The 115,343-nt window shown below is 35.7% G+C and carries 112 protein-coding genes, 1 other RNA gene and 3 pseudogenes (2 of these 116 cut by a window edge); 94 read left to right on the top strand and 22 right to left on the bottom strand.

Translation table 11 applies throughout. The features are described 5' to 3' along the window. A protein-coding gene (locus tag CBF31_RS03125; RefSeq protein ID WP_170167856.1) for a helix-turn-helix domain-containing protein crosses the window boundary here: on the bottom strand, positions 1-967 show its 5' portion. The gene continues 476 nt to the left of window position 1, outside the view; the window shows 967 of its 1,443 coding nt (coding positions 1-967); the start codon lies at positions 965-967; the stop codon falls past the left edge of the window. Between the two features lie 337 nt (positions 968-1,304). Here CBF31_RS03125 and CBF31_RS03120 point away from each other — a divergent pair, with 337 nt between their 5' ends. Next, positions 1,305-1,508, top strand: coding sequence for a hypothetical protein (locus tag CBF31_RS03120; protein ID WP_126830874.1), 204 nt, complete (start codon positions 1,305-1,307; stop codon positions 1,506-1,508). A 14-nt stretch (positions 1,509-1,522) separates the two neighbouring features. Here CBF31_RS03120 and fni read toward each other — a convergent pair whose 3' ends face one another. The 5 genes from fni to CBF31_RS03095 all read right to left on the bottom strand — a co-directional run bounded on the left by fni (position 1,523) and on the right by CBF31_RS03095 (position 6,655). Then, a complete protein-coding gene (gene fni / locus CBF31_RS03115; protein WP_126830872.1) occupies positions 1,523-2,596 on the bottom strand; it encodes a type 2 isopentenyl-diphosphate Delta-isomerase in 1,074 nt (357 codons plus the stop codon). 21 nt (positions 2,597-2,617) lie between these two features. Next, a complete protein-coding gene (locus tag CBF31_RS03110; RefSeq protein ID WP_126830870.1) occupies positions 2,618-3,703 on the bottom strand; it encodes a phosphomevalonate kinase in 1,086 nt (361 codons plus the stop codon). A gap of 29 nt (positions 3,704-3,732) precedes the next feature. Then, positions 3,733-4,704 (bottom strand): diphosphomevalonate decarboxylase, encoded by a 972-nt coding sequence (mvaD, locus tag CBF31_RS03105; protein ID WP_126830868.1) that lies wholly within the window; start codon positions 4,702-4,704, stop codon positions 3,733-3,735. Continuing rightward, a complete protein-coding gene (gene mvk / locus CBF31_RS03100; RefSeq protein WP_126830866.1) occupies positions 4,688-5,644 on the bottom strand; it encodes a mevalonate kinase in 957 nt (318 codons plus the stop codon). Before mvk ends, mvaD begins: the two co-directional genes overlap by 17 nt. A gap of 237 nt (positions 5,645-5,881) precedes the next feature. Further along, a complete protein-coding gene (locus CBF31_RS03095) occupies positions 5,882-6,655 on the bottom strand; it encodes a peptidylprolyl isomerase (RefSeq protein ID WP_126830864.1) in 774 nt (257 codons plus the stop codon). Positions 6,656-6,847: 192 nt separating this feature from the next. On the opposite strand from CBF31_RS03095, the gene CBF31_RS03090 reads away from it, so the two are divergent. The 9 genes from CBF31_RS03090 to CBF31_RS03050 all read left to right on the top strand — a co-directional run bounded on the left by CBF31_RS03090 (position 6,848) and on the right by CBF31_RS03050 (position 16,453). Next, positions 6,848-7,939: a DUF871 domain-containing protein gene (locus CBF31_RS03090; RefSeq protein ID WP_126830862.1), complete on the top strand. Its 1,092-nt coding sequence runs from the start codon at positions 6,848-6,850 to the stop codon at positions 7,937-7,939. Positions 7,940-8,400: 461 nt separating this feature from the next. Further along, complete coding sequence (locus CBF31_RS03085) at positions 8,401-9,237, top strand: 3D domain-containing protein (protein WP_126830860.1); 837 nt, start codon at positions 8,401-8,403, stop codon at positions 9,235-9,237. A gap of 125 nt (positions 9,238-9,362) precedes the next feature. After that, positions 9,363-10,679, top strand: coding sequence for a GTPase ObgE (gene obgE / locus CBF31_RS03080; RefSeq protein ID WP_126830858.1), 1,317 nt, complete (start codon positions 9,363-9,365; stop codon positions 10,677-10,679). A gap of 123 nt (positions 10,680-10,802) precedes the next feature. Continuing rightward, positions 10,803-11,333, top strand: coding sequence for a DUF1269 domain-containing protein (locus CBF31_RS03075; protein ID WP_126830856.1), 531 nt, complete (start codon positions 10,803-10,805; stop codon positions 11,331-11,333). Between the two features lie 33 nt (positions 11,334-11,366). Next, positions 11,367-12,317: a ribonuclease Z gene (gene rnz / locus CBF31_RS03070; RefSeq protein WP_126830854.1), complete on the top strand. Its 951-nt coding sequence runs from the start codon at positions 11,367-11,369 to the stop codon at positions 12,315-12,317. Positions 12,318-12,326: 9 nt separating this feature from the next. Then, positions 12,327-13,127 (top strand): SDR family NAD(P)-dependent oxidoreductase, encoded by an 801-nt coding sequence (locus CBF31_RS03065; RefSeq protein ID WP_126830852.1) that lies wholly within the window; start codon positions 12,327-12,329, stop codon positions 13,125-13,127. 16 nt (positions 13,128-13,143) lie between these two features. Next, positions 13,144-13,554, top strand: coding sequence for a LapA family protein (locus CBF31_RS03060; RefSeq protein ID WP_126830850.1), 411 nt, complete (start codon positions 13,144-13,146; stop codon positions 13,552-13,554). Between the two features lie 65 nt (positions 13,555-13,619). Continuing rightward, positions 13,620-15,938 (top strand): single-stranded-DNA-specific exonuclease RecJ, encoded by a 2,319-nt coding sequence (recJ, locus tag CBF31_RS03055; RefSeq protein ID WP_245977905.1) that lies wholly within the window; start codon positions 13,620-13,622, stop codon positions 15,936-15,938. Between the two features lie 2 nt (positions 15,939-15,940). Beyond that, positions 15,941-16,453 carry an adenine phosphoribosyltransferase gene (locus tag CBF31_RS03050; RefSeq protein ID WP_126830846.1) on the top strand — a complete coding sequence of 171 codons (513 nt, stop codon included), beginning with the start codon at positions 15,941-15,943 and terminating at the stop codon, positions 16,451-16,453. An 81-nt stretch (positions 16,454-16,534) separates the two neighbouring features. Here the strand turns inward: CBF31_RS03050 and CBF31_RS03045 are convergent, their stop codons facing one another. Further along, a complete protein-coding gene (locus CBF31_RS03045; RefSeq protein ID WP_126830844.1) occupies positions 16,535-17,152 on the bottom strand; it encodes an acetate uptake transporter in 618 nt (205 codons plus the stop codon). Between the two features lie 359 nt (positions 17,153-17,511). Between CBF31_RS03045 and CBF31_RS03040 the strand changes: the two genes are divergently transcribed. From CBF31_RS03040 to nth, 4 genes are all read left to right on the top strand, one after another. Beyond that, entirely contained in the window at positions 17,512-18,039 is a 528-nt protein-coding gene (locus tag CBF31_RS03040) for a lysozyme family protein (protein WP_170167855.1), read from the top strand. A 35-nt stretch (positions 18,040-18,074) separates the two neighbouring features. Beyond that, positions 18,075-20,390, top strand: a complete 2,316-nt coding sequence (locus CBF31_RS03035; RefSeq protein WP_126830840.1) for a cation-translocating P-type ATPase — start codon at positions 18,075-18,077, stop codon at positions 20,388-20,390. Between the two features lie 95 nt (positions 20,391-20,485). Then, on the top strand, positions 20,486-21,196 hold the full coding sequence (locus CBF31_RS03030; RefSeq protein WP_126830838.1) for a DnaD domain-containing protein: 711 nt from the start codon (positions 20,486-20,488) through the stop codon (positions 21,194-21,196). Positions 21,197-21,216: 20 nt separating this feature from the next. After that, positions 21,217-21,861, top strand: coding sequence for an endonuclease III (gene nth / locus CBF31_RS03025; protein WP_126830836.1), 645 nt, complete (start codon positions 21,217-21,219; stop codon positions 21,859-21,861). A gap of 39 nt (positions 21,862-21,900) precedes the next feature. On the opposite strand, the gene CBF31_RS03020 is transcribed toward nth, so the two are convergent. Together CBF31_RS03020 and recU are read right to left on the bottom strand one after the other, a co-directional pair. After that, positions 21,901-24,387, bottom strand: coding sequence for a PBP1A family penicillin-binding protein (locus tag CBF31_RS03020; RefSeq protein WP_126830833.1), 2,487 nt, complete (start codon positions 24,385-24,387; stop codon positions 21,901-21,903). Continuing rightward, on the bottom strand, positions 24,371-25,012 hold the full coding sequence (recU, locus tag CBF31_RS03015) for a Holliday junction resolvase RecU (RefSeq protein WP_126830831.1): 642 nt from the start codon (positions 25,010-25,012) through the stop codon (positions 24,371-24,373). Before recU ends, CBF31_RS03020 begins: the two co-directional genes overlap by 17 nt. Before the next feature lie 71 nt (positions 25,013-25,083). On the opposite strand from recU, the gene CBF31_RS03010 reads away from it, so the two are divergent. From CBF31_RS03010 to hemH, 5 genes and pseudogenes are all read left to right on the top strand, one after another. Then, on the top strand, positions 25,084-25,620 hold the full coding sequence (locus CBF31_RS03010; RefSeq protein WP_126830829.1) for an SLOG family protein: 537 nt from the start codon (positions 25,084-25,086) through the stop codon (positions 25,618-25,620). A gap of 96 nt (positions 25,621-25,716) precedes the next feature. Beyond that, on the top strand, positions 25,717-26,079 hold the full coding sequence (gene gpsB, locus CBF31_RS03005) for a cell division regulator GpsB (protein ID WP_126830827.1): 363 nt from the start codon (positions 25,717-25,719) through the stop codon (positions 26,077-26,079). 21 nt (positions 26,080-26,100) lie between these two features. After that, an RNA gene (gene rnpB, locus CBF31_RS03000) (RNase P RNA component class B) lies at positions 26,101-26,469 on the top strand. Positions 26,470-26,555: 86 nt separating this feature from the next. Beyond that, positions 26,556-27,716, top strand: coding sequence for a THUMP domain-containing class I SAM-dependent RNA methyltransferase (locus CBF31_RS02995; protein ID WP_126830825.1), 1,161 nt, complete (start codon positions 26,556-26,558; stop codon positions 27,714-27,716). Positions 27,717-27,830: 114 nt separating this feature from the next. Further along, a pseudogene (hemH, locus tag CBF31_RS02990) lies at positions 27,831-28,778 on the top strand (ferrochelatase). Between the two features lie 31 nt (positions 28,779-28,809). On the opposite strand, the gene CBF31_RS02985 reads toward hemH, so the two are convergent. Then, complete coding sequence (locus CBF31_RS02985; protein ID WP_126830823.1) at positions 28,810-29,217, bottom strand: ribonuclease HI family protein; 408 nt, start codon at positions 29,215-29,217, stop codon at positions 28,810-28,812. 76 nt (positions 29,218-29,293) lie between these two features. Here CBF31_RS02985 and CBF31_RS02980 point away from each other — a divergent pair, with 76 nt between their 5' ends. Continuing rightward, positions 29,294-29,734, top strand: a complete 441-nt coding sequence (locus CBF31_RS02980) for an EbsA family protein (protein WP_126830821.1) — start codon at positions 29,294-29,296, stop codon at positions 29,732-29,734. Positions 29,735-29,748: 14 nt separating this feature from the next. Here the strand turns inward: CBF31_RS02980 and CBF31_RS02975 are convergent, their stop codons facing one another. Next, positions 29,749-29,955 carry a cold-shock protein gene (locus CBF31_RS02975; protein ID WP_126830819.1) on the bottom strand — a complete coding sequence of 69 codons (207 nt, stop codon included), beginning with the start codon at positions 29,953-29,955 and terminating at the stop codon, positions 29,749-29,751. 183 nt (positions 29,956-30,138) lie between these two features. Between CBF31_RS02975 and CBF31_RS02970 the strand changes: the two genes are divergently transcribed. The 18 genes from CBF31_RS02970 (at position 30,139) to CBF31_RS02885 (ending at position 48,852) form a co-directional block, all read left to right on the top strand. Then, complete coding sequence (locus CBF31_RS02970) at positions 30,139-30,852, top strand: CBS domain-containing protein (RefSeq protein WP_126830817.1); 714 nt, start codon at positions 30,139-30,141, stop codon at positions 30,850-30,852. Beyond that, a complete protein-coding gene (gene lspA, locus CBF31_RS02965) occupies positions 30,852-31,307 on the top strand; it encodes a signal peptidase II (protein WP_126830815.1) in 456 nt (151 codons plus the stop codon). Before CBF31_RS02970 ends, lspA begins: the two co-directional genes overlap by 1 nt. A 1-nt stretch (position 31,308) precedes the next feature. Beyond that, complete coding sequence (locus CBF31_RS02960; RefSeq protein WP_126830813.1) at positions 31,309-32,211, top strand: RluA family pseudouridine synthase; 903 nt, start codon at positions 31,309-31,311, stop codon at positions 32,209-32,211. 202 nt (positions 32,212-32,413) lie between these two features. Next, positions 32,414-32,947 carry a bifunctional pyr operon transcriptional regulator/uracil phosphoribosyltransferase PyrR gene (pyrR, locus tag CBF31_RS02955; RefSeq protein WP_126830811.1) on the top strand — a complete coding sequence of 178 codons (534 nt, stop codon included), beginning with the start codon at positions 32,414-32,416 and terminating at the stop codon, positions 32,945-32,947. 192 nt (positions 32,948-33,139) lie between these two features. After that, positions 33,140-34,426 carry a solute carrier family 23 protein gene (locus tag CBF31_RS02950; RefSeq protein ID WP_126830809.1) on the top strand — a complete coding sequence of 429 codons (1,287 nt, stop codon included), beginning with the start codon at positions 33,140-33,142 and terminating at the stop codon, positions 34,424-34,426. Between the two features lie 25 nt (positions 34,427-34,451). Continuing rightward, a complete protein-coding gene (locus CBF31_RS02945; protein ID WP_126830807.1) occupies positions 34,452-35,369 on the top strand; it encodes an aspartate carbamoyltransferase catalytic subunit in 918 nt (305 codons plus the stop codon). Continuing rightward, positions 35,369-36,658, top strand: a complete 1,290-nt coding sequence (locus CBF31_RS02940) for a dihydroorotase (protein WP_126830804.1) — start codon at positions 35,369-35,371, stop codon at positions 36,656-36,658. Before CBF31_RS02945 ends, CBF31_RS02940 begins: the two co-directional genes overlap by 1 nt. After that, complete coding sequence (locus tag CBF31_RS02935) at positions 36,658-37,743, top strand: carbamoyl phosphate synthase small subunit (protein WP_126830802.1); 1,086 nt, start codon at positions 36,658-36,660, stop codon at positions 37,741-37,743. Before CBF31_RS02940 ends, CBF31_RS02935 begins: the two co-directional genes overlap by 1 nt. Position 37,744: 1 nt before the next feature. Continuing rightward, the gene (gene carB, locus CBF31_RS02930; RefSeq protein ID WP_126830800.1) at positions 37,745-40,924 is read left to right on the top strand and encodes a carbamoyl-phosphate synthase large subunit; all 3,180 of its coding nucleotides are present in this window, start codon (positions 37,745-37,747) and stop codon (positions 40,922-40,924) included. A 24-nt stretch (positions 40,925-40,948) separates the two neighbouring features. Beyond that, positions 40,949-41,725 carry a dihydroorotate dehydrogenase electron transfer subunit gene (locus CBF31_RS02925; RefSeq protein WP_126830798.1) on the top strand — a complete coding sequence of 259 codons (777 nt, stop codon included), beginning with the start codon at positions 40,949-40,951 and terminating at the stop codon, positions 41,723-41,725. Then, a complete protein-coding gene (locus CBF31_RS02920; protein WP_126830796.1) occupies positions 41,722-42,642 on the top strand; it encodes a dihydroorotate dehydrogenase in 921 nt (306 codons plus the stop codon). The genes CBF31_RS02925 and CBF31_RS02920 overlap by 4 nt, the downstream gene beginning before the upstream one ends. Continuing rightward, on the top strand, positions 42,642-43,370 hold the full coding sequence (gene pyrF, locus CBF31_RS02915; RefSeq protein WP_126830794.1) for an orotidine-5'-phosphate decarboxylase: 729 nt from the start codon (positions 42,642-42,644) through the stop codon (positions 43,368-43,370). The genes CBF31_RS02920 and pyrF overlap by 1 nt, the downstream gene beginning before the upstream one ends. Further along, positions 43,357-43,983 carry an orotate phosphoribosyltransferase gene (pyrE, locus tag CBF31_RS02910; protein ID WP_126830792.1) on the top strand — a complete coding sequence of 209 codons (627 nt, stop codon included), beginning with the start codon at positions 43,357-43,359 and terminating at the stop codon, positions 43,981-43,983. Before pyrF ends, pyrE begins: the two co-directional genes overlap by 14 nt. Positions 43,984-44,007: 24 nt before the next feature. Next, positions 44,008-44,706, top strand: coding sequence for a carbonic anhydrase family protein (locus CBF31_RS02905; RefSeq protein ID WP_126830790.1), 699 nt, complete (start codon positions 44,008-44,010; stop codon positions 44,704-44,706). A gap of 120 nt (positions 44,707-44,826) precedes the next feature. Continuing rightward, on the top strand, positions 44,827-45,741 hold the full coding sequence (locus tag CBF31_RS02900) for a Gfo/Idh/MocA family protein (RefSeq protein ID WP_126830788.1): 915 nt from the start codon (positions 44,827-44,829) through the stop codon (positions 45,739-45,741). A gap of 30 nt (positions 45,742-45,771) precedes the next feature. Continuing rightward, the gene (locus tag CBF31_RS02895) at positions 45,772-46,521 is read left to right on the top strand and encodes an HAD-IIB family hydrolase (protein WP_126830786.1); all 750 of its coding nucleotides are present in this window, start codon (positions 45,772-45,774) and stop codon (positions 46,519-46,521) included. A gap of 144 nt (positions 46,522-46,665) precedes the next feature. Beyond that, entirely contained in the window at positions 46,666-47,898 is a 1,233-nt protein-coding gene (locus CBF31_RS02890) for a voltage-gated chloride channel family protein (RefSeq protein ID WP_415674424.1), read from the top strand. Positions 47,899-47,985: 87 nt separating this feature from the next. Beyond that, positions 47,986-48,852, top strand: a complete 867-nt coding sequence (locus CBF31_RS02885; RefSeq protein WP_245977904.1) for a DUF975 family protein — start codon at positions 47,986-47,988, stop codon at positions 48,850-48,852. A 41-nt stretch (positions 48,853-48,893) separates the two neighbouring features. Here the strand turns inward: CBF31_RS02885 and CBF31_RS02880 are convergent, their stop codons facing one another. Next, positions 48,894-49,328, bottom strand: coding sequence for a universal stress protein (locus tag CBF31_RS02880; RefSeq protein WP_126830784.1), 435 nt, complete (start codon positions 49,326-49,328; stop codon positions 48,894-48,896). Positions 49,329-49,510: 182 nt separating this feature from the next. Between CBF31_RS02880 and CBF31_RS02875 the strand changes: the two genes are divergently transcribed. From CBF31_RS02875 to CBF31_RS02835, 9 genes are all read left to right on the top strand, one after another. Then, positions 49,511-52,309, top strand: coding sequence for a helicase C-terminal domain-containing protein (locus tag CBF31_RS02875; RefSeq protein WP_126830782.1), 2,799 nt, complete (start codon positions 49,511-49,513; stop codon positions 52,307-52,309). A gap of 77 nt (positions 52,310-52,386) precedes the next feature. Next, on the top strand, positions 52,387-52,863 hold the full coding sequence (locus tag CBF31_RS02870; RefSeq protein ID WP_126830780.1) for a cell wall elongation regulator TseB-like domain-containing protein: 477 nt from the start codon (positions 52,387-52,389) through the stop codon (positions 52,861-52,863). Between the two features lie 41 nt (positions 52,864-52,904). Next, positions 52,905-54,221 (top strand): asparagine--tRNA ligase, encoded by a 1,317-nt coding sequence (asnS, locus tag CBF31_RS02865; RefSeq protein ID WP_126830778.1) that lies wholly within the window; start codon positions 52,905-52,907, stop codon positions 54,219-54,221. 130 nt (positions 54,222-54,351) lie between these two features. Beyond that, entirely contained in the window at positions 54,352-55,107 is a 756-nt protein-coding gene (locus CBF31_RS02860) for an alpha/beta fold hydrolase (protein WP_126830776.1), read from the top strand. 117 nt (positions 55,108-55,224) lie between these two features. Then, entirely contained in the window at positions 55,225-56,163 is a 939-nt protein-coding gene (locus tag CBF31_RS02855) for an NPCBM/NEW2 domain-containing protein (RefSeq protein WP_126830774.1), read from the top strand. 169 nt (positions 56,164-56,332) lie between these two features. After that, a complete protein-coding gene (locus CBF31_RS02850) occupies positions 56,333-56,776 on the top strand; it encodes a CopY/TcrY family copper transport repressor (protein ID WP_281272803.1) in 444 nt (147 codons plus the stop codon). A 24-nt stretch (positions 56,777-56,800) separates the two neighbouring features. Beyond that, positions 56,801-57,013 (top strand): copper chaperone CopZ, encoded by a 213-nt coding sequence (gene copZ / locus CBF31_RS02845; RefSeq protein WP_126830772.1) that lies wholly within the window; start codon positions 56,801-56,803, stop codon positions 57,011-57,013. Between the two features lies 1 nt (position 57,014). After that, positions 57,015-59,231, top strand: a complete 2,217-nt coding sequence (locus CBF31_RS02840; RefSeq protein WP_126830771.1) for a heavy metal translocating P-type ATPase — start codon at positions 57,015-57,017, stop codon at positions 59,229-59,231. Positions 59,232-59,503: 272 nt separating this feature from the next. Further along, positions 59,504-60,937 carry an APC family permease gene (locus CBF31_RS02835; RefSeq protein ID WP_126830769.1) on the top strand — a complete coding sequence of 478 codons (1,434 nt, stop codon included), beginning with the start codon at positions 59,504-59,506 and terminating at the stop codon, positions 60,935-60,937. 240 nt (positions 60,938-61,177) lie between these two features. Here the strand turns inward: CBF31_RS02835 and CBF31_RS02830 are convergent, their stop codons facing one another. Then, the gene (locus tag CBF31_RS02830; protein WP_126830767.1) at positions 61,178-63,241 is read right to left on the bottom strand and encodes a 3'-5' exonuclease; all 2,064 of its coding nucleotides are present in this window, start codon (positions 63,239-63,241) and stop codon (positions 61,178-61,180) included. A gap of 206 nt (positions 63,242-63,447) precedes the next feature. Here CBF31_RS02830 and CBF31_RS02825 point away from each other — a divergent pair, with 206 nt between their 5' ends. Beyond that, on the top strand, positions 63,448-63,831 hold the full coding sequence (locus tag CBF31_RS02825; protein WP_170167854.1) for a YxeA family protein: 384 nt from the start codon (positions 63,448-63,450) through the stop codon (positions 63,829-63,831). Between the two features lie 38 nt (positions 63,832-63,869). Here CBF31_RS02825 and CBF31_RS02820 read toward each other — a convergent pair whose 3' ends face one another. Beyond that, positions 63,870-64,619: a class I SAM-dependent methyltransferase gene (locus tag CBF31_RS02820; RefSeq protein WP_126830763.1), complete on the bottom strand. Its 750-nt coding sequence runs from the start codon at positions 64,617-64,619 to the stop codon at positions 63,870-63,872. Between the two features lie 208 nt (positions 64,620-64,827). On the opposite strand from CBF31_RS02820, the gene CBF31_RS02815 reads away from it, so the two are divergent. From CBF31_RS02815 to CBF31_RS02770, 11 genes are all read left to right on the top strand, one after another. Beyond that, positions 64,828-65,166, top strand: a complete 339-nt coding sequence (locus CBF31_RS02815) for a putative DNA-binding protein (protein ID WP_126830761.1) — start codon at positions 64,828-64,830, stop codon at positions 65,164-65,166. Positions 65,167-65,184: 18 nt separating this feature from the next. After that, entirely contained in the window at positions 65,185-66,615 is a 1,431-nt protein-coding gene (gene ffh, locus CBF31_RS02810) for a signal recognition particle protein (RefSeq protein ID WP_126830759.1), read from the top strand. A gap of 201 nt (positions 66,616-66,816) precedes the next feature. Continuing rightward, a complete protein-coding gene (rpsP, locus tag CBF31_RS02805) occupies positions 66,817-67,092 on the top strand; it encodes a 30S ribosomal protein S16 (RefSeq protein ID WP_126830757.1) in 276 nt (91 codons plus the stop codon). A 16-nt stretch (positions 67,093-67,108) separates the two neighbouring features. Beyond that, positions 67,109-67,354, top strand: coding sequence for a KH domain-containing protein (locus tag CBF31_RS02800; protein ID WP_126830755.1), 246 nt, complete (start codon positions 67,109-67,111; stop codon positions 67,352-67,354). A gap of 110 nt (positions 67,355-67,464) precedes the next feature. Next, positions 67,465-67,983, top strand: coding sequence for a ribosome maturation factor RimM (rimM, locus tag CBF31_RS02795; RefSeq protein WP_126830754.1), 519 nt, complete (start codon positions 67,465-67,467; stop codon positions 67,981-67,983). A 2-nt stretch (positions 67,984-67,985) separates the two neighbouring features. Further along, the gene (gene trmD, locus CBF31_RS02790) at positions 67,986-68,729 is read left to right on the top strand and encodes a tRNA (guanosine(37)-N1)-methyltransferase TrmD (RefSeq protein WP_126830752.1); all 744 of its coding nucleotides are present in this window, start codon (positions 67,986-67,988) and stop codon (positions 68,727-68,729) included. A gap of 133 nt (positions 68,730-68,862) precedes the next feature. After that, complete coding sequence (gene rplS, locus CBF31_RS02785; protein WP_126830750.1) at positions 68,863-69,213, top strand: 50S ribosomal protein L19; 351 nt, start codon at positions 68,863-68,865, stop codon at positions 69,211-69,213. 1,155 nt (positions 69,214-70,368) lie between these two features. After that, positions 70,369-70,524 carry a hypothetical protein gene (locus CBF31_RS11010; RefSeq protein ID WP_170167853.1) on the top strand — a complete coding sequence of 52 codons (156 nt, stop codon included), beginning with the start codon at positions 70,369-70,371 and terminating at the stop codon, positions 70,522-70,524. A 71-nt stretch (positions 70,525-70,595) separates the two neighbouring features. Beyond that, a complete protein-coding gene (locus tag CBF31_RS02780) occupies positions 70,596-70,895 on the top strand; it encodes a hypothetical protein (protein WP_126830747.1) in 300 nt (99 codons plus the stop codon). Positions 70,896-71,445: 550 nt separating this feature from the next. Beyond that, positions 71,446-72,528 carry a nucleoid-associated protein gene (locus tag CBF31_RS02775; RefSeq protein WP_170167852.1) on the top strand — a complete coding sequence of 361 codons (1,083 nt, stop codon included), beginning with the start codon at positions 71,446-71,448 and terminating at the stop codon, positions 72,526-72,528. Between the two features lie 31 nt (positions 72,529-72,559). Further along, complete coding sequence (locus tag CBF31_RS02770) at positions 72,560-73,900, top strand: hypothetical protein (RefSeq protein WP_126830744.1); 1,341 nt, start codon at positions 72,560-72,562, stop codon at positions 73,898-73,900. Positions 73,901-74,230: 330 nt separating this feature from the next. Here CBF31_RS02770 and CBF31_RS11185 read toward each other — a convergent pair. The 4 genes and pseudogenes from CBF31_RS11185 to CBF31_RS02750 form a co-directional block, all read right to left on the bottom strand. Continuing rightward, positions 74,231-74,584, bottom strand: a pseudogene (locus tag CBF31_RS11185) (transposase); the annotation flags it as partial. 121 nt (positions 74,585-74,705) lie between these two features. Further along, a complete protein-coding gene (locus CBF31_RS02760; protein ID WP_126830740.1) occupies positions 74,706-75,014 on the bottom strand; it encodes a helix-turn-helix domain-containing protein in 309 nt (102 codons plus the stop codon). Next, on the bottom strand, positions 75,014-75,367 hold the full coding sequence (locus tag CBF31_RS02755; RefSeq protein WP_126830738.1) for a helix-turn-helix domain-containing protein: 354 nt from the start codon (positions 75,365-75,367) through the stop codon (positions 75,014-75,016). Before CBF31_RS02755 ends, CBF31_RS02760 begins: the two co-directional genes overlap by 1 nt. 85 nt (positions 75,368-75,452) lie before the next feature. Beyond that, complete coding sequence (locus CBF31_RS02750; RefSeq protein ID WP_126830736.1) at positions 75,453-75,770, bottom strand: helix-turn-helix domain-containing protein; 318 nt, start codon at positions 75,768-75,770, stop codon at positions 75,453-75,455. 181 nt (positions 75,771-75,951) lie between these two features. Here CBF31_RS02750 and CBF31_RS02745 point away from each other — a divergent pair, with 181 nt between their 5' ends. Both CBF31_RS02745 and uriH read left to right on the top strand, forming a co-directional pair. Then, a complete protein-coding gene (locus CBF31_RS02745; protein WP_126830734.1) occupies positions 75,952-76,149 on the top strand; it encodes a helix-turn-helix domain-containing protein in 198 nt (65 codons plus the stop codon). A 421-nt stretch (positions 76,150-76,570) separates the two neighbouring features. Beyond that, complete coding sequence (gene uriH / locus CBF31_RS02740) at positions 76,571-77,506, top strand: uridine-preferring nucleoside hydrolase UriH (protein ID WP_126830732.1); 936 nt, start codon at positions 76,571-76,573, stop codon at positions 77,504-77,506. A 44-nt stretch (positions 77,507-77,550) separates the two neighbouring features. Here uriH and CBF31_RS02735 read toward each other — a convergent pair whose 3' ends face one another. Continuing rightward, a complete protein-coding gene (locus tag CBF31_RS02735; protein WP_126830731.1) occupies positions 77,551-78,636 on the bottom strand; it encodes a PfkB family carbohydrate kinase in 1,086 nt (361 codons plus the stop codon). A gap of 120 nt (positions 78,637-78,756) precedes the next feature. Between CBF31_RS02735 and CBF31_RS02730 the strand changes: the two genes are divergently transcribed. From CBF31_RS02730 to CBF31_RS02660, 15 genes are all read left to right on the top strand, one after another. After that, on the top strand, positions 78,757-79,701 hold the full coding sequence (locus tag CBF31_RS02730; protein WP_126830729.1) for a carbohydrate kinase family protein: 945 nt from the start codon (positions 78,757-78,759) through the stop codon (positions 79,699-79,701). 30 nt (positions 79,702-79,731) lie between these two features. Continuing rightward, a complete protein-coding gene (locus CBF31_RS02725; RefSeq protein WP_126830727.1) occupies positions 79,732-80,424 on the top strand; it encodes a phosphoribosylanthranilate isomerase in 693 nt (230 codons plus the stop codon). 3 nt (positions 80,425-80,427) lie between these two features. Beyond that, entirely contained in the window at positions 80,428-81,069 is a 642-nt protein-coding gene (locus CBF31_RS02720; protein ID WP_245977903.1) for a DUF6198 family protein, read from the top strand. A gap of 12 nt (positions 81,070-81,081) precedes the next feature. After that, entirely contained in the window at positions 81,082-82,230 is a 1,149-nt protein-coding gene (locus tag CBF31_RS02715; RefSeq protein ID WP_126830725.1) for an iron-containing alcohol dehydrogenase, read from the top strand. Positions 82,231-82,245: 15 nt separating this feature from the next. Continuing rightward, positions 82,246-83,436, top strand: coding sequence for a NupC/NupG family nucleoside CNT transporter (locus CBF31_RS02710; RefSeq protein WP_126830723.1), 1,191 nt, complete (start codon positions 82,246-82,248; stop codon positions 83,434-83,436). Positions 83,437-83,687: 251 nt separating this feature from the next. Then, positions 83,688-84,065, top strand: a complete 378-nt coding sequence (locus CBF31_RS02705) for a hypothetical protein (protein ID WP_126830721.1) — start codon at positions 83,688-83,690, stop codon at positions 84,063-84,065. Between the two features lie 173 nt (positions 84,066-84,238). Then, complete coding sequence (locus tag CBF31_RS02700; RefSeq protein ID WP_126830719.1) at positions 84,239-85,204, top strand: D-2-hydroxyacid dehydrogenase; 966 nt, start codon at positions 84,239-84,241, stop codon at positions 85,202-85,204. Positions 85,205-85,228: 24 nt separating this feature from the next. Then, positions 85,229-85,789 carry an LOG family protein gene (locus CBF31_RS02695; RefSeq protein ID WP_126831166.1) on the top strand — a complete coding sequence of 187 codons (561 nt, stop codon included), beginning with the start codon at positions 85,229-85,231 and terminating at the stop codon, positions 85,787-85,789. 249 nt (positions 85,790-86,038) lie between these two features. After that, positions 86,039-86,713, top strand: a complete 675-nt coding sequence (locus CBF31_RS02690) for a type 1 glutamine amidotransferase domain-containing protein (RefSeq protein ID WP_126830717.1) — start codon at positions 86,039-86,041, stop codon at positions 86,711-86,713. A gap of 152 nt (positions 86,714-86,865) precedes the next feature. Further along, complete coding sequence (locus tag CBF31_RS02685; protein WP_126830715.1) at positions 86,866-87,186, top strand: DMT family transporter; 321 nt, start codon at positions 86,866-86,868, stop codon at positions 87,184-87,186. Positions 87,187-87,478: 292 nt separating this feature from the next. Further along, positions 87,479-89,131 carry a peptide ABC transporter substrate-binding protein gene (locus CBF31_RS02680; protein WP_170167876.1) on the top strand — a complete coding sequence of 551 codons (1,653 nt, stop codon included), beginning with the start codon at positions 87,479-87,481 and terminating at the stop codon, positions 89,129-89,131. A gap of 86 nt (positions 89,132-89,217) precedes the next feature. Next, complete coding sequence (gene opp3b / locus CBF31_RS02675; RefSeq protein WP_170167851.1) at positions 89,218-90,159, top strand: oligopeptide ABC transporter permease; 942 nt, start codon at positions 89,218-89,220, stop codon at positions 90,157-90,159. Then, a complete protein-coding gene (locus CBF31_RS02670) occupies positions 90,159-91,187 on the top strand; it encodes an ABC transporter permease (protein ID WP_126830711.1) in 1,029 nt (342 codons plus the stop codon). The genes opp3b and CBF31_RS02670 overlap by 1 nt, the downstream gene beginning before the upstream one ends. Positions 91,188-91,198: 11 nt before the next feature. Beyond that, a complete protein-coding gene (locus CBF31_RS02665; RefSeq protein WP_126830709.1) occupies positions 91,199-92,242 on the top strand; it encodes an ABC transporter ATP-binding protein in 1,044 nt (347 codons plus the stop codon). Positions 92,243-92,244: 2 nt separating this feature from the next. Continuing rightward, positions 92,245-93,183, top strand: coding sequence for an ABC transporter ATP-binding protein (locus CBF31_RS02660; RefSeq protein ID WP_170167850.1), 939 nt, complete (start codon positions 92,245-92,247; stop codon positions 93,181-93,183). 34 nt (positions 93,184-93,217) lie between these two features. On the opposite strand, the gene CBF31_RS02655 is transcribed toward CBF31_RS02660, so the two are convergent. Then, positions 93,218-93,541, bottom strand: coding sequence for a hypothetical protein (locus CBF31_RS02655; protein ID WP_126830705.1), 324 nt, complete (start codon positions 93,539-93,541; stop codon positions 93,218-93,220). Positions 93,542-93,769: 228 nt separating this feature from the next. On the opposite strand from CBF31_RS02655, the pseudogene CBF31_RS02650 reads away from it, so the two are divergent. The 3 genes and pseudogenes from CBF31_RS02650 to CBF31_RS02640 all read left to right on the top strand — a co-directional run. Further along, positions 93,770-94,909 (top strand): annotated as a pseudogene (locus CBF31_RS02650) (SulP family inorganic anion transporter); the annotation flags it as partial. Between the two features lie 351 nt (positions 94,910-95,260). Further along, a complete protein-coding gene (locus CBF31_RS02645; protein WP_126830701.1) occupies positions 95,261-95,887 on the top strand; it encodes a YfbR-like 5'-deoxynucleotidase in 627 nt (208 codons plus the stop codon). 88 nt (positions 95,888-95,975) lie between these two features. After that, a complete protein-coding gene (locus CBF31_RS02640) occupies positions 95,976-96,926 on the top strand; it encodes a D-2-hydroxyacid dehydrogenase (RefSeq protein ID WP_126830699.1) in 951 nt (316 codons plus the stop codon). 29 nt (positions 96,927-96,955) lie between these two features. Here the strand turns inward: CBF31_RS02640 and CBF31_RS02635 are convergent, their stop codons facing one another. Then, positions 96,956-97,435, bottom strand: a complete 480-nt coding sequence (locus CBF31_RS02635; protein ID WP_126830697.1) for a DUF2798 domain-containing protein — start codon at positions 97,433-97,435, stop codon at positions 96,956-96,958. Positions 97,436-97,667: 232 nt separating this feature from the next. On the opposite strand from CBF31_RS02635, the gene CBF31_RS02630 reads away from it, so the two are divergent. Beyond that, on the top strand, positions 97,668-98,027 hold the full coding sequence (locus CBF31_RS02630; RefSeq protein ID WP_126830695.1) for a hypothetical protein: 360 nt from the start codon (positions 97,668-97,670) through the stop codon (positions 98,025-98,027). Positions 98,028-98,053: 26 nt separating this feature from the next. On the opposite strand, the gene CBF31_RS02625 is transcribed toward CBF31_RS02630, so the two are convergent. Then, a complete protein-coding gene (locus CBF31_RS02625) occupies positions 98,054-99,217 on the bottom strand; it encodes an iron-containing alcohol dehydrogenase (protein ID WP_281272804.1) in 1,164 nt (387 codons plus the stop codon). A 385-nt stretch (positions 99,218-99,602) separates the two neighbouring features. On the opposite strand from CBF31_RS02625, the gene CBF31_RS02620 reads away from it, so the two are divergent. The 14 genes from CBF31_RS02620 to CBF31_RS02555 form a co-directional block, all read left to right on the top strand. Next, a complete protein-coding gene (locus tag CBF31_RS02620; protein ID WP_126830691.1) occupies positions 99,603-100,595 on the top strand; it encodes a mannose/fructose/sorbose PTS transporter subunit IIA in 993 nt (330 codons plus the stop codon). A gap of 26 nt (positions 100,596-100,621) precedes the next feature. Continuing rightward, positions 100,622-101,425 carry a PTS mannose/fructose/sorbose transporter subunit IIC gene (locus tag CBF31_RS02615; RefSeq protein WP_126830689.1) on the top strand — a complete coding sequence of 268 codons (804 nt, stop codon included), beginning with the start codon at positions 100,622-100,624 and terminating at the stop codon, positions 101,423-101,425. 22 nt (positions 101,426-101,447) lie between these two features. Beyond that, entirely contained in the window at positions 101,448-102,359 is a 912-nt protein-coding gene (locus CBF31_RS02610) for a PTS system mannose/fructose/sorbose family transporter subunit IID (protein ID WP_126830687.1), read from the top strand. Positions 102,360-102,463: 104 nt separating this feature from the next. Then, entirely contained in the window at positions 102,464-102,841 is a 378-nt protein-coding gene (locus CBF31_RS02605) for a DUF956 family protein (protein WP_126830685.1), read from the top strand. A 348-nt stretch (positions 102,842-103,189) separates the two neighbouring features. After that, the gene (locus CBF31_RS02600; protein WP_126830683.1) at positions 103,190-104,497 is read left to right on the top strand and encodes a helix-turn-helix domain-containing protein; all 1,308 of its coding nucleotides are present in this window, start codon (positions 103,190-103,192) and stop codon (positions 104,495-104,497) included. Positions 104,498-104,945: 448 nt separating this feature from the next. Continuing rightward, positions 104,946-106,325: a hypothetical protein gene (locus CBF31_RS02595; protein ID WP_126830681.1), complete on the top strand. Its 1,380-nt coding sequence runs from the start codon at positions 104,946-104,948 to the stop codon at positions 106,323-106,325. A 287-nt stretch (positions 106,326-106,612) separates the two neighbouring features. Beyond that, positions 106,613-110,293 carry a translocation/assembly module TamB domain-containing protein gene (locus CBF31_RS02590; protein ID WP_126830679.1) on the top strand — a complete coding sequence of 1,227 codons (3,681 nt, stop codon included), beginning with the start codon at positions 106,613-106,615 and terminating at the stop codon, positions 110,291-110,293. A 1-nt stretch (position 110,294) separates the two neighbouring features. Then, complete coding sequence (locus CBF31_RS02585; RefSeq protein ID WP_126830677.1) at positions 110,295-110,705, top strand: hypothetical protein; 411 nt, start codon at positions 110,295-110,297, stop codon at positions 110,703-110,705. Between the two features lie 2 nt (positions 110,706-110,707). Continuing rightward, on the top strand, positions 110,708-111,481 hold the full coding sequence (locus tag CBF31_RS02580; protein ID WP_126830675.1) for a WxL domain-containing protein: 774 nt from the start codon (positions 110,708-110,710) through the stop codon (positions 111,479-111,481). 27 nt (positions 111,482-111,508) lie between these two features. Continuing rightward, complete coding sequence (locus CBF31_RS02575) at positions 111,509-112,321, top strand: WxL domain-containing protein (protein WP_126830673.1); 813 nt, start codon at positions 111,509-111,511, stop codon at positions 112,319-112,321. Positions 112,322-112,351: 30 nt separating this feature from the next. Next, positions 112,352-113,161, top strand: a complete 810-nt coding sequence (locus CBF31_RS02570) for a WxL domain-containing protein (protein ID WP_126830671.1) — start codon at positions 112,352-112,354, stop codon at positions 113,159-113,161. Between the two features lie 32 nt (positions 113,162-113,193). Then, positions 113,194-114,000 carry a WxL domain-containing protein gene (locus CBF31_RS02565; RefSeq protein WP_126830669.1) on the top strand — a complete coding sequence of 269 codons (807 nt, stop codon included), beginning with the start codon at positions 113,194-113,196 and terminating at the stop codon, positions 113,998-114,000. Between the two features lie 53 nt (positions 114,001-114,053). Then, entirely contained in the window at positions 114,054-114,830 is a 777-nt protein-coding gene (locus tag CBF31_RS02560) for a WxL domain-containing protein (protein ID WP_126830667.1), read from the top strand. A 107-nt stretch (positions 114,831-114,937) separates the two neighbouring features. Then, on the top strand, positions 114,938-115,343 hold the start of the coding sequence (locus CBF31_RS02555) for a WxLIP family cell surface protein (RefSeq protein ID WP_170167849.1). It continues 686 nt past the right edge of the window; the window shows 406 of its 1,092 coding nt (coding positions 1-406); its start codon is at positions 114,938-114,940; its stop codon lies off the right edge, out of view.

The raw sequence follows: 115,343 nt of genomic DNA, 5'->3' as shown, positions 1-115,343 counted from the left end.
AACATTTTTTTTCTAGTTTGTAGAAATTAGGACTGTCAATTTCTAAATAGTTCATATTGATTAAGAGTTTTAGAAATTCATTAGAACGTTCTTCAACAATTTCAGGTATTTCAACATTATCTAGAATAGTATCATAATTAATAAGCGTTTCAGAGAATAGAAACTCTAGTAAATACTGGTATTCGGAATAAAATATTACACCATCTAGTTCAGTGTGACTTATTTTTAAAAGTCTATTCTCCCAAACTTTAAAGAGTCTTTTTAACTCTAAAGAATTTTCAATATTAAAATTTCGTTCCACACTCGGTTCAATAGTGAAGTTTTGATTAATCCTTAAATAGTTAATTGCTAGAAATATTCTAAGTTTTAAGACTAAGTTAGGTGTTTTATTCATAGGGATAGCTTTGCTTAATTCAAAAATAAGAGGCTCAATTTTTTTGAAAAGTGCTTCTTCAAAAGGAAATTCCATTCCTTTAAAATAAAAATTAAACATCTCAAATGTTTTTAAACGTATTTGTCGTTCATCACCCACTAGTTTTTTATTGTGAATTTTCATATTGTAAGGTTTTAAAATCCCATTTAAGTTTTTAACTAAGATATAAGCATTACTTTGACTAATATTTAAAGATTGAGTGAGTAAATTAAAATTTTTGCCATTTAAAAAATAAAACATAAATATTTTGAAATAGGGCGATTGTTTTAATAAAAGTAAGCGATATTGATTGATAACTTCAGTATTTATACCAAAGGAAGTGAACTCCTTATTATTATTATTTTCAATAGAACAGTTAAATTGAAAACGTGAAAGTTCGTCTGTTAATTCATCTAAAAGATTGACCGATTTAAATGTGGACAGTTCTGTAAATTCTTTGATTTTAACTAAGGTGATTGGGGAATGATTATTAGTTTCAAAATGAGCTAAAATCAATAGTTTTTTTTCATCATTAGTTGTTAGTAAATTTATCACAATACACCTCCATGGTTCTTATCTAGTATAATATAAAACGTCCTTTTAAACAAAAAGAATTTTCTGAAATTCAAATTATTCCATTAATTTTCAAAAAAACATAAAAAAATGGAGCGTTTATTTCAAAAAAGTATAGTTAGATAGTCTTATATAGTTTATTATTAATTTATAGAGGAAAGGAAATGACATAAGTTGACCTATTACTTACTGCTTTGTTTATTAAAGGTTGTTTAATAATAAGACGGTAGTTCCCCCAAGACTGCTTGTTTTATCATTTACTTATATTATTTCCGAAAGAATGTTGCACTAATAACACAACAAATGGAGGCTACATCTTATGAATAATATCAATGCTTTTGATCCGGTTATGGTTTATAAAGTTGTTTTTGAAATTAAAGGAAAAACACTTTCACGTTGTATTGTAACGGATATCAATGAGTCTGAAGAAAGTGTTTTTGCTAGATTACAATCAACACTACTTGATCCGAATTTTAAAGTTATTGAAATTATTACTGAAGATTATGGTTGGAGTTGTGCATAAAAATACCCACGCCTTTAGGCGTGGGTATTTTTTATTCTATTAGAAAATTTCTGTGTGTCAATCATTCTATTTTGACACCAAGATGTCAATGAAGGTGAAAGTACAATATCAGTTTCTGTTAAATGAGGCAGACTTTGCGCACCTAAGAGAGTCATAATTGTTTTAAGTTGTTCTTGCCACAAGACAATGCTATCACAGGTGTTCTCAATGCCTTTTTCTTGGATCAAATGTAAAAATTGACCTGAAAGGCCGCATGCTTTAGCACCTAATGAATAAGCTTTAATCATATCCAATGGAGTTCTTATGCCACCAGAGGCAATAATATCAACTGACGTGTGGCTATTGTATGCTTCGATAAGCGATATAACAGTTGATTGTCCCCAATCCTCTAGAAAATCTAAATCATTTTGAGGTCGACGTGCATTTTCAATAGCGGCAAAATTTGTTCCACCTCGTCCGCTTATATCTATAGAAGCTACACCGATTGATTTTAAGAGTTCAATAGTTTCTCGACTCATACCGAAGCCAACTTCTTTAACGATAACAGGAACGCCAACTTGTTCAACCATGAGTTGAATAGACCTTAACCAATGATCAAACTGACGTCCGCCTTCTGGCATAACAAGCTCTTGAGCAACGTTGACATGTAGCTGTAAGGCATTGGCTTGTAATATATCAACAGCACGCTTGCCATTTTCGACAGAATGTTCAGCACCTAAGTTAGCAAATAAAATACCATTCGGATTGATTTCTCGCATGATACTGTAGCTTTTACTGACCTCGGGATGTTTGATAGCGGCACTAATTGAACCAGAAGCCATTGCGAGTCCAGTTTCTTTAGCTACAGTAGCAAGGTCACGATTAATTTGATAGGTATTATCGCTGCCACCAGTCATACCATTGATGAAAAAAGGGGTATCAAATGTCAATCCAGCAAATGTTGTAGCGATTGAAACATCATCAAAGTTTACTTGAGGTAAACTTTGATGAACAAATTTTAAAGCATCAAAATCACTATTAGTTTCAGGTGTATAAAATTTATTAGCAAGTAAAACATGTTCATCTTTTCTATTTATATGTATAGACATGATTTAAAATCTCCTTATGTCTTAAATTTCAATACTTGTTTTTTCGTAATGAACGCTAACAGGGAGATGACTGATTTCTGATTTTTCCCAATCTTTAATCAGTGGAGTAGTATCTATAGATTTATCAATAATGACAATACCACAATCTCCACCACCAGCACCAGAAGACTTAGCAGCTCCGTTATAATCCTCCGCGATTTCGCATAAATCAAACAAACTGGCAGTTTCGATATGAACGCCACTATTGGCCCCAAGGTGTTGAAGAAGTTTACGATTTCGTCTTATGCCTTTTTGAATAATAGAAAGATTTTGTTTTTTGAAGGCATCTATAATTGTATTAACAGTTTCTACACTGTTTTTTAAGAATATATTGTAATAATGATCTACTTCACTAATTTCTTCATTAAGTAAGTCAACTAATTGAGTTGTTGAAGCAGGTGAACCGGTCCATCCGATAATTAAATTTAAATTTTTAGGGGGGGTTAATGGTTCAATTTTTAATTTAGGCCATTCTTTTTTGATAAGAGAATGAATCGAATGTGTTTTTAGTTTTTCTAAAACCCATGAACGTTCAAAACAAGCGTAAGCCACCCAGCCACCAAAACTGCTGGCAGCTAAGTCACCAAAGGAGCCGTTACTTTTGATTGATAAGTGGGTAAGGGCTGCAAGTTTATAAACCAGTAAGGGGTCACAGGCGACATTATGAAATTTTAAAAGAGCTTTAATAGTAGCTACTGTAACGGCACCACTTGAGCCTAATCCATATTTTCGTCCATCTTTATTATCCAAATCACTTTCAATTTCTAAATCAAAAAAGCTTAGTTTTTTACCTAATTCTTCAAGGTATGACTCAGTTGTTGTAACAGCCTGTGAGACATATGCAAAAGGATTTTCTCTTTCGTCGATATAGAATTGACCATTTTTACGCGTCCAAGGGATACTTAGGCCGTTAGAATAACTTGAGCGAATTGTCCCTTGTCCAATTGTTTCTTTTAAATTTACAGTTATATATTGATCAAGAGCTACAAGAATAGCTGGATGACCAGGTTCTAAAACAGAATATTCACCGGCGATATATAACTTACCGGGAGCACTTGCTTTTATCATGACATACGTCCTCTCTTGGTAGTTGACTTTTAAATAAGTTCAACGTCACCGCCCACTTTTGAAATAATCACAGGATTATTTGGGAAGGCGTTTTTTAATAATGTTTGAATAGACTCTGATTCTGATTGTCTACAAAGTATCTTTACATTCGGTCCAGCATCCATTGTAAAGTAACACTGCCATCCTTGTCCACGAATTTCACGAACTTTTGCTAAAACTTCTAAAGAAAGAGGTTCCATATAAGTGAAAGGTGGTAATGCCCCGAGCATTGTGCCATGCATTTTCATACCATTAGACTCTGTAATAAGGCCGACTTGTTCAAAATCTTTATTGGAGATAGCTTTTTTTATATTTTTTAAGTCTGTTGTAGCGGATTCAATCCAGCTAGGATAAAAACTAGAGGTATCAACAGTTAACTGCATTCCTTCACGACTAGAGATAGATTTTTGTTTGGTATTAACCGCAACAGTAATCATCGCAATATCCCAACTAGCATCATCTACAGCTATAGCTAGGCTGTTTTCGTTACAATCACCCATTTGCCATTCAACAAAACCTCCGAAAAGGCTGCGTGTTGCGCTACCACTTCCTCGTCTTACATAGGTAGAGAGTGTGGATAGGTCCATATTCATTTCAGTAAGACTATTCATAGCAGCACCAAGAGCAGCAAAGGCAGAAGCAGATGACGCTAGACCAGCTGCCGTAGGAACAAAATTTTGACTACTGACATGAATAGGGGTAGTACAGCCAATTTCTTGTCTAAATAAATTTAAGAACTGACTGATTTTTTGTGTTTCTTTTTCGCTTTGTTCTTCGTTATTTAAAATAAAACGATCTTTTTCTAAATCTTTATTAAATTCAACAGAAGTTTCAGTATAAAATTCATCTAGAGTCAGAGAAAGACTACTATTCATTGGTAGAAAGAGTTTAGGGTCTTTTTTTCCCCAATATTTAATTAGAGCTATGTTAGTATGCGCTTTTGCTTTAGCTGATTGTTTCATTAGTTTCACTCATTTCGTAGAGCCAAGTTTGTTTGGCTCCATTATTTTTTAAAGCTGCAGCAATATGTTCAGCTTCTTTTTTATCGTAGGCAAGGGCAATCATACAGCCACCTGCGCCTCCGCCGGTTAATTTGGCCCCTAAAGCGCCATTTTCACGTGCTACAGTAATTAATGTGTTTAATTCAGGACTGGATACCTTTAATAAAGACAGAGCGTCCTGCGCTTCATTAAAAGCATGACCAAGTTTAACTGGTTCATTAGACTCAATAAATTGTTTACTTGAATGGGCTAGTTGACCAAGTTTTTGTATGGCCAAATGATAAGGTCCACTATCTTGCTCTGCTTGATATTTTTGAGCAATCGCAGCAACGACTTGTTTTGTTCGACCGGTGATACCAGTATCTGCTACTATTAATACAGCATCTAGATTCAATGAAATAGCTAATGGTACTTGTCCTTTTATAAAGAAATAGGGTGTGTTACTACTTGTCATTAGTGCATCTAAACCACTAGGGTTTCCATGAGCAATTTTTTCAGCTTCATCAACTATCTGAAGTAGAAGACTATATGGTAATGTAACATTAAAATAATCAAATAGAGCTCGGACTGTTGCCACTGCTACGGCAGCGCTTGAGCCCATACCTCGTTCTGCAGGGATGTCGCTCACAATTCTAATAGCCAGTGGGGTATTAGTTTGCTTTATTTTTTCTAAGGAAAGTAAGATAGCTTTTTTTAGGCTATCTAACAATTCGGGCATATCGTCAAGTAATCCATTATAAAATGCACAATCAATAGTAGTTTTTGTAGTAGAGGTGGTAACCAGTGCTTTTATTTTAATGGCTGAGAAGGGTAGGGCAATGCTAGGTTCACCATAGACAACAGAATGTTCACCAATTAAAATGATTTTAGCTGATGAATATCCTATCCCATTATTAGTCATAAAAGTTCCTCCTAGTTTTAGTTTCTACTATTGATATAGTGTTTAATTTAAACACCAACTAACCTATTTTAAAATAATTCTCTCTTCTTTGCAAACATGGAAAAAGATGAGAGGGTGATCTGTTAAGTTAATTTTAACGTTTTGTACGAAAGAAGTCTGTTTATACTCATTATTTTTATAAATTCTTTATAACTAAAAAAACATCTAGAGTCCAACCTCTAGATGTTTTTTTAGTTATTATTTAGCTTCTTGGATAATTTTAATGCCTTTAATTTTAATATCTTTTTTAGGTTTAGACTGTTCGCCCTGGCCACTATTTTCCACTTTTGTTTTTGCAATTTTGTTAACGACATCCATACCATCAATAACTTGACCGAATACTGAGTATTGGAAGTCTAAGAATGGGACGCCACCTTTTTTATACGCTTCGATAATTTTTTCTGGATAGTCTTCTAATAGCAAGCCATCTGATACATCCTTATCATTCTGTACGATATAAAATTGGCTTCCTTGTGTTGGAAGTGCAATATCACCAGCAGTTCTGGCCATAGCTAAGGCACCGTTGATATGATAAAGTTGATTTGAAATTTCTGGAGCGAATTCTTCTTTCCAAATACTTTCACCACCAGTACCGTCACCTTTAGGGTCACCTGTCTGAATCATAAAGTCTTCAATAATACGGTGGAATTTAACATCATCATAGTACCCATCTTTAGCATGCTTCATAAAGTTTTCAACAGCTTTAGGAGCTTGTTTAGGGAATAATTTAATTTTAATTTTCCCTTCGGTTGTATTCATTTCAACCGCAGACTCATCTTTTGCGATGTCTTTGCTCAGTTGTGGTAAGTCTAGAGCATTTAAATCAACACTTTCAGTTGCTTCAGTTGTTTCAATTGTAGCTTCCTCCGTTGTTTGGGTTGTTTCTTCTTTATTACCAATAGAGCAGCCGCTAGCTAAAACAGCAGTTAATGATAATGCAGCTAAGCTTACAATAAATTTACTTGATTTCATTTTATCAAATCCCTCATTCTTTTAGTTTATAATGTTTATAATATCAAATATTTATAAAAAAAAATAGGGCTATTATAAAATACATACAAATTATAAGGTTGTGAAATCCAATCATTATAATATATAGACTAATTTAATAGGGGTTGTTATAATAAGGATAGAAATAAAATATTTTTATCGGAGGCGGAAAACATGGGAAAATTAGGAATCTCTATCTATCCAGAACGTTCAACATTTGAAAAAGATCAAGCGTACTTGGATTTAGCACACAAGTATGGGTTTAAGCGAGTTTTTACAAGTTTACTTCAAATTGAAGATGACAAAGAAAAAGTTTTGGCTGATTTTAAAAAAGTGGTGGATTATGCTAACAGCCTAGATATGGAAGTTATGGTTGATATTAATCCTGCTCTGTTTGAACAATTAGACATTTCATATGATGATTTGTCATTTTTCCATGAAATGGGAGCGGACGGCGTTCGTTTAGATATCGGGTTTACAGGTGCGGAAGAAGCTAAAATGACACGTAATCCATACGGTATAAAAGTTGAGATTAACATGAGCACGGGGACAAGTTATGTTGATAATATTATGACGTATTCGCCAAATGTTAATAATCTATTAGGTTCACATAATTTTTATCCACACCGTTATAGCGGATTAGGATATGAACACTTTGTTTTTTGCTCTGAGAAGTTTAGAAAGTATGGTATCAACACAATGGCTTTTGTTAATTCTCAAGCGGCTACATTTGGCCCCTGGCCTACACAAGATGGATTATGTACGCTAGAAGACCATCGAGAATTAGAAATAGGAACTCAAGTGAAACATTTGGTTTTAACAGGTTTAATTGATGATATCCTTATTGCTAATGCGTACGCTTCAGAAGAAGAAATGAAGGCTATGTCGGAAGCATTTTTTGCAGATTATCCGAGTATTAAAGTTGACCCAGCGGATGATATTACTGAGGACGAACGTGAAGTTTTGTTTAACAACTTGCATAGTTATCGTGGTGATCGTTCAGAATATATTTTGCGTTCAACAATGACACGCATTAAGTATAAAGATCTTCCTTTCCCAGCACATAATACTGTTGATATGAGAAAAGGGGATGTCCTAATTGATAATGTAGGATATGGTCAATATAAAGGTGAAACACAAATTGCAATTAAAGAAATGAAGAATGACGGTAGAGTAAACGTCGTTGGAAAAATTTCTTCTGATGAACTATTCTTGTTAGATTTCTTACGACCTTGGTCTAATTTTAAATTAGTAGAAAATAAATAATTAATTAAAGCCAGCATCTTAGTCATAAGGTGTTGGTTTTATTTTGTATATAATAGTAGAAACTGGTTTAAAATATAAATTAAGTTAAGATAATCCCTATTTAGGTTTAAGACAAGATTCTTATTTTTAGCCCTATTAGTGTTGAAAATTAGTCATAAATTCTGATAATATTTGTCTTATTTTTGAAATATATGCTAAAAAGTGGTCGTTTTGACTTGTTAAATCGTTTGAAAAACAACTTTGTTAAAAAAAATAATAAAAAGTATGTCATATTTCTTTAAACAAAGAATAGCGTCGTATCAAGGGTATAAGAGTGTGGCTTCAAAAAATGACAAGTAGATTGACTTGACTTAATCTTCTATTAATCATCTTGATATTTGACTGTAACAATTCCTTGTTATGATTTGTATGTTCTCAAGTACGAGACAAAAACAGATAATTCTAAAGGAGAATCTTATATTATGAATTTTAAAACAAAAGTATTCGGAATTGTTGCAGTGGCAACAACTACAGTAGGTTTGGCATCTGCAGCGTTGGCTGATACACTTTATACAGTAAAAAAAGGTGATACATTATCACAATTATCATTAGATTATTTAGGAGCTGCTAACAAATTTGAGGAATTAGCAGACAAAAACAACATTAAAGATGCTAATTTAATTTTTGAAGGTCAAAAATTAGTTCTTTCAGAAGATGGTGAGATTTCAGTAGCTACTCCAGAAGAAGTTGCTAAAACTCCAGAAGTAGAGACAGTTCAAGAAGCTGTTGAGGTAGCAAAAGTTGAACAAACTGAAGCGACAAAAGTGCAAACAACAGAAACTGAAGAAATGACTACTGAGGCAACAGAAGCTCAAACAACAGAAACTGAAGAAATGACTACTGAAGCAACAGAAGCTCAAACAACAGAAACTGAAGAAGTAGTTACAGAAGCAACAGAAGTAGAAACAACAGAAACCGTTGTTAAAGAAGAGACATCTAAACAAGAAACAACTAAACCAGAAACACATAAAGAAGTTTCAGGACAATCATTTACAGTTCAAGCAACTGCATATGATGGATTTGGAATGGGTGGTATGACAGCAACTGGATACCAAATTACAAGTACTAATGATAAAGTAATTGCGGTAGATCCAAGTGTTATTCCATTAGGTAGCCGTGTTTATGTTGAAGGCTATGGCGAAGCGATTGCTGCAGATACTGGTGGCGCAATTCAAGGAAACATCATTGATCTAAATATGGGTCAATCAGATGCTATTGCATGGGGACGTCGTTCAGTACAAGTTACTATTTTAAATTAATAATTTAAACTGTAGAATGAGAATTCTACAGTTTTTTTCTTTTAAATATAGTATTTGATGGACAAACGCATAGATAACACGTAAAATGAATAAGAGACTTTGAAATAGATTAGGAGGACAAAAATATGTCCATGTTTTTAGATCAGGTAACAATTGATGTTAAAGCCGGTAAAGGTGGAGACGGAATGGTTGCTTTTAGAAGAGAAAAATACGTACCCGATGGTGGACCAGCTGGTGGAGATGGTGGCCGAGGTGGCGATATTATTTTAGTAGTAGATGAAGGATTACGTACACTTATGGATTTTCGTTTTAACCGTTTCTTCCGTTCAACTCCAGGTGAAAATGGAATGAGTAAAGGAATGCATGGTCGTGGGGCCGATGACACTTATGTGGCAGTTCCCCCAGGGACAACAGTTAGAAATGCAGAAACAGGCGTGTTAATAGGAGATCTCTTAACACACGGACAAGAGTTGCTTGTCGCTAAGGGTGGTCGTGGTGGCCGCGGAAATATCCGCTTCGCTTCACCAAGAAATCCTGCACCAGAAATCGCAGAAAATGGTGAACCTGGTGATGAAAGAAAAATTGAATTAGAATTAAAAGTACTAGCTGATGTTGGTTTAGTAGGTTTCCCATCAGTGGGCAAATCAACAATTCTGTCAGTTGTATCAAAAGCTCGTCCTAAAATTGGGGCGTATCACTTTACGACACTTGTTCCTAACTTAGGAATGGTATCGATTGAAGATGGTCGTAGTTTTGTAATGGCTGATTTACCAGGGCTTATTGAAGGCGCATCACAAGGTATTGGATTAGGGACACAATTCTTACGTCATATCGAACGTACTCGTGTTATTTTACATGTTATTGATATGAGTGGGATTGAAGGTCGTGACCCTTATGATGACTATCTAGCTATCAACAAAGAGTTAGAATCTCATAATATGCGTCTTTTAGAACGTCCACAAATTGTTGTAGCTAACAAAATGGATATGCCAGATGCTGAAGAAAACTTAGAAAAATTCAAAGAAAAATTATATGCAGATGTCGAAGATGAGTTTGCTGATAAGATTCCAGTTTTTGCGATTTCAAGTTTATCAAATCGCGGATTGGATGCATTATTAAGTGCAACAGTTGATTTAGTTGAAACGACTCCAGAATTCCCATTATATGACCAAGAGTCATTAGAGGAAGAAACAGTTCGTTATGAATTCACACCAGAGGAACGTCAATTTGATATTTCCCGTGATGATGATTCTACTTGGGTTCTTTCAGGTGAATACCTAGAGAAATTATTCAAGATGACTAACTTTGACCATGATGAAAGCGTAATGCGTTTTGCACGTCAATTACGTGGTATGGGTATTGATGAAGCGTTACGTGCTAAAGGCGCTATTGATGGTGATTTAGTTCGTATTGAAGACTTCGGATTTGAATTTATCGATTAATTTTATAAAACCAAGAATGTTAACCATTCTTGGTTTTATTTTGTAGTTTTTTTAGTGGATTAGTTCCAAGATTTACGATTTATTGATACAATGAAGAGGAAGAAAAACTAAAGGAGTGATACGATGAGTAGACGTGTTATTGTATTGAATTTTGATATTGAAAGTAAAGCTTACCAAGCGTTTTCAGAAATTAAAAAATTGCATGTATCAAAACAAATCAAAGGGGAACAATTAGCTGTTGTTAGACATAGTGAAGATGGGAACCATAAATTTGAAATTAAAGACTTTATTGATTTTACGGGAAGTAATCACAGTGCAAAAGACAGTACAATTGGAATGTTTATCGGTCTACTAGGTGGTCCTTTAGGAATGATGTTTGGCTGGTTTGCTGGAAGTATGATAGGTGGAGCAAAAGATGTCAAAGAAGTGAAAGAAGCGACAGCGATTTTTGAATTTGTAGCATCTCATATTAAGGAAGGTGAAACCTCAGCCTTGATGATTGCGGATGAGGATGATAATCGTCCTTTAAACGAGTTGATTTTCAATCAATTAGGTGGTCATATTAATCGTGTTGAATTTGAAGAGGTAGAAGAAGCGATTGAAGAGGCTCAAAAAATGGAAAATGAAGCAAAATCAGAAACTGAGAACAACTAGTTCATACAGTTTTTAACAGAAAGTTAGGTAATTATGGAGATAGAATTTTTAGGTACAGGAGCTGGCGTGCCAGCAAAACAGAGAAATGTTACGAGTATGGCGCTAAAATTATTAGATGAGCGTAATGCTGTATGGTTGTTTGACTGTGGAGAAGGAACACAGCAGCAAATTTTGCGTACAAATTTAAGACCTCGTAAAATTGAAAAGATATTTATTACCCATTTGCACGGGGATCATATTTTTGGTTTACCGGGTTTATTGAGTAGTCGGTCATTTCAAGGAGGCGAAGAACCTCTAACGATTATAGGTCCAAAAGGGATTAAAAATTATGTGGAAACAAGTCTGAAAATTTCTGAATCTCATGTTAAATATCCTATTATTTACAACGAAATTGATGAAACAGGAGTTATTTTTAAAGACCATCAATTTACTGTATCATGTTTGCCTCTTGATCACCGTATTAAATGTTATGGTTATCGTATCGAAGAGGCTGACCATGAAGGTGAACTTCAAGTGGATGCACTAAAAGAGCTAGATGTACCAGCAGGACCAGTCTATGGTCGTTTGAAAAAAGGTGAAAAAGTTGAGCTTGAGGACGGACGTATTATTGATGGTAAAGATTTCGTAGGCCCTTCTCAAAAGGGACGAATTGTTACAATTTTAGGTGATACTAGAAAACACCCTAATGCCGAAATCTTAGCTAAAGATGCAGATTTATTAGTACATGAAAGTACATTTAATAAAAATGAAAAGAAATTAGCTAAAGCGTACTTCCATTCGACAACTGAAGAAGCAGCAGAGGTTGCTAGAGATAGTGGTGTTGAGAAGTTAGTTCTGACTCATATTAGTGCGAGATATGTTGGGAATAGTGCGCGCGAATTAGAAAATGAAGCAAAAGCGATTTTTCCTAATGCTCAAATAGTTCGTGATTTTGATTGTATAGACATTCCATTTAAAGGGAATGAAGAAAGTGAAATGATATAGGGTGTAGATGTGAAAAAAAATAAAAATTTATTAAACCAACGTGTTTTAATTACAGGCGCTTCAAGTGGTTTGGGAGAGCAATTAGCTTATGAGGTTTCCAGAAGAAAAGGAACGGTTGTGTTAGTAGCTCGTAATGAAGAAAGATTATCTGAGGTTTTAGAGAAGTGCGAGGAAGTATCTGGTCAAGAAGGCTATATTTTCCCAATGGATTTGTCGGAAGATAATGACTTTTCTTCTTTTAAAACTGTTTTAAAAGAAGAAGTTGGACAAATTGATATTTTGATAAATTGTGCAGGTTTTGGATTATTTAAAGACTGTCTTGATTTTGATAAAAAAGTTATCAGTGAGATGTTTCAAGTGAATGTTCTATCATTGATTGGATTAACTCAAGAAATCGCTAGCTCTATGAAAAAAAGAGGACACGGTCAAATCGTCAATATTGCCTCTCAAGCTGGGAAAATGGCTACCCCTAAAAGTAGTATTTATGCAGCAACAAAATTTTCAGTAGTCGGTTTTTCTGATGCTCTAAGGTTGGAACTAGCCCCTTATGGTGTTAAAGTTCTAACCGTTAACCCTGGTCCAATTAAAACAAATTTCTTTAATCGTGCCGATGAAACAGGTGACTATTTAAAGTCTGTTGAAAGAATTGTATTAGATCCTAAAAAATTAGCCAGACAAATTATGAATGCATGCTACACATCAAAAAGGGAAGTCAATACACCTAAAATAATGGCATTTGGAAGTAAGTTTTATGTTTTATTTCCTAAAATAGGAGATTTCTTTGCAGGTAAAGTTTTTAATACTAAATAAAAAGTGGGGATAGTACGTGAAAGATCATGGTAAGTTAATTACAGGCTTTCTTTTAGTTTGTATCGTTGTTATTTTTTCAGTTATTAATACAAGAAGAGTGGTTGTTAATTTTGGTTTTGCTGAAATTACATCACCTTTAATTTTTATTATTCTAGGTTCAGCTATTTTAGGGGCATTGATTGTGTTCGTAACGTGGTTCTCAAATTTTTGGAAGCAACGTAAGGAATTAAAAATTTTGAAAAATGAACTGAATGAGTTGAAAGGAAATTTTGATGCTAAACTTAGCGATGCTGTGATTGATATTAAAGCTGAGCTAGCAACTAAAGATGAAGAAGTTAAAATGTTAGAGGTTCAATTGGAGACGCTGACTAGAGAACAAGAAGTTGAATTAGATGCAACAGCTTCATTTATAAATGAAGAAATTTAAACCTGATACGTTCAGGTTTTTTGTTTGATGACGTTTTTGTTATAATGGATGTGGTTAGGAGTGATATGTTGAAGAAATCAAAATACTCATGGAAATTAGCTAAGGAAGTAGCTAATACCGGTGAGATAGAAAGCTGGTTGAAAGAGAAATCATTGCCTTCTTTTTTAGCGCCTATGTTATGGAATAGAGGAATCAGAACGGTGGAAGAGTTAACTCTATTCTTCGAGCCAAGTACTGAAGCTATTCATGATCCTTTTTTAATGTATGATATGGAAAAAGCAGTAGCAAGAATACAAGAGGCAATTGCTTTGGGACAACGTATGTTAATTTATGGTGATTATGATGCGGATGGGATTACAAGCACGACTGTTTTGAAAGAGGCTATTGAAATGGTTGGTGGCGAAGTATCTTTTTACCTTCCAGATCGGTTTAAAGATGGTTACGGACCAAATAGAGAAACATATGATAGATTAATCAATGATAATGGAATTGAATTATTAATAACTGTAGATAATGGTGTTGCGGGACATGAAGCTATCGCTCATGCGAATAGTTTAGGGGTGGATGTAATTGTAACAGATCACCATGAAATTCCAGCAGTTCTTCCTGAAGCTTTTGCCGTGGTCCACCCAAGACATCCAGAGGGACACTACCCATTTGGTGACTTAGCAGGTGTAGGTGTTGCTTTTAAAGTTGCGACAGCCCTATTAGAAGAAGTTCCAGAGGAAATGTTAGATTTAGTAGCAATTGGAACAATTGCTGATTTAGTATCTTTAACTGGAGAAAATAGAGCATTAGTTCAGTTTGGTTTAAAACAGATTCATACGGCTCAACGCATAGGTTTAAAAGCACTTTTTGAAAAAATAGATAATGATCAGTCGACAGCTACGGAAGAAGCAATTGGTTTTGGGATTGCCCCACGATTGAATGCAATAGGTCGTTTAGGTGATGCTAGTCCAGGTGTGAGACTATTAAGTACATTTGATGAGGATGAAGCAGAACAATTAGCTAACGAAATCGATATTGTAAATATGAAGCGTCAAGAAATTGTTAAGGAAACGGTTAGTGAAGCTATGGCTCTCTTAGAAATGAAACAAGATCAAGATATTTATGTTTTAGCCAAAGAGGGATGGCATCAAGGCGTTTTAGGTATTGTAGCGAGTAAAATTGTTCAAGAAACAGGCAGACCTGCGCTTGTATTAGGGATTGATGATGATACCGGAATAGCGAAAGGTTCAGCTCGAAGTGTTGAACAAGTTAGTCTGTATGAGGCTATGAATTCTGTAAGTGAGCTCTTTACCCATTTTGGTGGGCATCATATGGCTGCCGGGATGTCACTTGAAAAAGAAAATCTTGAAAAGCTAGAAGTAGGGCTGAATCATTTTGTTTCAGAACTAAATATAGATTTTAGTGAGGGACCACCGCTTGCCGTGGAGTCATCTTTGACGCTTGATGAAGTAGGAATAAATCAGATTCAGGGGCTGTCATTGTTGGCTCCGTTTGGGACAGATAATCCGTCTCCTTATTTCTTATTTGAAAATTGCGATACGAAAGCTATTAAGCAGATAGGGGCAGATAAAACACATCTAAAATTTCAATTGGTAAATGAAACAAGTCAATTAGATTGTATAGGATTTGGGTTTGGGTCTGATTTATCTGATATAACAACCGCAGAAAATATTGAAGTGGTAGGCCAACTTGCTGTTAATGAGTGGAATGGTCATCGTAAACCTCAATTATTTGTAAAAGATTTTAAAGTATCAGGACAGCAAGTGTTTGATTGTCGTTCAAAAGTTTTTAATGAAGATGATTTTAATGGTGAGGAAACATTAGTCATTGTCTCGTCAAAGAAAGAGTATGAACGTTTATACAAACAGGGAATAAGTTCTATTATTTTATTAGGTGAGGTTACTTTGAACACCATCACAAAAGACTGGCAAAGTGTTGTTGTTGTTGATTGTCCAGTCAAAGTCCTAGATCTGAAAGAAGTTTTAGATGAGTTAAACTATAGTCAGCTCTATTTATATCTAACGTCTAAAGAACAATGTTATTTAAACGGCATGCCAAATAGGGATCAGTTCGCTTCACTATTTAAATTTATTGCTCAATATAGCAATGTAGATATTAGGTATAAATTAAATGATCTTGCATCTTTTTTTAAAATAGACAAAAATTTACTTATTTTTATGATTCAAGTGTTTTTTGATTTAGGATTTGTTACAATAGAAAACGGTATCATGTCAAAAGTAGAAAATCCAACGCAGCGTAAGTTGGAGGAAAGTCTATTATTTGAAGAAAGACAACAAAAAATAGTTTCAGAAAAGTTTTTACTATACAGCAGTGTCAGTGAATTACAGGACTGGCTCTCAAAACAGGAGGACTAAACGTGAATTTAAAAGATTATATTGCAAGTATTCCAGATTATCCGGTTGAAGGTGTAACTTTCCGAGATATTTCACCCCTTATGGGAGATGGTGATGCTTACCGTGAAGCGACAAAACAAATTGTTGATTATGCAAAAGAAAAACAAGTGGATATGGTAGTAGGACCTGAAGCACGTGGATTTATTATTGGGTGTCCAGTAGCTTATGAATTAGGAATAGGGTTTGCACCTGCACGTAAAAAAGGGAAACTACCTCGTGAAACAATCGAAGTAGATTATGGTTTAGAATATGGTTCAGATATCCTAACGTTACATAAAGATGCTATTAAACCAGGCCAACGTGTGTTGATTTGTGATGATTTACTTGCAACAGGTGGAACGATCGAAGCAACGATCCAACTCATTGAAAAATTAGGTGGGGTAGTTGTAGGATGCGCTTTCTTAATCGAACTGATGGAATTAGAAGGTCGTAAAAAAATTGAAGGTTATGAAATTTTCAATTTAATGGAGTTTTAATAGTAAAAGAAGGAGGATGAAAGTCTTTCTTCTTTTTTTGTACAAAAAAACTCGTAACATAAAGTTACGAGTTAAGTGTTATTATTTCTTTTTGAAAATACCTAATGGTTTACCGACTGGTAAGAAAGTATAGCCAAAATGTTTGTTTAATACTGCAGCAGCACAGCCATAAAATGATAATAATGAAATACCTAATTCTGAGTATGCGGCTAAGTTGTGGAAGAAACCTTCCGCAATACCTAGCGTAGATAATGCCAACCCGATGAATAAAAAGTTAATTAGTGTAAAGATTGCTAATAAAACTTTATGAGTTTCAGTTGCACCGATGGTCATGAAGAATGTGAAGATTAAATAGCCAATAAAAGCGAATCCAATTTGTTTAGGATCATAAATTGCTTGTAGAGATTCTCCAAATAGTCCATTTTGTATCATCCATGCCATTGCAGTTCCTAACCAGAAAAAGCCATAAGCAAAGAATGCAGTCGCACCAAATACGTTATTTTCTTTAGCATCATAAGCTGCTGCAACGATTTGTAGTAGACCGCCTAAGAAGATAGCCCAAGGGATGACACCGCCAACACCTTCAGTCCAACCTAATTTTTGTGACGAGGCAACAAGTGTTACCATAGCTAACCCAAATAAACCAATGCCTGATGGGTCGATCAGGTGATGTTTTACGATAATTTCTTTGTTTTCCATAATTCTCTCCTTAAATGAAATAAATAAGACCAACCTGTTAAAAATATCACACTGTAAAAAGTATGTCAATTATAGATGAATAGTTTCTTTATTTTTTCGGTAAATTCTATGATTATCTAAAAAATTGTTAAAGAAGTCTTGGAAACCTATGAAATTAAAGCTATTCATAGTATGATGATAATCTAGGCATAATTTGAATTTTTATAAAATTCAATCGAAATAGAAAGGTTTTGAATAGAATGAGTCGACGGAATAAGAAGAAGCGACGTTTTTTTGGCAGTCTTGTCAAACTTATACTTTTAGCGCTAATTATATTTGGTTGTTATCGATTTTATATAGTAAAAAGTCAGGTCGAAGAAGTGAAATTATGGAAACCTGTAGTTGCAGAGGAAGCAAGTCGTTATGGATTGGAAGAATTTGATGATGTCATTTTGGCGATTATTTTGACTGAAACTAAAGGTCAACATATAGACTTAATGCAAAGTAGCGAGAGTAAATATGGGGAACAAAATCAGATTACCTCTTCTGAAGAAAGTATCAAAAGTGGTGTGAAACACTTAGCAGAGGTTCTGACACAATCTCAAAATGAAGGCACTGATATTTGGACGGGGGTCCAGGCCTATAATTTTGGAAGCAATTATATTCCATATGTTAGGGACAATGGTGGAAGGCACAATGTTAAGATTGCAGAACGATATTCTAGAGAAGTACTGGCACCGTTATTAGGAAATAATAGTAATAAAAGGTATAGGTATTTGACATTGAGAGCATTAAAATATAATAAGGGACATCTTTACATTGATGGTGGTAATTTCTTCTATGCAGATATTGTAAAATGGAACATGTCAGTATTAGACGTTATGAGCAAAATCCCTTGGTTTAGTTAGAAATTACATTTGATGAGATGAGGAATGTTAAGGTCATGGAAAAATTTATAGAAAAGCAAACTGGATTAACAACGGAAGAAATAGCAATACGTGTTAGTGAGGGAAAACAAAATAATTTCGAAGAAAATGTATCGAAATCAACAAAAGATATTTTTAAAGATAATATTTGGACATTATTCAATTTACTGAATCTAGTTATTGGTATCTGCTTAATGATGGTGGGAGCATTTAGTAACTTAGCCTACTTAGCTATTATTGCAGTGAATATTATGATTGGGATTTATCAAGAAATTCATGCTCGTAATTTAGTAGCTAAATTATCAATTCTTGCAAAAGAAGAAGCGACCGTTATTCGTAATGGCAAGAAGCAAGTCATTGATGCAACCGAATTGGTTGTAGATGATATTGTTATTTTAGCGGCAGGCGAGCAAATTCAAAGTGATATGACTGTATTAGCAGGCCGTGCTGAAGTGAATGAATCACTACTTACTGGTGAGTCTGATTTAATTGTTAAAGAAGAGACTAGTGAACTTCTATCTGGAAGTTTTTTATCAAGTGGGCAAGTAGTGGCAAAAGTTGTTCATGTTGGGAAAGATAATTATGCGACAAAAATTGCTTTAGAAGCAAAAGTACACAAACCTGTTCAATCAGAATTAGTGAATTCAATTCGTAAAGTATCAAAATTTACAAGTTATATTATTGTTCCACTTGGTTTGATTTTATTATTCGAAGGTCTATTTTTAAGACAGAGTGATCCTAAAGTAGCGGTTGTAGCTGCGGCTGCGGCATTACTTGGAATGTTACCAAAAGGATTAGTATTGTTAATTAGTATTGCACTAGCAACAGCTGTCACAAAATTAGCTAAGAAACGTATTTTAGTTCAAGACATGTATTCTGTTGAAACGTTAGCACACGTTGATATGTTATGTTTAGATAAAACAGGAACAATCACCGAAGGGAAAATGAAAGTTCAAGATGTGGCATTATTAGATGAAACCTATGAAGAACAATTAGATGATATTATCGGCAGTTACCTTGCTGCAACAAGTGATAATAATATTACAATGAAGGCTATAAGAGATGCCTTTCCAGAGAAAGAAACATACAATGCGACATCAGTATTAACCTTTTCATCTGAAAGAAAATGGGGCGCTGTTAATTTTGAAGGATTAGGTGGTGTTGTTTTAGGTGCACCTGAGCGTTTGGTTTCAGCAGAAGATTTACCTCCTCAAGTTTTACATGGTCAAGAAGAAGGGTACCGTGTATTAATGCTTGCTATTAGTGAAGATGAAGACGTATCTGAAGATGGCTTTAAAAATCTTAAACCATTAGCCGTGTTTGAAATTGATGACCCAATTCGTCAAAATGCTGACCAAACATTAGATTATTTAAGAAAAGAAGGCGTGGGTATTAAAGTTATTTCAGGCGATAATCCTGTAACAGTATCTAATATTGCAAGACGAGCGGGTTTAGTTGGCTATGATTCATATGTTGATTTATCAGATTATCAAGATGAAGCCTCTGTTAGAAAAGCGGTAAATGAGTTTACTGTGTTTGGTCGTGTGTCACCTAAGCAAAAACAAATCTTAGTCAATGAATTACAAGCACAAGATCATGTTGTAGCAATGACAGGTGATGGTGTTAATGATGTACTTGCCTTAAGAGAAGCTGACTGTAGTATTGCAATGGCGGAAGGGGATAGTGCGACCCGTCAAATTGCTAACTTAGTATTGCTTGATTCTGATTTTACAACATTACCAGATGTCTTATTTGAAGGACGTCGAGTTGTTAATAATGTGACAAAAGTTGCCAGTGTCTTCTTTATTAAGACGATTTATTCGTTCTTCTTATCTATTATTTGTATGGTAACAACTTTGGCGTTTCCATTTGTACCTATTCAAATCACATTGATTGATTTGGCGATTGAAGGCTATCCAGCATTCTTCTTATCGTTTGAAGGAGATAAACGTAAAGTAACAACTAAGTTTTTACCAACAGTATTAAAAAATGCTTTCCCTAATGCGATGTTAGTTTTAATGAATATTATCGCAGTGTACTTTATTAGCCAAAATAGAGGCTTTACAGCTATTGAAACGACAACATTGATGTATTACTTATTAATAGGTGTAAGCTTGTTAGGTGTGATTAGAGCATGTTTACCACTTAACCCATTACGTGTATTTTTAATTGTTACAACAGTAATTGGTATTTATGTAGCGGCGATGTTATTCCATTCAATTCTATTTATTGGTTTATTAACTGCAAATACGTTCCCGATTTTTATTATTATGTTATTAATCACGATTGTTTTACGTTTATTAATCTCGGCCTTTGTATACAAAAAGGCATAGAAAGTCGCAGTCATGCGGCTTTTTTTATTACGTTATATGTGACAAGTGGTAAGAGAAGTTGCTATACTGATAGAAGAAGAAAGTGAGTGATAGATATGCTAGCTATGGTAGATTATTTAACAGCGGGTGAAACTGTTATTTCAAATATGATTTTAGATAATTTTAATAAATTGGGAATGACACCGCAAGAATTAATTTTATATTTAAAATTAAGACAGTATGAAAGTAAAGGTAATGACTTTCCTGATTTGATGATGATTAGTAAAGAAATAGGTGTATCATCAGAAGAAATATTTAGTATGTTAGAAGGCTTGTTATCAAAAAAAATTGTAAAATTAACGACTCATACAAATGAGCAAGGCCAAACGGGAGATCGTTATGATTTAACAATGATATACGAAAGGCTTGATCAATTAAATAAAGCAAAACATGTAGAAGAATCAAGACAATCAGAGCAAATTAAAATTCAAGAGCTCTATCAAACCTTTGAAAAAGAGTTTGGTCGTCCTTTATCTCCATTTGAACTTGAAACTATCAGCATATGGTTAACAGAAGATAATTACCAACCAGAGCTTGTTATACTTGCTCTTAGAGAAGCAGTACTTAATCAAGTTTATAGTTTAAAATATATTGATCGGATCCTTTTAAATTGGGAACGTAAAAATATCAAGACAAAAGAACAAGTTGCTCAAGATCAGAAAAAAAGAAAAAATTCATTGTCAGAAAAAGAGATTGCCTCTGCACAAGCTAAGCATGAAGAGGATCTACCAACAGTACCTTTGTTTAATTGGGCTGAGGATAAATAACTTAGAAGTGAGGTTACAATATGTTATCGAAAGAAAAAACACTTGAAGTATTGGCGATTATGGCAGAAATGTTTCCAAAAGCTGAGTGTGAATTGACACATCGAAATCCTTTTGAATTAGTCATAGCAGTTGCACTTAGTGCTCAAGCTACAGATGTTTCAGTTAATAGAGTCACACCAGCACTTTTTGAAAAATACCCAACACCAGAAGCATTTGTAGCTGCTCCTGTTGAGGATATAATGGAAATGATTAAAACGATAGGACTATATAGAAATAAATCTAAAAATATAAAAGCTTGTTGTAGCATGTTAATAGAGCGTTTTAATGGTGAAGTGCCTCAAACGAGAGAAGAACTTATGGCACTCCCAGGTGTAGGTAGAAAAACTGCGAATGTGGTGTTAGGAGATGCATTTGATGTTCCTGCGATTGCCGTAGATACTCATGTTGAACGGGTTTCAAAACGATTAAGACTCGTCAAGCAAGGTGCATCAGTATTAGAAGTTGAAGAAGCTTTAATGAAGAAAATACCGAAAGAGATGTGGGTAAAAACACACCATCGCATGATATTTTTTGGACGTTATCATTGTGTAGCGAGAGCGCCAAAATGTGAATCGTGTCCCCTTCTTGATTATTGCCAAGAAGGAAAAAGTCGGTTGAAGGTATAAAAAAACACTTAGAACCTATTGTTCTAAGTGTTTTTTTTACTATTTATCATCGCCACCTGCAGCTGCTGGTGGTTCAGTAGCCGGTGGTTCAGTAGCCGGTGGTTCAGTAGCCGGTGGTTCAGTAGCTGGTGGTTCAGTAGCCGGTGGTTCAGTAGCCGGTGGTTCAGTAGCCGGTGGTTCAGTAGCCGGTGGCTGAGTAGCCGGTGGTTCAGTAGCCGGTGGCTGAGTAGTTGGCGGCTGAGTAGTTGGCGGCTGAGTAGCCGGTGGTTCAGTAGCTGGTGGTTCAGTAGCTGGTGGCGCTGTTTGTTGGCCACCACCAGTAGTTGGTGTTTCCGTCACGCCACCACCGCTTGTAGTTGGTGCTTCTGTAACATTGTTTTGTCCTGAATTATTGTTCCAGTTATTTGAATTTTGATTAGTATTGTTTGCATTCGAATCATCTTTAGAAGAAGTGTCTTTAGTCTCGCTATTATCTGACCAAATCGGTTCTTGTTTCATATTAGCTGTATTTTTTTTCTTCTTCTTAGCTTTTTCATTAACGTGGTTAAGAACATACAGTTCTTGTCCTACTTTAGATACATTTTCAGGTATTTCCCAATCAGGTGTTTCAATATCTTTTGATAAGTAAGTCATTAATGTTTTGTAAATCAACATCGCTATGTTTTGATCTTGTTTACTAATAGCGTGACTGTATTTATGATACCCAGTCCAAATAGAAATCGTATAGTTTCTTGTATATCCAACAAAACTAATATCAGGGGCACCGTAATAAGCATCGCCTGTCACTTGATCTAAGAAATCTTCAGCGTAATTAGAAGTACCTGTTTTACCAGCTTGTGGCAGTCCAGGAATATTAGCTTCATTACCAGTACCACGACGAAGAACATCTTTAAGCATATCAGTAATGATATAGGCTGTGGATTCTTTCATTGCACGGACACCTTTTGGTTTGAAACTAGCTTCACGTCCGTCTGGCAAAGTAATTTTATTAACATAATAAGGTTTGTAATAAGTCCCACCATTAGCAAAGGCACTATAAGCACCGGCCATTTGAAGGGAAGAGGGGTCTCCTGTAATAGCGTTGGATAGATAGAAATCGTCGCCATAATCAATACCCAAACCTCTTAGGAAATCTCCAGCATCTTCTAATCCAACTTCTTCTAACGTCTTAACAGCTGGAACATTACGGGAATCAACTAATGCTTCGCGCATTGTTAGGTTTCCGCGATAACGATTGTCATAGTTCATAACTTTATCATTAGTACCAGGGAATGTGTAAGGCGCATCTAAAATGTATTTAGCACTTGAATATCCTAAATACTCAATAGCAGGAGCGTAATCCGTAATAGGCTTAACAGTTGAGCCGAAATCACGTTCTGCAGTAACAGCAAAATTTTCTCCCAATTGAATATTATCAGGAACATGACGCCCTCCAATTTGTGCTAATACTTGTCCGTTATTTGGATTCATAATAGTAATAGCTGTTTGGAATTCTTTATCAGGATAATCAATATACTTGTCTGAATTAACAACTTGGTATAGATATTTTTGAGCATCTAAATCAAGGTTAGTGTGAATATCCAAACCATCCGTATAAATATTTAATTTTGAATTATCTTTAACTTCATCAATAACTTCTTTAATATAGTTATCAATAATTTTAGCATCTTTAGAAATTTCTTGATTAACAATTAAGCCTTTATTAATAGGTTCTTCAATAGACTTTTCGTAGTCTGATTTAGAAATAGCTTTATCTTTATACATTTCGGATAAGACTAAATCGCGACGTTTTTTAGCGGCTTCAGGATGAAGAATCGGATCATAATCGGTTGGAGCTTGTGGGATTCCTGCTAGTAACGCTAATTGAGCTAAATTAAGATCTTTTAATTCTTTACCATAATAACCTTTAGCGGCAGTTTCCATTCCATAAAAACGATTAGACATATAGACTTTATTGATATAGTAGTTTATAACTTCATCCTTCGATTTTTCACGTTCAAGTTGGATAGACATCCAAGCTTCCTGAATTTTACGACGGTAGGTTTGGTCTTTAACATCAGTAGAAAAGAAAGATAATTTAATCAATTGTTGAGTTAATGTACTCCCACCTTGACGATTATTTCCTTTTAAGTTAGAAACAGCAGCTCCCATAATACGAATGGGATCAATTCCAATATGTTTTTCGAAGCGTTTATCTTCAATAGATGTAATGGCTTGTTTTAACTGTTTTGGTACTTCGTCAATTTCGGCAAGTTCACGTTTTTCTTCCCCAACTTCATAAATTATTTTTCCTTTTCGGTCAAATATTCTAGAAGATAGGCTATCAGCTAACTTACTTTCTTCAAACTTGGGGCTGTCTTTAATGATGGTGTATAGAAAACCAGCACCAGCTATGAATAAAATACAAAGAATGGCAAGTAGCCACATAAAAAAGCGGACAATCCACTTGCGTTTTCTTTTTGATTTTCGACTTTTTTCAGCTCGAATGGCTTGCTCTAATGGATCAGAACTAGTGTCTTTTGGCATGATTGTGTGTCTCCTTCTCGATATGTGTTCTTAATGCAGTTATATACGGTATTCTTGGGTTGAATCCAGTATGTATTTCTATTCCTTGCTCTTCTATTAGAGCTAGCGGGATAGACTTTCGGTTCTGTTCTTTATCTTTCCAAAAGGTGATTATTAAATCACTTTCAATGAAAAAGCAACGTTTTAAGGTTGAGAACCAAAGCAAAACAAAAGCAATTCCACCATGTTCTTTACAAGCTTTCATATGATTGACCTGATGTTCATGAAAGTTGTGAAGTGGAAAGGATGTTTTATTTTTTGTTTCTTTTGCTTCAAAATCAAGATGGTACCCTTCGTATACGCCATTATAATCGGTAGTTGAGGCCTGTTTAAAATAAGCTTCACGTATAACAGCAGCACGTCGTGAGGGGTAGTCCACTTTAACAATTTGTATAGGGGTAGGCTTTTTATGAACAAGTGCAATTTGTCGCTCCCTATAATACTCATTACTTTGATTAATTGCCTCCTCAAAGGTCATCCCTCTATTAGCGAAAGTGTGAGTAGCTGGTGTTTTTTTTACTTGCTTTTTTTGAGGATTCGGCTCACTATTAGAGTAAGTCGTTCCATTTGGATAATTGAATCTCATGGTAAGTCACACTCCTGAAGTTTATTATACCAAAAAACGTATTATAATGGAAAGGGTAGTGTCATATTAAGATGAAAAGAGTCTATATTTCTGGCTATAGGAGTTATGAACTTGGTGTTTTTAAAGAAGATGACCCTAAAATTAAAATTATTAAGAATGTTATAAAAAAAAATATTGTTCAATTAATTGAAGAAGGGTTAGAGTGGATAATGTTAGGTGGTAATTTAGGTGTTGAGATGTGGGCATGTGATGTTTGTATCGAGCTAAAGGAAGACTATCCAGAATTATCACTTGCAGCTATTTTTCCTTTTGAAGGGTTTGGTGAGCAGTGGAATGAAAAAAATCAAACTCAATTAATGAAATTAAAAACTCACGCTGATTTTTGTGAGGCGACCTCTCACAAACCATATGAGACACCTCAGCAACTTCGTAATCATACTCAATTCTTATTGTCGCATACTGATGGAGCGTTACTCATTTATGATGAAGAGTATCCTGGTAAAACGAGTTATCTTCACAAAGATATAAAAAAGTTACAAGAACAAGGGAATTATGAACTGTGGCAAGTTACGATGGATGATTTGCAAAATTATCAGGAACATTATTAAACTGATTGATTTTCCTAGCGTTATTGGGTACAATAAAATTATTAGTGTATAAATAATATAGAAAAATTGATTTAATAAATTAATGAGGTGCTGAAAATGACAAAGAATTATGAGGCAAGAGAAATCTTACAAAAAGAATTTAAAACTAAAATGCGCGGTTACGATCAAATTGAGGTAGACGAGTTTTTAGATGGTATCATTAAAGATTACGAATCATATGCTCGTGAAATTTTAAGTTTAAAAGAAGAAAAGGAACGTTTATTAGCTAAGGTTGACCAATTAACTAAGAGCCAAGCGACTTTATCTCGTATTAAACAAGAGCCAACTCAATCAGCTACAGGATCTACAAACTTTGATATTCTAAAACGTTTATCAAACTTGGAGAAAAAAGTGTTTGGTGATAAAATTATGGAAGCAGAAGATGCTGAAACTAATTTAGATGAGACAAAATCATTCTAATATAATATAATTAATTTTGTAGTTTTCGGATAATCGCGGTTTAGCTTGACTAGGCTGAGGAAAGTCCATGCTCGCACAAGCTGCGATGCTTGTAGTGTTCGTGCTTAGCGAAAAAATAAGCTAAGGTACCTGCCTGGCAGGTAACGGCAGATAAAACTCCTAAGGCTCCGGCTATGGGGGAGTAGTCTTGAAAGTGCCACAGTGACGAAGTAACATTAGAAATGGTGTTAGTGGAACGCGGTAAACCCCTCGAGCGAGCAACCCAAACTAAGGTAGGGGCACTCTTTTTTAGGAAATGAACAAGAAAAGAGACAGATATATCTGTAGACAGATGATTATCATTATACTTTTTTTCCTGAGAAGGTATGATACAGAACATGGCTTATAGAAAACTACAAGTTATCAGGATTTCCTTCCATAATTGGGAGGATTTTTTTTCGATTATAAATAAATACCCAGAAAAGGGAGCCGATAAAATGAAACAATTTAAAATTATAGCAACAGCAGCAAGTGGTATGGAAGCACTTGTAGGGAAAGAATTAAGAGATTTAGGGATTGAGTGTCAAGTTGAAAATGGAAAAGCTATTTTTCACGGGGATATCGAAACAATTGCTACAGCAAATTTATGGTTAAGAACTGCTGACCGTATTAAAATTGTTGTAGGTGAATTTAAAGCCGTAACATTTGACGAGTTATTTGAAAAAACAAAAGCTTTACCATGGGAAGATATTCTACCGATGGATGCAGAATTCCCGGTAGCAGGAAAATCTTTAAAATCAACTTTATTTAGTATTTCTGATTGCCAAGCGATTACTAAAAAAGCAATCGTAAGTCGTTTAAGTGAAGTGTATCACCGTTATGGTCGCTTACCAGAGTCAGGTGCTAAGTTTCCATTAGAAGTCGCTTTATTAAAAGATCACGTGACGATTACATTAGATACAACAGGTCCTAGTTTATTCAAACGTGGTTACCGTCTAGAAAAAGGTGGTGCACCACTTAAAGAAAATATGGCAGCAGCACTTGTGATGCTTACGAGCTGGCGTAAAGACCGTCCTTTTTATGATCCTGTATGTGGATCGGGGACTATCTGTATCGAAGCGGCTCTTATGGGGCACAATATTGCACCAGGCTTTAACCGTGAATTCTTATGCGAAGAGTGGGATTGGGTAGATGCTGCTATTTTTGAAAAAGTTCGTACGGAAGCAGATGCTAAAGCGGATTATGATATCAAGTTAGATATCATGGGGTCAGATATTGATGGTAAGATGATTCAAGTGGCACAGCGTAATGCTGAAGAAATTGGATTAGGTGATTCAATCGTCTTTAAACAAATGCAATTAAAAGATTTTACAACAGAAAAAGAATACGGTGTTATTGTAGCTAACCCGCCATATGGTGAGCGTTTAGGTGAAGAAGAAGCCGTTCAACAATTATACCGTGAGATGGGTGAGACGTATCGTCCACTTAAAACATGGAGTAAATATATTTTAACAAGTGACTTAACATTTGAAACTCACTATAAAGCACGTGCAACTAAAAAACGTAAACTTTATAATGGGGCGTTAAGAACAGATTTATTCCAATATTGGGGAACGCGCCCACCACGTGCACCTCGCGTTGAAAAAACAGAGGAATAATTTATGTATAATGAAGTAGAGCTAGCTGACATAGTCAGAAGGCTCTACTTTTTTGTTGTATTATCCTTTTTTTGAGAGTATGTTAATAAGGTAGAAAGATTAAGGAGGGATATATTGAAAAAGAAGGGAATTTTAATTGCTAATATTGGAACACCAGATAAGCCTGAAAAAAAAGAAGTCAGACATTATCTTAAACAATTTTTAGGAGATCCTCGTGTTATAGATACACCGAGATGGAAGTGGTTGCCGATATTACATGGTATTATTTTAAACACACGACCTAAGAAATCGGCTGCTTTATACAAAGAGATTTGGACAGAAGAAGGGTCGCCATTATTAGTCTATACAAAGGCGCAAGCTAGATTATTACAAGAACAACTACCAGATTATTCTGTACGTTTTGGTATGGCGTATAGTGAACCCTCTATCTCTAATTCTCTAATGAAATTCGAAGAAGAAGGAATAGAAGAGGTTACAATAATTCCGTTATATCCTCAATATTCAACAACGACGACAGCCTCAATTAACGATGCGGTATTTAAGCATTATCTGAAGCAAGAAAATATGCCTCATTTACATTTTGTAAGAGAGTTTACTGATCACCCGTTATATATAAAGCTATTAGCGAAGCAAGTGGTAGAGGGTGTTCAAAAATACAATCCTGATGAAGTTGTTATCTCATATCATGGGATCCCAGTAAGTTAAGTTGAAAAGGGTGATCCTTATCAAGAGCAATGTCAGGCAACAACAGATGCCCTGCTCTTAACATTAGAAATCGAAACACCTATTAGAGTGTGTTATCAATCAAAATTTGGTCCTGCAGAATGGTTAACACCAGCACTTGATAAAACTTTAATGGAGCTCCCGAAAAAGGGTATAAAAAATGTCTTAGTTATTACACCAGGTTTTGTGTCGGATTGTATTGAGACAATCGAAGAAATTGAAAGTGAAAATCACGATTACTTTATGGAAAACGGTGGAGTAGAATTTAATTATATCCACCCTTTTAATGATTCACCTGAATTTATAGACCTACTTGTTTCTTTGGTTGAAGATAAATAAAAAAGAATCACGAGTTTTTCGTGATTCTTTTTTATTTTATAGTCTTAATCGCTTTTTGTAACCCTTGCCTGGCAAGATGATCTGCTCCTTTATTTTGCTTTTCAGGAATCCACTGAATAATAATTAAGGGAAATTTAGGAAGTAAGTCTTGAATGTCTTTTAGGTAGGATTGAAACGTTTGATTATGTGTAAAACCTTTGTCTATGGTTTCTGCTACGACTTTACTATCAGTGTAAACAAGTGTCGTATCATGTCGCTTATCTTGTTCTAATGCGAGTGTTAATGCCAATTTTAGACTGGCAAATTCAGCTTCATGATTACTCATGATGGCTAGTGGAAAATGATATTGCTGCTGAGTCGTCCCGTCAATAAAAACAATGCCTGAACCACTGGGTCCGGGGTTACCTTTGGTTGAGGCATCAACATAGATTTTTAACATCTGTAAAGCTCCTATTCTTATTCGTTTAGTTTTATGGTAGTATAGAATATATCATTATGAAACACAAGGAGTTTGTATGAACGAAAAGAAAGTTACAAATCGATACCGTTGGCAACCAGAAATAGCAACAAGTCTTATTTATTGGTCATTTAGTTTTGGGTTATTATTTTTAAGTATTATAGCCTTATTAGAGCAAAAATCGCTTAATGCACTTAGTATTTTATTTTTAGTGCTAGCATGTGGGTTTATCTACATGGGGTGGTCGCGTTACTTCGATTTAACAGATAATCACTTAATTATCAGAGCAATACTGAGAAAAAATAGTCTGCGTTTGAGATTGTCAGAGATAAATAAAGTATCAGTAGGGGCGAATGGCTTTACTATTGTAATGATGAACGATGAGGTTTATACGCTTATTATGAGTAAAAAGAGTTTAGCTCGTTTCACAGCCCATATTCAAGAAAAAGAAACGTTTTCTGGGAAAATTGTAAGTGCAAAAAAAGAGTCGACTAATTAGTTAGTCGGCTCTTTTTAATTTTCTGATAAAGTTACGTTAGTTGCTTGAAGGCCACGGTGAGCCTCTTTGATATCAAAAGTGACAGGTTGATTTTCTGTTAATGTTTTAAAACCATCACTATTTATTCCTGTAAAATGCACGAAAATTTCTTCGCCTTCGTCATAAGTAATAAAGCCATACCCTTTTTTAGCGTCGAACCACTTAACTGTACCATTCGCCATCTTACATTCCTCCAATGAGTTAAATTAGATACCTAAGGCTATTATAGAATTCTTTATAGGTTTGGTCAACTATACTTAAGATAGTAAAATAAAATCTATTTGGCTTTTTAGACCATTAACTGTTATTATAGTAAGGTGACACAACATTCATTTAAACGTCATTTTACTGTGAGGGATGTAGCAATGAAAACAAGAGCAGATGAATTTTTAGCAACATTTAATCGAATAGAGAAATGGATGCAAGAACAGTATCAAGGTAAAGGAAATATAGGGTTTACAGATTTAGTAAGGCGCTTATCCAAACGACCTGATTTACTTGTCAAAAAATTTCAAGATGATTTAATTGAAATTGCTCAATTAAGAAATGCGATTGTACATGATAGAATTTCTCCGAATTTTATTATAGCTGAACCTAATGAATGGATTATAAAGAAAATAAAAACAATCGAATCAGAATTGAAACAACCTGAACGAATTGTTCCTCGTTTTAAAAAGAAAGTTGTCGTGTTTAGTAAGGAAACAAGTTTAACTACGATACTTGACCGAATGGCGCAGGAAGGGTTTTCTCAGTTTCCTATCTATGATAAGGCTGAAATTGTAGGTCTTTTAACAGCAAACGGTATTGGGTTATGGCTAGCAGCTCATGGGAAAAATCATCAGATAGATGTTAAAGGTCAAACGGCAGGAAGTGTGTTGCAATCGGATCGTAAAAAAGAGAACTATAAATTGGTCTCTAAAGATGCCTTTGTTTTTGAGGGAATGGAATTATTTTTAAATGATCCAACTACAGAAGCAATTTTAATTACAGATAATGGTAAGACTAATGGAAAGCTTATGGGGTTAATTCGTCCGAAAGAGTTTTTCCAAGCGTATTATGAAGAGTGGAGGAAACGTTAATGCTAGTGTATTTAATAGTAGCCGCTGCAGTGATTAGTGTTGATCAAATAGTCAAATACGCGGTAATGAATTCAATCGAGATTGGTGAAACTGTGTTTCATAATCCGATACTATCACTAACTCATTTACATAATGAAGGGGCAGCTTGGAGTATGTTGGAAGGTAAGATGTGGTTTTTCTACATTATTACAGCCGTGACATGCGCTGTTGTCGTTTATATTTTAGCTAAGAATTTACAGAGTAGTAAGTGGTTAACAATTGGTTTAAGTTTAATATTAGGTGGGGCGATTGGGAATTTGATTGACCGTATTCGTTTGAATTATGTGGTGGATATGTTCCAAGTAGAATTCTTTAATTTTCCTATTTTTAATGTAGCGGATATGGCCTTAACTGTCGGGGTTGGGTGTGTCTTTATATATATTTTACTCGACGAAAAATTAGACAAGGTGGACTAACATGGAAGAAAAATTAAACATGATCGTAACCGATCAAAAGGGTAGAATAGATAAAGTAATTGTAGAAACATTTAAGGAATTTTCTCGTTCTCAAATCCAACAATGGTTAAAAGACGAGTTTGTAACAGTTAACGGTGAAGTGGTAAAAGCTAACTATAAAGTTAAAGCTGATGATGCTATTGAAATTATCCGCCAAGAGCCAGTTGAATTAACAGTGGAAGCTGAAAATATTCCACTTGAAATCGTATATGAAGATGAGGATGTTGTAGTAGTAAATAAACCTCAAGGAATGGTTGTTCACCCTTCAGCAGGTCATCCATCAGGGACAATGGTAAATGCGTTACTTTACCATATCAAAAACTTATCAAGTATCAATGATGTAATTCGCCCAGGGATTGTTCACCGTATTGATAAAGATACATCTGGTTTATTAATGGTTGCTAAAAATGATGAAGCTCATGAATCATTAAGCAAACAATTAAAAGATAAAACAGCGACACGTCGTTACATTGCATTAGTTCATGGTGAAATTCCTCATGAAAAAGGAACAATCGATGCTCCAATCGGACGCTCAAAATTAAACCGTCAATCTCAAGCAGTTATTGAGGGTGGGAAACCTGCTGTCACTCATTTCAAAGTGATCGATAATTTTGAAGAGTTTACCTTAATTGAATGTCAATTAGAAACAGGACGTACACATCAAATTCGTGTGCATATGCAATATATTAAATTCCCTATCGCAGGGGATCCATTATATGGTCCTCGTAAAACATTGCCAGGTAATGGTCAATTCTTACATGCGAAAGTATTAGGCTTTACGCATCCAAAAACAGGTGAAGAGATGTATTTTGAAGCACCACTCCCACCATTATTTGAAGAAACTTTAGCAAATTTACCAAAATAGCTTGCAATTAAGTTTGAAAACGTGTAAAGTACGTTATAAGAAATAACACACAACTAAACATCACCTTTAAGAATAGTCCCGTGAGGCTAAGAAGGCACAACAGACGAGTAGTAGTCTCAGTCTGTCTACAGGATAACTATATACTCCTGCCTTTCTTAGTAAAGGTAGGAGTTTTTTGTTGTGATAAAAGGAGGCGACCATTATGGTAGAAACAGAAGTAATTGATGAGGTCACGATGAAACGTATCTTAACTCGTATGACGTATGAGATTATTGAGCGTAACAAAGGGATTGAAAATCTTGTACTAGTCGGAATTAAGACAAGAGGCGTTTATATTGCAAAGCGTATTTCAGAACGTCTGCACCAGCTAGAGGGTTTAGAACTTCCAGTAGGTGAGTTAGATACAACGATGTACCGTGATGATCAAGGATTTGACCCAAATGTGAAACCAGATTTAACAAAATCATCAATGCCAGAAAATATTGCTGGTAAACATGTTATCTTAATTGATGACGTCTTATATACAGGGAGAACAATCCGTGCAGCACTGGATGCGGTGATGGATTTTGGACGCCCAGAAAAAATTTCCTTAGCAGTTTTAGTGGATAGAGGTCACCGAGAGTTGCCGATCCGCGCAGACTATGTAGGAAAAAATTTACCAACAGCAGCGACAGAAAAAGTGGTTGTAGAGATGGTAGAAGCTGATAAACAAGACCGTATTTATATTCAAAAATAAGGTTATAACTAAATAGTTGCTTTTTAATTTAGTACAGAGAGACTGAGAAAAGCATTGAATTCTGAAAGCCTGGGGACCGACTGTGTCACTAGGAACTTCTTCAGGGTATCTTTGTGAGAACCTCATCTTAGTGTGTGCTAAGGTGAGGTTTTTTTCTTACACAAAAATAAAGTAGAAGTGGAGCGAAATAATATGACAGAGACAACAAAAGAATTTAGAAATACGGATGCGGTACTTGATATAAAGGATAAACCCAAGCCCTTACAGTGGTTCGGGCTAAGCTTGCAACATTTATTTACGATGTTTGGTTCAACAGTTTTAGTACCAATACTGGTCGGCATTGACCCAGGAATTGCCTTACTAAGTTCAGGATTAGGAACGCTGGTGTATATGGCAACAACAGGGGCAAAAATTCCAGCCTATTTAGGAAGTAGTTTTGCTTTCATCCCAGCGATGCAAATGTTAATGAAGTCAGAAGGGTATCCGGCAGTTGCTCAAGGCGCTTTAACAACCGGGTTAGTGTATGTGATTGTAGCACTGATTATTAAAAAAATCGGTTCGGATTGGATTAATAAATTATTACCACCGATTGTAGTAGGGCCAGTTGTTATGGTAATCGGGTTGGGGCTTGCAGGAAGTGCCGCTCAAAATGCGATGTTAACGCCAACAGGTGATTATAGTCCAAAATATATTGCAGTAGCACTTATCACACTAGGATTAACGATTATCTTCAACATGTTTCTAAAAGGCTTTATCGGCTTACTTCCAATCTTATTGGGAATTATTTCAGGATATGGTGTGGCAATGCTCTTTGGAATTGTCGATACGCAACCGATTGTAGATGCAGCTTGGTTCGCTTTACCAAATTTCGAAATTCCATTTGTGAACTACGAACCTAAGCTTTATATCGGAGCAATCACCACGATGGCCCCTATCGCGTTTGTCACAATGACTGAGCATATCGGTCATATCACAGTATTAAATAAATTAACGAAACGTAATTACTTTGAAGATCCAGGTCTATCACGCACGATTTTAGGAGATGGATTAGCTCAAATTTCAGCGAGTTTTGTAGGAGGGCCGCCAGTAACAAGTTACGGTGAAAATATTGGAGTTCTTGCCATCACACGTGTTCATAGTGTCTTTGTACTAGGAGGAGCGGCAGTACTTGCGATTGTCTTAGGCTTTATCGGAAAAATTAGCGCAGTCATCTTAAGTATACCTGGACCTGTTATTTCAGGGATTAGCTTTATCTTATTCGGAGTTATCGCATCAAGCGGGCTTAAAATTTTGATTGATAACAAAATCGACTTTGATAAAAAACGTAACTTAATCATTGCCTCAGTCATCTTAGTAGTCGGTATCGGTGGACTAATGTTTAAATCAGGACCGTTCGAACTATCAGGAATGGCACTTGCAACATTATTCGGAATCGTATTAAACCTTGTTTTACCAGAAAAAGCATTAAGCGAAAAATAAAAGAGAGAAAGGGAGGTTAGGAAGTATGACGATTGCAAATCTAAAACATCTCTTAACAAGTGAAAGTTTAACAAATGAAGAAGTCATGCAATTAATCAAACGGGCACAGGACTTTAAAGCAGGTGAAACTTGGCAGACTCCAAGTGAACCCGTATTCGTAGCAAATTTATTTTTTGAAGACAGTACACGGACACATAAAAGTTTTGAAGTTGCCGAGAATAGATTAGGGCTTAACGTGATACCTTTTGAAACAGCCACTAGTTCTATCAATAAAGGTGAATCGTTATATGACACTATCCTTACCCTATCAGCACTAGGTGTTTCAGCTTGTGTAATCAGACATCCAGAAGAAGACTATTATCATGATTTAATCGAAAGTCCTACGATTCGGACGGCTATCATAAATGGGGGTGACGGCAGTGGGCAACACCCGTCACAGTGTCTACTAGATATGATGACAATTTATGAAGAGTTTGGAACGTTTAAAGGGTTAACGGTCGGAATAGTCGGGGATTTAAGTCATTCACGAGTAGCAAAATCCAATATGGCACTTTTAAGACGCTTAGGGGCGACGGTTTATTTCTCAGGGCCCAAAGAGTGGTTTGATCCAAAATTCGAAGCATTTGGTGAGTACTTAGAAATAGATGAGTTAGTAAAAAAAGTGGATGTCTTGATGTTACTTAGAGTTCAACATGAGCGTCATAAAACAGGAACTGTTTTTTCAAAAGAGAGCTATCACGAACAATACGGGTTAACGGTTGAGCGTAGCAAGTGTTTAAAACCAGAAGCAATTATCATGCACCCAGCACCGGTTAATCGTGATGTCGAACTGGCAGATGAATTAGTGGAAAGTTTACAGTCCAGAATCGTAAGTCAAATGACAAATGGAGTGTTTATGAGAATGGCAATTTTAGAATCTATCTTAGAAGGGAAGTCGTTATAATGAAACTTTTACTAAAAAATGGGCAGGTCGTATCAGAACATAATCAAACCATTCCAAGTGATATTTGGATAGAGGATAAAAAAATAAAGGCTATCGGATTAGATTTTGAAAAAGAAGGCGTACACTTTGATAAAGTTGTGGATTTGGATGGACATTTAGTAACACCAGGATTAGTTGACCTTCATGTCCACTTTAGAGAACCTGGGTTTTGTCATAAAGAAACCATTGAAACTGGAAGTAAGGCTGCTGCAAGAGGCGGGTACACAACCGTTTGTGCCATGCCAAACTTAGATCCAGTACCTGATACATTAGAAAAATATAACGATTTAAAAAATCTCATTGAGCAAGATAGTATTATAAAAATTCATCAATATGCGCCGATTACGCATTCACTTAATTCAGAAGAAATTGTCGATATGGAAGAGTTAACCCAAGCAGGTGCCCCTGCTTTTACTAATGATGGTGTCGGTGTTCAGACTGCTGGGACGATGTACTTGGCAATGAAAGAAGCAGCAAAGAATAACAGACCTTTGGTAGCACATACGGAAGACGAGAGCTTATTGTTCGGCGGTTGTATGCATAAAGGGAAGAAATCAGAGGAGCTAGGGCTACCTGGGATTATGAGTGCGACCGAATCCTCACAAATTGCTAGAGATTTAGTATTGGCAGAAGAAACAGGCGTTCACTACCATGTCTGTCATGTCTCAACAAAAGAAAGTGTTCGAATTATTAGAGAAGCGAAACAAGCTGGAGTAAAAGTGAGCTGCGAGGTTTGTCCTCATCATTTAATCTTAGCCGACCATATCATTACAGAAGACCACGGCAGGTTTAAAATGAATCCACCACTAAGAGCAGAGGACGATAGACAAGCTCTGATTGCCGGATTACGTGATGGCACAATCGATTGTATCGCAACAGACCACGCCCCGCATTCAGAAGATGAAAAAAATCAGAGCATGCTTAACGCTCCATTTGGGATAGTTGGCAGTGAAACAGCATTCTCGTTAATGTATACACACTTTGTAAAGACTGGTATTTTTACGCTAGAACAAGTTAGTCGCTGGATGACAGTGGAGCCGGCAAAATTATTTAACCTAGAAGCAGGACGTCTGCAAGTTGGAGGGCCAGCAGACATTGCGGTTTTTGATATTGAGACAGAAGTAGGGATTGAAAAAGAAGACTTCTTATCAAAATCATGTAATACCCCATTTCTTGGGTGGAAAGTATTAGGAGAAACCGTTCTGACAGTAGTCGACGGTACAATTGTTTGGGAGAGAGGGAACGCATAATGAAACGAGTATTGATACTAGAAGATGGCACGATGTTTCACGGAGAAGGGTTTGGTGCTGAACGATTTACAACAGGAGAAGTTGTTTTTACAACAGGGATGACCGGTTATCAAGAAGCCATAACTGACCAAAGTTTTAACGGACAGATTATTACCTTTACTTATCCGTTAGTTGGAAATTATGGCATTAATCGCGATGATTTCGAGTCGATTGAACCTACTTGTCAGGGAGTAGTGGTCGGTGAGCATGCACGAGTGCCATCAAATTGGCGCAGTCATCTTTCCCTAGATAGCTTCTTGAAAGCTAAGAATATACCAGGCATCTCTGGTATTGATACCCGAAAATTGACACGTAAGTTAAGAGAAGAAGGGACGATTAAAGGCTGTATTGTAGATGCAGACGATGAAGTTAATCTTGACCATGCCTTTGATGCCCTTAAAGCAACGGTAATGCCGACTAACCAAGTGGCACAAGTGTCGTGCAGTAAACCTTACCCAAGTCCGGGAACAGGAAGAAATGTAGTGGTCGTAGATTTTGGATTGAAACACAGTATTCTTAGAGAATTGAGCAAACGTAATTGTAACATTACGGTGTTACCTTACGACACTACAGCAGAAGCTATCCTAACACTAAAACCTGATGGGGTCATGTTAAGTAATGGACCTGGAGATCCTAAAGATTTACCAGAGGTTTTAGAGATGATTCGTGGTATTCAAGGGAAGGTGCCAATCTTTGGAATTTGCCTAGGCCATCAATTATTCGCTTTAGCTAATCATGCGGATACTTATAAAATGAGATTTGGACACCGAGGGTTCAATCATCCTGTTAGAGAAATTGCAACAGGTCGCGTGGATTTCACCTCACAAAATCACGGCTATGCCGTTGACCCAGAAAGTATTGACGATGAGGTCTTACTTATTACTCACCGTGAGATTAACGATGAGACTGTAGAAGGCTTGAAACACAAAAATTATCCCGCTTTTACGGTTCAATTTCACCCAGATGCGGCACCAGGACCAACCGATGCACTTTACTTGTTTGATAACTTTATGGATTTAATGGATACATGGAAGGAGACTCTTTAAGATGGCAAAACGAACTGACCTAAAAAAAATTATGGTAATAGGCTCCGGTCCGATAGTAATTGGACAAGCCGCAGAATTTGATTATGCAGGCACACAAGCTTGTCTTGCACTTAAAGAAGAAGGGTATGAGGTTATCTTAGTGAACTCAAACCCAGCGACGATTATGACGGATAAGGAAATCGCAGATAAAGTTTATATCGAACCTATTACGTTAGAGTTTGTCTCACGCATTTTAAGAATGGAACAACCTGATGCGATTGTGCCTACTTTGGGCGGTCAAACAGGACTAAATATGGCAATGGAATTAGCAAAATCAGGGATTTTAGAAGAGTTAAACATTGAGTTACTAGGTACAAAATTATCAGCGATTGACCAAGCAGAAGACCGTGATTTATTTAAACAACTGATGGAGGAACTAGACCAGCCTATTCCAGAAAGTGAGATTGTGACGACAGTCGAGGAAGCGGTAAAATTTGCTTCTCAAATAGGTTATCCAGTGATTGTTAGACCTGCTTTCACGTTAGGTGGAACGGGTGGTGGGATGTGCGATACACAGGCTGAATTGGAAGCGATTTGTGAGAATGGCTTAAAACAATCTCCAGTGACACAGTGCTTAATCGAAAAAAGTATTGCGGGGTTTAAAGAGATTGAATATGAAGTGATGCGAGATAGTCGTGATAATGCATTGGTTGTGTGTAACATGGAAAATTTTGACCCAGTAGGGATTCACACTGGAGACTCAATTGTATTCGCTCCAACACAGACCCTTTCAGATGTTGAGAATCAGATGTTAAGAGAAGCATCCTTAAAAATAATTAGAGCATTGAAAATTGAAGGAGGGTGTAATGTTCAGTTAGCACTTGATCTACATAGTTTTAAATACTACGTGATTGAAGTTAACCCACGTGTGAGTCGTTCATCGGCTCTTGCGAGTAAAGCGACAGGTTATCCGATTGCGAAGTTAGCGGCGAAGATTGCAGTCGGCTTAACATTAGATGAGATGTACAATCCAGTAACTGAAACAACCTATGCGCAGTTTGAACCTGCACTAGATTATGTCGTAGCTAAAATTCCACGCTGGCCTTTTGATAAGTTTGAAAAAGGGGAACGTCTACTTGGGACACAGATGAAGGCTACCGGAGAAGTCATGGCGATTGGTCGTAATATTGAAGAAGCTTTATTAAAAGCCGTTCGCTCGTTAGAGATAGGTGCTCCTTATATGGAATTACCAGAACTTGCAGAGTGTTCAGATGATGCACTGATTGAAGGGACAGTTCGGGCGAAAGATGACCGACTTTTCTACTTGGCAGAAGCAATCAGACGTGGGTATACGATAAAAGAATTGTCAGAGCTGACAAAAGTTGACTTGTTCTTCTTGGATAAATTACTCCACATCATTGAATTAGAACAGGAATTAGTAACGTCTAAACATGATATTGATGTTTTAAGACAGGCTAAGAAGTATGGTCTACCAGATGTGAAAATCGCCGAACTGTGGGGTGAGAGTGAATCGGAAGTGAGAGCTTTTCGAACAAAAAACCATATCCAGCCTGTCTTTAAAATGGTAGACACCTGTGCGGCTGAGTTTGAATCGGCAACCCCTTATTTCTATAGTACTTACGAAGAAGAAAATGAAAGTCTCGTATCAGAAAAGGAATCAATCCTAGTTTTAGGCTCAGGTCCAATTCGAATCGGGCAAGGTGTAGAGTTTGATTACGCAACTGTTCATTCAGTAAAAGCGATTCAAGATTTAGGCTATGAGGCGATTATCATGAACAGTAACCCTGAAACAGTGTCCACTGACTTTTCGATCTCAGACAAACTTTATTTTGAACCGCTAACGCTAGAAGATGTTCTAAATGTTATTGAATTAGAGCAACCTAAAGGGGTCATCGTTCAGTTTGGTGGTCAGACAGCCATAAACTTAGCAGAACCATTATCAAAAGCAGGCGTGAAGATTATAGGGACAACGATTGAAGATTTGGACCGTGCGGAGAATCGTGATTTATTCGAGCAAGCCTTAAAAGAGTTAGACATCCCTCAACCGCCAGGAGATACGGCAACAAGCAGTGAAGAAGCCGTGGCGATTGCAAGTCGAATAGGCTATCCCGTCTTAGTTAGACCAAGTTATGTCTTAGGTGGACGAGCAATGGAAATTGTTGAAAACGAAGAGGATTTAAGACGATACATGGTAGAAGCCGTTAAAGCCTCGCCAGAACATCCAGTCTTAGTCGATAGTTACCTAGTCGGTATGGAGTGTGAAGTCGATGCAATCTGTGACGGGAAAGAAGTGTTAATACCTGGCATTATGGAACATATCGAACGTGCCGGTGTTCACTCAGGCGATTCAATGGCCGTCTATCCTCCACAAAATCTAAGTGAGGAAATGAAGGCGACGATTGCCGATTATACCACTCGCTTAGCTCTTGGCTTAAATTGTCTAGGGATGATGAATGTTCAATTCGTTATTCATCAAGATGTAGCGTATGTCATTGAGGTTAACCCTCGAGCAAGTCGAACGGTTCCATTTTTAAGTAAAGTAACGGATATTCCAATGGCTCAGGTGGCGACACAATTAATTTTAGGGAAAACATTAAAAGAGTTAGGCTACGATAAAGGGTTAGCACCTGAGAGCAAGCAGGTCCATGTTAAAGCGCCAGTCTTCTCTTTCGCTAAATTATTAAAAGTCGACACGTACTTAGGACCTGAAATGAAATCGACCGGTGAAGTCATGGGAACCGACAAGACGTTAGAAAAAGCTCTTTATAAAGCCTTTGAAGCAAGCGGGATGCATCTTCCAACTTACGGTTCAGTCTTGTTGACAATTGCAGACGAAGCGAAAGAAGAAGCGCTAGAAATTGCCAAACGTTTTGCAGCTATTGGCTACCGTTTAGTAGCGACAGAAGGAACTGCGAAATACTTAGAAGCATCAGGTTTAGCGGTGACTGAGATTTCTAAAATTGCCGATGAGACAGGTCGCACGATTTTAGATTGTATTCGCGAAGGAGATGTCCAGGTTGTCGTTAATACTATGGATAAAAAACGAACAGTTGCCACAGATGGTTTCTTGATTAGACGAGAAGCAGTTGAACACGGTGTACCATTATTCACCTCGCTTGATACAGCAAGCGCAATTTTAAAAGTATTAGAATCACAAGCCTTTAACGTAAACGCATTGTAAGAAAACATATTCTAGGAGGAAACCATGAAGCAAGAGATGATGACGATCGTAACCCAACGATTATTAGCCCCACAAATTTATGAGATGACCTTAACCGGTGAGTTAGTTAAGCAGATGATTGTACCTGGACAGTTTTTACACTTAAAAGTACCACGTGCTGACTTACTTTTACGCCGCCCAATCAGTATAAATAAGATTGACCACGAGAAAAATGAGTGTGCGATTATTTACCGAGTGGAAGGGGACGGAACAGATGTACTAAGTCAGTTACAGTCTGGAGATAAGGTTGATGTGATGGGCCCTCTTGGGAATGGTTTTCCAATTGAAGAGGTTAAAGAGGGGGAAAAAATCCTGATTATCGGTGGTGGTATCGGGATTCCACCTTTATATGAGCTAAGTCGTCAGTTAGTAGCAAAAGGTGCTGAAATTATTAATATTCAAGGATTTAGAAATCGTGAAACCATCTTTTTTGAAGAAGAATTTAGAGAACTTGGTGAGATGCACATTGCCACATCAGATGGAAGCTACGGAACAGAAGGCTATGTGTGTAAAATTTTGGATACACGACTAAAAGACTTTACTCCTGATGCGATTTACGCTTGTGGAGCGAATGGCATGTTAAAAGTGGTGAATGACCGTTTTATTGATCATCCAAGAGCTTATCTATCGCTTGAAGCTCGAATGGCGTGCGGTATGGGAGCGTGTTATGCCTGTGTCTGTCCAAAAGCTAATAGTGAAACGGATACAATGCGAGTATGTAAAGAAGGCCCAATTGTGGCGACAGGGGAGGTAGCACTATGAATCGATTAAGCGTATCATTACCAGGTTTAGAGTTGAAAAATCCAATCATGCCAGCCAGTGGGTGCTTTGGCTTCGGTGAAGAGTATGCCGATTATTATGATTTAAGTGAATTAGGGGCCATCATGGTAAAGGCGACAACAAAAGAATTACGCCTAGGTAATCCCATGCCTCGAGTAGCAGAAACAACGAGTGGTATGCTAAATGCGATAGGACTTCAAAATCCAGGTTTAGAAGACGTTATGGCGAAAAAATTACCTTACCTTGAACAATTTAATGTCCCGATTATTGCGAATGTGGCAGGAGCTACAGTAGAAGATTACGTAGCGGTTTGCCGAGAAATAGGAAAAGCACCTAATGTGAAAGCAATCGAGCTTAATATTTCGTGTCCTAACGTAAAAGAAGGGGGTATTGCTTTTGGGACTGATCCTCAAGTGGCCTACGACTTAACGAAAGCAGTGAAAGAAGTCGCTACAGTACCGGTCTATGTTAAATTATCACCAAATGTAACAGATATTGTGCCAATTGCTAAAGCAATCGAAGCAGCTGGAGCAGACGGGCTCACGATGATTAATACATTACTGGGAATGAGAATCGATCTTAAAACGCGCCAACCTATTTTGGCGAATCAAACGGGTGGCCTATCGGGACCTGCAATCAAACCAGTCGCGATTCGTTTGATTAAACAAGTAGCAGAAGCAGTCACTATTCCGATTATTGGAATGGGCGGTGTGTCAACTGTTGATGATGTTCTGGAAATGTATATGGCAGGTGCGAGCGCTGTTGCCGTCGGAACGGCTAACTTTGTAGACCCTTATATTTGTCAAAAATTAATTCAAGCGTTACCTAAACGAATGGATGATTTAGGAATTGAAACACTGACACAATTAATTGAAGAAGTGAAGGGGGAACGTAAGTAATGAAAAGACCAATTATTGCACTGGATTTACCAAACCGCCAGGCGATTGATGATTTTTTAAGTCACTTTCCAAAAGACGAGTCATTGTATTTAAAAGTTGGAATGGAGTTATATTATCAAGAGGGGCCCGCGATTGTGAGATATTTGAAAGAATTAGGGCATGATATCTTCCTTGATTTAAAAATGCATGATATTCCTAATACTGTAGAACGTGCGATGAAAGGAATTGCTGGTTTAGGAATCAAGTTAACTAATATTCACGCAGCTGGTGGGAAAGAAATGATGATGGCAGCAGTGAGAGGATTAGAGACGGGGAAACCATCAGGTCAAACTCGCCCTCAACTTATAGCTGTCACTCAATTGACCTCCACATCAGATGAACAAGTTAAAGAAGAACAGTTAATACCAGTGGGAGTCTCAGAAAGTGCAAAACAGTATGCAAAATTGACTCATGAAAGTGGTGTCGATGGTGTAGTGTGTTCAGCCTTAGAAGTTGAAGCCATTAAAAAGGTAACAGCACCTGAATTCATTTGTTTAACCCCAGGTATTAGACCTAAGGGGACAGCAGTTGGGGACCAAAAACGAGTCGTAACACCAGAGATGGCGTCTACAATCGGGTCTGATTTAATTGTAGTCGGTCGTCCTATTACTCAAGCTGAAAATCCTTATCAAGCCTATCTTGAAATTAAAAAAGAATGGAATGGAGAGAAATCATATGCCAATAACTAGTCAATTAGTCGCTCAAAAATTATTAGAAATAAAAGCAGTGAGTCTACAGCCAACAGAACCATTTACGTGGGCAAGCGGGATTAAAAGTCCAATATATTGTGACAATCGTTTAACGATGGGATTTCCGGAGGTGAGACGTTTAATTGCGGAAGGTTTAGCTGCTAAAATAAAAGAAGCCTATCCAGATGTTGAGGTAATTGCAGGAACGGCGACGGCTGGTATTCCTCATGCGGCTTGGGTGTCAGAACTACTTAACTTGCCGATGATTTATATTAGAGGAAAAGCCAAAGGACACGGCAAAGGCAATCAGATTGAAGGGATTCTTCATGACGGTCAAAAAGTAGTGATTATTGAAGATTTAATCTCTACAGGCGGCAGTGTCTTAGAGGCTGTAAGTGCAACTAAAGAAGCAGGAGCGACTGTATTAGGTGTTATGGCTATTTTCACGTACGGCTTGCCAAAAGGGATACAAGCATTTGAAGAAGTGGGTGTAGCGGTCGATACCTTATCAAGTTACGATATCTTAATCCAAGAAGCCTTAGAAATTGACGCGATTAATTCTGATGAGTTAAAATTATTACAAAGCTGGAAACAAGACCCCACGGCTTGGTAATAAGATAAAATAGGGAGTGATTGGATGGCAATACAACATATTTATACAGAGAAGAAGCAAAAACTAGCAGACTTGGCAGCCTTGCCTTTAAGAGAGTTAGCAGATGGGATGCAAGTTTTTCAGTACCAATCCCCTATTGATTTTGGCGACGTTAAGGAAGTTGTTTCTGAACCAGAATTAGATTTAACACTTCATTATGAGACAGAAGAATATAAGCAAGATGTTTTTGGTGGCTCGTACCACCTAGTTCCACTTGAAAAAAAAAGCTACTTAACATTTGAAGGGCAACGTTTTGATTTAGTGGATATCCATGTCCATTTTCCTAGCGAACATACTTTCAAAGACCAAGCGAGCAAGTTTGAATTTCACATCGTTCACGAAAGTGCAGAAGGTGAGAATTTAGTCATCGGTATTTTATATGAGGGTGTAGAGGATGAGTATCTAGAAGAAGGACTTGAGCGTCGTGATGTCATGAAGGAACTATTCTTAGAGCGAGAAAATATGATTTTTAATCCTAAAGCGTATTTACCACAACCTTTAAGTTACTATCATTTTGTAGGATCGCTTACGACACCACCGTATTCTGGTCCAGTGTTATGGTTTATGATGGATGAGATGCAGTATGCGAATCTATCCATTATCAAACGAGTAAAAGAACATGTGCCGATTAACAATAATCGCGTCACATTTGGCTTACAAGACCGTATTATCTATCATAATTAATCAGGGAGTTGAGAGTCTAATAGGGCTTTCAACTCTTTTGTTTTAATAAGCACTAGAAATTTGCTATACTTTTAAAAGAAGTCAGCCATTTTAGGCAGAGAAAAGTGAGGACGATAAGAGATGAAAATAGGAGTCATGGGCTTAGGAAATATTTGTCAAAAAGCTTACTTACCAATAATGAATAATATGAGAACCGACATAGATTGGTATTTTTATTCACGTCAGGAAGATAAATTAAAGGCATTGCAGCAACAATTTGGTTGGGAGAACGTCACAACAGACCTTGACCAATTTTTAGCCTCAGGTATTGAAGCTATTTTTATTCATACGCCAACAGCGACACATGGAGAGCTAATCAAACTGTTTTTAACAAAAGGCATCCATGTTTTTGTCGATAAACCGGTAAGTGAGGACTTTGATGAAGTTCAAGAATTACACGACTTAGCGGCTGAAAAAAATTTAGTACTAATGACAGGATTTAATCGACGTTATGCACCGTTGAACAATGAACTAAAAAAAGTAACAGATAAACGTTTAATTATCGCTCAAAAAAATCGGATGCAGCCTAAGACAGATGTGAAATTTGAAGTCTTTGATATGATGATTCATATGGTCGATACAACGTTGTACTTGTTAGATGAACCGATTGAAGAAGCGAGTTATGAAGTCGTCGCAACAGGAGATGTTCGTCTAAGACGTGCGATGATTTTATTTAAAACAGAAAATACAACGGCCGTAACCTCAACAAATATGGAGGCAGGCGCTCATACAGAAACGGTAGAAATTCAAGGATTAACTGGGACGTATACTGTGTCTAACTTATCTGAATTAGTGAAAAACGAAAGAGGTACTGTTCAAATAGAAGGCTTTGGCGACTGGGAAAATACCCTAGCTAAACGTGGGTTTAAACAAGCGATTGAGTTATTTATTGATGTGCTAAACAATCAAGACGAACGTGTAGCAGCATTAGGGGAAGACTCTTTATTGACACACTATTATGTTAATAAATTGTATCAAAGTTATTTAGAAAAATAGGGTTTTGGGTATGTGATAAGGAGGAGTAGTATGAATTTTGTTTTTGATATGGACGGGACAGTCTGTTTTGATGGGATGACGATTGATAACAGATTGACGTCATTTTTAGCGGAAGAAATCCACCAGCAGGATGATCATCAACTGGTATTTGCTTCGGCAAGACCGGTTCGTGATATGTTGCCGCTTTTACCAAAAGATTTAAAGAATTGTCATTTGATTGGCAGTAATGGTGCCATGCATTATAGCGGGTTAGAAGCGAAATGGTTTGAGACCATCAAAAAAGAGGATGCCTCTTATATTCGTGAGTATGTCTCACATAAGCAATTAGATTATTTGTTTGATGACAAATGGAATTATGCGTGTCAGGGTGACACATTAAGCTTACTTAGAAGTCGTTTGGATATTTTAAAGAAAGCACAAAATGTGTCGATTACCGATGTTCACGAGCCTGTTAAAATTTTAGTAAGTAATTACTTAAACGAGACAGAATTAATGACAGATTTTGCTCATCTTGGTGTTGATTGTAATATTTACCCTACAGAGCGGTGCTTGGATGTGACCAAGACAGGTGTTAATAAGGCATCTGCAATTGAGCGTGTTCTTGATGGGGCGTCGTATGTTGCCTTTGGAAATGATAGAAATGATAAAGAGATGTTACGACAAGCTAGTTTTGGCGTGGGAGTTGGAAATAGTCAGGAAATTAAAGAACTGGCGAACACGATGGTAGATGAAAACCCATTAGAGATTATTCAGCAAGTGAAACAGATTTTAGCGAGTTAGATAGTCGTATTTTATTTAGCAAGGACTTGTGGTAATCTTAAAGTAATAAACTAACAAGTTAGGTGAGGACATTTACTAATTGAGAGGCATTACCTGTCTTCTTTTAGTAGAGGTCTTCTTTTGTTTTGAGATGAAAGGTCGAACGTGATGAAAGTAAACAATCAAATTAAAAGTTTAGGTATGTGGCTAATAGTCAGCAGTTTAATTGGAATAGGCATGGGCGCACTATCTGCATTTTTCTTAAAAAGTTTAGAAGTCGTAACAGCTATCCGAGTGACTAATCCGTGGTTATTACTAGGCTTACCTTTAATAGGAATGGTAACAGTCTATTGTTATGAGCGGTTTGGTGGTCAGTCTAAGCGAGGGAATAATCTCGTTATCGAACGAGCAAATGGTGGGATGGAAAAAATCCCCTTACAGCTTATTCCTCTAACGTTATTTGGAACGATTGCCACCCATCTCTTCGGCGGATCTGTGGGACGTGAAGGGACAGCCGTTCAAATGGGAGGGGCCTTGGCTGAAAAAATAAGCTCAGTATTTAAATTAGGACCACTTGATAAAGAAATGGCTATTATTTGTGGCATAAGTGGTGGATTTAGTAGTGTATTTGGGACACCTTTAGCGGGCTGTTTGTTTGCTCTTGAAGTTCTTTGCATAGGTAGACTAAGAACAACAGCTTTGATACCGAGTGTGCTAACGGCATTCGTGGCATACGGTACGACGGTTTTATTAAAAGTCAGTCATACAGATTATTCTATTGCAAGTATTCCTCAATTCACTATTAGTGTTTTAGGTAAGGTATTGATTTGCGGATTAGCCTTTGGTTTAGTTAGTCGCTTATTTAGTACAAGTATCCGCTGGATAAAGGCTAGATATGCTAAATGGATTAGTAACCCTGTATTAAGAATTGGTTTTGGGGCAATAGTTGTCCTTATGTTAGTACTAGCGGTGGGAACGACACGTTATAATGGACTAAGTTTACCTTTATTAGAAGACGCGTTTAGTGGCAAACATGAGACTTGGGATTTTTTAAATAAATTAATTTTAACGGTCTTTTCATTAGGAGCGGGTTTTCAAGGGGGAGAGGTGACCCCTTTATTTGAAATAGGAGCAACCTTAGGCGCAAGTCTAGGACAAGTTATGAATTTATCCGTAAGTTTTGTGGCGGCACTTGGTTTTATAGGTGTCTTTGCAGGCGCAACGAACACACCGATAGCTTGTTTTGTAATGGGGATTGAATTGTTTGGAAGTGGGATAGCGGCTTGGTTATTGCCAGTTTGTATAGTGAGCTATCTAGTGTCAGGCCATAGTGGAATATACAGTTCCCAACAGCATGTTACTCACAAATTAAGACGGATTAGAAAGTATGGTTTTTAATATTTTTTTGTTTAACACTCAATTTTTTATAAAAAGCCGTGTTATTTTATGGTAAACTTAAGCTAATAATTTTTAGGGGGAAAAGTTTTGTTCAAAACAAGTGCAACATTAAAACGAGATGCTAAACAGATGTTAAAAGGGCGATGGAAAGATGCAATTTTATTAAATCTGGTGCCATCTTTATTAAAAGTACTATCAGTTTGGCTTATAACGATCGTTATTGCTGGGGGAGTATTCCTCGCGTTAGTCTTAGGTTCAGTTATAACAGATGAAGGAACAGTTTCACCAAAAACAGAGCAATTTGGTGGTGATGTTTATGATAATGGTGATTTAGATGGGGATGATTTTGATAAGTTATTAGAAGAATCTGATGATGATATTGTAAGTCCGAGCAGTAACTCAGGCTCTGGAATATGGAGTGCCTTGATAGGGGTTCTTATTAGTTTTATGACAATTGGAATTTCATTCACATTCATTGAAGTGTATCGTAATCCTAATCGTAAAATCAGCCCAATGGCAGACCAATTTAGAATGTTTAATGGGAAAGATTTTGTCCCACTATTCTTGGTGCAGCTCTTTACAACTATCTTTACATATCTATGGTCACTGCTATTCTTAGTACCTGGAATTATCAAGTCTTACGCGTATTCTCAATCATTCTACATCTATAAAGATTTATCAGAACACACGGAAACAGCGAGTGTAGGCGCAACAAGTTACATTACTGAAAGTAGAGCGTTAATGAATGGTCATAAAGGACGTTTGTTCTATATTGATTTAAGCTTTATTGGTTGGCATATGGTCTGTTGGTTAACATTGGGATTAGGCTACTTTGTATTGTTCCCATATATTAACGCAACGAAAGCAGCTTTCTATCGTGATTTATCGAAAGACCGTTATACAGCATCGGCAAATAATGCGACAACAGATGAAACAGAGTGGACAAGTTTTTAAATGAAAAATACTCCTCATTTTTATGAGGAGTATTTTTTTGTCTATCTCACAATAAGAACGGGACATTTAGCATGAGTGGTTACATAATTGGTAGTTGATCCGATTAAGAGTTTATCTAGTCCTGACTTACCCGTTGCGCCAATTACAATTAAATCAATATCAAATTCTTCGGGTACTTCTGTAGCAATTATAGTCCTAATTGAGCCTTCCCTGAGAATAGGGACTACTTTTTTTATAGATTTTCTTTTAGCATCTTCAGAAAGTCGATCTAATTCTTCGTGTGCTTCTGAAATTTTTTCTTCGAGTAATCCTTCAATAACATACGGAGCAAAGGGGTCAATACGTGTGTCAACAACTTGTAAAATAATTAATTCAGCATCATTTTGTGAGGCAAGTGCAAGGGCTTGTTCGAATGCAAGTGTGGCATTTTTAGAACCGTCATACGCAACTAATATTTTTTCATAACGTTGAAACATAAGTAAAACCTCCTTTTCTATTGGTATCTTTATTATATCAAGTTCTTCTAAATAAAGGAAGTAAACGCTTTCTTTAGGTGGAGGATACAGAGAATTTGTTTTTTTAATGAAATGATAGGTGAAAATAGGTATAATTTGAAATGAGAGTCAATAGATTAGGATAGAAGAAAGTAGGGACGGTCGTGGTAAAAAGTCAAATGTATGCTGTTGTCGATTTAGAAACAACAGGAACAAATCCAACAACAGACCGTATTATACAGTTTGGTTGTGTCTTTATTAAAGACAATCAAATTATATCGACGTATGCAACAGACGTTAATCCAAAATGTAAAATACCAAAACATATCGAAAAATTAACAGGTGTTAGTACCCTTCAAGTGGCGAATGCTCCGTATTTTGAAGATGTTGCTCCTGAGATAGCAGAGATGCTAAAGGACTGTGTCTTTGTTGCACATAATATTTATTTTGATTATCATTTCTTAAGCCAAGAGTTAAGTCGTTGTGGTGAAGAAGAATTAACTATCCAAGGGATAGACACGGTAGAATTAGCCCAGCTGTTTTTACCAACAGAACCAAGTTACCGATTAGGGGACTTAGCGGAAGCGTATGGGTTTACCCATGATAGACCTCATCAAGCGGATAGTGATGCTGAAGTGACAGCGGAGTTGTTGTTACTAATTGAAGAAAAAATAAAAACGTTACCGATTGTCACACTAAGTTCAATTGTTAAGTTAGCTGGACCTCTTGGAATGAATACTAAGGATTATATTGAATTAGTCCTTGAGGAAATGCTTAAAGATGTCCCGCCGTTGCAGGAAGGTATTCAACTAATTGGAGGTTTAGCACTACGTAAAAAAGAAGTTCCGACTTTATCAGGTAAGACCGCATCAGTTTACCCAGAAAGCAAAGCCAAAAAGGTTAAACTTTATGCAGATAAATTTGATTACCGTACTGCTCAAAGCAAGATGATGAATATGGTTTACCGTTTCTTCACTACGCCATATCAAACTGAACCAATTGAAAAAGTCGATCGTTTTGCTGGTAAAAATTTGGCTTTGGAAGCCTCGACAGGTAGTGGGAAGTCATTTGGTTATTTGTTACCGTTAAGTTATCTTGCTACTAAAGATGAACCTGTTATCATTAGTACAGTTTCAACAGTTTTACAAACGCAACTCGTAACACAATCGATAGCGGAGGTTAATCGTTTAAGACCAGGCTCTTTATTAGGAACATTAGTAAAAAGTCACCGTCATTTTATTGATTTAGAAAGATTCTCTGCAAGTCTTGCATCACCCGTGCCACAAAAACAATATGCCATATATCAAATGAGACTGCTAGTTTGGTTAACAGAAACAGAAACGGGAGACTTTGATGAGTTGAATTTAACCAATTTAAACCATGCTTTGTTTAGACACGTGAGACATCAAGGGGTAGGGTATTTATCTGAGACATCTGATTTTTATGACGTTGATTTTTGGAGACACCTTCAAAAGAAAGTCGCACAAAGTAATGTAATTGTAGTTAATCATGCCTTTTTATGTGAAGAAAATCGAAGAGAAACACCTTTATTACCTGAGAGTAAGTATTTAATTATAGATGAAGCACACCACCTTCCAGAAATAGCACAACAAACACTGGCACGTCAGATTAATAGTTATCAATTTAGTAAGATGCTTGCAGGTTTATTTTATGAAGACGAAAGACTAGCTCAGTTGAAACTTCTCTGGGAACAAACAACGTGGCAAAGTTGGTTAAGGCCGCTTAAAACCTGTGTGACAGAATTATCTGATTTATTTGAGGATTTAAAAGAAGATGTTATTGAAGGCATATTGATTGATGGTGGTGGTCAACAAGACCAAGAGTGGTTAGTTACAAATACTAGTTTAGAACGCCTACCAATTTATACAAATAAGAACTTAGAGCACTTACTATTGTTATTAAACGATGCAGTAGTCCTGTCAGAGAAAATGGATGAGGCTTACCAAGCTGAAATTGATAAATTTACGATAAGTGACCGTGTGTTGATGATGCAGTGGTTATCAGACTTGAATGAATTGAAATCGTATCGTGATTTCTTTGTTCAATTTACAGAAACGGACCGAGATGGCTTATTAAGATGGATTATGATTAATAGTAAAAATCAACAGCTCACTGCTTTTTATTCGGATATAGAAGCAAGTTCTGTAACCAGTGCAACTTGGTATCAGCGTTATGAAAAAATACTTTACACAGGTGGGACAATAAGAGCCGGTAAAGATACACAATTCTTAGGAAGAAGTTTAGGGCTAGATTACTTGCCGTTTAAATCTGTTCCTTCAGCCTATGACTACAGTAAACAGGGAAGAATTTATGTGCCAACAGAATCAGTTAATCAACAAGTGGTGTCATCAGCTGAAACTGTTCAGTTTATCTGTGAAACACTAGAGAGATTAATGGTCGAACAAAAACGTTCGGTACTAGTTTTATTCAGTGCACATCACCAACTTCAAACGGTCTACCATCGTTTGAATAAAACATTAGGTGAAGGACAGGGGATTGAAGTATTAGGTCAAGGAATATCAGGATCACGGGAGAAAATTATCAAACGATTTGAACACGCCAATCAAGCGTTATTACTCGGAGCGGCTTCTTTTTGGGAAGGGATTGATTTACCAGGAGAGAGTCTTGAAGTGATCGTTGTGACAAAACTACCATTTGATTCACCAGATCGACCTTATGTTAAAGCGAAGTATGAATCTTTAGCCAATCAAGGTGTTGATTCGTTTTATAAGTATGCTTTACCTAAGGCATGTATTAGATTAAGACAAGGATTTGGTCGACTGATTAGATCAGAAACAGATAAAGGAATTATGATCATGTTGGACCCACGTTTTGTTAAAGCAAAATACAGTTCTACCTTAATTAAAGCTTTACCGCAAGATTTACCCATTATTGAAAATAATGTGACTGAAATACTAAAAGATATGAAAGAATTTCTCTAAATATCTAGATTTGACAGTCACAACAGTGTAATATTCTGTTATAATATAAAAATACGATTAAAAAAAAGGAGGCTGAAATGAGGAAAAATATTTTAATTGGAATAAGCTTTGTTTTAGTTACCTTTATTTTCACCACAATAGTCTTTGTGATTCGAGGAAATCGTCCGATGGTTCAAGCTAAAAAAGAAGCTGTAGCCATTGCAAGCAAACACGCTGATCTAAAATCAGTAGATAAATTTTATTGGTTTACTCGTAAAGAGACCACGTTTACTCTTGTTGGGAAAAATGCTAAAAATGAAGGCATTATTGTTTTTATTCCAGAAGACGGTAGTGAATTAACAGTCTGTAATCAAGCAGATGGTATTACAGAAAATGAAGCATTAAAAGTGGTTGCTGATGAAATTAAACCCCATCGTCTGCTAAAAGTTTCTTTAGGTTTAGTCGAAAATGATCCGACTTGGGAAGTAATGACAGAAGATGAAGATGGCGTTATTTCTTATTATCTTGTTGATTTTGGAATTGGTAAGATTATCGGAAGTATGACAAATGTTTAAAATGTAAGTAAAACTTATTAATTATAGAATGGAGAAAAGACATGAAAACAGTACGTATTATTGATTCAAAAAAACATGTAGGCGAAACAGTTAAAATCGGAGCCTGGATTGCAAATAAACGTTCAAGTGGTAAAATTGCTTTCTTACAGTTACGTGATGGCTCAGCTTTCTTCCAAGGTATCGTTGTAAAAGCAGAAGTATCAGAAGAAGTATTTGAAAAAGCTAAATCATTAAGCCAAGAAACAGCTGTCTATGTGACAGGTGAAATTCGTGAAGATTCACGTTCAAAATTTGGTTATGAAATCGGTGTAACTGATATCGAGGTAATCGGTGAAAGCCATGATTACCCAATCACACCAAAAGAGCACGGTACAGAGTTCTTAATGGACCACCGTCATTTATGGTTACGTTCATCAAAACAAAATGCCATTATGCAAATCCGTAATGCTATTATTTATGCAAGTTATGATTTCTTTGCTAAAAATGGTTTCATCAAATTTGATAGCCCAATTTTATCAGGAAATGCTGCTGAAAATACAACTGAATTATTCGAAACAGACTACTTCGGTCAACCTGCGTTCTTATCACAATCAGGTCAACTGTACTTAGAAGCTGGCGCAATGGCTTTAGGTCGTGTATTTGACTTCGGTCCAGTATTCCGTGCTGAAAAATCAAAAACACGTCGTCATTTAACAGAGTTCTGGATGATGGATGCTGAGTATCCATTTGTAACGCATGATGAGTCTCTTGATTTACAAGAAGCTTACATCAAAGCGTTAATCCAAGGTGTATTAGATAATGCTTCATTCGCTCTTGATACATTAGAACGTGATACAAGCTTGTTACAAAAATACATTGATACACCATTCAAACGCGTCTCTTACGATGATGCTATTTCATTATTACAAGAACATGAAGCGGATGAAGATACAGATTATGAGCATTTAGAACATGGTGATGACTTCGGTTCACCGCATGAAACTTGGATTTCAAATTACTATGGTGTGCCAACATTCATTATTAACTACCCAGCAAGCTTCAAAGCTTTCTATATGAAACCTGTACCAGGTAACCCTGAACGCGTTTTATGTGCTGACTTATTAGCACCAGAAGGTTACGGAGAAATCGTTGGTGGTTCTGAACGTGAAACAGATTACGATGCTTTACGTCAAAAAGTAATTGACTTTGGATTAGATCCAAAAGATTACGAATGGTATTTAGAACTTCGTAAATTTGGATCAGTGCCTCACTCAGGATTTGGTTTAGGTCTAGAACGTATGGTAACATTCGTTGCAGGAACTGAACATATCCGTGAAGCTATTCCATTCCCACGCTTATTAAACCGTATTGAACCTTAGAGATAAATTTAAGCTAAACCTCCTAATTCATTAGGAGGTTTTTTTGTTTGGGATCATATTTTTTGTATCTCTACCGAACACCCTTTATAGTAATAGTAAGAATTAAAGTAGACAAGTAGAGGTGAGGCAAATGTTAAAAATTAGAGAACGACACATTCATGATATTCCAGTCCTTGAGGTGATAGATGAAAAGTACTTAAATGAACCAAGACCGCTTATTATTTTTTATCATGGGTGGCAAACCAATAAAGAATTGCTTTTGACACAAGGAAGACGTTTGGCAGATAAAGGTTTTCGTGTGGTGTTACCTGATGGGATGCATCATGGTCAGCGCAAAGTAGCTGAGAAATCATCAGTTCCTTCTGTAACATTCTTTTCAACCATACAATATAATTTAATCGAGTTTGATGTCATCATTAGATATTTTAAAGAGCGTCAATTGATTTTAAAAGATAAAATTGGTGTAGGTGGCTACTCAATGGGTGGTATGACAGTAGCGGGACTCTTGACTCAACATCCAGAAATAAAAGTAGGAGCAAGTATTATGGGAACGCCTAGCCCAGTAGAGTATGCGGCTTCTATAAGAAGTGTAGCTGCAAAAAGAGGTTATCACGTGCCATCGTCGCTTGAAGCGATTCATTCATGGTTGCCTCAATTTGATTTATCAGAATTACCTGAAAAAGTAGCAGGGCGCCCCTTGTTAGTTTGGCATGGGACTGAAGATGAAAAAATACCTTACGAACCAGTTGAAAAAGTGTATCAGGAAATGATGACAATGGAGTCAGGTAAGAATATACAGTTTTTAAAAGGGGAGAATGAAGGTCATCTTGTAACGATTGAATTAATGGAAACTATTGCAGATTATTTTGAGGAATATATGGCGTAACGAAATTGATTTATAAATTCATAAGCTTAATGTAAGTAATATAGTAAAAAAATTCTAATAACGGTTTCAATAAAAGTGTTATATTGATATAATACTTTTATTGAAAAGGGGGATTTTATGAAAAATTACATCGTGATAGCTATTATTCTAATCAGTGTGGGAGTATCAATCTTCGGTTACTATAGATTGAAAATTGATAATGATAAGAGAGAGAAGAAAGATTTTTTAGCGCTATTTATTGGACAATTGATTCCATTATTTGCGTTAATTCTACCAATGTTATTTCCGCAAGAGGGGACTAAGGTTTTCTTTCCTGAAATGGAAAAGAAAATTGAAGAAAATAAAACATTGAAAAAGGAAATTTCAGAAAAGGATAAAATTATTTCTAATTCGAATTTAGAGGGAGATAAATTAAATAAGAAGTTAAAAAATCTAAGTGCTAAGAATTATGCTGACTTAAAAAAAGTGAATTTGGTTGAAGATGGATTAAAAAAAGATAATCAGGTTTCTATAGCTACAGTAGATGATTCGCAGTATATTGAAGCAAAAGATATGGCATCAATATTAGAACAATCTATTCAGTATGATGAAGTAGATGGCAATTTATATGTTGGTGGAAAATCAGGTAAAGTGACTAAAGAAGCATTAGTTGATGATTATTCTATTTTGTATAGTGGCAGTAATTATAATAGTTTTGGAGATACTGAGGATAGTATTCCTGATGATTATACGGTTGCGGGTAAAGAATTATCGAATGGTTTTATTATAAGCGATAGTAGTTATCGAGATAGTTATGTTCTTATAAGATTGGACGATAAGTTCTCCTCTATTGCTTTTGATGTAGGAAAAGCCGATATAACTAAAGGGAATCAGATAGAGAACGGAAAAATGAGTATTGAATTAGATGGTAAAGAGAAATATAAGGAAACAGTTAATGCTGAAATTGCATCGGAACATTATCAGTTTGATGTTACTGGAGCTAAAACATTAAAACTAAGTATGACTAAAAGTACTTCAGAATTTGCTTTTTATAATGTAACATTCACAAAAAAATAATAGTATGTGAAAGAGTTGAATATAATAGTGTTCTATTATCAAAAGCTAGAGCTTAGTCTCTAGCTTTTTTATTTTCTAAAAGTTTAGCGTTGACAAATGTAAACGTAAAAGGTACACTTGGTTTGTAAGATTACAAACGTAAACTCTAAAATGAAGGAGGGGATTTGTAGTGAAAACAGATGTTATAAAAATTAGTGAAGCAGAATGGGAAGTCATGCGTGTAGTGTGGGCCCAAACGCGAACAACTAGTCCAGAAATTATTGCCCATTTAAGTGAAACAAAAGAATGGAAACCGGCGACGATTAAGACGCTTCTTGGTAGGTTAGTCAAAAAGGAAATGCTTAAGACGGAAACCAAGGGAAATAAATTTATATATGAGGCATTGGTCACTGAAGAACAAACAATTCGTAGTGCGACAGCTGAATTATTTGCTCGTATCTGTGCTAAAAAAGTAGGGAAGACGATAGCAGAGATGGTTGAAGAAGCGGAACTGACTCATGATGATGTCGCATTGATTAGGCAAGCACTTATTGAAAAAGAAAAGACAGCAGTTGAAACGATTGCGTGTAATTGTATTCCAGGGCAATGTGATTGTCCAAACCATAAAAACTAGTAGAAAATGAAAGAAGGGGTAATGATGAAAAAAATAGATTTTAACGTGACAGGGATGTCTTGTGAGCATTGTGTGGCAACTGTAGAAAAAGCAGTAGTAGAATTAGAAGGTGTCAAAAAAGTTAAAGTAAACTTGAAAAAAGAAAAAGCGACGGTGAAATTTGATGAGTCATGTCTGACAACACATGCTATTATTTCAGCAATCGAAGCGAAAGATTTTCATGCAGAGGTGATGTAAGATGTCAGAGAGCAGACAAAGTAAATTAGAAACACTAGCGATTTCTGGCATGACCTGTGCTAACTGTTCAGGTCGTGTCGAGAAAGAATTAAATAATCAACCAGGGGTTAAATTAGCTACGGTTAATTTAGCGACCGAACGTGCAACGATTGAGTATGAAGCAGACCAAACGTCTGTAGAAAAATTAATTGATAGTATTGAGGCGATCGGTTACGGGGCGCTTCGTTATGATGAAGAGCACAAACGCCAAATTGAAGAAGAACGTGAACAAGAAGTATCAAAAATGAAACGGGATTTGATTATCAGCGCGTCATTAAGCGCACCGATGGTTATTGGTATGATTTTAATGATGTTAGGTCTAGACAATCCAGTCGTAACCTTTATTCATAATCCGATTGTTCAACTGATTTTAGCAACACCTGTCCAATTTTGGATCGGGGCTCGCTTTTATAAAGGGGCGTATCATGCACTAAAAACTAAAGCACCAAACATGGATGTACTCGTTGCTCTTGGAACATCTGCGGCTTATCTTTTGAGTATTTATAACGGCTTTATTAGTAAAACGACACATGATCTGTACTTCGAAAGTAGTGCCGTTATTATTACCTTGATTTTATTAGGTAAATTTTTAGAGCAACGTGCCAAAGCTAAAACAAGTGGTGCGATTAAGCAATTAATGACGTTGCAAGCTAAAGAAGCAACCGTTATTCGTGGTGGAAAATCAATTGTTTTACCAATCGATGATGTGGTAGTGGGCGACCGAATTCAAGTTAAGCCAGGTGAACAAGTCCCTGTAGATGGTGTTGTGTTAGAAGGACATACGACACTTGATGAAAGCATGTTAACTGGCGAAAGTCTACCTGTCGAAAAACAAGCAGGTGATTCTGTATATGGTGGAACAATTAACACAACGGGTAATGTTATCTTTGAAGCGAAACAAATTGGGTCAGAAACAGCTCTATCACGTATTATCCGTATGGTCGAAGAAGCGCAAGGTTCAAAAGCACCTATTCAAGCGGTAGCTGATAAAATAGCATCAGTCTTTGTCCCGATTGTTCTGGTCTTAGCCTTGCTTACATTAATTGTGACAGGACTTGTGACTAAAAATTGGGAGACTGCTCTAATTCATAGCGTGTCAGTTTTGGTTATTGCTTGTCCCTGTGCTTTAGGTTTAGCAACGCCGACCGCTATCATGGTAGGAACAGGACTAGGTGCTAAGAATGGTATCTTGATTAAAGGGGGCGAAGCCCTTGAACGAGCGGCGAGGATTGATGCCATCGTTATTGATAAAACAGGAACCCTTACAAAAGGTAAACCAGTTGTTACTGAATTTGAAGTGGAATACGACTTGGGTGATCCTTATGTAGTATTAGAAAAATTAGCGTCTTTAGAGAAGTTATCAGAACATCCCTTAGCGCAAGCGATTGTAAGTTATGCTGAGGAAAAAGAAGTGAATACCGATGTACCAGTCGCTGATTTTGAAGCAATTGTTGGGTCTGGTGTTAAAGGAACGATTGAGGGTAAGGGTTATAATGTAGGAACTCGTCGCCTGATTGAACAACAAGGGATAGTGATTACTCTTGGTCAATTAGAACGTGTCAGTTTACTTGAAAGTCAAGGAAAGACAGCTATGTACTTAGCGGATAGTGAACGCGTGATTGCAATTGTAGCAGTAGCAGATGAGGTGAAAGAAAGCTCAAAAGAAGCGATTCAGCAGCTACACGATAAAGGAATTGAAGTCTTTATGTTAACAGGAGATAATCAGCGTACAGCTGAATTTATCGGCGAACAAGTTGGCTTAGATAGCCGTCATGTCTTCGCGGAAGTATTACCTGAAGATAAAGCGAACTATGTACAGACGTTACGTGACCGTGGAAAATTTGTAGCGATGGTTGGAGATGGTATCAATGATGCCCCTGCACTAGCGGTTGCTGATGTAGGGATAGCCATGGGTACTGGAACAGATATTGCGATGGAAACAGCTGATGTTACCTTAATGACAGGCGATTTATTGCACTTATCTAAGATGACGACTTTATCAAAATTAACAATGAGTAAAATCAAACAAAACCTATTCTGGGCGTTTATTTATAACACAATTGGCATTCCGTTCGCAGCTTTTGGATTGTTAAATCCAATCGTAGCAGGTGGTGCTATGGCCTTTAGTTCGGTAAGTGTCTTGCTTAATTCATTGAGTTTGAATCGTAAAAAAATATAGAAATAAAAAGCAGATCCTAGTTTGAGGGTCTGTTTTTTTCTATCTTATTTTTTTCATATGTAGTAGACATTTATTCATCCAATATGATGTTTATAAAAATAACTATGTGAATTTTTAAAAGGTATAAAACTACTGTTTATATGTGTTATTAAAAAAAATCACAAAGTAGAAATGTGAAAAATCACTAAAAATAGCCGACATTTAATTGTGGAAGTTGTAGATTGGAACGTACACTGTAGATGCAATTAAATATTATTTAATGGAGGTTATTTATGGATGGGAAACAGTTACGTTGGCATAATATTGCACTTATATCTTTTGTTTCAGTGTGGGGGTTAGGAAATGTTGTTAACAATTATGCTTTACAGGGATTAACAGTAGTCACCTCGTGGGTTTTAATTATGATTTTTTACTTTGTTCCTTATACACTTAGTGTAGGTCAATTGGGCTCTACTTTTAAAGATTCAGCAGGTGGAGTGTCTTCTTGGATTAGAGAAACATCAACAAAACGTTTGGCTTATTATGCCGCCTGGACCTATTGGGTCGTTCATATTCCGTATTTAGCACAAAGACCGCAAGGAATTATTTTAGCTGCTAGCTGGCTTTTTAAAGGAAATGGTGATTTTGTAAATACCATTGATTCAAAAGTTATTTCCGTAGTCTGTTTGATTATATTTCTTTTTTTCTTATGGTTATCTTCTAAAGGATTAAAAGTGATAAAAATTATGGGTAATATGGCGGGTACAGCTATGTTTATCATGTCAATATTGTTTATTATATTAGCGGTATCAGCACCAGCCTTGAGAGGGACGATAAGTGCCACGTCTAATATGACTCATTTATCTACTTATATACCTAAAATTAACATGTCGTATCTTGCGACGATTTCAATGCTACTCTTTGCGGTAGGTGGCGCAGAAAAGATATCACCTTACGTTAATAGTACAAAAAATCCGGCTAAAGAGTTTCCTAAAGGGATGATTGCCTTAACGATTATGGTGGCAATATGTGCGTTGCTGGGTTCAGTTGCAATGGGGATTTTATTTGATGCTGATCATATCCCGAATGATTTAATGGTAAATGGGTCATATCAAGCGTTTGCTAAATTGGGAGATTTTTATGGAGTAGGTAGTTTCTTCGTTATCCTATATTCATTATCAAATGTACTTGCACAAATTTCAGTTCTAGCATTTTCTATTGATGCACCATTAAAAATGTTGTTATCAGATGCAGATAGTGAATTTATTCCTGAAAAATTAGCTAAAACAAATAAGAATGGTACACCAGTTAATGGCTATATTTTTACAGGAATCTTAGTTTCAATTTTAATTATTGTTCCATCATTTGGAATTGGCAACATGACTGAGTTAATCAAATGGATGACGAGTTTAAATGCGATTGTAATGCCGATGTGCTATCTATGGGTATTTTTAGCTTATATGTGGATTAACAAAAAACATGAAAAATTTCCATCAGAGTATAAATTTGTTAAGAACCCGACGGTTGGTTATTTAATTGGCCTATGGTGTTTTGTATTTACTGCAATCGCCTGTGTGTTAGGAATGGTCCCTAAAATTAGTTATGCAAGTAATCACAGTGAATATATTTTCCAATTAACGATGAATGTTATGACTCCGATAGTGTTACTAGTTCTTGGAATGATTATTCCGGCTATTGCTAGAAGAGGAAATAAAAATCGTAAGTAATTTGAATGAGAATTAAATGTGAGTGAGTGGTCTGGGGCTTGTTATGTTATAAGGTAAGTAGAAGTTGAATATAAACGAAAAAGCACTAAGATGGTTGCCCATCCTAGTGCTTTTAATCTTGCCTCTAACACACCTTCCACAAAGTGTTACCGTTAGAGGGGGGACTCCCACTGCGAGTCCCGTGTCGCCTCATCGCATGTTGAAAGTATAACACATGGAGTATTGGAATGCTAGTCTTTCTTATTCTCCCACAACGTCATAACACTCAACTGGTAATTCATAGACCAATTGATTAGCTTGTGTCAGGTAGAAAATATCTAATAAATGACGTGAGCGTGTGAAGGCGACGTAAAATAGCTTTCGTTGTTGGTTCCAATAATCAAAGTTTTCATCTGTCTTCTCTGCAAGTTTAGGGTCGCTAGAAAAATCGTAAATCTGAACATAATCAAACTCAAGCCCTTTAGACGTGTGCATAGTCAAGAGATGAACATAGGTGTCGTTAGATTGGACGACTTCAACTTTCTGATTTAAGGAATGGTGTTTAATCCCCTCAGCTTTGAGATAATCAGAAACGATTTCTAATTGTTTTTTAGTTTTGACGAGAATACCGATTGATTTTCCTGGTGAATTCGCTAGATAATTTTTTATTTTTTTAGTCATTAAGCGGTGTTGGGTAGCATTGTCCTCAAAACGGTAAAGTGTTGGAACAGGTCCTTGATAAAGGGTATTGAAGTAGGGTTCTGTATAATCCTCTGATTTCAATGTAATATCGTTTTGCTGCAAAGCAGATGCGAATTTAAAAACTTGATACGTTGAACGGTAGGATTCATTTAGACGAATGGAATTGCTAGCATTAACAGTTAAGCCGATATCCTTATAAGTGTAAAACGTATTGTACAGTTTTTGTCCTCGGTCAGAGGCTAGATAAAAGCCTTTTGTTGTCAATTGACGTAGTAACTGTAGTTCAGCTAAATTTAAATCTTGGGCTTCATCAACATAGATATAGTCGTATTTAGGTAACCTATCGATCTGTTCCAATAGATATGGCGCGTGGTCAATAAATTCCATTTTGTTCTGACGTGATTTTTCGGCAATATAATCGTTATAGATAGAGAAAATAATACTGCGGTCTTGTGAATTTTTTCTGATTTTAGGGAGGTTTCCACGCCCTTTACGTGTTAGATTTTGGTAGTCTTCTTCAGTTTTCAGTTGAAGAGTCGTAAGGTAGTGGCATTCCTCAAGGAGAAAATCAGTATATAACTCTTGGTCTAAAAAGCGATTATCCGTATGAGTGGCGAGTTTCGCTTGAAGTGTTGCAATCATTTTTTTCGTGTAATAACTTGTCGTTGATATATTATCAACAGTACAAGGGGTGTTATGTTTGATTTGATAATAACTCCATTGATGGAAATTGCGAACGTGAAGTGACGTCGTATTCGGGTCCATCTCGTTTTTATAAAGTAAGTTTCGGATGGTTTGGGCAAGTAGTTTGTTGTAACAAATAAAAAGAACACGAGCACCTTCATCAAGTTTTCGCTTAGCACTGGCAGCCATACATAGGGTTTTACCGCTACCGGCCACGCCATTAATTACTAAGGCTTCACCTGTATAATCGACAATTTTACCCTGCTTATCGGTCAACTTTAAACCGTTATAATAGTGAGTAATAGCTTCGTCATAGTCTGGAATATAGTCGAAATGAGGATTTTTATCGAAATCAATTGAGCCAAACAATAACGTTTTGACATCATCAAAGGTGACACCGTCCAGACTTTGTTTGAAGCCGATATTTGGAATAGCTTTTAGTTTTTCAAAGAGTTTATCTTGGTTCTCTAAATCATCTTTAAAAACAATCGGCGGTAAGAAAGCGTATAGACTAAAACCAGCGGCGTGCCAGTCCTCTGATGTGATATAAGGTAAACAAATAATGCCTTTAATCGGTACAGCATGGAGATTGTGCTTATCACAATGAAGTCTAAAATTTTGAGTGGTTTCCTCTAGTTGTCTAACTGGATGGATAAAGTCTGTGTAGAATTTATCTTTAGTGTGCCAGCCCTCATAAGAGATACTTTCGATTTGATTAAGGTAGATGCCTTTTATTTCGACAAATAGGGCACCTAGTTTACTATTTAAAATTAAAATATCAGTTTCACGACGGCTTAGTGTTCCAGCGAGGTGCCACGGATAACTTAAGGCACCAATAGTGCGGTCTTGACGTCTGGATTCAAATAAATTTTTAAATGAATCAAATGCTAAACGTTCACCGAAGTACTCACTCGTCCCGGTAAAGTAGGTTGGTGCCATAATCAAGTCTCCTCCTCTAATTAATAAAATTAAAACACTAAAACCGCGTATATTTATAGAATGCGACTTTTCAATTTTATCATAAAAGCCTTTTAAAAAGGGAACGATTAAGCCTAAAGTCTGACTGAAATTAGGTCGCAGTTCGGATTTAATGAATGATTTTATTTGTTAAAGTTAAGAGGAAGTTGAGAGAAGGAGATTATATTATGAAAAAAATAGCAGTAGTAGTTGTGATTATTATAGGGATGATAGCCGTCCTACCAGCGACGTTAAAGGCAGTTGTACCTGAAACTGAGGACAGTGATATCGGACAACAGTTAGACCGATTTAATCCTTTTATAAAAGAGGAGAATCGTTATGTGAAGACTGCGGATAAATACGGGACACCTCAATCACCAGGAGGATACAATTATTCCCAAAAAGCAGTCAATGATGAAGGTGAAGTGACAGATATTACATTTTATGCAGGAGGCAAATTGAAAGAAAATGCCTATTTAAAATTAGATTCTAAAGGGAGCTTTGTTGAAAGTTGGGAAGAGGTGCCAGAAAAGGACGTCCCAGAAAAAGCTTTAGCTCAGTTAACTGACTAACTAAAAAAGGAAAGCCATCGACTGACGGCTTTCCTTTTTTAATTTGCTTCGGCAAAAAATGTTAAGGTTTCATGTTGACCTGTTTCTTTTTCATAGTCCCATACGACACGACTGTTTGAAAAACCAAGTGAGTCTAGAATTAAACGGAATTCCTCTACACCGTACCATGATAAAACAAAGCGAGACAGTTCTGTTCCAACTAATTCGCCATTACGCCATTTTTCATAACGGTGAACTTCTGTTGTACGTTGGTTTTCCCAGTCGATTTCAAGTGAGGTACTGTTGAATAAAATCCCTTCTTCAGGTGTTAATTGGTAAATCGATGAACTAGAGTCACCTACAGTAAAGTCTTTTGGTAAAAGTAAATCGACAATTAATGTTCCACCAGGATTTAGATGTTTTTTGAATGATTTTAAACCGTTCATCATAATTTCGCGAGTAGGTAAAAGTGCAAAGCTACCTGTAGGCATCATGATTAAATCATAACGATGAGGCAAATCTAATGTCGCAATATCTTGCTCATAAAGAGGGGCATGTAAGTCGCGACTATCCAAGTTTTCTTGGCATTTCTCTAACATGAAGGGAGATAAGTCAACACCCTCCATATCAATTCCTTGTTCGATAAAGGGGATGAGTAAGCGACCAGTACCGACGCCGGCTTCTAAGACTTTCCCATTAGCTTTTTTTGCTTGTTCTAGATAATAAGCCAAGTCGCCATCAATAGAGTAGCCAACTGGTTTAGTGTGTTCATATAATTCTGTGCTTAATTTTCCGTATTCTTGAAACATGTTACCCTCTCCAAACGTTTGTTTTTTATTAGTGTAGCATAGGGGAATTTAAAAAAATAGCACGTTCATTGAGGTCGCTCATTAAATTTAACAAAAAAACTAATACGACTATTTTTTCACAATTAGCCCCTAGAAACTAAACCCTATTTAGTGGTATAATAATTAGTCAGTAGGACTTTTTTAGTTCTCGAAAAAAGGAGGGAATTAGATGAACATTGAAAAAACGAACCGCATGAATGCCCTGTTTGAATTCTATTCTACTCTTTTAACAGAAAAACAGATGAATTACATTGAGTTATATTATGCGGATGACTTTTCTTTGAGTGAGATTTCAGAGGAATACGATGTAAGTCGTCAAGCTGTTTATGACAACATCAAACGAACAGAAAAAATCTTAGAAAACTATGAGCGTAAGTTACACTTGTATTCTAATTTTATTGTCCGTGAAGAATTAATTAAAAAAATGCAACAACACGTTGCTGAAAAATATCCAGAAGATGATGAGTTGCAAGGGTTACTTAAAGCAGTTCAAGAAATCGAAGAATAGAGATAGGGGAGTAAGAAGATGGCATTTGAGAGTTTAACCGATCGTTTGCAAAACGCGATGTCCAAATTACGTCGTAAAGGGAAAGTATCTGAAGCAGACGTAAAAGAAATGATGCGTGAGATTCGTCTTGCGTTATTAGAAGCCGATGTAAACTTTAAAGTTGTTAAAGACTTTACTAAGCGTGTAAGTGAGCGTGCAGTAGGGATTGAAGTATTAGAAAGTTTAAGTCCAGCTCAACAAATCGTTAAGATTGTTGATGAGGAATTAACAGCGACATTAGGGACAGAAACAGTTCCATTGAATAAATCACCAAAAATTCCGACTATTGTTATGATGTCAGGGTTACAAGGGGCTGGTAAAACAACCTTTGTAGGTAAATTAGCGAAACACTTAATGAAAACAGAAAATGCTCGTCCGTTATTAATCGCAGGTGACGTGTACCGTCCAGCCGCTATCGAGCAGTTAAAAGTCTTAGGTCAACAAATTGATGCTCCTGTCTTTGAATTAGGGACAGAAGTAAGTCCTGTTGAAATCGTTCGCCAAGGTTTAGAACAAGCCTATGCTAACAAAAATGACTATGTCTTCATTGATACGGCAGGTCGTTTGCATATTGATGAAAAATTAATGGATGAGTTAAAACAAATTAAAGAATTAGCTAATCCAGATGAAATCCTTTTAGTAGTCGATGGGATGACCGGTCAAGATGCGGTTACCGTTGCTGAAAGTTTCAACGACCAATTAGATATCACAGGGGTTGCCGTTACTAAGTTAGATGGTGATACTCGTGGTGGTGCGGCTCTATCTATCCGTGCCGTAACAGGTAAACCAATTAAATTTGTCGGTACTGGTGAAAAATTAACAGACGTTGAAGTGTTCCATCCAGACCGTATGTCTAGCCGTATCTTAGGTATGGGTGACATGTTAACCTTAATCGAAAAAGCAGAAGCTGAGTACGATGAGAAAAAGGCCGTTGAACTTGCGACTAAGATGAAAGAAAATAGTTTTGACTTTAATGACTTCATCGAGCAATTAGACCAAGTGATGGGTATGGGGCCAATCGAAGATTTACTTAAAATGATTCCAGGTATGAGCAATATGCCAGGATTAGATCAAATTAAAGTAGATCCTAAAGATGTAGCGCGTAAAAAAGCAATCGTCTTCTCTATGACACCTGCAGAGCGCGAAAATCCAGATTTATTAAACCCAAGCCGTCGTCGTCGTATTGCTGCGGGTTCTGGTAATAGTGTTGTAGAAGTGAATCGTATGATTAAACAATTCAACGAGTCACGTAAAATGATGCAACAAATGACTAAAGGTAAAATGCCAGCGGGTATGGATCAAATGTTCGGGACAGGTATCAAAGGTAAAATGGGTAAAATGGCCATGAACAAAATGATGAAACAACATACTAAAGGCAAGAAGAAAAAAGTGAAGAAAAAGAAAAAATAGTAACTAATATAACAAAAAGGGCTGATTTTAATATTAAATTCAGTTCTTTTTTTAGAAAAATAAAGACTATAAATCCCGATATAACAGCATTTTAAAGAAAAAAACTAAAAAAATATAAGGTGTAAAGAAAAAACACTTTACATGATGTTTTTCTCGTGGTAAACTAAGTCTTGTAAAAAGTTAATGGAGGTGTATTTATCAATGTCAGTTAAAATCCGTTTAAAACGTATGGGTTCTAAAAAAAGTCCTTTCTACCGTATCGTAGTTGCAGATTCACGTTCTCCACGTGATGGCCGTTTCATCGAAACAGTAGGAACTTATAATCCTTTATTAGATCCAGCTCAAGTAACAATTAAAGAAGATTTAGTTTTAGAATGGTTATCTAAAGGTGCTCAACCTTCTGATACAGTTCGTAACTTATTATCTACTGAAGGCATCATGCAAAAACATCATGAAGCTAAATTCTCTAAAAAATAATAAGGTGGGATAACTTATGACAGATGTGAAAGAATTGGTCTTAACAATCGTTCGTCCATTAGTCACTCATCCCGATCGTGTTAAGTTAGACTTAGTAGACTCTGATGAGTATGTTGATTATAACTTAACCGTTGATCCTGAAGATATTGGTCGTATCATTGGGAAGCAAGGACGTTTGGCGAAAGCGATTCGTACTGTTGTTTACAGTGTACGTATCGATGGACCTAAAAAGGTCCGTCTGAATATATCAGATGGTAATTAACTCTTAGGTGCTTAGGCACTTGAGAGTTTTTTTGTTGCGCTTATTTTTATAGCATATTGCGTGAGCTAATGATACAATATTAAAAGAATTGACAGATGAAGGAGACTATTATGGTAGATTTTTATAATGTAGGTAAGATAGTAAACACACAAGGATTACGAGGAGAAGTTCGTGTTATTTCAAAGACGGATTTCGCTGAAGAACGCTATAAAAAAGGGCAAGCACTTTACTTATTTCAAGAGGGAAGTAAATCACCCATTAAATTAATAATTAAGTCACACCGTAAACATAAAAACTTTGATATCGTAAGTTTTGAAGGACACCCAAGTATTAATGATATTGAAAAATATCGTGATGGTATTTTAAAAATCCGTGCGGAGCAACAGCACGAACTAGAAGAAAATGAATTTTATTACCATGAGATTGTGGGTTTACAAGTAATCGATGAAAATGATGATGTGTTAGGTAAAATCAAGGAAATCTTATCACCGGGTGCCAATGACGTTTGGGTTGTGCAACCACAAAAAGGAAAAGATATACTGATTCCTTACATTGAATCAGTTGTAAAAACAATTGATTTAGAAAATGGTGTGGTTCACGTTGAAATTCCTGAAGGGTTGATTGATTAATCATGAGAATTGATGTCTTAACACTGTTCCCAAGAATGTTTGAAGGACCCCTAACAGAGTCTATCTTAGGAAAAGCGATTGAAAAAGAATTACTCGAAGTTAAAGTAACCAACTTTAGAGATTTTTCTGATAACAAACATCAAAATGTGGATGATTATCCGTATGGTGGTGGAGCCGGTATGCTTCTTAAAGTTCAGCCGATTGATAATGCTTTAACTAAAATAAGTGAAGAGAAACCTGATACAAAGAAACGTGTTATTTTATTAGACCCAGCGGGCAAGAAATTCGACCAAAAAATGGCGGAAGAATTTTCTGAAGAAGAACACTTAGTATTCATCTGTGGACACTACGAGGGCTATGATGAGCGCATTCGAAGCTATGTGACAGATGAAGTATCACTTGGTGACTATGTCTTGACTGGCGGTGAACTAGGAGCTATGGTCATGATTGATGCAACGGTTAGATTATTACCTGATGTTTTAGGAAATGACCAATCAGCGATTACGGATTCACACTCTACAGGCTTACTAGAACACCCACAATACACACGTCCTGCTGACTATAAAGGGATGGAAGTGCCAGAAGTTATCCGTAATGGTAACCATAAATTAATAGCAGAGTGGCAATTGAAAGAATCATTAAGACGCACATATCAAAGACGTCCAGAGATGTTAGATAAATTAGAGATGACCAAAGAGATGACCAAATTACTAGCTGAAGTGAAAAAAGAAGAGGCTAATAAGTAATTTGTAAAGAATTAACTCTTTACATCGTTATAAAGCTATGTTAAACTATTTTTTGAGTGCAAAAGTACTCAACTATTACGATATTCCGCTGTGACGTGCTCATATGAATGTTTGTTAAAAGGAGAAAGATAAAATGAATCCATTAATCGAAGCTATCACAAAAGATCAATTACGTAGTGATATCCCAGACTTCCGCCCAGGAGACACAGTTCGTGTTCATGCGAAAGTTGTAGAGGGTACTCGCGAGCGTATCCAGTTGTTTGAAGGTATTGTTATCAAACGTCAAGGTGCTGGAATCAGCGAAACTTATACAGTTCGTAAAATTTCTGGCGGTGTTGGTGTTGAGCGTACATTCCCAATCCACACTCCACGTGTTGCAGAAATCGAAGTAATCCGCCAAGGTAAAGTTCGTCGTGCGAAACTTTATTACATCCGCGAATTACACGGAAAAGCAGCTCGTATCAAAGAAATGCGTCGCAAATAGTCTCGACTATCTGCAAAGCGAACAAAGTCCTGAGAAATCAGGGCTTTTTCTTTTTGTCTAAAAATAGGTAAAGTTGCATAATTTTAATGTTAAACTTTTTTAAGAGTGTAGTAAAAAAATAGTTAGGTAAGTTATACTGTAAAAGAAATATTTAACTACATTGGTGGCTATTATAAGGCAGATAATTACTACCCATGAGGAGACCAAAATAAAATTTTCTAATAAGGCCATATTTTGGGTGTTTTATTTTAGCCTTTTTCATTTTTTCGATTGTCGATTATTAGTTGTATTGTAGATAGTGGTAATATATTAATAATAAGACTTGAGTATTATCACGTGCATAAAAAGCTAAATAACTTATTTAAAATAAAGTGAATAGAGAGGTTGGTTATGATAAATTTAATTTTTTATGGTGTAATTACTTTAGCAATCCTTTCTTTAGGGTTGCCTTTATATTCATTACTTTTTAAGAATAAAACCGTTAAAAATAGATGGTTATTAGTTAGTAGTTTTATTCTGTGCCCGTTATCGCTTTTTTCAATCGTTCTGTATTGTTACTTCTTAGTGAGAAACACTGATATTGCAACTTTAGAAGATACTATTAGCGGTTTAATAGTTGTAAGCAGTATTGTATTTATAGGAACAACTTTTTTAAACACAATACTATTTTTAATTAGTAAAAAGAACTCGTGTTACCAACTGTTTCCATGATTTCTGAAAATCCAATTAAGATAGATTTTTTTAAAATTACAATTAACACCAATTTAATTGAAGGTGTTTCAAGTAGTGAGTCATTATATACGATATCCTTAATGCAATGTATTTTTTCATTATATTATTTTTAGTATTTAATCTTTATTATTTGAAAAATGAAGACAGTAAATAAGGTTCTATAATAGGTATTTTGCTAGTTTAAGAGAGTTGTAAAGAATGAGACTACAAATTACTAAAAGCCCTTTACGAGAGGGACTGAACCCCTAAAATGAGACAGTAATAAAAACACTCGAAAATGGCGATACAATTACTACCTATACCACTACTAAAGTATGGCAATTGAATGTCCCAACTGAAGCAGTCCCTGTGAACCCAACCGAAGTTGGCAATAGCGAAATCCTAGCTAGTACTTTAAGAGAAGCATGAGCACAAGGGGACGTGATGCACAACGATGCGGAGTCGCAATTCTATTGGGCATGGTTTGCAGTCAATGAAGGTTCAGACGACAAAGTACGGGCATTCAAAACCGCTCCAGTCAAAATGACTGATGTCTCAATATGGTATACAATCGTATTTTATGTTGATTATATTTTATAAATTAAAGAAACGCTTGTATCTGTTATTTACGTTTCAAGCGTTTAAAATTTAAATACAGGAGTGGGAAAATTATGAAAAAAATATTTTTATCGACTATAATAGTAATGTGCTTAATAACGGTATCAGCTTGTTCAAGTAGTGATAAAGAAGTAGGTCGAACTAAAAGAAAAAATAATGAGGTGAGTTCCTCAAGTAGTACAGAGATTAGTTCAACAGATGATATGACAATGGCTGATTATGAAAATCAAAAAAAGTTAAACGATTACAGATTTATAATGACATCCTTGCTAAATATAATAATCAATCATATAGTACTCAACAGCATTCACAACTCCCATTTTCAGATGATACACTTCATAAAAGTGGTGTAAGACTATCAACTGTTCGGTATGGTAAAACTGATAATATAATTATTGCTTTTGATGAAGAGGGGATACAAGCCTTCTTAGTAAAGAATACGGCAGATTTAGAGTTTATAGAAAATAGTTTGTCGAATTTTTTAGGTAGTGAAATAACTATTAAAGATCAAAAAAATTATTGGTACAGAAAAATTTGTAAGAGGGGTAAACTACCCAAATGATACGAGTGAGTATTATATCCCAATAGTGACCGAGGAAATTAATTACTATCCTGAGAGCACAAGTGAAAATTGGTGAAATAATTTTTTGGAGGCTACAACGGAGTCTAGTATTAATAATATTACTGATGATGAATGAAAAACGCATATAGCGATTATTTATGTTAGGGTCAATATAGAATTCTGGAATTTATTCAAACAATGAGAATTAAACTAAAATGATTTTTTATAAAAAAGAAAATGGTCATGACATATAATTAAATTTTGTTTTTTTTGTACTTAAATAGATGATTAATGATATACTTAATTTTAGTAAGGTGCTAAAGAATGGAGAGATGAGTAGCTTGATAGGGTATTTAAGATTATTTTATTTCCACAAGACTGAAACATCAATATTAAACGATGCTGGCGAAGTACTTGTAGGGAATCGATTAGCTGATTCTACTATAAGTGAAACAATAGAAACTTTTTTTTATGGGCATGCTGATCAATGTAATGATGATCAAAATATACAAAACTTTAGATTTCAAAATCGTTTTTCTCAAGTAATCCAAAACACTTTGAATTCTTTTGGAAGCTTAGAGGATTTTGAAAGACATTCTCAATTAATAGCTGATAAATTAGCTAATTCACTAACAAATAATACGATGAGAAACAATTTCTATTTAATAATATTTTCTACGGAAATAAATAACAGAGACTGTTTATGTATTTTTAGAATGGAAGCGAATATAGGTATTCAAGTCACAGAAGAAATAACGTTAAATACGCTGGAAAGAATGTTACCAGACAAAAAATCTAGGTTACAGAAAGCAGCAATTATATTTAGAGAAGAAACAAATCTTTTTTATTCAGAAAATGAAGAAGCTGGCAATGAAAGAAACGCTATACATTCTAAAATAATTGATAGGGTAGATCCAGGTATATCTGGATATTTCTTTAAGAACTTTTTAGATAGTTACCGGGTGATTGATAAACCAGAATCAAGTGCGCAGATTGCAATTGAATCGATAGTTGAAGTATCTAGTAAGTATTTGCTTAATGAGGTAAGTAAAACAGATATAGAAGAGATGCTAAGAAAAGACCTTTCAGTTCAAAAAGAAACATCCTATAATTCATTAGTGGGAGTGATTTCAAGTCGTTTAGATAATAATAAACTACAAGCAGATCATTTAGATAATGAAAGTTTATCAACTAAGGTATACGAATATGCTAAATTAGTCAATAATACAGTGGTTCCTACTTTTGAGGCTAAGTACAGGTTTCCTCCTAAAGTGAAAATAACAGATAGTGAAGGAAAAGGAAGAATTTCAATAAGTTACTTCAAATCTCTACAAGATCAAGGTTTTGTATCTTGGGGGGTAGATGAAGATGATGAAAATTATTCAATACTACGTATTAATAATGATTTAATCGAAACAAGTTGACGTTTCCTTATATTAGAAAAGGGTGGATAGTATGGAAAATTTTGAGATAGGAAATTTACTGTCTATTTATAGTACGGAAGAACATTCAACTGTAATTAATATTAGTCCTGACTCCAAAAAAGATTATGTATATACTTTATATTTAACTCTGGATAAAGAAAAAACTTTATTATTTTCAGAAAATAGTAGAAAATATTGTAATGAAAAGGTAAAGATTTATATTAATGATTTTTCTTTACTAGAAGAGGATTATATTGATAAATTAACTGATAAAAATAGTATTAGTGTTACTTTTACCAATAAGCTAGTATCAACGGAAAAAAAATTAAGTTTCAAGAATACTGAAGATTTCAAAAAATATTTAAAATTATTTTTTGCAAATATAAAAATAGGTGATCTAGCTAAAGTTGAGAACAAAATAAATTTTGAAATCTTAGCAAATAGTGTTAATGATTTTTCTTCAAGCATTTTCTCTGTTAACTGTAACGAAAAAATTGAACTATACAGTATTTTTAAAAATGAGAGATTGTATAGGGATCAAAAAATTATTGGTATTATTGATACAGTTCCAGAAGAATTTAGAATTGGAAAAGAAGCTGACATCATTGCAGGTTTCTTGTCAATACTGTCAGATCGGATTATTAAGAAAGATAATAGCGAGGAATATGTTATAAGTTTAGGAAATCGCTCATATATAACGGCTGAGGATATTGAATTATCAGCAAAGACTATTGATAATTTATATGATATTCAAAAATTTATATTTAGAAGTTCAGAGAAATATTATGATCGTTTAAATATTTTTAGGAATATTTTTTCAGAAAAAATCGAAAATGAATGCAATATAACTGATGATTTATTATATCAAATACTAGAGGATTCAAAATTACATTATAAATTGTTTATTGGGGATAAAATAAAACAGTTTATTCAACAGAAACAAAAAATAACAGAAGATTATGTTAAGTTTAATGAAAATATTGTAAAGAGTATTAATAGTGCTACAGAGGAAATACCAAAGCAGTTACTGACAACAATAGGAATTATAATAACGACTTTCTTTTTAAAGGGAATAGACAAGAGTGATCAGATTTGGGTGGTCCCGTTGCTTGCATTAATATATTTTGGGACATATGTTATTTTTAAATGTAAAAAAGGATGGTTCTTCGAGTCAGAAAACTTTGAAAAGAAAAAACAGCTAATGGATGAATCGTATAAAGAATTATATACATTTGATGAAGAGTTTATAAAAAAGTTGAAAGAAGAGTATCTAGAACCCCCATTGTTTGAATTAAAAAAAATGGAAAGTTTAACGAGAGATACAGTGTTTTTTATTTTCGGATTAATAAGTATTTGTTTTTTGTGGGCATAGATATAGAAGTGTATTCAACTAACCTCTATCATTATTGGTTCAACTCATATCTTTTCTAGTCAATTTCTGTCTATATATATCAATCTTTAAAAGTCTAGAAGATTGATATAAAAGGATTTGAGAGTATAGAGAAGTATGTTATGTGGTAAGTTTCGTCCTCAAAACGTTAATCGATGTTATATCAACGATTCAAGACACTTTCCATTTTGTATGGAAGGTGTCTTTTTTTGTCGTGGTAATGAAAAAAGGGTCTTTGTCAATAAGGACTGATGAGTTAAATTAACAATGAACTATGAGAGAAAGGTTATCCTTTCTTTCATAGTTTTTTTGTTATGTTATTTTTATTAGTTGATTCATCATAAATACTCTTAATTTCATATTCTCAAATGATTTAAATCCATATGATACGCGCTTTAAGGTTTTTATATGTGTATTTTTAGCTTCAATTTTCCCATTTGAATAGGGATAAATCATCGAATTTCTAATACTTACTTCATATATTAAAAGGGTTTGGAGATTCTTGCGAAGTTCAGAATCTAAAGTTTGTGGTAATTCTTTTAAAAGAGTGAAAAATAAATCGTGCTTCTTCATTCTAAAAGCGTCCATGATATCGTGAAAGTAACGATAGGGATTCTTTAAAGGGGCAGAGTAATCCAGTAGACGATCAATCATCATCGCTTTCGTTTGTTTTTGGTCGTACATTAATCATATAGGAGAAAGGTATGTTTTTTAAGCCCTAAAATTAAAAAGGACTGATGGATCTAAAATTGATTCATCAGTCCTTTAAATTATAGAGCCCTATAAATTAATATAGTGGTTCTTCTTTTTGTTTTAATTCTTGCAGATATTCTAGTAATAATTTCTGTTGCTTTGGACTAAGATTTGAATAGTCTTCGATTAAATCAGAAGTATTTTTATCATTTCCGATAAAAATTTGTGGTGGGACTTTAAAGACATCTGCTATTTCAGGAAGTTTATCCATCTTAGGATTTCGTTCCCCAGTCCGCCAACGATTAATAGTTGTTCTATTTACATCAACAAGTTCAGCAAGTTCTTCATCTGAAATATTCTGTTGCTTCATTAAAAGGCTTAGTTTATCTGAAAAAATAGACATTATTGTTGTTCCTTCTTCCAAAAATATTGGGAGATTAAATTATAAATTTGTTGAGAATCTTTGGAATCAAGTTTAGTATCGTTAAATTTTATTGTTATGTTATTAAAAAATATTTTATCTAATTCAACTTCAGTTATCTTATGTTTGGTAGTGATTCCTAAGAGCGAATCAATGGATATATTAAATAAATCAGCTAATTGAATCAGAGCGCTGATATTGAGTTCATTTCTATCGTTTTCTATATGAGAGTATGCAGCACGTGTAATTCCTAATAAACTAGCAACTTCATTTTGAGTAAGTTTTCTTTTTTTACGTATCTGTCTTAATTGTTTACCAATTAATTTTTTATGCATTGGTATTTCACCGCCTTTAAGACTAAATACGCATTGATTTTAACTAAAACTATTTATAAAGTAGTTTTTTTGTTTTATCTGTAAACTAATTATTTTGATTAGTTAATAAGAAGTGGACATATCTTTTTAAATCAGATAGATTTTTTTCATCTAGTTTTTCTATAGCGATTAGGATATCTTTTTTATCGTTTAATGGTGTAATAAAGGTTGTAGCAGGGACGTTAAAGTATTTAGCTAATAAGGGCAAGGTATCCATATTAGGACTTCGAACACCTCTACGCCATCGATTTATTGTACTTCTATTCATATTTAAGTCCTCAGCTAGTTTGGAATCAGTTATATTTTTATCAAGCATGAGTTTATCCAGTTGTTTTCCAAATATTTCAACAATGTTATCTTCCACAATTATACCTCCATGTAGTTATAGTTAAGAGTATACTCTTTTTGTGCATTTAAAACAACGGAATGTTATTTAGTGGGTTGAAAGGACTTGTATAATAAAGTTGGGACACTTTGTAACATAAAAACTGTTGCTTTTTATGCACTAACGGAGTATTATCTTTTGTAGAGGGAGGTAAATGATTATGAACGATACATATATATCATTAAGAAAACAGCGAAATATTTCTATTTTTGAAGCTTCTCGTTTATTGGATATTTCCGTGGAGGACTATAGGTTAAAAGAATCTGGGCTGATTAATTTTGATTTGGATGAAGCTGATAAGTTGTCGAGTTATCTTGGTTTACCGATAACCGTAGTATTTATAGAATATTTTTTTTAAAATTCCTGTGCATTTTGTGCAACAAATCAAAGTGGTACTAATTAATATTTAATTGAATATAAAAAGAAAAGCACTTTAGCTAGGGACTAAAGTACTTACATAATTGATTCTGAACAAATTAATTGTACGGTATTTTTGTTTATACTGCAATCCTATAAGGAGCAGTTAGTCTGCTTAAAAATAAGACTTTTCTTGGGAGATACAACTATCCTTTAAATTTGTTGTAGCTGTAGGGGGACAATCTCGAAAGAGTAGCACAGTATAAAATCTTAGTTGATTTTATCCGATGCGGGAAACTTATGGGGCTATATGATGACTGAAAACCAATCGTTTATAAACTTTTATTTATATGTATATAGAAATGTTTAGTTAGTTAAGGTATAATAAATTTGAAAACGCAAACAAAAAAGGGGTAATTAAAATGGTAAGAAAAATTATTTTAGATTGTGATCCAGGTCATGATGATGCGATTGCTATGATTTTAGCTCATGGTAATCCAAACATAGAGCTTTTAGCTGTTACAACAGTAGTAGGAAATCAAACATTAGAAAAAGTAACGTATAATGCTCGAGCAGTTAGTACAATGATTAATATGACAGAAGTTCCTATCGCAGCAGGCTGTGAGCGTCCGTTAGTGAAAGAAATTGAAGTTGCTGAAGACATTCACGGTGAGTCAGGTTTAGATGGTCCTGAGTTACCTCAACCTGTTATGGAAGTATGTGGCAAACATGCAGTAGATGTGATTATAGATACTGTGATGAGTGAGCCAGCAGGAACAGTTACACTTTGTCCGACAGGTGGTCTGACTAATATTGCGATGGCAATTCGTAAAGAACCTAAAATTATTGAACGTGTACAAGAAGTTGTCTTGATGGGTGGCGGATACCATACAGGGAATTGGAGTGCCGTTTCAGAGTTCAACATCATTATTGACCCAGAATCTGCTCATATTGTCTTCAATGCACCGTGGAAAGTGACAATGGTAGGGTTAGATTTAACACACCAAGCGCTTGCTACACCTGAAGTTCGTGAAAAAATAAAAGCGATTAAGACAGTTCCTTCTCAATTTGTAGATGAGTTACTTGAGTTCTTTGGAACGATGTATAAGAAGAGCCAAGGCTTTGACTTCCCACCGGTACACGACCCATGTACTGTGGCGTATTTGATTGATCCAGCAGTTATGACAACAAAAGCTGTACCAGTTGATATTGAGCTGTATGGTAACTTAACAAGAGGGATGACCGTAGCTGATTTTAGATACCCAATACCAGAAAACTGTCATACACAAGTCGCAGTTGATTTAGATCATGAAAAGTTTTGGGATATGATTTATGACGCGCTAAAAAATATAGGCTAACAAAAAGCACCACTTTACCAAACGGTAGAGCGGTGCTTTTTAATTTAGTTAAAAAGAAGGGACTTTTTAGCAGTAAGAGTCTCTTCTGTTAGGTCTTTGCTAATCGGGTAAGGACTTTCAAGGCTTATTGATGCTGCAGCGTAAGCGTGGTGAAGGCTATCTTTCCATGTGTAATTCTTAGTTAGTGCCCACACAAGAGCTGCGGTAATAGAGCTTTCAGTCCCAAGTTTACTTGTAGATATGTCAGGAGTTGGGATATGAAAATTCTCCTCTTTGTTTTTAAAATACAGTCCCTCAATGGGAGAGTAGACAACAAGATTTTCAATCCCAGTATCAAGTAGTAAATCAAGTGATTGGTTTAAATCCATCTCTTTCTCCGTCAGTTCTTTGATGAGACCTTTTAAATCGTTAGGTGTCGTAATTAGCGTATTGATTTTATCAAGTTGGCTAAGTAATTTGTAGTTTTTATTTTCAGCTACAGTCGTAACAAAAAGTGGGACTTTACAGTTATCATATAGCCAATTAATAGCGTCTGCAGTTAGGTTGGTATCGATAATACAATATCTTGAATTATTAATAATCTCACTTTTTTCCTTTAAAAAGTCAGGAGTGATATGGTCATAAATCGCCATGTCTTCAATCGCAGCAGTGCGGTTTCCGTTATGGTCATCGATATATAAATAAGTAGAGGTTCTCTCGTTGGGTAATTCTTTAACGTACTGGATATTCATCCCGTGTTGTTGAGCATCCTGTTTAAATTTATTACCATTGATGTCATTTCCATGAACCGAAATAAAGTAGTTGGGAACGTTTAATTGAGTAAGGCCTAGTGAAATGTTTCGACCTGCACCACCTAGAGTAAAAGCAATAGTACCAGGATTAGGGTGGTTAGGTGAGAGCTGAGCAGAGGCGATACCTGAGATATCCATATTGATGCCACCGATAATTGTGACAAACTCGGATTCTTTGATGATATACCCTCGACCTTCGATGTATCCTTTTTTAGTTAAATTGAATATATGTGCAGCCACACCAGATCTAGAAATACCTAATTCCTCAGCGATTTCATTCTGTGAAATCAACGGATTAGCTAGTATTAAAGAAAGTATTTCACGTTCTCTTTCAGTCATTTCCTCACCTCTTCATTTTATAAATTAAGTATAGGTTAAAAATAGCCCAAAATCAAACGAGGGTAAGGGGTTAGTAGTCAATTGTCTGTCGGAAATATTATTAAGTTAAGGAGGCTTTATATGTGTAGTCAACCGTATGCTGTTGTTTTAGGTGGACTGAATATGGATATAGCTGGCATTTCAGGAGAGCTGTACCGTGAACATGATTCAAATATTGGTAGGATTACCCTGACTGATGGTGGCGTAGGGCAAAATATCGCTCAAAATATGGTCAAGTTAGAAGTTCCTACCTATTTGATTACAGTTTTTGGAGACGATGAGTTTGGAGAAATATTGAGGCGTAACTGTATAGCCAAAGGGATTAAGTTAGATTGTGCCGAGAAGCTTATAGGAAAGGCGAGTTCAACCTACTTATATGTAACAGATGGAAAGGGAGATATGGTATCTGGAGTAAATGATATGGCAATTATTAAATACATGACTCCAGAATTTTTTGAAAGAAGAATAGATTTTATAAATCAGTCAAAATTATGTGTGATTGATGGAAATTTAGAACAAGAATCAATAGAATGGTTAGCCGATCATGTGACGGTTCCTCTATTTGTTGATCCTGTCTCTGTCGCTAAGGCGAAACGATTTGAATCGGTATTGAATAGAGTAGATACTTTTAAGCCAAATGAGATTGAAGCAGAATTATTTACAGGGATTAAAGTAGTAGATGAGGAAACAGGAAAGAAAGCAGCTCAAAAATTAGTTGAGCTAGGTGTCACAAATGCTTTTATTTCATTAGGTGAACATGGCATTATCTGTGCTAACGAAAATGATGTAACAAGTGTTCCTATTTTAAAAAGTAAGGTTGTAAGTTGTAACGGTGCTGGGGACTGTAGTATGGCAACTATTGCATGGGCAAGATTCTTTTACGGTGAAACCTTGAGTTTAGTAGAAGTCGCTCAACTTACCCAAGCTGCAGCTAGTATTACTGTAGAGAGTATTGATGCTGTCTCAGACTACCTTGCCGTTAGAACTGTAGTTAAACGTGCGCAGGAGTTTAATGTGACGGACTAAAATAATAAAAATAAAGGAGACAGAATGACTATGATTAAACAAATTTATTCTTTAATTACTTATGAGGAAAGTGTTCAGACTATGGAAGATGGGGCAGACCATATTGGATTAGTTCCAATGCAAAATGGTGGTGTACCTGCTCATCGAGTTGCACATGATTTAGTGGATAAGATTTTTGATGAAGCCAAACGCCGTGGGATTAAAACCGTTGCGATAATGCTTAACAAAGATACAGAAGAAATGATTGAAATTGCTAAGAGGGTGAAACCGGATATTCTTCATATTGCAGGGATGGATTATACTGCTGATGCGACTTTTGCTAAGGCATTAAAAGAAGCTTGTCCAGGAATTGAGCTGATGCAAGCAGTCTTAGTAGATGGGCCTGAAGCTATCGAAAGAGCTAAAAATTATGCTGAATTTTCTGATTATTTACTGACAGATTCAGGTTTAGCTGAAGATACAGGTATTGGTGCAAGCGGAGAAACACATGATTGGGCGATTGATGCTGAGATAGTTAGAAGTGTTGATATTCCAGTGATTATTGCAGGTGGTTTAGGTGCTGATAATGTAGAGGAATGTATTCGTCAAATTAAACCTTATGGCGTCGATTCGTTGAGTAAAACAAGTTTGAAATATGAAGGTGGGCATATGGAAAAAATCAGTGAACAAGTGAAATTATTCTGTGAAAGAGCTGATAAGGCGGCTAAGGAATTAGGTTTGTAATTCTTGAAACTCATTAAATTTGATTCGATTACACCTAAGAAATTAGTTATCTCACTCATTGGAATTTTTTTAGTTTGTATTGGTGTAGCATTCAATAACAATACACTGTTTGGCAATGATCCAGTAGGGATTGTCTATGATGGACTTAGGGTTTACCTAAGTCTTGGACATTCTCAATTAGGGGTAGTGTCTAACTATATGAATATCGGTTTAATTATTATTTTATTTAGTTTCGGTAGAAGGTATCTAAATGTGGGAACTTTGCTGTATTTGATTCCGTATGGCTTTTTTATCTCCATCGGGAGTCATCTTTATCCGTTGATTTTTAATAATGCTAGTATAATCCAGCGTTATTTAGGAGGATTTAGTGGAATAAGTCTGTATTACATTGGTATTAGCTTATTTGTCGCCAGCGATATAGGTGTTGATCCGTTTAATGGCATCATGTTAACGATTAGAGACCGAGCACGTTGGAGTATTAGAAAATCAAAAATTGTAATGGATATCATTTTAATTATTATAGGTTTAAGTTTAGGCGGGAAGTTTGGTGTTATTACAGTATTAACAGCACTTACAACAGGTCCGACTATTCAGTTTTTAAGTCAGTACTTTGGCTTTTATCTTTATGGACAAGCAAAAGACTAGGGGGCGTTATATTTGGAATTTAAATTAGAACAAAAAGTAAAAGTAGTAGTCACAGATAATTTATCAAAAACCATAATTGAAGTATTGAAAGAAGCTTCTTATAAGAAACCTTTTATTGTTATGGATTCATTCTTAAATAACACAACGATTGTCAGTCAGTTAAAAGAAAATCTATCGAACGAAGGAATAGATTTTTTAATTTACGACAAAATAGTATCAGATCCACCAACGACTTTAGTAGATGAAGGAGCTGCTATTTGTGTGAGTCATCATTGTGATTCGATTATTGCGATAGGTGGAGGAAGTTCGATTGACGTCGCTCGTGGTATTAATATTTTAAAATATAATGGACGGAAAATTAAAGATTATGTGGGTTTTGAAGGAGAAATAAAAACATGTCATGGATTAATAGCTGTCCCGACTACATCAGGAACAGGTAGCGAGTTATCAAATGCTCTGATAGTAACAGATTCTGAAACAAATGAGAAACTAGCAGTGTTATCAGATAATGCTATGAGTGATTATGCGGTCCTCAATCCAGAATTATTAATGTCACTTCCTAAAAATATGACGATTGCAACAGGACTAGATACATTTTCCCATGCAGCAGAAGGGTATACTTCTAATTTAGCCAGTCCAGTAACAGATGCTATTTGCGAAAAAATTATGTATTTAGTGGTTAAGTATCTACCTTTGGCTGTGGAAGATGGATATAATCGCGAAGCTAGAGAACGTATGATGGTTGCTGCAGCTCTAGGCGGTTGGATGTTGACTAATTGTGGAACCCATATTGGTCATTCTACAGCTCATATTTTAGGTTCAGCGTATAAAATTCCCCATGGTATGGCATGTGCGTATGCATTACCTGGAGCATTAGACTTTGTTTTGCCTGTTCTACCTAAAAAAATAAAAGAAATTGGTTTTATTTTAGGAGCAACTTTTCCAGAAGATGCTACAGTAGAAGAAATTTCTTTAATCACAACCGCGGCTTATTGTGAATTTAGAGATGATATTCTCGGTATGGCACCATTCTCTGAGTTGGGAATTAATCAATCAGAATTATTGAAACATGCAAATAGTATAGTAGAAGAGCGTTTTGCGGGGAATACGCCACGAAAAGTTGAGTTGGAGGATGCAGTAGAATTGTTGAAAAAACTATAAAAGGTGTGATAAAGAATGAGTATTATTAAAGGAATAGTCGCTTTATTATTTATATTTGCATTGGGTTTTTTAGTCAGTTCTGATAGAAAGAATATCAGATATAAACAAATGGCTCGAATGGTTATTTTACAATTGGTTATTTCATTTGTTTGTTTACACACGATGGGTGGGATAAAGGCACTATCAAGTGTTTCAGGATTTTTCAGTTGGTTAATGAATCAAGCCGCAGGGGGAACGGATTTTGTATTTGGTGGTTTTGAATTCACTCCAGGTGGATCAGTATTTTTTCTTAATGTTTTAATGCCAGTGGTTTTCATTTCTGCATTAGTTGGTATCTTAAATTATATTAAGGTCTTACCATTTGTTATAAAATGGGTAGGCAGAGGGATAAGTAAAATAACAGGTATGGGGGAATTAGAAAGTTATTTTTCAATTTCGACAGCTGTCTTAGGCCAGCCAGAAGTTTTTCTAACAATTAAGGAACAAATACCAAAACTAAGTACTAAGCAATTGTATACAATATGCGCATCAGGTTTGTCAGCAGTCAGTGCAGCGATGTTAGCTGGTTATATGGAGATGGTGGAAGGTAAGTTTGTTGTAGTGGCAGTATTTTTAAATATTTTCTCTGCACTTATTATTTCATGTGTCGTTAATCCATATGATCCTAAGGATGAAGAGGTTGTTGAGGCAACAATTAGTGAAATCAAAGAGAAAGAACCTTTTTTTCAAATGTTAGGGACGTATATTCTAGACGGCTTTCATTTAGCGATAACGGTAGCTGCAATGCTAATAGGTTTTGTTGCACTAGTTACATTTTTAAATAATTCATTTGATTTCCTATTTCATATCACATTTACTGAAATTTTAGGATGGGTCTTCTCCCCAATCGCCTTTATTATAGGAGACCCTCACGAGGATATGGTTAAAGTTGGTGGTATTATGGCTACAAAATTAATCACGAACGAGTTTGTTGCTATGGGGAATTTGGGTGAGATTGTACACTCTTTAACACCTAAAGGCGCAGCTATTATTTCAACTTATCTAGTAAGTTTTGCAAACTTTGGAACAGTAGGGATAATCTCAGGCTCAATTTCAGCTATTGATAAAACACAAGGTATGAAAGTAGCTAAATTTTCTATGAAATTATTATTAGGTGCAACAATGGCATCATTACTAACAGCGTCGATAGTAGGGATTTTCTTCTAATAGTTTGGACATAAATTAAAAACAAGCTCTGAGAAATCAGGGCTTATTTTTTGTTATTTTAAAATAAATTTCAAGTTACTGATGTATGTAAGAAGTGTTAGTTTTAAGGAGGAAAAGTAGAATAGATAGTTTTGAATTAAGCAATAGATGCTGTTATATAAGTATTGCCATGATTTTATTAGCTATAAGTAGTGCTATAATGAAGCTATAAACGGGCCATAGTTAGGTAGCTAGAATGGAGATGTTTTGTAATGAAAAATAGTCGGTTTAAATTTCTTGTTCTTCTAATAATTGCAATAGGTAGTGTGGTAACAGTTCAATTATATTCTCAAAAATCAAGTGTAAATCATAATAGGGTCACAGATGTTAATTTATCAAAAGTGAGTAACTTAAACACAGATGAAGTGAGATCACTATATGATTATGCTATAAAAAAAGATATCATTGATCCGAAAAAATATCTCTTTTCACATTTTGTTAAGGATGAAAAAAATAGGTTTAGAAACATGTATGAACAATTCAAAAAAGATGTTGATACAAAAGATAACCCAGTATCTTATAGAGATTGGTTAGAAATGAATAATTTTGGAGTGATGCCTGATACTAAAGAATCAATTTATGATTTTTAAGATAAAAACATTTAATAAATTTATGAGAGAGAATCATGTTTACACTTGGTTCTCTTTTTTATTCATTACTTATAATTCTTAAAATTTAATGCCTTATTACTGTTTACCTCAACTCAAAATGATATGATTAAGACAGTTAAAAATACTTAATCACACAAATGGAGGATTTTAAGATGAAGATGGTTATTTTAGATGGCTATGGTTTAAATCCAGGAGATTTAAGTTGGAAAGGTTTGGAAGAATACGGAGAGTTAACGGTGTTTGACCGAACAGATATAACGGATAATACATTGATTATTGAGCGTATAGGGAAATCAGAGATGGTTTTTACAAATAAAGTTCCAATAACAGATGAGATTATGGAGGCTTGTCCAAGTCTTAAGTATGTTGGTGTATTTGCGACAGGATATAACGTTATTGATATCGAAGCGGCTAAAGCAAGAGGAATTGTTGTATCAAATATTCCGAGTTACGGGACAGATGCGGTAGCTCAGTTTACATGGGCGTTATTACTAGAGATTGCAAGCCAAGTTGGACGACACAATCAATCGGTAGCGAGTGGCGACTGGGAAAATAGTATTGATTTTACCTATTGGAAAACACCTTTGTTAGAATTAGCAGGGAAAACAATCGGGCTAATAGGCTATGGTAAAATCGCTCAAGCGGTTGCTGAGATTGCCAGAGCCTTTAAGATGAGTGTTATTTATTATAACCACCGTCCTAAAGAGTCAGGGAGTACATTTATTAAGCAAGTCACGTTAGAGGAACTATACGAAAAATCAGATGTGATCAGTTTGCATGTCCCTCAATTTTCTGAAACAATGGAAATGATAAATGAAGAGGCGATTAATCAAATGAAATCAGATGTTATTTTAATTAATACATCAAGAGGTGGTTTGATTGATGAACAGGCGGTAGCGGATGGTTTAAATAACGGTAAACTTCGAGCATACGGTGCGGACGTTGTTTCTCATGAACCTATTCTTTCAGAGAATCCTTTATTAAAAGCTAAAAACTGTTATTTAACGCCTCATATTGCATGGGCACCAGTTGAAGCAAGAGAACGATTATTATCAATCGCAGTAGAAAATGTGAAACAGTTTCTAAACGGTACGCCTCAGAATAATGTGGCAAATTAAAACGAACAAAGGTGGTTTATAGTGATGAATATTGTGGTGTATTGCGGGGCTAACTCAGGAAATAATAAAGAATATACATTAGCAGCTGAAAAACTAGGAGCATGGATTGCTAAAAATAATAACAGTTTAGTATACGGTGGAGGAGCAGTTGGATTGATGCAAACGATTGCCGATTCTGTATTACATAACAAAGGTGAGGTAACGGGAGTGATGCCTGAATTCTTAGCAGCTAGGGAGATTGCGCATAAAGAATTGACGAAATTGATTGTAGTAGAAACGATGTCAGAACGAAAGCAAAAGATGATCGAATTAGGAGATGCTTTTATAGCCTTGCCAGGAGGACCAGGTACACTCGAAGAAATAACAGAGGTTGTCTCTTGGGCACGCTTGGGAAAAAATAACAGTCCGTGTATTTTCTATAATTACAATGGGTTTTATAATTCGATTATGAATCTCTACGATACGATGGTTCAAGAAGGATTTCTTACCCAACAAGACCGTGATAAGGTTCTATTTTCAGATTCACTTGAAGAAATTCGTTCGTTTATAAACGATTACACACCGCCTGAAATTCGTCAGTATTAAAAGCATAAGTATAAATGTATCAGACTCTCAGTTTACAGCTGAGAGCTTTTTTATTTATAATTATTTTTTACCTAATAGTGATGATATGTGTTGAAAATATAATAACGAAAACCGTTTTTTTCATAGTAAAATAAATTGTCTATTAAATAGTCGAAATAGTTGACACTGTGCTATCATTAGTGGTTTGATTAAGAAGAAGAGTCATGTGTCTAAAGACTATTACATATCACGCAAAAGGATGATGGCTAAATGAAAAGAATACTTGTAGTCTTAACCAATCAAGCAACGTACGGTCATAAAAATGAAGCAACAGGTTTATGGTTAGGTGAAGCTACTGAGTTTGTAGAAGAAGTGACAAAGAAAGGCTATAAAGTAGATTATGTGAGCCCTAGAGGTGGTTATGTGCCGATAGATCCACGTAGTATGAGCTATGCTAAGGATGGAGATTTTATTATCTACCAAAGAGAAGACTTTCAGGAAAGAGCGCTAAGTCGTTCACTAAAACCGAGTCAGGTGAATGCTAAAGATTATGGTGCGATTTACTACACAGGTGGACATGGTGTGATGTGGGATTTTCCGCATAATCAAAAACTCCAAGAGTTAACTCGTGATATCTATGAACAAGGTGGTTATGTGACCTCAGTTTGTCACGGTATAGCGGGGCTTTTACATGTTAAAACCAGTGAAAGAAAGTATCTTATACAAGGTAAAAAAATCACAGGATTTACAACGACTGAAGAAAGGTTAAGTGGTAAAAAATCAGTTGTTCCTTTTTTAAATCAAAAAATAGCAAAGAAGCACCATGCTATCTTTGTGAAAAAGCGTTTGTTTAAAAGTCATGTGGTGAAGGATGATAGGCTTATAACAGGTCAAAATCCACAGTCAGCACGTGCTGTTGCTTTAAAATTACTCAAGTATTTGTAGCCCTATTCTTATGAGTTGACTGTAATACAGATAGAGGTATAATAGAATTAATTAAATAACTAAATTGCTACCGAGCAAGAGAGTACCGAATTTCCGTAGGTCTAAGTGGAAATTTGGTGCTCTCTTTTTTTAGTTGAAAGGAGGGAAGTAAAATGGCATGGCTACATCTTTTAATAGCAGGTGGTCTAGAAGTTCTATGGGCGACGACGATGAAAATGAGTGAAGGGTTTAGTAAGTTAAATTATTCATTACTGACACTAGTTGGGATGATTGCAAGTTTTTATTTTTTATCAAAAGCAATTAAAATCTTACCCATGAGTCTAGCTTATCCAGTATGGACAGGTATCGGAGCTTTTGGTTCGATTTTGGTTGGTGTGCTAGTGTTTAAAGACACGTTGTCTATCAAAACAATGTTTTTCGTTGGCTTATTATTGATTGGTATTATTGGAATAAAGGTAACAAGTCAAAATTAATGACAGAGAAAGTCTCTATTAAGTTAGAGGCTTTTTTTGTTCGGTTAAATGAGATTGAAATGAGAGTTGTTTGAATTATATTAATTATTAAGTGTGTTTTTCTAATAAAGTAGGTTTATTAATAAAATTTAACATCGGAATACCCTATATATAAAGCTTTCTATATAACTTTTCTGTTAAATTAAAAAACAATTAGAAAAAGATATTGATTTCTCATTTATTTAACTGTATCATACTCGTTAACGGAACTTGAAAAAAGGTTGTCGGGTTTAAAGGAGGAAATACTATGAAAATGAAAAAGTTTATGTCAATTGGTTTAGTCTCGGTTGCAGTGCTGACTTTAGCAGCATGTGGCAAAGGAGAAGAGTCTTCAAAAGGGAAAGCGAAAGATAAAGGAAAGACCGAACAAGTCTTAAATTTATCAAGTCTAACGGAAATTCCATCTGCGGACATTTCTTTAAATACCGATGCTGAAGGTAGCAAAATGATAAATACAATTTATGAAGGAATCTATCGTGTAGATAAAGACGGCGTACCACAACCAGCAGGTGCGAAAGAATTAGCTAAAGTAAGTGACGACGGTAAAGTTTATACGATTAAATTACGTGAAGATGCGAAATGGTCCGATGGTGAGCCAGTAAAAGCTGCTGATTATGTGTATTCATGGCAACGAACAGTTGATCCAAAGACAGCTTCACAATATGCGTATATGTTTGAAGGAATTACCAATGCCAAAGAAATTAGCAAAGGGAAAAAGCCTGTTTCTGAATTAGGGATTAAAGCTAAGGGAGATTACGAGTTAGAAATCACACTGGATCAACCTATTGCCTATTTTGATCGTTTACTAGCCTTTCCTAATTTCTTCCCTCAACGTCAAGATATTGTTGAGAAATATGGTAAAGGATATGCAACAGCCAGTGAAAAATCAGTTTATAATGGACCATTCGTCTCTGTAGAGTTTGATGGCCCGGGTTCAGATACTGAGTGGGCTTATGAAAAAAATCCAGAATATTGGGACAAAGATACTGTAAAATTAAATCGTATTAATGTCACTGTTATTAAAGAAGCAAGTACAGCGGTTGGGTTATATAAAAATGGTCAGTTAGACCAAGTGACATTATCAAGTGAGTTGGCTCAACAATTAGGAAATGACCCAGATTATCAAATAGATGAAACAGCTAATACAGCTTATATCGAAATGAACCAAGCGAAAGAAGGCTCGCCATTTAAAAATGAGAACTTCAGAAAAGCGTTATATTACGGTATCGATCGTCAATCATATGTTGACAATTTATTAGCAAAAGGAAATGTTGTCTCAAGTGGGATTGTACCAAAAGGTATGGTGAAAAATCCTAAAACAGGAAAAGACTTCACTGAAGATGCTAATACTATGGTTAAATTCGATAAAGAAAAAGCTCAAGAGTACTTAGCTAAAGCTAAAAAAGAATTGGGCAAAGAGGAGATTAGTTTTGATTTATTAGCTGGAGATAGTGACGGAGCTAAGAAGAACTCTGAGTTTATCCAATCTCAAATTCAAACAAATTTACCTGGTGTAAAAGTAACGGTTAGTCCAGTAACATTTGCAGTTCGTCTAGAGCGTACAAATAAAGGTGATTTTGATGCTGTTATGGGCGGATGGAATGCCGATTATGCGGATGCAAGTAACTTCTTAGAGTTATTTAAATCAGATAATGCTTATAACCGTGGTAAATATAACAATCCTAAATACGATAAAGCAGTTGAAGAAGCAACTAAAAATGGAACTAATCCAGAAAAACGTTGGGAAAATCAATTGGAAGCAGAACGTATTCTAATGTCAGATTTTGGTGTTCTACCACTTAACCAAAACGTAACATCAGTATTAAGAAGTCCTAAAATTAAAAACTTAGTAACAAATAGTGCAGGAGCTAAAATTGATTACAAATGGATATCAATGGAAGACTAATAAACAGGAAACAAAAACCAAGTTCCTAAGTTAACTTGGTTTTTTGTTTCTCTTAGGTTTAAACGAAGAAAGGCGTGGGGTAGAGAGTGACTAATTTTATGAAGTATTTAGCCAAGCGTGTGGGCTTGATGATTGTAACATTGTGGTTAATTATAACAGCGACGTTCTTTTTAATGAATTTCTTGCCAGGTTCGCCATATGCTAACCAGGAGAAATTAAGCCCCGAACAAATTGAGTTATTAGATAAGCAGTCGGGATTAGATAAACCTTTAGCAGAGCGTTATGTGATTTATCTGAAGAATGTCAGCAAAGGTGATTTTGGCGTTTCTTTCCAATTCCAAAATCAACCTGTTTCAAAATTAATAGGCAAACGAATTGGACCCTCTGTTCAATTAGGAGTACAAGCTATTATTGTAGGAACGTTATTAGGCATTGGGCTAGGTGTCCTATCTGCCATGAAACAAAATACTTGGATTGATTCAGTTTCGACAGTTATTGCTATTTTAGGACGGTCAATTCCTAACTTTGTTTTTGCTGTTATTTTACAATATATTTTTGCTTTAAAATTAAATTGGTTTCCTATCGCTAAATGGGATCAAGGAATGTGGTCAACCATCTTACCAACATTGGCCTTAGCCATGTCGCCATTAGCTGATTCAGCCCGGTTTATACGAACAGAAATGGTCGAGGTATTAAGTAGTGACTATATTGAATTAGCTGAAGCCAAAGGGTTAAGTCGAGTGAAGGTCTCTTTCAAGCATGGGTTAAGAAATAGTTTGATTCCATTAGTAACCTTATTAGGTCCTATGACAGTGGGCTTACTAACGGGTTCGCTTGTTATTGAAAATATTTTCGCAGTGCCAGGTATTGGGGAGCAATTTGTAAAATCAATCATGATGAAAGATTTCCCAACGATTATGGCCATTACGATTATGTATTCAACGTTGCTAGTCGTTGTGATGTTAATTGTAGATATACTATACGGTTTAATTGACCCAAGAATTAGAGTGTCAGGAGGTAAAAAATAATGACTGTAAAAGTTGAGAATGAGTTAACTAACATCAAACCAGAATTTTTACCTTTAAACCGTGAAGGTATTAGTTCTGATGAAATAGAAGAGAAACCGTCCCTTAGTTTTATGCAAGATTCTTGGAGACGGTTAAAGAAAAACAAAGGTGCTGTTATTTCACTTGTTGTATTGATTTTGATTTCAATTGTATCTGTAGGGTCTATCTGGTTATCGCCACATGATCCATCAGAACAACATGTTGAATATATGAACTTACCCCCTCGTATTCCAGGTCTTCCAATTAATGGACTAAACGGTAAAGTCGAAACTAACGGAACAATTATTGATAAATATGCTGCGGTTCCAGAAGGGGTTAATTATATTTTAGGAACTGATGGATTAGGACGCGATGTGTTATCTCGTTTACTGATGGGAACACGTATGTCGTTATTAATCGCCTTAGTTGCGGCATTATTAGATATTACGATAGGTGTGATATATGGGCTGGTTTCAGGGATGAAAGGTGGCCGAGTGGATACCTTTATGCAACGTTTTATTGAGGTGTTAGCAGGTATTCCTAACTTAGTGGTGATGATTCTGATGTTAACGATTTTTGAACCAGGCATGATGTCGATTATCCTTGCGATGGTTATTACAGGATGGATTACCATGGCACGTATTGTCAGAGGTCAAACTTTAAAAGTTAAGAATGAAGAATATATTCTAGCCGCTAAAACATTGGGAGAACGACCGCTGAAGATTGCGACAAGACATATCTTGCCTAATATCAGTAGTGTTATTATTATCCAATTAATGTTTAGTATTCCGTCAGCTATCTTTTTCGAAGCCTTTCTTGGTTTCTTAGGAATAGGCTTACGACCACCAGTTGCGTCACTGGGAACTTTGCTGAATGAGGGCTATAAAACCTTCCAATATGTGCCACATTTACTTTGGATACCAGCCGTGACGTTATCGGTCATTATGATTAGTTTTAATTTACTAGCGGATGGGTTAAGAGATGCTTTTGACCCTAAAATGAAAGATTAGTGGGTGATGAGATGGAAAAATTATTAGAAGTTACCGATTTAAATATAGAATTTGCGACGTATGCAGGAGATGTCCACGCCATTCGTGGTGTTGATTTCTTTTTGAAAAAAGGCGAGACCCTTGCCATAGTTGGGGAATCAGGTTCTGGGAAATCAGTAACCTCGCGTAGTATTATGGGCTTACTAGCCAACAATGCCACAATTACATCAGGAGATATTGTATTTAAGGGTGAAAGCTTGGTGACAAAGAGTAAAAAAGAGATGCAGAAGATACGTGGTAAAGAGATTGGTATGATATTTCAAGACCCTATGACCTCTCTAAATCCAACGATGACGATAGGCAAACAAGTAGCGGAACCATTACGTATTCACTATGGTGCTTCTAAAAAAGAAGCCATGGAACGTGCTTTACAATTATTAGAATTAGTAGGTATCCCAAATGCAAAAGAACGTCTGTCAAATTACCCTCACCAATTTTCAGGAGGTCAAAGACAGCGGATTGTTATTGCGATTGCTTTAATTTGTAATCCGTCTATCTTAATTGCAGATGAACCAACAACCGCACTTGATGTAACTGTTCAGGCTCAAATTATTGAATTGATGAAAGAGATACAAGTGAAAATAGAGACATCGATTATTTTTATCACTCACGATTTAGGTGTAGTAGCCAATGTCGCTGACCGTGTAGCAGTAATGTATGCGGGACGTATTGTAGAAACAGGTTTGGTATCAGAAGTTTTTTATAATCCGCAGCATCCTTATACGTGGGGATTGTTGAGTTCGATGCCAAGTCTAGAACAAAAAGAAACAGCATTATATGCCATTCCAGGCACACCGCCTGATTTATTACACCCACCAACTGGCGATGCTTTCTATCCTAGAAATGACTATGCACTAGAGATAGACCGTCAAAAAGTGCCACCGATGTTTGAAGTGTCACCCACTCATTTTGCAGCAACATGGTTATTGTCACCAGACGCACCTAAAGTTGAGCCCCCTCAACAAATTAGAGAGCGTTGGGACTATTACCGTAAAAATTATCAGAGGAGCGAATAAGTATGACAAAGAAAGCATTATTAGAAGTGAAGCATTTAAAACAATATTTTAATGTCGGCTCTGAAGATGAAGTGAGAGCGGTAGATGATATTTCCATTGAGATTATGGAAGGTGAAACATTTGGTCTAGTTGGTGAGTCAGGCTGTGGTAAATCAACGACAGGGCGAACAATCATCAGACTATATGAACCAACTGCAGGTGAAATCGTGTTTGATGGTCAAGATATTAGCCGTATTAAGAAACAAAAAGACCTTCAAAAATTTAGACAAGAGATGCAGATGATATTCCAAGACCCTTATGCCTCATTAAATCCCCGTATGAAGGTCAAAGATATTATAGGACAAGGGATTGATATTCATAACTTAGCCAAAGATGATGACGATAGAACGCATCAAATCAATCAATTACTTGAAACAGTTGGGTTGAATGCCAGTCACGGCTCACGTTACCCACACGAGTTTTCAGGTGGACAACGTCAACGGATTGGGATTGCTCGAGCGTTAGCTGTTCAACCTAAATTTATTATTTGTGATGAACCGATTTCAGCTCTTGATGTGTCAATTCAAGCACAAGTGGTCAATTTATTAAAAGAGTTACAAATCAAGAAAAAGTTAACATATTTGTTTATCGCTCATGATTTATCAATGGTGAAATATATCAGTGACCGAATTGGTGTGATGCATTATGGTAAATTAGTTGAAGTAGGGTCTAGTGATGATGTTTATCAGTATGGCCTACATCCTTATACAGAAAGCTTATTATCAGCAATTCCCCAACCAGACCCTGATTTTGAAAAAGCCAGACAACGTGTCCCTTATAAAGGTCAAGACGACCAAGTCCGCGAGTTAAGAGAAATCGCACCGGGGCATTTGGTAAGATGTACAGAAGAAGAAGTGAAAATGTACCGAGAGAAGTTGGAGAGTAAGAAACAAGCGAATTAAAAAAGAGTCTATTCTTTTAAGAATAGACTCTTTTTTAATTTGTCATTCGTGGTACGCCAATATTTCGCCAGAATGAACGAGGTTTCGTCGCGTCTTTAATTGCTTGAAGAGCTTCTTTTTCTTTAGGAAAAAGTGAAATAGAATCAATAAAAATGTAAGAGAGGAGTGACTTGTGAAGATCAAGCAATTCATCTTCAGGTGATACTTGTCCTTTTTCCAGTTTATCGTGACTGGTTTTTAAGCTCATTAAAAGATACTGGCAAGATGTATCCGCATCAGGGCGTTTAATTAGCTCGTTATAGAGTTTATGGATAAGAGTTAGTGCTTGTTTGTTTTGTTCTTGTTTGTCTGCTTTCATAAGCCAAGACTCCTTTGATATAGGGATTTATGACTTTGATTATATACCTATATATCATGAAAGATAAGAGGTTAAATAAGTTTTGTTAAAAGGCTTATTTTTTGAGAAAACAAACCATTCCAACCCACTATCTAAAAGTCTTGCTCTTAATCAGACCGAGGCTTTTTATGTGTCCTGTTATTTGGTATGATAGTAAAGTTGGATAAAAGAGAATAAGGAGTACGATATATGTTATTTAGTATTAAAAAAGAAGAGTGGTTAGGAAATGTGAAAAATGATTTCTTCGCAGGTCTTGTGTCTTCTATAGCTATTTTGCCCGAAGTTATCGGGTTTGCGATTATCGCAGGAGTGAATCCTCTAACTGCTTTATTTGGGTCAAGTATCATGATGCTGGTGATTACCTTTACAGGTGGCCGGCCGGCTATGGTGACTGCAGCGGCTGGATCCATGGCTTTAGTGATGGTGGGGTTAATAAAATCTCACGGCATCGACTACATGTTAGCTGCAACGGTTCTAACCGGTATTTTTCAATTAATTTTAGGTTATGCTGGGATTCATAAGTTAATGAAGTATATATCTAGAACGGTCATGTACGGATTTGTTAATGCTTTGGCGATTATGATTTTTATGGCACAGGTTCAACAATTACCAGGTCAATCGGCCTTAACATTTGTGATGGTAGGGGTAACGATTTTACTAATGTACGTGTTACCAAGAGTGACAAAAGTATTGCCACCAGCACTTATTGCGATTGTCTTAATGGGTGTCGTATCAGTTACAATGCCTGGACAATTTCAAGTGATTGGTGACTTAGGTGATTTAAGTCAGACTAGTTTCAAATTTGCTTTACCACATGTTCCTCTAACAATAGAAACGTTAAAAATTATCATCGGACCAGCAGTCGCTCTTACGATGGTTGGTTTGATTGAATCGTTATTAACCTTGCCGATTATTGATGAGATGACTGAAACTAAGGGCGATGCTAAACGTGAAGTAAAAGCTCAAGGTATAGCGAACTTAGCTACGGCGTTCTTTGGTGGTCCAGCTGGGTGTGCCATGATTGGACAAGCTGTTATCAATGTTAAATCAGGTGGACGCACGCGCTTATCAACCTTAGTTGGTGGCACGTCGTTACTCATTCTAATTTTAGTCGGAAAAGAGTTAATGTTACAAATACCTACAGCTGTTTTAATTGGAATTATGATAACCGTAGCGATTGCGACATTTAATTGGGAGAGTTTGAATTTAATCAGAAGCTTCCAAGTCACTGAAAGTTTTATTATGATTGTAACGGTAGCGATTGTTGTTTATACGCATAATTTAGCTATCGGAATTGCGATAGGTGTCTTGTTGAGTGCGATTGTCTTTATGGCAAAACTATCAACGCTTAAATTTGATGAATCGGAAGAAACAATCCGTGTGTCAGGTCCGTTATTCTTCGCCTCAACTCACTCATTACAACGTTATTTTGATGACGAAAAAGTGAGCCTTGATGGGAAGACGATTGATTTCAGTCATATGGTAGTTTTAGACCATTCAGGAGAAGAAGTATTAAAAGAATGGTTAGAAAGCCATGATACACCTGCTCGTGCTATGACGATTAAAGGGTTATAATAGTAGTAATCAGAAGCCTGCTCTTAGGAGTGGGCTTTTTTAGCATATTCTTTGACGCGATGACGTGATTTCGGTATGATAGTAAAAATACCTAGGAGGGATAGTATGGGATTAAATGAATTTATATTAGGATTAAACAGTTTGGAGACCATTACACGTGCACCAGGATTTTTCAAATTTACCGAGCATACGGTAGCCGCCCATTCTTACCGAGTGGCGTCTATCGCACAAGTCTTAGGGGATATTGAAGAAGTAAACGGTGTGACGATTAATTGGAAATCATTATACGAAAAAGCATTGAATCATGATTATACAGAACGTTTTATTGGAGATATTAAGACCCCGGTCAAATATGCCAGCAAAGAATTAAGAGGCATGTTACAGACGGTAGAAGAAAAAATGACCGACCAGTTTATTGAAGAGGAAATTCCAAGTGAGTTTCAAGATATTTATAGAAGACGCTTATTTGAAGGGAAAGACGATACAGTTGAAGGTGAAATTTTAGCCATTGCGGATAAAGTGGATTTGTTGTACGAATCATTTGAGGAGATTGTTAAAAATAATCCAGAGCCGGTATACAAAGAGATGTTTATCGAATCAGTCGAAACGATTAAAAAGTTTGAACACCGTCCATCTGTGGGCTATTTCTTTAAGGAAATATTCCCTGAGTTATTGTTACCTGACTTCTACGGTAAAGAAGCCTTTATGGCGAAGATTAGTGAGCGAATTTAAATTTGAAATTTAGGTTTAAATAGTAACGAAACATCAATGCAAGTGCTATACTAGTGGGGAATGAAAACGTTTAAAGGAGAGCTGGGACATGACAGAAAAACTAGTAGTTTTAAATGATTTATCAGTAGAAAAGAAGACTGAGTTAATTGACCGTTTTAAGACCGTTGAGTTTAGTTTTACCAATCCTAAAGATGTGACAGATGACGAATTAGCACGTGCGACGATTATTTGGGGCAATTTACATCCCAAAAGATTACATAATAAATTAGATAAATTAAAATGGATACAGCTCTGCAGTGCAGGCTATGATGCCTACAATAAACCTGATTTATTACCAGAACAGACTACGTTAACAAATGCCAAAGGGGCATACGGCTTAACTGTGGCAGAGCATACACTTGCTACGACCATGATGGCAATGAGAAAACTTCATTTATACCATAAAAATCAACTGACTCATGATTGGAAAAATGAAGGGAAAATCAAATCAATCTATGGCTCAAAAGTCGGCATCATTGGACTTGGAGATATTGGCCGTAATATTGCTGAAAAGTTCTCAGGATTAGGTAGTGAGATTATCGGCTTTTATAAATCAGATAAAGTAAGTTTCCCATTTGTAAAAGAAGTTAGAACCGTTGATAATATGGCTGAAAAAGTCAGTGACTTAGATGTCTTAATACTTTGCGTTCCAGCAATGGCGAGCAATTACCATTTAGTAGATAGTGAGTTACTTGCGAAAATGAAATCAGATGCCATCCTTGTAAATGTGGGGCGTGGTAGTCTGGTTGATTTAGAGGCATTATGTACCCATATGAAGCAAGAAGATGAGTTTACAGCGGTGTTAGATGTAACTGAACCAGAGCCATTACCAGAAAATCATGACGCATGGGATTTGAAAAATATGATTATCACCCCTCATGTTGCTGGTGGTTTTGATTTAGAAGAAACCTTAACTAAATACATAGAAATAGCGGAAAATAATCTTGAGAAGTTCTTGAAAGAGGACCCGTTATCTAATGTTGTGAAAAAAGGATTCTAACAAAAAAGAGAGCCAAAGGGCTCTCTTTTTTAGTGGTGATGCAACCGACGCATCATGTGACGTGCGGTAGGTTGAGCGATTAAAAGTTCAATAAACAATACAATCGTAAAGTTACGAGGCCATGCTGTAATGAAACGATTTAATAGTCCAGTTTGAATGGCAAAACCGTGACCGACAACATCACCAATTACTGTCATAATTACGGACATACCGATGACGGTAAAAAATACATTAAATAAGACCTGAGCATTAAAACTATCATTGGCATGACTAAATTTAGTTAGAAGAGGCATCACCGCTTTTCTAATGACAAAATTTTCTAGCAACATAGCTATAACAAAAAATAGAGGAAAAGCTTTGAGTACTGTTGTGACATAGTGACTATCTACAGCTCTGAATTCTAAGTAGATATTAAAACTAGACATCAAAAAGGCGGTTATCCCGCAAATGATACTGCCATAAAGAAGACCTTCCTTTGGATTGTGTGGTAAACGTAAATCGTGTGACATAAAAAAACTCCTATCTTTCTTAATATCAGTAAACAAAAAAGACGCAGAAACCATCTTGGCAGATGGTTCCTACGTCTTACGAGTAATGTTCACTGTAAAAATAGTGTAGCAGATTAAAAAAATTCTCGTAAGTAAAAAATAAAAGTTTACTAGTAAGGGGATATTATTTGAAACATATAGTTAGAATGCACTAGTGTATCATGATACACTAAAGGTAATGAGGAGGGAATTTATGAAACGAGTAACGACCGATTTAGAGGCTTATTTCCCGAGAGACTATATCAAGTTTGATAAGTGCTGTATTGATAATGCTGCGGATATTAAAGAGATGCAGAAGTCTGAGTTAACGAAGCGTAAGTTGGCTAAGTTTGAGGAGCTAGTTGTAGATGAGGGGTTATCTGATTTTTGGAAAGAGAATCGATTTAAAGAAATTGATACACTAGAATATACAGAAACAGTCTTGCTAGATAGTTTTATTCCCTTATACGAGTTAGTTTTACTTGCTTATTATAGGAAGAAACTAGATAAATTGCTTGAAATAGACTGGAAGATAGAAGAATACACTTTAAAGAGTAAAAAAGGAGTAGCTTGAAAAAAACAAGCTACTCCTTTTAAATTTTATTCGTAAGCTTTTTCAAATAATGAAATAATATCAGCTTTTGTTCCTTGACGTGGGTTACTGAAGGCATTTCCATCGACTAAGGCATTTGTTGCCATTAACTCGAAGTCTTCACGTTTGACACCCATTTCTTTAAGTGTTGATGGAATACCAACATCAGTTGCAAGTGTACGCATCGCATTGATAGCAAGTACTGCAGCATCGCGTTTTGATAAACCAGAAACATCTTCACCCATAAATTCGGCAATATCAGCAAATTTATCAATGTTTGAAATCATGTTGTATTCTTCAACAGTTGGTAAAAGAATCGCATTGGCAACACCATGAGCCATATCGTATTGTCCACCTAATTGGTGAGCCATAGCATGTACGTAACCAAGGTCAGCATTGTTAAAGGCCATACCAGCAAGAAGTGAAGCGTACGCCATATTTTCACGCGCTTCAACATTTTGTCCATTGGCAACAGCTTGGCGTAAGTTTGTGCTAATTAGTTTGATCGCTTGGATAGCAGCCGCATCTGTTACAGGGTTAGCATTTTTAGAGACATAAGATTCAACCGCATGAGTTAAAGCATCCATACCTGTTGCAGCTGTAAGGCCAGCTGGAATATCTAACATTAATAATGGATCATTAATAGAAACAACAGGGACATTACGCCAGCTTACGATAACGAATTTTAAATGTGTTTCTGAATTTGTTAAGACACAGTGACGTGTAATTTCACTTGCAGTACCAGCTGTTGTATTGACAGCAACAATTGGAGGAAGTGGGTTATCAAGTGTTTCAATACCAGCTAATTCAGTAAGAGGTTTGTCGTGTGTTGCTGCAATACCAATACCTTTACCACAGTCATGAGCAGAACCACCACCAACAGTGATAATAGCGTCACAATTGTTATCATTGTAAACGGCTAATCCGTCTAAACAGTTAGAGATTTTAGGATTAGGTTCAACACCGTCATAGAAAACATACTCAATATTTTTATCATTTAAATGTTTTTCAACTTGTTTCACTGGACCATTTTCCATATTACGTAAGAAACCATCTGTTACGATAAGAGCTTTTTTAACGCCTAGAAGTTCGACACGATCTCCAATGACCTCAACAGATTTAGGACCAAAGAAGTTTACATTAGGTAAAAAGTAATCAAAATAACGCATAATAAATTCCTCTTTTCTTTTAATGGTGTAGGGAATGTATCCCTTTTCAAAACTATATCTAAAGTATAAAACTTTTTGTGAATAATTGAACGGACAAATCGTTAAATATGTCCTATAAAAAAAACGGAACAACAGTTGTGTTCTTATTTGATATTTATGTATAGAAAGTTTTCTTAGTGTATTTAAAATACAATACACTAGGTAGAGTGTTCATTAAAAACCTGATAATACACTATCGATACACAACGAAATAGTAAAGAGTGTATTATCTATGACGAAAATTGCCGTGGTTTGGTGGAAAATGACCGACACACTAAATTTGGCACGGTAATTGCTTGTATAAAGGTGATCTTTAAAAAAAGATAAATGAAATAGGAGGGATTAGAATATGGTAGGAATTATCCTAGCCAGTCACGGTGAATTCGCTGAAGGTATCTTACAATCCGGCGCTATGATTTTCGGAGAGCAAGAGAACGTAAAAGCTATTACGTTAATGCCTAGTGAAGGACCTGAAGATGTTAAGGCTAAAATGCAAGAAGCTATCGCAACATTTGACGATCAAGAAGAAGTTTTATTCTTAGTTGATTTATGGGGCGGTACACCTTTTAACCAAGCAAATACATTGTTTGAGGACCACAAAGACAAATGGGCTATCGTAGCTGGTATGAATTTACCAATGGTTATCGAAGCGTATGCGTCACGTTTTTCAATGAACTCAGCTCAAGAAATTGCAGCTCACGTTCTTGAAACAGCAAAAGAAGGGGTTAGAGTTCGTCCAGAAGCTCTAGAACCTGAAGAAGCAGCACCAGCAGTAGCTGAAAAAGAAGAAATTCAAGGCGCTATTGCACCAGGAACTGTTTTAGGAAATGGTGAAATTGAGTTTGTTCTAGCTCGTATTGACTCTCGTCTATTACATGGACAAGTTGCAACAGCTTGGACTAAAACAACACAACCAAACCGTATTATCGTAGTATCTGATGCAGTAGCAAAAGATGACTTACGTAAGAAATTAATCGAACAAGCTGCTCCTCCAGGGGTTAAAGCTAACGTTATCCCAATCAGTAAAATGATTGAAATTTCAAAAGATCCTCGTTTTGGTAATACAAAAGCGTTACTATTATTTGAAACACCTCAAGACGTTTTACGCGCATTAGAAGGTGGCGTAGATATTAAAGAAGTTAATATCGGTTCAATGGCTCACTCAGTGGGTAAAGTAGTAGTAAGTAAAGTATTATCTATGGGACAAGATGATGTGGATACATTTGCGAAAATCAAAGAAAAAGGCGTTAAATTTGATGTCCGTAAAGTACCAAATGATTCTAAAGCCAACATGGATGAGATTTTGAAAAAAGCACAAACAGAAATTAACAATGCAAAATAAAAATTAAATAATATAGGAGGCTTATCATGTCAGCACTATCAATGATTTTAGTTATACTTATTGCGTTCCTAGCTGGTATGGAAGGGATTTTAGATGAATTCCAATTCCATCAACCATTAGTGGCGTGTACATTAATCGGTTTAGTAACAGGTAACCTAGAAGCTGGTATCATCTTAGGTGGTACATTACAAATGATCGCTTTAGGTTGGGCAAATATCGGAGCAGCAGTAGCACCAGATGCTGCTTTAGCATCAGTTGCATCAGCAATTATTTTAGTATTAGGTGGTCAAGGTGTTAAAGGTGTTGATACAGCGATTGCGGTTGCCGTACCTTTAGCAGTAGCAGGTTTATTCTTAACAATGATCGTTCGTACATTAGCTGTGCCAATCGTTCACATGATGGATGCAGCAGCTGAAAAAGGTAACATCAGACGTTTAGAAATGTTACACATGGCCGCAGTAGCAATGCAAGGTTTACGTATTGCAATTCCTGCAGCAGCATTATTATTCATCCCAGCTTCAACTGTTCAAGGATTCTTAGAGTCAATGCCAGCATGGTTAAATGAAGGTATGGCTATCGGTGGTGGAATGGTCGTTGCCGTAGGTTACGCACTTGTAATCAACATGATGGCAACAAAAGAAGTATGGCCTTTCTTCATTTTAGGTTTCGTTGTAGCAGCAATGTCAGAATTAACATTAATCGCTTTAGGTGGTATCGGTGTGGCACTTGCTCTTATCTACTTAAACTTATCTAAAATGGGTGGTTCATCTAACGGAGGAAGCAACAGTAACTCAGGCGACCCACTAGGCGACATCTTAAATGACTATTAATCCTGAAGGAGGAGAACAGAAAATGGCAGAAAAAATTGAATTAACTAAAAAAGACCGTCTAGCCGTAGCTTGGCGCTCAACATTTATTCAAGGTTCATGGAACTACGAACGTATGCAAAATGGTGGTTGGGCATTCTCAATGATCCCAGCAATCAAGAAATTATATAAAACTGACGAAGAACGCTCTCAAGCAATGAAACGTCATTTAGAATTCTTTAATACACATCCATATATCGCATCACCAATCTTAGGAGTAACTTTAGCACTTGAAGAAGAACGTGCAAATGGCGCTCCAGTTGATGATGTTGCGATTCAAGGGGTTAAGGTTGGTATGATGGGACCTTTAGCTGGTATCGGTGATCCAGTATTCTGGTTTACATTACGTCCGATCTTAGGAGCTTTAGGAGCTTCTCTTGCAATGACTGGTAACATTATGGGACCAATCATTTTCTTCGTAGCTTGGAACTTAATTCGTATGGCATTCATGTGGTACACACAAGAATTTGGTTATAAAGCCGGTTCTAAAATTACGGATGATTTATCAGGTGGTTTATTACAAGATGTCACTAAAGGAGCGTCAATCCTCGGGATGTTCGTTCTGGCAGCATTGGTACAACGTTGGGTATCTATTAAATTCTTACCAGTTGTATCTGAGGTTAAACTAGATGATGGCGCATTTATCGAATGGAATAAATTACCAGCAGGTGGCGAAGGTATGCAACAAGCTTTCGAAAAAGTAAACTCTGGTATGGCATTATCACAAACTAAAGTAACAACATTACAAGATAACTTAGATCAATTAATTCCTGGCTTAATGCCGTTATTATTAACTTTCTTCTGTATGTGGTTACTTAAGAAAAAAGTTAGTCCTATTGTTATCATCCTTGGCTTATTCGTAGTTGGGATCGTTGGACACTTAATCGGTTTATTATAGAAACAAATTAAAAGCTCGGAACTTCCGAGCTTTTTTTAATAGCCTAATGTCTTGAAACAACGTATAATAATAGTAAGAAGAGAGACAGAAATGGAGCTTAAAAGATGGTACAATCAATTAATACAAAAGTAGATTTGGTCATTGATGCCACATCATTCACTGGTTTAACCGATTACGGTAAAATCATGGTAGGAGATAAAGGTTTTGAGTTTTACAATGACCGTGATAAACGTAAATTCATCCAAATTCCGTGGGAAGAAGTAGATTTAGTTCTAGCTTCTGTGATGTTCAAAGGAAAATGGATTCCACGCTACGCTATTCAAACTAAGAAAAATGGCACGTATACTTTTTCATCTAAGCAGCCTAAGAAGGTCCTTAGAGCTGTAAGAGAGTATGTTGAACCAGACCGTATGGTTCATTCTCTTAGCTTTATGGATGTGGTGAAACGTGGATTCAAATCGATAGGTAAAAAGAAAAAATAGATGTATTAAAGACTGTAAAATTCTTGATAGGAAGAATTTTACAGTCTTTTTCTATAAAAATAATGGAACTAACAAAAAATAACTAAGGAAATGTTCGTTATTTAAATGGTAAATAATATGAATAATGAAACATTATTATAGTTTAAGTCTGTTATGAGCGTTAAAACTGTACCAAGATTGTATATATAAAACCTCGAAGTGCTTAAAATAAGATTATGACTTATTATTTATTTAATTTATTATTAATTGTACCTTAAGAAGGTATAGACGACTGCATAGTCTAGCAAACGGATTCATTATATCAAATAAGCTATGAGTCAACTTATTATAAGATAGGAGGAATAGACAATGAGTCAACTTTTTTTCAATAATGCTCAGATGGAAAAGTATGAAGTTTTACATTATATCTTAAGTTTGCACCACAATGAACAGGTCAGTCAGCAGTTCCAAAAAAAATTATCTGTTGACAGACATAGAATTAGAACCATTAATAAAGATTTGATTGATTGTGGTGTAGCATTAAAAATAAAATCTAATCTACGTTATTGTTATTCAGAAAAAATTGATCAAGAGGATATGTTTGAGTATTACAATAAAAAGACATTGGCCAAGTATTATCATTATTTACTCAATCAGTCTAACTTATTTCATCTTATTTTTTACTTAGTCACTCATAAACGAACAACAATTGAAACAGCAGCGTGTGATTTGAGTATATCAAATAGTTATATTTATAAATTAGTTGCCTATTTTAATCAAGAAAGTGGTCCGAAATATGGTGTCACAATAGAAATCGAAAAAAGATATTTGGCATTTTCAGGGGATGAGGATAAGCTAATCGTAGCTTTATTTGCATTTTACGCGATTTCGCCAGAATGTGATTGTCATACTTATACAACCCTTAAGGCTAATAGTGATCACTTTTTAGAGTTATTAAGACCACCATTAATTAGAATTTTAGAGAAGACAGAAGCTTTTACAGATGCTGAACTTTTATTTGAATTGTATAAAAGTTTATACCTAACGTTACCAACCGCCCATTCGATTGAATTGATAGGTTATGATTTAGTTCAAGAAGGCGGTCCGTTGATTAAAATTGTTTCAAAATTAATTAAGTATTATAGTACTCAATATGGTCAAATCGACCTTAAAGAACTGAGTTACTACGTTCCGGAATTAATAAAACTAATGGTCTTATTGAAAGTTGAACCAACTCCGCATTACTGTATAGAAATTGATGACGTAACGATGACAGATAATGATTATCAAGAAATTACAAGTGTAGAGAGGATTTTATTAGAAGAAAAATTCTATTTAGAAAGAAAAAAAATAAAGGGACTTATTTGCTTTATGAAGCGATTTTTAAATCATAGTAGAAGTTTAGTTAAGGTTAAACTCTATGTTAAGTTAGTTGGCTCTAATCTTTTGACTGATTTATATAAAAAATCAATCACCCAATTATTTAACTTTGATACAGTTTGTATAGTTGAAGATATTAGCATGGCTGATATTATTTTAACTAATGATATGAAACAAGTTAAAAATTACGATAAAACAAAGTATGTTTATGTCATTCAAGAAGTAACAGAAGAATTCGAGAAAAAAGATTATCTACATTTTATTATAAAAATAGTTAAAAAGCTGAGCTCCGAGTGAGTAATATAGAGAGTTTAAAATAAAGTGTTCTTAAATCGAACATTAAAAAATGTATTTTTATACACTTTTAAGACGAAAAACAAATAAATAGTATATGTTTTTTTATGAAACTAGGTATAATAAGAACCTTAACCAGGTTTAAATGAAGAGTGTATTTAGTGATTAACCGTATAAGAGGCAATTTTACTGACTTTGAATAAAAATAAAAGATAAATCTTCACTCGTTTTAGAATACTATTTTTAACAGAAACAGAAAAACAGTAGATAGAGTGCGTTGTTATAATTTCTCTAACTATATACTATTAACTAATAAATGGTGAAGAGATTGATAAAATCATATCGTTTATAGGGGAGTATAAAGAAATAGAAATTAACTTAGTAAGTGGGTCGATTTTGTTAGTAGTTAATTTTAAGTATTTTATTCCTGTTAATTTAGGGAGGCGAGTAGATGAGTGGTATTTTTTTAAATAACTCACAGAGAGAAAAGTATAGTATGTTAGAGTTTATTTTAACCGAAAATGATTTTGAGAAAAAAAAAATCATAAATAAAGACACGTGTAGACATAGGGTGGCCGCAATAAATGCTGATTTAGTATCATGTGGAATTGATATGACGATTTCTAATAATTTAACGTATCATTACACCTCAGATGATTTTTATAACGAGTTAACGCAGTATTACAATAGATTAGTTTTATATAGTTATCATAATTATCTACTTAACCAATCCTCAATTTTCCACTTAGTCGTTTATTTAATCGTAAATAACAATGAGGCTAATTTAGATAATGCGGTTTATGATTTAAATGTTTCAACCAGTTACATTTACAAGTTGATTTCTCAGTTTAATGAAATCAGTGAAGCTAAACTTGATATTTCAATTTCAATAAAGAAGAAAAAAATCTCATTCACTGGGCCAACTAATAAATTGATTAGTTTAGTATTTGAATTTGTCAAAGCTTACCCATTAAAGTCTGAAATTACGATGGCTTATTTTAATAACAGCTCGCCAAATGACATTGAATTAGAAGATGTGAGGCCCTACCTCCTAAGAATATTTAACATGGACGACATGTCGAGTAATACGGATTTACTTTTCAAAATGTATAATTCAATGCATGATGAAAAAGAATCAATAAATGATAATTTGGAAGTAGGTTATGATTTGATGAAAATGGGAGGCCCAATAGTGGAACTCCTATATATATTGATTGATTATTATAGTAAGGATTATGAGCAAATTAAATCTAAAGAATTGCTTCTATATATAGTAGACTGGGTCAAATTGGTTACCTTAGTTAAAATTACTCCCATCGACTTATTCTTTTCAGGTATTGATCGCGCAACGTTGGAAAGATATTCTGATAAGATATCTCAAGAGTCTGAAGGGTTATTAGAGCATGTGTCTTTAAAGGATATCCAGTTTACGAAAGAGCAATTTGAAGCGTTGCTCCTTTTTTCAAGACCATTTTTAGAAAAGAGTAAACCAACTAAAAAATTAAAAATCTATGTAAGAATTGTGGATTCGTTAGTGTTAACAGAGTTATATAGAGATTCTATTAAAGAAATATTTAATCCGGAGACGATTGAGTTAGTGACGACTAGTCATGAAGCTTCTATTATAGTGACAGACAATACAAAAAGTATCACACTTCGTAAGAATGGAAAAACAGTTTACCTCATTAGAGATGTGATCACAGAATTTGAAACAAAAAAATACAGACAGTTTATTGTTAATTTTATTGACACCATAGAACAAGATGCTGTCGAGAGAAATCAAAAATGTGTAGAAAAACTGTCTGTTCATGCGAAAGATTTTTCTATGTAGCGTTTATAGTTATACAATTAAAAACAGAATGTGAAATTTTATTATACGAAAAGTCAGTACAATTAGGAATAGTGGTTAAATAATAGAGAATTCGTGGTAGTAATTCACTAAGACGATAAGATTGAAAGGTTGTAAACCGTTGATTTAACAATGGTTTCAAGCTTTCTTTTTTTATTATCCAAAAACAAAAAATGTTGTACAAAGTGGAGATGACTGTTTATTGAGATTTTCATATACTTTTACTATCGGAAAAAAGAGTTTAATTAAAAAGGAAGGAGATTAGATTAATGAAAAAATACTCTAAGCTAACATCATTGCTGACCATTGCAGTTTTAAACAGTAACGTATTAATTGCACCGGTATTTGCGGTTAGTGAGTCTTCAGAAACGAGTACGAGTCAAGAGAAAATGTCGTTTCAGCAACCTAAAATAGAGTTTAATGATGATGGGACACCATTTTTAGTTGATGGGATACAACCTGATAAGTCTATTAAAGAGGATGCCGCACTTGATACTCGAAAAAGTGAAGAAGACATCAACAGAGAAAAAGCAACCAATCAAAAAACTGTTGACGATCGTTTGAAAGAACTTTCTAAGCAGAGAGAAGAAGCTGGTTATGTATCACTTCAGAAAGTGAATGATCAAGACACCCCAGAACAAACTGAAAAAGAAACTCGAAAACCGATAGCAAGAGGGGAAGAAACGGTCACAACTTTCAAGGAATTGAAAGAAGTTGTTGGAAAAGAAGGAACTACTGTTATAAATATAACAAAAAATATTAAGGTTCCGCATAATGCCCTTCTTACAATAGATACGGGCACAGATGTCTTATTCAATTTCTCTGATGAAGGTAAATTAACGGCAACAAGTGCGTACAATGTATTTAAGCTAGGTAATGTTAAAAGAGTTAGTTTTAATAATTTGAATTATAGTCATACTAACGCGTCTAAGTTTCTTATAACCAGTGATGATGCAACGAATCAAGAGGTTAGCTTTGAAGGAACCTTACAATCCAATGCTGCACTGGTATCTTTTCCAGAAGAACAAGGCAAAGTAACATTTAAGGATGGCTTGGTAATATCAAAATTATCGGGAGCAATCAAAACTTATTTTATTGCAAATGAAATGGAAGTTGGAAGTACTGATTTTTCTGGCGTGACACTGACGAAAACAATGTTTCAAGGGTCTAAAGTGTCGTTCAAAAAAGGTTCTGTTTTTAACAACCAAGACGGGTTATTGTTTGATGTAAAAGAAGATATTGTCTTTGATAATGAGGACATTATACTTCAAAATCCTAAGGGACAAGTTATCAAAACAGAGGGATCTATCTTATTTAATGGTGGAACTTTGTCAGCTGATGCTGAAGCAACGGCCAAGGCGATTGGATTTCAGGCTGGAAAAGACATCACTTTAACAGATACAGAAGTGACAGTGTCATATGGCGAAGGTCATCTATTTATAAGTGATCAGACACTTGTGACAAATTCGAGTATGACAGTGGCGAAAGCGGGTGTTTTATTCGAGGGTCGTTCTGTTTTGTTAGATAATTCTCAAGTGAACGGGTCATTAAGTAAGTTATACCTACAAACTAGTAAGGAAAGAGCTGAATTTAAGTTAGTTAATAAAAGTGTTCTTGATATTACTGGATTGGGAACTAATTTACAGATTATGGATATAAAAAAAGCCCCAATTGATTTTAATATTGTGGGATTAGGTACGACATTTAATTTGACTGGTGGCAATAAATTGTATCTTGAACCGAATACAAAAACGCCTTTAGTTAGTGGACTTATCGCTATTGAAGGTGAAAGCTCTACTTTCAATATAACTGAAGGAGCCGTCATGGATATACATGCTACGACCAATGATGCTATTACGATGAAGTCATTGGGTGGGAAGTTTAATGTTGATGGCCCAGGTAGTGAATTAAATCTGTCAGCTGACACCGATTCAGAATCTTCTGGATCAACAGAAACCAACCGTCTTCAACCAGCGGTATTGCGTTTTAGTTGGATGGGGGAAACAGAGTTTAATATATCTAATAAAGCAAAAATTAGTGTTAAAAAAATCGGTGGCCAATCATCAGCTATCCGTATGTATGGTTCGAAAAATAAAATCAATATTTCTGGTGGGGCAGATTTTGAGGCTATTTCAACGGGTCATGGACCTGCTGTTCATTATCCTAAAGGGGATACTAATGAATTTAACCTTAAAGACCCAGACTCTTCTGTGTATATCGAGGCCACTGGTTCTCAAGGTTTAGCATTTGGCTCATTAGCTCTTAATGGCGATAAAGGAACAGGTAAAGTAGTTGCTGGTAATGATACTTACTTTATTGTTCGTGGTAATACTAAACTGACTGGTGTCGGAGCTAACGGGTTAGGTGGTGCCGTTTCAGGTGCGATGCAAGCTTATGATTTTACTTTTGAGATGGGTAAAATGCGATACTATGATTTCAAAAATACCGGTGGTGGTCCTGCCATCTTTACATCAGGGACTAAGAGTAGCCTGAAAAGTGAAGGTAATGATTTTTCTGTATGGAAACGTAATTTAAAAGGGGAAGAATTAGATGTTAACCCAAGTAGAATTTATCAAACATTAACGTTCACTGCTGAAAATCAATATTTTAAAAACATTACAGTGCCAGAAGATGCATCTGAAAAGAATAAAAAGTTTGTTGAAGATGTAAAAGCGGATGCCAAAGAGATGAATCCATCTGTAAAAGTAATTGGGTTACAGGCCTATAGTCGAATTACGGCCAATAATCAACTTGCACAATTAACAGACGTTCGTGTACCAACAGATGCGGATGCTTATATTTATGCGAAAGCTACGATCCCTCAAGCAAAAGGGGAAGAACCTCGTCCTGCTTATGAAGGAGAGGTAACAGCTGTTGCTGCTCTTGTAGATGAAGACGGTAATGTCTACAACACAGAAGAAGCCACAACTTTACCTGGTAATACAGATATCTATGGTAAGCCTGAATCTGGTATTATGCGTTTCAAACTCCCTAAAGAATTAGAGGGTAAACAAAAATTCTTAAAAGTTGGTCAGAGTGTTAAAGCAGTTTCTGGTTATCAAGGTGATGGAGTCGACACTGAGAAGCGTCCTATTAAAGTTATCACTGATAAAAACCCAACTGTTTTAGATGCCACACCAGCTGAAAAAATTGATATACCTGAAAAAAATGAAATCGCCGCTGAAGGTGGTGTCATTAAAGGGCAAGTTAGTGAACCATCACTTGTAAAATACTATTTTAAACCGTCTGGTAGTGAAGAATTCCAATCATCTGAAGTTGTTTCAACAGATGGGGATGGACAATTTGAACTGCCTCTAGATGTCGCACATAAGTTACAAGAAAATGATGTTATTTATGTGACAACAATGGATAAAAGTGGTGTTTTAGAGATAGAGGACAGACCTAAAACAAATACAGAAAACGGAAATGAGAATCCGATTTCTGATGACAATGTATCGTTCCATGATGCTACATTCACAAAAGCTGTTGAAATTAAGTTAGTTGGTGGAGAGTTAACACTCGTTTCTGTTCCAGAAACGTTAGATTTTGGTACGAATAAAGTGTCTACTAAAGCTCTTAACTTAAAACCAACACCAAGTGATAAGTTAGTAGTCGGTGATAATCGCGGTTCGCGTAAAGATTCATGGCGTCTGAAATTAAATGTTGAAGATGCTATTAAGGTTAAAACTTCAAGAAGTGAGTCTGATTTAACGCCAGGATTAACGTATACGGATCGTCAGAATCAAAAACAAGATGTAACAGAAACTGGAATTGTAGTTGAGGAAACAACATTAGAAAAAGACGGTGAGCTAGATTTATCTAGTGAATGGGCGTCAACTAATCAAGGCTTCAATTTAGCAGTACCAGTTGAGAAACAACGTTTAGGTGATTACAGTGGTGCGTTAATGTGGACATTGGAAAAAAATGTAGAAAATCGAGAGGTGGACTAAAATGATAAAAAAACTATTTACCACTTTCGTATTACTTCTTTCTTTTTCATCTGTTTTATCAGCAACATATGCTGAAGATAAGTCGACCACAAGCAATGCTGTAACGTCATTTTATGGCGAATACGTAGAAAAACCTAAGGATACTAAGCCACCAGGAAAACCAACACCACCACCTACGCATAATAATAGTGGTAACGGCAATACTGGAAGACCTAGTACGAATGGTGGAACGCCTAATCATGATTATTCAGGTGGCTCAGGAACTATAACACATACTAATCCCAAGCCATCAGGAGATAAGGTTATCCCGCATACAGGTAACACGTCACAAGAACTCGTTCAACTATCAGGAATTAGCTTATTGTTAACACTGGTGTTGACACTAACATATATTAAACAAAAAGGGGAATAATAATGAAAAACACAATGAAAATGATGGTAACAGTTGCAACTTTAACAAGTATTGCTGGTGGAATGACAGCACTTGCAGCAGGGGAAAAAGATTCAGCGACTACAAAAGGTAGAGTTAACTTTACGACAGGTGGACTTGAAGGTGGAACATTACCTCCAACACATCCAGAAGAAAAACCAAGCTTCCCAATTCAACCAGGTGAACCTGGCGAACCAGGAGGACAGGGTGAAGGTGGACCATTATCATTAGATTTTGCACCAGGATTTAACTTTGATGTTCATGAAGTATCGACTAAAGATGAAGAATACAGCGCAAAATTAATTACTGATACTAACACTGATGAAGAAGTAGCAAACTTTGCTCAAGTTTCTGACAGACGTGGAACATCAACTGGTTGGGAATTATCATTAACACAAGAAGATCAATTTAAAACTGAAGATGGTTCAGAATTAAATGGTGCTGAATTACACTTAAAAAATTCAACATACTTCTCAATGATGCCTGAAATGACAGCTGCTGAAGTAACGAAAGAACAAGATTTAAAAATTACACCTGAAACAACTTCTGTTTTAATGGAAGCGAATGATGGTAAGGGAATGGGTAGCCATACTATTCGTTTTGGCTCAATGGCAGACGGTTCTGCTGCAGATGCTGTAACACTTAAAGTACCTGGAACAGCTATTCAATATGCTGACAAAGAGTATACAACAACATTAAATTGGAACATTAATGCTAAACCAGATAATAACGAAGGCGAAAACGGACAAGAAGTATAAAAAACAATCAGAAAAGAGGAAAATTAAATGAAAACAACACTTAAATTAACAACAACATTAGTATTATTTAGTACATTACTAGGTTCAACTTTAGCATTCGCTGCAGGTGAATCAGATCAAGCGACAACAAAAGGTAAAGTATCATTCAAAGCTGGTGGTACAGATCCAGAAGGAAAACCAGAAGTGAATCCTCCATCACATCCAGATGAGCCTGGTCAAATTATTGATCCTGAAGGAGAGCCCGGTGGTGAAACAGGTATTGGCGGACCTTTATCATTAGATTTTGCACCAAATTTAGATTTTGACATTCATGATATCAGCACGCAAGACAAAGAATACTTTGCTAAATTACAACGTGCGAAATTAGTTCCAGAAGGTGAAGAACAAGCACCTGAAAATGCAGAAGTTAAAGATGTTCCTAACTTTGCTCAAGTAACTGATAAACGTGGTACAGGTGAAGGTTGGTCACTTTCTGTTACTCAAAAAGGTCAATTAAAAACAGAAGATGGCAAGGTTCTAAAAGGAGCTAAAATTACATTTGCTAATCCGACAATCATGTCAGAAGTTGAAGATGAAGCACAAACTCCAGAAGTATCATACGATGGATCTGCTTTATTAGCTGATGAAGAAATAGAAGCTGCAACACCATTGATGACTGCTAGTGAGCAAAAAGGTATGGGTCAATATCAAATTAAATTCGGTACATTATTAGATGAAACAAAATCAGCTGTTGAATCAGTTAAATTATCTGTACCTGGTAAAACAGTTAAATATGCTACAGATTATTCTACAGAATTAGAGTGGAATTTAGCTTCAGGACCAAGTAATACTGAACAATAGTAAAATAACAGATCACGTTAGGGGGAAATTATGAAAGCTATTAAAATTATACAGTTAAATTTAGCTTGTCTAATACTCTTGAGTACGGGGTTGAGTCCTATTTTTGCAGAAGTAACTGAAAATAGTTTAACGAGCACTGCAAAAGTAAAATTTAAACCAAGTACACAAGTCACACCACCTGTTGATCCAGAAGGCGAAAAACCCAATACACCAATCTTCCCTTGGGACCCTACGGAACCTGAAGGAAAACCCAAACCTGGTACGAGTGGCCCTTTATCGATTGATTTTGTATCAAGCTTTGATTTTGGTGCGAATGAAATCTCTAATGATGACCAATCCTACTATGCACGTTCTCAACTTATTGTAGACAAAGAAGCTACTAAAGTGGAGGCCCGTCCTAACTATGTTCAAATAACGGATAATAGAGGGACGAATGAAGGTTGGACATTGTCAGTTAAACAACAAGGGCAACTGAAATCGGACACTAAGACTCATAATGATGAGTTGATAGGTGCATATATTAAATTAAGTGCGCCTAAAGTTCGAAGTAATTCTAATGCTAGTGCACCAACACCAGTAGAAGAAATCGTTTTAGATCCTTCATCATCAGAAAATGTAGTGTTATCTGCTTTATTAGATGAAGGTGCTGGTACGTGGACCAATGCATGGGGAGAACCTGAAATAGTTACTGAAGAAAATGAGGAGGGAACTTCTCAAGACGTTTCTATTACAAAAGATGTTGCACTTTTTGTTCCAGGAGAAACGCCAAAAGATGCAGTGGTATATAAAAGTATTTTGACTTGGATTTTGTCAGATCTACCAACTAATCAAGAAGTATAACTAAAAAATAAAACAATACAGGAGAGTCAATTATGAAAAATTCATTTAAAACAATTACAGCGATTATGTTATTCAGTACAGTATTAGGTGCGTCAACATCTTTTGCAAAAGAAGAAAAAGACCAAGCAAAATCAGAAGCAACGGTTAATTTTGTTGTCGGTGGAGAAGAAGGACAAACTGTTCCTCCAACACATCCAGAAAAACCAGGCAATCCAATTACACCTAGCTTCCCAGGAGGCGGTCATGGTGAAGGTGGACCATTATCAATCGATTTCGCTCCAAACTTTAACTTTGGAGAACAAAAAGTATCAGCCAAAGATGAACACTATTCAGCTAAATTACAAGAAGCTAAAGATGCAGATGATAAAGATATCGTAGTTCCAAACTACGTACAAGTATCAGACGTACGCGGTTCAATGGAAGGTTGGGAATTAACACTTACTCAAAAAGATAATTTTATTAGTGATAAAGATCATGAATTAACTGGGGCAAAAATTACACTTTCTAATGGGGCAGTTGAATCAGATATGCCTGAAAATACATTAGCAACAAACCAAGTAACTGGAGCAGTTGAATTAACACCAAACGTACCTACTAAATTAATGGTAGCTGGTGAAGAACACGGTATGGGAACTCAAACATTACGTTTTGGTACTCTAGGTGATGATTCAACAGAAGAAACACAAAAAGAACAAGCTAAATCAGTTGATTTATTTGTTCCACATACAGCTTTACAATATGCTGATGAAAGCTATAAAACAACTTTAGAATGGAACTTAGTGTCAGCTCCAGGAAATACTGAAACACCAGGTAACCCAGAAGAAACACCAGAAGCTTAATTAATAATTCAACATGACATCTATAAATTAAACACTAATCGGAGGAAATTAAAATGAAAAATACAATCAAATTAATGACAACAATTTTATTAGCGGGTTCAGCAATGGCTCCAGTAGTATTGGCAGCAGATACAGAGGGCGGAACACTAACATCAACAGGTAAAGTAACATTTAAACCAAATACTGGTGAAGGATCAGTTACACCACCAGCAAAACCTGAAGAGCCAGGACAACCAGTTTTCCCTTGGGATCCTAATAAGCCAGGTACACCAAATCCAGGAGGACAAGGACCATTATCAATCGATTTCGCTTCAAGTTTTGACTTTGGTGAGCAAGAAATCGTTTCAAAAGATATGGATTACAAAGCAAAAGCACAATTAGCTTCTGATACAGAATTACCAGAAGGTGAAGTACCAACACAAGAAGTTCCTAACTTTGTTCAAATTACAGATAACCGTGGTACTGAAGCGGGATGGAAATTGACAGTTAAACAAGATGAGCAATTTAAAGCAACTAAAAAAGCTAACAAAGATTTAACAGGAGCGGTCATTACATTAGGTAATGCTAACTTCTACACACACTCAGAATCAGCAGCAGCTGTTGGTGAGTCAAGTTTAGATTTAACGCCAGGTGAAACTGTTACAGTTATGGCTGCTACAGTAAATACTGGTGCAGGAACACAGTTTGTACAATGGGGAACTGAAGAAGGAAAAGACGCTGCAACAAGTGTTAATCTATTTGTTCCAGGTTCTACAACAAAATATACTGATGTTTACAACACAACATTAACATGGGAATTATCAGATTCAATCGAAAATACAGAAGTATAATCCGGAATCACTAGTAATTTAATTACTATGGGTATCCTTAAAAAATTCAATCACTTTGGTTTTATTAAGAAGTGATTGGATTTTTTATTCTAGTTCAGGAGGAAATGATGAAAACTATTATAAAAATTTTAACAACGTGTTTATTGGGGATCACTTTATTTACTGCAATTAACACAGAGAAAGTACAGGCTTCTGTTTTTAATTTTGCTGTTATCCCACAAATACCGGATAATCAACTAGATGGGAGTAAATCTTATTTTGACCTATTATTGAAAAAAGGTGAAAAAGAAACTTTAAAAGTAGATTTGACGAATAGTACCGACAAAGAAATCACAATATTAACAACTCTAAATAGTGCAACAACAAATATAAATGGTGTTGTTGAGTACGGTATAAATAAGATTAAACCTGATGACAGTTTAATTTATAATTTAAAAGATTACGCTAAAATTCCAAAAGAAATTAAGATTCCAAAAAAAGGTAAACAAACATTAAGTATAGAACTAACGTCAC

Source organism: Vagococcus fessus (genome assembly GCF_003987565.1).
GTDB classification, from domain to species: Bacteria; Bacillota; Bacilli; order Lactobacillales; family Vagococcaceae; genus Vagococcus_D; species Vagococcus_D fessus.
Note: the sequence above shows the minus strand (reverse complement) of the source record. Positions and strands in the feature narration are given on the sequence as shown.

Coding starts and splice junctions, on each gene's coding strand:
- CBF31_RS03120 (WP_126830874.1), top strand. CDS start 1,305: ATGAATAATATCAATGCTTTTGATCCGGTTATGGTTTATAAAGTTGTT.
- fni (WP_126830872.1), bottom strand. CDS start 2,596: ATGTCTATACATATAAATAGAAAAGATGAACATGTTTTACTTGCTAAT.
- CBF31_RS03110 (WP_126830870.1), bottom strand. CDS start 3,703: ATGATAAAAGCAAGTGCTCCCGGTAAGTTATATATCGCCGGTGAATAT.
- mvaD (WP_126830868.1), bottom strand. CDS start 4,704: ATGAAACAATCAGCTAAAGCAAAAGCGCATACTAACATAGCTCTAATT.
- mvk (WP_126830866.1), bottom strand. CDS start 5,644: ATGACTAATAATGGGATAGGATATTCATCAGCTAAAATCATTTTAATT.
- CBF31_RS03095 (WP_126830864.1), bottom strand. CDS start 6,655: ATGAAATCAAGTAAATTTATTGTAAGCTTAGCTGCATTATCATTAACT.
- CBF31_RS03090 (WP_126830862.1), top strand. CDS start 6,848: ATGGGAAAATTAGGAATCTCTATCTATCCAGAACGTTCAACATTTGAA.
- CBF31_RS03085 (WP_126830860.1), top strand. CDS start 8,401: ATGAATTTTAAAACAAAAGTATTCGGAATTGTTGCAGTGGCAACAACT.
- obgE (WP_126830858.1), top strand. CDS start 9,363: ATGTCCATGTTTTTAGATCAGGTAACAATTGATGTTAAAGCCGGTAAA.
- CBF31_RS03075 (WP_126830856.1), top strand. CDS start 10,803: ATGAGTAGACGTGTTATTGTATTGAATTTTGATATTGAAAGTAAAGCT.
- rnz (WP_126830854.1), top strand. CDS start 11,367: ATGGAGATAGAATTTTTAGGTACAGGAGCTGGCGTGCCAGCAAAACAG.
- recJ (WP_245977905.1), top strand. CDS start 13,620: ATGTTGAAGAAATCAAAATACTCATGGAAATTAGCTAAGGAAGTAGCT.
- CBF31_RS03045 (WP_126830844.1), bottom strand. CDS start 17,152: ATGGAAAACAAAGAAATTATCGTAAAACATCACCTGATCGACCCATCA.
- CBF31_RS03035 (WP_126830840.1), top strand. CDS start 18,075: ATGGAAAAATTTATAGAAAAGCAAACTGGATTAACAACGGAAGAAATA.
- CBF31_RS03030 (WP_126830838.1), top strand. CDS start 20,486: ATGCTAGCTATGGTAGATTATTTAACAGCGGGTGAAACTGTTATTTCA.
- nth (WP_126830836.1), top strand. CDS start 21,217: ATGTTATCGAAAGAAAAAACACTTGAAGTATTGGCGATTATGGCAGAA.
- CBF31_RS03020 (WP_126830833.1), bottom strand. CDS start 24,387: ATGCCAAAAGACACTAGTTCTGATCCATTAGAGCAAGCCATTCGAGCT.
- recU (WP_126830831.1), bottom strand. CDS start 25,012: ATGAGATTCAATTATCCAAATGGAACGACTTACTCTAATAGTGAGCCG.
- CBF31_RS03010 (WP_126830829.1), top strand. CDS start 25,084: ATGAAAAGAGTCTATATTTCTGGCTATAGGAGTTATGAACTTGGTGTT.
- gpsB (WP_126830827.1), top strand. CDS start 25,717: ATGACAAAGAATTATGAGGCAAGAGAAATCTTACAAAAAGAATTTAAA.
- CBF31_RS02995 (WP_126830825.1), top strand. CDS start 26,556: ATGAAACAATTTAAAATTATAGCAACAGCAGCAAGTGGTATGGAAGCA.
- CBF31_RS02985 (WP_126830823.1), bottom strand. CDS start 29,217: ATGTTAAAAATCTATGTTGATGCCTCAACCAAAGGTAACCCCGGACCC.
- CBF31_RS02980 (WP_126830821.1), top strand. CDS start 29,294: ATGAACGAAAAGAAAGTTACAAATCGATACCGTTGGCAACCAGAAATA.
- CBF31_RS02975 (WP_126830819.1), bottom strand. CDS start 29,955: ATGGCGAATGGTACAGTTAAGTGGTTCGACGCTAAAAAAGGGTATGGC.
- CBF31_RS02970 (WP_126830817.1), top strand. CDS start 30,139: ATGAAAACAAGAGCAGATGAATTTTTAGCAACATTTAATCGAATAGAG.
- lspA (WP_126830815.1), top strand. CDS start 30,852: ATGCTAGTGTATTTAATAGTAGCCGCTGCAGTGATTAGTGTTGATCAA.
- CBF31_RS02960 (WP_126830813.1), top strand. CDS start 31,309: ATGGAAGAAAAATTAAACATGATCGTAACCGATCAAAAGGGTAGAATA.
- pyrR (WP_126830811.1), top strand. CDS start 32,414: ATGGTAGAAACAGAAGTAATTGATGAGGTCACGATGAAACGTATCTTA.
- CBF31_RS02950 (WP_126830809.1), top strand. CDS start 33,140: ATGACAGAGACAACAAAAGAATTTAGAAATACGGATGCGGTACTTGAT.
- CBF31_RS02945 (WP_126830807.1), top strand. CDS start 34,452: ATGACGATTGCAAATCTAAAACATCTCTTAACAAGTGAAAGTTTAACA.
- CBF31_RS02940 (WP_126830804.1), top strand. CDS start 35,369: ATGAAACTTTTACTAAAAAATGGGCAGGTCGTATCAGAACATAATCAA.
- CBF31_RS02935 (WP_126830802.1), top strand. CDS start 36,658: ATGAAACGAGTATTGATACTAGAAGATGGCACGATGTTTCACGGAGAA.
- carB (WP_126830800.1), top strand. CDS start 37,745: ATGGCAAAACGAACTGACCTAAAAAAAATTATGGTAATAGGCTCCGGT.
- CBF31_RS02925 (WP_126830798.1), top strand. CDS start 40,949: ATGAAGCAAGAGATGATGACGATCGTAACCCAACGATTATTAGCCCCA.
- CBF31_RS02920 (WP_126830796.1), top strand. CDS start 41,722: ATGAATCGATTAAGCGTATCATTACCAGGTTTAGAGTTGAAAAATCCA.
- pyrF (WP_126830794.1), top strand. CDS start 42,642: ATGAAAAGACCAATTATTGCACTGGATTTACCAAACCGCCAGGCGATT.
- pyrE (WP_126830792.1), top strand. CDS start 43,357: ATGCCAATAACTAGTCAATTAGTCGCTCAAAAATTATTAGAAATAAAA.
- CBF31_RS02905 (WP_126830790.1), top strand. CDS start 44,008: ATGGCAATACAACATATTTATACAGAGAAGAAGCAAAAACTAGCAGAC.
- CBF31_RS02900 (WP_126830788.1), top strand. CDS start 44,827: ATGAAAATAGGAGTCATGGGCTTAGGAAATATTTGTCAAAAAGCTTAC.
- CBF31_RS02895 (WP_126830786.1), top strand. CDS start 45,772: ATGAATTTTGTTTTTGATATGGACGGGACAGTCTGTTTTGATGGGATG.
- CBF31_RS02880 (WP_126830784.1), bottom strand. CDS start 49,328: ATGTTTCAACGTTATGAAAAAATATTAGTTGCGTATGACGGTTCTAAA.
- CBF31_RS02870 (WP_126830780.1), top strand. CDS start 52,387: ATGAGGAAAAATATTTTAATTGGAATAAGCTTTGTTTTAGTTACCTTT.
- asnS (WP_126830778.1), top strand. CDS start 52,905: ATGAAAACAGTACGTATTATTGATTCAAAAAAACATGTAGGCGAAACA.
- CBF31_RS02860 (WP_126830776.1), top strand. CDS start 54,352: ATGTTAAAAATTAGAGAACGACACATTCATGATATTCCAGTCCTTGAG.
- CBF31_RS02855 (WP_126830774.1), top strand. CDS start 55,225: ATGAAAAATTACATCGTGATAGCTATTATTCTAATCAGTGTGGGAGTA.
- copZ (WP_126830772.1), top strand. CDS start 56,801: ATGAAAAAAATAGATTTTAACGTGACAGGGATGTCTTGTGAGCATTGT.
- CBF31_RS02840 (WP_126830771.1), top strand. CDS start 57,015: ATGTCAGAGAGCAGACAAAGTAAATTAGAAACACTAGCGATTTCTGGC.
- CBF31_RS02835 (WP_126830769.1), top strand. CDS start 59,504: ATGGATGGGAAACAGTTACGTTGGCATAATATTGCACTTATATCTTTT.
- CBF31_RS02830 (WP_126830767.1), bottom strand. CDS start 63,241: ATGGCACCAACCTACTTTACCGGGACGAGTGAGTACTTCGGTGAACGT.
- CBF31_RS02825 (WP_170167854.1), top strand. CDS start 63,448: ATGAAAAAAATAGCAGTAGTAGTTGTGATTATTATAGGGATGATAGCC.
- CBF31_RS02820 (WP_126830763.1), bottom strand. CDS start 64,619: ATGTTTCAAGAATACGGAAAATTAAGCACAGAATTATATGAACACACT.
- CBF31_RS02815 (WP_126830761.1), top strand. CDS start 64,828: ATGAACATTGAAAAAACGAACCGCATGAATGCCCTGTTTGAATTCTAT.
- ffh (WP_126830759.1), top strand. CDS start 65,185: ATGGCATTTGAGAGTTTAACCGATCGTTTGCAAAACGCGATGTCCAAA.
- rpsP (WP_126830757.1), top strand. CDS start 66,817: ATGTCAGTTAAAATCCGTTTAAAACGTATGGGTTCTAAAAAAAGTCCT.
- CBF31_RS02800 (WP_126830755.1), top strand. CDS start 67,109: ATGACAGATGTGAAAGAATTGGTCTTAACAATCGTTCGTCCATTAGTC.
- rimM (WP_126830754.1), top strand. CDS start 67,465: ATGGTAGATTTTTATAATGTAGGTAAGATAGTAAACACACAAGGATTA.
- trmD (WP_126830752.1), top strand. CDS start 67,986: ATGAGAATTGATGTCTTAACACTGTTCCCAAGAATGTTTGAAGGACCC.
- rplS (WP_126830750.1), top strand. CDS start 68,863: ATGAATCCATTAATCGAAGCTATCACAAAAGATCAATTACGTAGTGAT.
- CBF31_RS11010 (WP_170167853.1), top strand. CDS start 70,369: ATGCACAACGATGCGGAGTCGCAATTCTATTGGGCATGGTTTGCAGTC.
- CBF31_RS02780 (WP_126830747.1), top strand. CDS start 70,596: ATGAAAAAAATATTTTTATCGACTATAATAGTAATGTGCTTAATAACG.
- CBF31_RS02770 (WP_126830744.1), top strand. CDS start 72,560: ATGGAAAATTTTGAGATAGGAAATTTACTGTCTATTTATAGTACGGAA.
- CBF31_RS02760 (WP_126830740.1), bottom strand. CDS start 75,014: ATGTCTATTTTTTCAGATAAACTAAGCCTTTTAATGAAGCAACAGAAT.
- CBF31_RS02755 (WP_126830738.1), bottom strand. CDS start 75,367: ATGCATAAAAAATTAATTGGTAAACAATTAAGACAGATACGTAAAAAA.
- CBF31_RS02745 (WP_126830734.1), top strand. CDS start 75,952: ATGAACGATACATATATATCATTAAGAAAACAGCGAAATATTTCTATT.
- uriH (WP_126830732.1), top strand. CDS start 76,571: ATGGTAAGAAAAATTATTTTAGATTGTGATCCAGGTCATGATGATGCG.
- CBF31_RS02735 (WP_126830731.1), bottom strand. CDS start 78,636: ATGACTGAAAGAGAACGTGAAATACTTTCTTTAATACTAGCTAATCCG.
- CBF31_RS02730 (WP_126830729.1), top strand. CDS start 78,757: ATGTGTAGTCAACCGTATGCTGTTGTTTTAGGTGGACTGAATATGGAT.
- CBF31_RS02725 (WP_126830727.1), top strand. CDS start 79,732: ATGATTAAACAAATTTATTCTTTAATTACTTATGAGGAAAGTGTTCAG.
- CBF31_RS02710 (WP_126830723.1), top strand. CDS start 82,246: ATGAGTATTATTAAAGGAATAGTCGCTTTATTATTTATATTTGCATTG.
- CBF31_RS02705 (WP_126830721.1), top strand. CDS start 83,688: ATGAAAAATAGTCGGTTTAAATTTCTTGTTCTTCTAATAATTGCAATA.
- CBF31_RS02700 (WP_126830719.1), top strand. CDS start 84,239: ATGAAGATGGTTATTTTAGATGGCTATGGTTTAAATCCAGGAGATTTA.
- CBF31_RS02695 (WP_126831166.1), top strand. CDS start 85,229: ATGAATATTGTGGTGTATTGCGGGGCTAACTCAGGAAATAATAAAGAA.
- CBF31_RS02690 (WP_126830717.1), top strand. CDS start 86,039: ATGAAAAGAATACTTGTAGTCTTAACCAATCAAGCAACGTACGGTCAT.
- CBF31_RS02685 (WP_126830715.1), top strand. CDS start 86,866: ATGGCATGGCTACATCTTTTAATAGCAGGTGGTCTAGAAGTTCTATGG.
- CBF31_RS02680 (WP_170167876.1), top strand. CDS start 87,479: ATGAAAAAGTTTATGTCAATTGGTTTAGTCTCGGTTGCAGTGCTGACT.
- CBF31_RS02670 (WP_126830711.1), top strand. CDS start 90,159: ATGACTGTAAAAGTTGAGAATGAGTTAACTAACATCAAACCAGAATTT.
- CBF31_RS02665 (WP_126830709.1), top strand. CDS start 91,199: ATGGAAAAATTATTAGAAGTTACCGATTTAAATATAGAATTTGCGACG.
- CBF31_RS02660 (WP_170167850.1), top strand. CDS start 92,245: ATGACAAAGAAAGCATTATTAGAAGTGAAGCATTTAAAACAATATTTT.
- CBF31_RS02655 (WP_126830705.1), bottom strand. CDS start 93,541: ATGAAAGCAGACAAACAAGAACAAAACAAACAAGCACTAACTCTTATC.
- CBF31_RS02645 (WP_126830701.1), top strand. CDS start 95,261: ATGGGATTAAATGAATTTATATTAGGATTAAACAGTTTGGAGACCATT.
- CBF31_RS02640 (WP_126830699.1), top strand. CDS start 95,976: ATGACAGAAAAACTAGTAGTTTTAAATGATTTATCAGTAGAAAAGAAG.
- CBF31_RS02635 (WP_126830697.1), bottom strand. CDS start 97,435: ATGTCACACGATTTACGTTTACCACACAATCCAAAGGAAGGTCTTCTT.
- CBF31_RS02630 (WP_126830695.1), top strand. CDS start 97,668: ATGAAACGAGTAACGACCGATTTAGAGGCTTATTTCCCGAGAGACTAT.
- CBF31_RS02620 (WP_126830691.1), top strand. CDS start 99,603: ATGGTAGGAATTATCCTAGCCAGTCACGGTGAATTCGCTGAAGGTATC.
- CBF31_RS02615 (WP_126830689.1), top strand. CDS start 100,622: ATGTCAGCACTATCAATGATTTTAGTTATACTTATTGCGTTCCTAGCT.
- CBF31_RS02610 (WP_126830687.1), top strand. CDS start 101,448: ATGGCAGAAAAAATTGAATTAACTAAAAAAGACCGTCTAGCCGTAGCT.
- CBF31_RS02605 (WP_126830685.1), top strand. CDS start 102,464: ATGGTACAATCAATTAATACAAAAGTAGATTTGGTCATTGATGCCACA.
- CBF31_RS02600 (WP_126830683.1), top strand. CDS start 103,190: ATGAGTCAACTTTTTTTCAATAATGCTCAGATGGAAAAGTATGAAGTT.
- CBF31_RS02595 (WP_126830681.1), top strand. CDS start 104,946: ATGAGTGGTATTTTTTTAAATAACTCACAGAGAGAAAAGTATAGTATG.
- CBF31_RS02590 (WP_126830679.1), top strand. CDS start 106,613: ATGAAAAAATACTCTAAGCTAACATCATTGCTGACCATTGCAGTTTTA.
- CBF31_RS02585 (WP_126830677.1), top strand. CDS start 110,295: ATGATAAAAAAACTATTTACCACTTTCGTATTACTTCTTTCTTTTTCA.
- CBF31_RS02580 (WP_126830675.1), top strand. CDS start 110,708: ATGAAAAACACAATGAAAATGATGGTAACAGTTGCAACTTTAACAAGT.
- CBF31_RS02575 (WP_126830673.1), top strand. CDS start 111,509: ATGAAAACAACACTTAAATTAACAACAACATTAGTATTATTTAGTACA.
- CBF31_RS02570 (WP_126830671.1), top strand. CDS start 112,352: ATGAAAGCTATTAAAATTATACAGTTAAATTTAGCTTGTCTAATACTC.
- CBF31_RS02565 (WP_126830669.1), top strand. CDS start 113,194: ATGAAAAATTCATTTAAAACAATTACAGCGATTATGTTATTCAGTACA.
- CBF31_RS02560 (WP_126830667.1), top strand. CDS start 114,054: ATGAAAAATACAATCAAATTAATGACAACAATTTTATTAGCGGGTTCA.